Genomic DNA, 115343 nt, shown 5'->3' with positions numbered 1-115343 from the left:
GTTCTCGCCAGCTTTCTGCATGGTTTAACCAGCGTTCGAGACATTCCTGATGCAGAGTACCGCAGTGCTGGCGGTTGATATTGAATATCTGAATCAACTCGTCGTTGTCGTCGGAGGGGATGGGAGTATAACAGTAATGCGCAAGGCGAGATGTCAATGAAGCGAGTGAAGAAAACATAATCATGTTCTCCTGGTAGCGAAATTAACCACCACCAGAGTTTCCACGCTCATTGGTGGCAGCCCAGACAAGGGTGGAAATACCGGCCTACCAGATCCGGCCAGCCCGAAGGCTGCCTCACCTGAGCTGCCATTGAATCACATGCACCAAAAGATCCATGCATGAGGTACGGCAGATCAGGGCGATAACAAGAGTTATCACCAGGTAGGTGTTTTCGGGTTTCCACGCCCGGCAATCCCTTCGGGACTGCCGGATAACTGTAACGAATTGCTCTAAGTGATGCAAGGTGGATTGATAAGGAGCCATATTATGCTTGTAATGGCATCTACTTATTCCCAATTTAAGAAATTTCTACTATAAACTTGCAGCAGTTGATGAAAAATATCGGAGAAATTTTTATGGCGCGAGGTATATAGAATTTCAATGATATTTGAAACGCTATAATAAGCCCTTAGCTTGGATAATTTTTCGATTCATTAATTAAAGTCATGAATGCTCTCATTTTTATTTCATGGTTCATCATAAAATAAACCGGACGCAGTATCACTGCGTCCAGAGGAAATCGAAGCATGTTTAATCTACATATCAAACGAGTGTACATTTGTCTCTTGATCAAACGCAATTTCAATTTCTTCATCAATGAAAGTTCTATCAATGGAAATAACACATTCAAATGTTAGGTCTTCATTTACTTTCAACTTTTCCAACTTTAATATTTGCTGATAAAGGTTATAATCTATCTTCGCACTTCTCTTTAGATCATCTTCATTTTTTATTTCTGACTTAGCAATCCCTGTCTGGACTCTGTGTATCCACTCAAAAATTTCAAATCTGATATGTTTTCGTATCTCTAAATCTACGATTGGAACAGCTTGATTGATTATTTCCAATAGGTCATTATACTCATCCTTAATATTCTCAATACCCTGACAACCAAGAAGATATTCTCGCTCAGCATGAAACCAAGTATCTTTGTTGTTGATATTTAAGTAATCAACATCTGATTGCGTATAATAATGTTCAATCTCCCCTCTGGGAAACACAAATGTATTCGCCGATTTGAACGCGCATAATAATTTGTCCAGACGTCCCATTATAAAATTAACGTTAAAGTTAACATTATCTTTGTTACTGAAAGATTCTATTAGTTCATCCTTGATGTTTATTATCCCCAGAAGCATTGCAACTCTCTTTTTATGTACTTCATCACCATTAAAACTTTCCAACCTCTGTTTCAATAAATTCACTTTTTGGTTATCAAAGTCATTATTAATTATAAGTTCATAAAGTGAGGATAACTTATTTTCTAGTTCACCAATTTCCGTTGAAAGATTTTCACCAATCCCATTCTCCTGAATATATGAATTAGATCTAGAATCTTCGCAAATGACACTTCTCAATCTTCCTCTAAAAAGTGCATCTAAGTCAGCGATAATTCTACAATTAACCTTGAGCACTTTGCATAATCGATAGAAGACACCAAGTTCATCTTTACCTCCTACATCAATTATACATGATCCTGATGCACCGACATTTACTCCAAGTTTTTCAAAAAGAATAGATATGATCTGCTGGTCTGTATAACCCTCTACAAAAACAGGATTAGGCGAAAAGAAGAATTGCTTATGGTGAGTGTTAAACCGCGGTAAAAAACGATTTAGAATATATTTATCATTTTGATCAAGATCAGAAATATATGTCGGAACTTTCCCTGGACCACACACAAGTATGCTCTTTAAATCATCTAATGATTTTATATCTATGAAGTAAGGGGAATGAGTTATTAGAAAAATAATTTTCTTATTAGAATCTTCCAATGGGTTACCCGCAATTTTACGGATTTCCTCTAGAAAAAATGATTGATACTGTGGGTGTAAATGCAGTTCAGGTTCATCAAAAATAATGCAGTTTTTTGTCGGATCATATAAAAATGTAAGTAATGTAATTAATTCTTTTAGACCGTGACATTCGCCATCGCTTAAACCATACTCATTTCCTGATGCTTTGTTTTGCATCATCGGTTTAAGGAACCCCCCTTGCTCTGCTAATCTTATAGTTTTTCCAAATATATCTGAAAGCAAGGCTTCTATTTTTATTCTAATGTCAAGTCTTTCTTTTAAAATAATAATTCCAGAAGATGAGAGACCATGGCTTTCAGCCCGATGCTTATAGTCTTCAAAATACGATATATCAAATCCTTTGGATAAACTGGCCCCGCCATATCTACCTTCATGTTTTTTTTCCAATCCAACAAGTCTTTCTGCACTTAAATACCTCGCCTTAAAACCGCCATTATTGAATTGGTTTTTCAGTTGTTCAGCAAGAAGGGTTTTCCCGGTTCCATTAGGACCAACAATATAGTTTATATAACTCCATTCTTTTTTAGTAAAGTGTTGTTCTCCCCATAATAAAGGGATGGATATATCGACATCTTTCTCAAACATATTTACGTTCCATTTTTTTGTTAAAAATTTGATGCATGTAACATGCCTTGACTGTATCATAATACAGTAATTTTCAGGATGAACTATCATGCCCAATCTAACTGTAGCTGTTAGGAATATATCTCGAAAAAACAATAGATAACAGTGAATCTTAGCACAATACCATTGATTTTTTAATATACTAATTGGGCTTATTGCACAAACTCTATCGGATATTTGTCTATTAATAGATGCCCGCTTCATGTCATGAGCCACAAAAGTATCAGCTTCAACGCTTAGTTTAAATGTCAACCAAACATTGCGTCTGCCGTTTCCCCTAACATTGCAGCAAACCGCTGACGCAACACGTCCCCTTCCGGCAGTTCATAATATTTCCCAATCCCCCTGCCTGATCGCCCTTGTACCGGGACGCCTAATCGTTGCATCAGCTTACCGCTCATTGCCCTGGCGGCAGCGGGAGACAGAGAAAGATGATGCGTTGTACACCAGAGCAAAAACCTTTCCACCAGTTCGGTAGCCGTCAGGCGTGCCATGCCGCTGAATGGCCGTGATGTTTCAAGCTCAGCCAGCATAAACTGATGTACTAGCGGCAGGCTGGCGATCTTCTCTTCTCTCAGAGCTTGAGTCACAGGAGCGCGACGAGGATCGAAGCCTGTCAGGTCCAGATGTTGTAGCCAGTGAAGCAAGTAAGAAGCACCATCTTCCGCCAACCAGCGATATAGCCGATCAAAATAATCTTTATCCCTGATGCGGCGAGCGTCGGGTTCCAGCACCAGAAAACGGCGTTCATACAGCCCTGCCCGGATGACCTGCTCGTGATTACTGGCGAAGATCATCCGCGCGCAGCTGGGGACAGGCTCCGGCTCCATCCCTTTACGTTCCAGGTGAAAGACCGGCTCACTGATGATGGCTTTCAGCCTGTCCGCACATCCGGCTTCCGTCATTTCGGCTTCGTCGACAAATACCAGCAGCTTGTTTGCCAGCGTACTGTTAAAACGCCCGGTCAGGTGCCGGATACCGTTAATCTGCGCGGCATACGGGCCGAGTATTTGCAGCAGAGGACGCACCAGGGTGTTTTTTCCGGTGCCTTCCACCGATTTCATCACGATAGCTACGGAGGGTTTTTCCTCTGGGCGCTGGATAAGGTGTGCCATCCATTGCAGAAGATAATCAGACACCACCTTATCTCCGGCGCAGATCACCTGTTCTACATGATAAAGGAAGGGCGATATATCACCCGGCAACGGCTCTGTAATGAACCCCGTAAACAGGTTACAGATATCCGGTGGACAAAGCGCAGGCTGTGGGTAAAAGCCAATGCCACCTGCTTTACTGGTATGTCCCGGCCATTGCAGCCACGCATTGCCTGGTGGTTTTCCGGCAATTGGTTTGTCGGCCAGAAAGTTATTGCGAAATGCACGCAGTGTCTGGAAGGTGTGCGTTCGCCCGGTGACGGCATGAGGCTTCACACTGACCACGTAATGCTCGCCGGAAAGCAGTACATGGGTATATTCGTTATTAAGCGCTTCAAGGCGCTGGAGATCGGCTTCCGCTAACGGCGTACCATCGCTTAACGCTTGCTGAGAGGCCAACAGTTCGGCGGCGTCGCTTTTCAGGCGGGCAAGCTGAGATGTCCAGTCTTCCAGCAAATTGCCCTTCAAATCATACAGCACGGCGTATTGCACATTTGCCAGCGCCAGCTTGTGGGCGATCTGTGTCAGGGCCAGTTGTGCAATGCGCCCGGCCTGGTGAATCCGTACCCGGTGACGGTTTTCGTCGATGATGTCCAGTTCGCTGAGATGTTCTAACTGGTCCAGGTCGAGCACTATTGGCGGGACAGGATCGTCCGCTTCCGGGTCCTGCATGTAGCGCTTCGCCGCATTCCAGGCTTCATCTCCGGCGAAGATGATGGCCTCCGTATATTTATCTTCCGGGAGCTTTTTTACATTCGGTGCGCGTTTCATGATGCTTTTCTACTCACGATAGCGCTCATCCCTGAGCGGCGGTTAACCTGTTTTTGACCGTTCCTGCCAGCGGCGAACTTCGGCGGCATCAAATACCACCAGGCGTGATGAAAGGCGGACTGGTTGCGGGAAACCGGGATCTTTCACCCGGCGGTGAACCGTAGATTCGCTCATTGCCAGGAACAGCGCTACCTGACGGATGCGCACGTTGCCGGAGAGCGGAAAATCCAGGGAAGTGGGTGGTTGTGATGTGATCATGATCGCTCCTGTACTGGGGTGAGGTGGCAAGGTTGATACTATTCAGCAGGTTACAGGGCGTCTACAGGTCAGAAAAAATACAGTGAAAGGTGTGGCCGTCCAGTGAAAGAATCCCCTGTCCGGTGAGTAGTGCTCTTCTTGCTCGCGAGAATTGAGAGCATCCAAATTTGCTTTATCTGACTGTTTTAGAATAATAAACTAGCAGGTTCACTGAATTGAATGGTTGAGTAAAGAACGAGGCCGAATACGTCCTGAGACGTTCCCGGACTACTATGGAAGGCCAGACGGAGAGGAATTAATCGCGGGAGCGCCGGGGGATAGTCAGAGCTGACTTTAACTTACTATAAATAGTCGATCGTGATAGTCCCTCAGCCGGAAGTCCTTCGCGCTCTGCCAGTGTCTGGATATCTCGCCAGATGTCAGCCAGATGGGGGGATTCCGGTGTGCCATACACCCCCTGCGAGTTTTTGACCAACAGCATGATCAACAGAAAGAGCAGCCTGTCAGTATTTTCTCTTTCCGTTGTTTTACGGTATTGCCCACGCTGATTGCGGCGCAGCGTCAGGCCCAGTTCCAGCAGCGGTGGACCGCCCAGGCGCATTAACCAGCTCCTGGCCAGATTCTGGTTGGCAATGGTGCTGACAGCCTGGAGGCAACGCGTCCGGATCGGCTCTGGGGTGATAGTTTCATCAGTCATCAGGTGCGCCAGCGCAAACATTTCGTCTGCCGGGTAGAGCTGTTTGTTTTTGCCCTGAGGTTGTAATCCAGCGGCTTTTATCTGCCGGGATATCTGGTAAAGCCAGATATCATAGTATTCCCGCTTATTCTCCGGTATTGCTGCGGTTTGCAGGCGTAGATCGAGGCCGCACAGCAACAGGGCCAGTTCGCGCATACTGAGCGCGGGGGTACTGGCTGCCCGTTCGAATATGTTCTGGCGTACGGGGCTGATCATCTTTTTTATCCTGGTGATGCTGGTGAATGATGATTGATTTTAAAATGTACGATTATGACATTACCATACCGTTAGAATGGGTTTATCTCAGAAGGTGAAAAGTGTGCAGCGGATAACATGGAGGGGTACAGAGGGTGAAGGTATGGAACAGCTATAAAATCGACCTGTACCACGAATTATTTCTTAGTTATTAACTAATTACCTACTTATGGTACAGGTGATATAGGTTATAAAAGAAAAGCGAAAAAATAAGACATGATCTGTTTAGATCGAAAAATATTCGAAATTGTGATGTTGCTCCAACAGAAATGGCGTCTGATTTTAGGCATAGATATAGGCATACAATCAAATATATATTTATAAAATTACATTTAAATCAATAACATATGCACATTCCTTAATCCTCTCGTGCCGACCAATCAAATTTTATGAACAAGTCATCAAAACTCGTTCATAGCCCCCCTAAAGCAGCGAGTTGCAAAACTCGCTGCTTTTTGTTGCCTATAGCCATATCAAACGCTCATTATTTCCAGTTGATGTAAGAACATCCCTCAACTGTTGGGGTGTACCTGAGAAAAATTTTGGAAGAGCCTTTCTTAAGAGAGTTCTTTGATGTCTGCATCATCGTCCTCCCTCGTGCATACGAGAAAAATGAAGGGTGATACTGCGTTACATACCTGACAAATAAATTAGTGTCTGCACTCCCTTAAATTCGCTAAACAAGAGTCAACATAAAGCAATCGTCCACGTTTTATCATAACGCGTCCCTCTTTAGCTAGTCTTGCTAATATACTCATCACCAACGAACGAGATAATGTTGTTCGCGTAATAATATATTTGCTGAGCACGACTCTTTTTTTTATTTCTGAAGGTAATTTTTCATACTCTAAAATTGATAAGCAAACACGCTGATAGGTGGTCTTATTGAGCGTCTTGCTATCACGATGAATCGCTAAAGCGAGCATGTGGACAAGATTAATGGCTACTGCTTTCCACAACTTTTTCTCCTCCACTTTTTCACGCACAACATCAACATCAACTAAAACTATTTCTGCATCCGTCTCAGCCTTCAGATAGATACTGTCAACATCCGTAACTAACCCCAACAAACCGAAAATGGACTGCGGGGACTGATAAGCTATAAACAGATTGTCCTGCATATGATAGATTGAAAAAAATCCAGATATTAATAATACAACGGAACGTCCCGGCTGAGAAAACCTGATAATCTCTTCTCGTTTAATCTTTTTTGTTACCCCAAACAAAGATAACTCACCTATAAGAGAACTGACTTGAGATGCATACAGCAAATGAAATTCATCAGTGAAATGTGGCATAACCACCTCCAGATAATGGAAATAATAACGCTAGTACATTAGTCATTTAGATAAAGAGTCGATATAACAGTGGCTATAAATGATATTCTGTAGAGAGCAAAGCCTGATTCCAGCAATCCGTCAGGGTTATTATATTGCTGGTTGGGTCATAAGCCCGAATAGCATTCATAGCGCAATGACGAAAAAAATCGGCTCGATGAAAAAAAAGCCACCCGTCATCCCCTGCAACTAATCCAGACAATGATATCTCTGCAGGAAAGAAACCCGGAAGGCGTTCACTCGTTGTTATCAGCACAGGCACATGGTCTGGAATATCGGCTGCAGCATACAGCGCCTGACATAGCGGTGTCATATTATTTGATGGTAGATAACATATGTTATCTATATTCTTATGGTGTACTCCAGTTTGAAACACGCAGTTAATAATCGAAGAAAATATATCTTCGCTATTCATAGCGACGGTGTTGATACATAATAAAATAGGCTTCATTATCTTATAGACTCACATTGATTAATAAAGTTACGTACCAGATCTCGAGTAACATCTTTTGGTTCTTTAACGCTTAAAACGTGCGCCCCCGAAGCTTTCGCAGCCATAATACCGTGTGGATTATCCTCGACAATGACACACTCCGCGGGTGTAATCCCTAAAATCTGAAAGGCTTTGTTGTAAATTTCCGGATCAGGCTTTCCGCAGGTAACATCTTCATTTGACAGAAAAAAATTCAGATAGGGTAAAAGCTGGGCTCTCCTCATCATTGTTTCAATACTGTCGCGAATAGAATTAGACGCAACAGCCACCTGATAACCCTGACGCCTAAGCCAGGCTAACGTGAGTTGGTGTTCAAATACTGGCCAGCAATGTTGATGAATCAATTGCATGGTATAACGCTGTTTCATCTCATTAATAAAAGGATGCAATGACTCAGGTAACCCATAACGTTTTGTCAGCAAAGTCAGTTTATCTTTAGTCGGTAAACCATCAAATTCAAGCAGATGATCCTGATGGTTAATCGCCACCCCAAACATCGCTAAAATCTGGTTCAATGCCTGGTAATGCCAATCCCTGGCATCAATTAGCACCCCATCCATGTCAAACACTACGGCGCGAATCTGTGTCATTTTAATAATGCCTCTGCTTGCTCAGGGAAATCGGTACACAACATCATGTTAGGGTGACTGAGCAATTCTTCAGGCAATGATCTCAGACTTTGCCAAAAATATTCATGATCACGTTGATGTAGTTCTGGTGAAACAAAACTCACGCTCTTTCCTGACGCCAGCCATCTTTTAATAAGAACAATTTCGACTTTATTAGAGCTAAAACCATCCACCCATAAAACCGACGCACGCTGGCTCAGTTCTCCTTCAGGTTCATATTCACTAAGACGCGCAGCGGTGATCATATTTGCTGAAAAATAGTCCATAGAGTCCGGCACAGACATATCAAAACAGAAATAACGTGTGATCTGATACCGGGCCAGCAAAACTTTCAATTCATTCGCCAGGCCATCAGCCTTCATATTTAAAGCCAGTGTGCCTGAACAGCTATTATTCACATAATCTTTAAATAACGTTTCCAGAGGCAATACCCCTCGTCGGGGCATATCATGGCTGATCACCAGCTCTCCGTCTAAGTCACGAATATCTGTCTCAATTCCCCATCCTGACTTAAGCGCATACACTAACGCTCCGCGGGAGTTTTTTTCTGTGGATGTGAGCCAGGCCCCTCGATGAGCCAAAATTTGCATGTGAATATCCTTAATCTCTTTATAACGTTGAGTAATATTTCAAAGCGTCAGATAAGGAGCCATCATGTAGCAGATATCCCTTCTCAAGGACCAGACCCCGCTGACATACTGCACGTAATTGCTCAGCATCATGACTGACTAACACTAAGGTTCCCCCTTCCTGCTGGAAGCTTTTTACCTTCTCAAGACAACGTTTTTGGAACTGCATATCCCCTACGGCCAGCGCTTCATCAATAACCAGAATATCGCAGTCCAAATGGATACCAACCGAAAATGCTAGACGTAAAAACATCCCTGAAGAATATGTTCTCACTGGTTGGTAAAGTGCATCATTAATGTCTGCGAATTCGACAATCTCTTTGATTTTTTTTTGCGTTTCCGATTTACGCATACCTAAAATTGCCCCTGCCAAGAAAATGTTCTCCTGGCCACTCAGGTCATGATGAAATCCAGCACCAACCTCCAAAAGAGAGGCCAGACGTCCGCGAACAAAAATGCGTCCTGACGAAGGGCGAGTCACACGCGTCAGGAGTTTTAACAAGGTTGATTTACCTGAACCATTTCGTCCCAGGACACCTAAAGACTCACCCTGCACCAGATTAAAGCTGACGCGGGTTAACGCATTACAATACTCATGCTCGTTATTGCGCTGGAACGCCAGTGCCGTACGCAGCGAGTTTCCTTGTAACTGATGTCGGAGATAACATTTACTGACATTTTCGAATCTGATCATTCTCTGTCCACAATTAATGCTTCATAGTGATTAAAACAAAAATAACCCGCCAGAATGATTAATCCGCACCCCGAAAAACTGATAATCAACAAGATAAAGGAAGGACAAGCCCCGCCAAGTAAGACATAACGAAAAAGAGAAATAATACCGCTCAATGGGTTCAATACTGTCAGAAAGTAAAAACGTTCAGGCAGTAAACCAGGCGTCCAGACAACAGGTGTTGCGTAAAACAAACACTGAGTTAACAGGGGGATAATATGGCGAAAATCGCGAAAACGAGTTCTCAGTATCGCCATCAAACACCCTACTCCCCACCCGGTTAGCACCATCACCCCACTACAAATAAACAATAATGGCAATTGATAGACAGACCAGTCAGTCCCTAAAAAAGGGAGCAAACAAATTAACCAGAACATAGTAATGAGAAAATCAATACTGTTAACACCTATGCAAGAAAATGTCAGTGCAACCCGCGGGAAATACACTTTCTTAACCAATTGTATATTATTAATAAGAGATTCGGATACGGCATTAAGCGTGGAGGCAAACAGCATCCATAAAATCAACCCACATAACAGCACCCAGCTATAAGATACTTGATATTCTGGTGGTGAAAACCGTACCATCACCCCAAAAATAGCGTAATACATTGCCATATTCATGGCTGGATTTAAAAAAGCCCATAGCCATCCCAACAGAGTCTGGCTATAACGAACGGATAAATCACGTATTATTAGTTGTACAATCAGGTGCCTCGACTGCCAGACCTCATATATCGTCGCTCTCCTTTTTACATCAGAAATAAAGCCATTAACGATACTCATCTATTCGCTCCGATGAATAAAGACAGATAAGACTACGCGACGTATTGCTTCGCAGCAAAGCAACCTTGCACGTATAATATATCCCCAACGCCATACCCGTGTTATAAGATAACTGACAAGCGCTCGAGGAGTAAATGCCTTCACTCCATTATAGCGTTTATATAAACGTAACCATCGTGAATAAGAATAAACACTGAAGGCACCTCGCCATTTATATTTTCTCTGAAACTTAGGCCAACGCAACCCAAGGTGTTCAGGATTAAAAGCGATAAAATTTGCCAGAAAATATTGTTCCGAAAGAGATATTAATTGTTCCGAGCGCTGGGAATTGCCATCAAAAACAGATTTACCCGTAACTTTTTTAATGGCATGAACCCACAGCCATTGCTCAGGTACATAACGCCATGCGCACCACAGGCCCCCAGGAAATATAGTGGGCATGAAGAGATCTTGAGTGGCTAGTGGTGAATTAAAAAATACTTTAATATCTTCCGTGCGTCCTGCAAGAAAAATATCACCCGGATGAAACAGAAAAGGTAGGCTCCCTCTGGCATCACGAGCGATCCAACTGGCAGTAATAACGCGCTGAGAAAATACACTAAACGTATTATCACGAATGAAGCCATCATCCGCAGCAACATGCTGTTCCAGTAACCTCACAATAGATCGATCGGTGAGATAACAGTCAGTACGTAGCTTAATTACCAGTTCCCGGGTTGCAGCATTCAACCCCGCGCGAGTAGAAACTAGCTGGCGATTAACATTTGTCAAATGCTTACCTGCTGACTCCCAGCCGATAATGGGACCAGGATCGTCACTGAGAACCAACGTAATATCCATATGTGATAACAAGTCGGCGAGAAACTCGTTCCCGGCATCAGCCATATCCCAGGATGAAACAATAATTTCAGCTAAAGGAAATGTATCCCGCACTCGTTGCAGCTGCCATAAAAACTGCTCAAGAGTTTGTTCTTTAGTTTGCACAGGCCCCTGAATAACGAGGCTTAGTTGTTTCATTACATTTTCCTGAATAAGCGGGATACAAATTGTACGGCTCTATTTTGAATAAAAAACCCATTGCCATAGGCTATTATTTTCAAAACACTTAAGAGGAGCAGCCGACGCAATGGTAATGGTGTATCAGAAACAAAATTCAACCAGTTTACCCACGCAGCATACCGATGAGAGATCATTTCGCCTGTGAGAATGAGATCCACTTGCTGTGTATTGCGCGCGACCGCATTGATATAATGGAGACACATTGGCCAAATCTTTTCTGGTGCTTCCTGCATCCCATTCTGATAAATAATGAAAACCAGCGGATATGTAGGCCCGGCTTCCGTCATTTCTCTGGTTTCAACTATCCGGTCATCACACAGTGTAATCCAGACAGTACAAGTATCATTAATGCCAGATAATGATGACAGCGCTTCGCTATTTCCTTCTGCCCATGAATGTACGGTGGTAAGCGGTGCATTCAGTACATTAATTTGTGTCATACAACACCTCTGCGATTGCGTAAGATACGCCAGAGCTGCAGTAACGATATAGGGAAAGCCGTATGTCGACTAAAGAACTTCAACCAGACTGCGGCAATGAATGTTCCTATAAATTTATTGATCCCTGTTTTTTCTTGAGTTTTATCGGGCATAATGAAAGGTGAAGAGAAAAAATTATTAAATAACTGGCGCGTCAGGCTAATATGCTTAAGGAAAAAAAGCTTTTTATCCGCGACACTTGCTGCACTATTCAGTACAAACTGAAATGATTCTCTCGAGACCGGATCATAAGATTCACATAAAACCTCCTTGAACCAATCTTCTACCAGATGTTTGGTATTACCTTGCGTTTGCCACAATAATTTTGCTATCAGACAAAAGCGACGCACTCCAGTTAAGGGACGATGTTCTATCTGACGAACCAGAATATCGCTTCCCGTATAGCGTTGAGCAAAAGCCGCGAGACGCTTTATCCCTTCCTGATGAGTAATATCCAGTGCAGGTTTGCGTGTAAACCCCCACCATTCCATTGGAGATCGTTCTTGTCTGATACAACCATTTTTCACCACTCCAGATAGCACGCCATATCCATGCATTATGCTGCGATAGCGCTGCGATTCTGTCAGTGAATAAGGATTTACACGAGAAGGTATACCAGCTACTGCCGCTTGAATTCCCTGCTCTACGTCTTCAAACTCCCCCCAGAACAGGTTCTCATTCTGTGGCAGGCAATGCCAAACGCTTCGCTTACACAAATAGAGGCTGCCGGTCAGATAATCATGACCAAAATGAGAGCGAACGGGATGTTGCGCCGCCATTTTCATCGGGTTAAATTCTTTAATTTCTGTGCGACGTAAACGCTCAGCTTTTATTAAAGCCTCAGGTACTGACGATATCGTACCAAAGTCGGAATAACGACGCGGTGTAGCCTGCCACTGATCAGCAAACCAGAATGACTGAAAACCAACGAAGGGATAATTATCACCAAAACGCTTGATTGCGTCTTTGAAGTTAACGGGCAACAGAACACGATCGTGAAGAATACATAAATTAGGTAAAGTAGCCGCTTTTACCAGCATATTTTTCTTTTTGGTAATATGTATTGGATATTCGGGTAATGCTTCACCAATAATTTTCACTTTACTAAAATAGCTAAAGTCTTCAGGTACCTGACCACAAAGAATGATCTCTTGTTGCTCCACCCCCAAAGAGAGAATCCGTTCCACACAAGCATTTAACATGTCTGCATCGGTGCCACCAACCGGAATACAGAAACTCCAGGCATCCAGACCACGATCATTTTCGGCTGGTAATAGACTCTTTTTTTGGAAACAACGAATACCCGGGATTGCTGATGTGATCTCAACGAATCTATTTTTATAATAGGACCTGGAGAGTAATTCCCCTACGCCTTCCGATTCAAGTAAATAGAGACAACCACCCACAGGAATAAGATGTGCAGTATCCCATAGTAACTGAGCCGCCAATGGGGAAAAATCCCAGTGTGAACAAACAACATTAGCGGTAGTAATGTCTAAAAAGCGCTCTACTGCTGTCAGTTTATGTACTGGAGCACTCTTAACCCGCGCAAATGTAATGACGGTTGTATTCTCAGGAAGTCGGGAAAAAAAGCGTTCAGGATCCTGCAATACCCGGCATACAGGCCAACGTAATCCTCTCCGGTGTACGCAGGCAATAAGTCTCATACCGTTGCCTCACATTTCTCCAGGGCATTTTTCAGGGCCTTACTCTTCATAAATTGCGCAAGATCTTCAGGTGTACCCAGACCATGCATCCCTTTCCCATTGCAGCCAATATTATAAGTACCGATACGAAATAACCCTTCACGATACATATGGGTATACACAGGGGCGACATAAAATTCCCCCTGGCTGCGTTCATTGCGTGCAACCATCGATCGCGCCAGACGGCAGAAATCACGACCAGAGCGAAAATTATAGATACCAACAGTCGCCTCACTGGAAACAACTTCTTTTTCGACGACCTGAGATACCCACCCTTCTTCATCATAATTAACATACGACCAACGAGAATCAGTTGCCGACATTGTCATAATAAAGCCATCGAGGTCGCGGCGTTCGATTTCTGCTAAATAGTCGTCAATATTGATATTTACCCACTGATCGGAATTGGCAATCATCAAAGGGGAACTGTTATCAATTAACGCTGCGGCACTCAAAACAGAGCAAAGTGCGCCATCAGTAATATCAGCGACGCTGATAACCAGAGAGTCTGGAGCCAGACTTTCCAGACGCGCAGCAAAATCATAGCGTTCCAGATGTGCTTGCTGACAAATGAAAATAAACCGGTGCGGGCAGCTCGGGCGTAAATTATTAATAACCAGTTCAATCATCGGCACACCGGCAATGGAGATGAAGGGTTTTGGATCGGTAAAACCCACCTGCGCAAACCGGCTACCACGACCAGCCATTGGAATCACAATATTCAGCATCACATTAACTCTTAAAATATTTGTCATTAAGCGCACCGGGATGTTTTATTACCACGGTAATACACGCTTCCAGAGCCTCGAATGCACTGGCGGTTCCAGGTGCCAGAGTGATAATATCGCCTGCCTTCAGTTCCCTGTCAGCCATCCGTGCTCGTCCCTGTAGCAGCAATGTTATTTCTGTAGCAATCCGGTGGACATGCGCCTTTTCAACCACTCCAGCAGGAAAATGTTTTACAGCAACTTCAACATCATTCGTCGAATAAGCAGCAGGTGTAAATGCACCAATAAACCAGCCGCCAACCATTTCATCCAGATGAGTAATTTGCACCGCTGATACGGGTTGTAGCGCTTTGGACTCATTCATTATTGTGGTTTCCCTTGCATTACAGCTGTTGTACATGAAAAGCGAGTATCCTGTGGAAAACTCAAACAACCACGATAATTCCAGTATTGCGCTTGTGGTGAATTATTAAAATACAAGGCAATTTTTCTCATTGAGTCCATCATGTTTGAATCGTTATGCCACTTCAGCCACTCTCCGGCCTGAGACTGAAACTGTATAAGTAACGAGACATCAGAATTAATATTGAAAAGCGCCAGGTCGCTAGCTGCCCGATCAAACAACAAATGGTCTGCCTGTGCATAATCATTACCAGAAACGGCCAATAATGAAGGATCGCTTAACCAAAAATCCTCTGCCTGACGCAGTTGTTTAGCAGACTGCAGTGCGGTCACCATAAATAGGGTGCCTGACAGACAGAGAACATAACTTGCTGCCTGTATTCCCAGGCGTAATGGAAATGAAGGTTGCCAGCGTTTCTCACTGTTTTTGATCGTCACTGGAAGTGCCAGCCACAGCAATATAACCAATAACACGCAATGTACAGCAGATAAATACAAGGGATACTCCGTCATAATATGTAGCAACAGAGGTAATAGTAATGCCCCACGCGAGCAGACATTACGTGCTTTAATTGCCCGAAACGGCGCAATCACAAGAGACAACCAAAGTAAGATCCCTGTTAATGCCAGTATTCCGCCTTCGCACCAGACATAAATTAATTCGTTATGTGGGTAACGAACCGTCACAGTGAAAGGATTGGTTATTCCCTCACTGGCCAAAGCCTTGGGGAAAGCAGTTTCAAAAGAAGAAAGTCCGCTCCCCTTAAAAATATGCGAATAAATCAGCGCCATCCCGCCTTTGAGTAAAGTGAAACGTTCAGCATCAGAATGCTGGCGATTCCAGGCTGTTCTCAAGTCGATATCACGAGGACGCTCGTCGTAGTTTGTCCCCGTTAAATTCCCCATAGCGGTATCTAGTGTTTGCGGTAACAGCTTGACGCGTTGATTGAGAGTTGCCTCACCCACGAATGACCCCAGCAAAATCACCACCAAAACCGCAAGGATAAAAGGCTTCTTGCGATTAAAAATGCACATCAAAACACCACCTGCTATGGCACTGAGCAGCGCTGAACGGGACTGCGTAATAATGACACCGGCACACAACAGCACAGAACACAGCATGGATGCTTTGCGCAAACCTGGCGTCAGTCCTGAAGACATTAGCCACAGTGCACACAGGAAAGCGGTTGCTAAAAAAGAACCTAACAGATTGATTTGCAGAAACGTGCCTGCAGGACGGCCATTTTGGCCGGCAAAGGAATACTCCGTCCAGGCAGCAGCATTTTCCGGTACCAGAATTTGCCAACAGGAAATCCCTGTTTGAATAATCCCTGCTGCAATAATAATCATATAAATACACTGCCGTTCGCGTCCCCGCAGGGGAAACTGTAAAAGTAGCCCCATTAGCAGGGCCATTGCCCAGATCCCCCCCAAACGGGTAAGTGATTCTCCCCATGAACTCATTGGTGTCCATGCCAGTGGTACACTCATCAGGATCGCGCCCGCGAGCAGAAGTACCAAAGGCAGACTCCCCTTAATATTCTTACGCCATAGCAGAATTGAAAGAGCCGCTCCCCACAGAGCTACCCAGATCCAGACCAGAATATTGAGCGTGATATCCATTCCGTATCCAGAGAGCGTTTTCCATGGCCATGATAAAATTCCGACAAAAAGAATAAATAGCATCAGTAGGGAAAATTTTACAATCGTGCGAGAGTTCATACTGGCTCACAGTAATAAAAAACAATATTAATAAATAATAAAGATGCGATAGCCCTATATGCTACAGGATATCCGCACCCGCAAACAGAATCTATATAATCATCAGGCCATGATATAAAAAGATAATTATTAACACTTCAGAAACAAATAGAGTTAATATGGCTCCATTATCAACACACTGCTTCCATAATAAACGCCAGTGGCGTTAATATCAGATAACCTACTACTCACTGGCAGGTCATTATTTCCAGCTTTTAGAGAAATAGGAATATTACGAGTACTATTAAGCGCCTTATTATCAACAGAAATAAATGCTCTGCCAGATGGAGTTAAATTAATCGACTCAGATTCAAAGCCACCTGTATCCGTATTCATCAGGTTAAATGTCACCTGCATATCGGCAGTACAACTCACTCGAAGATTTGCCGTTTTATCAGCTATGTCGTCATATTTAGCATCTTCCAACGTAGCTACCCCGTGATCGAATACCAGTTCTGGCGTTACTATCTTGCACCACTCTTGTGCAGGGGGTACTCCTACACACCCTGCAGGCGCTTTAATCGAAGCCGAGCTCATATTCGGGTCTAAAGACGGAGTAAAGAAATAGCCTATACAATCCTGGCCCGGTTTTAACGGTTCGGATACCGACGGTGAAATAAACGTAGTGATACCTTGTTGACTATTGTATGCTTCCAGCGCTGATTCGCTGTAACTTTTGCTACTCGATGTTCTTACATAACCCGGCATCACTAATGTCTGAGGGTTACTATCATAGACATATTTTGGATGCTTCATTGCCAAAGTTGCATACATATAGCCCGCAGGCGGTATCGCATCAATCGCAGGGTCCGGGTAATTAATTAAATGCTGAGTAATATGGTAAACCAGATGCTCAGCGTCCTGTGTATCAGTAGTGATAGAACTTATCACCGGGTATTGGCTTGCCGTCGCTGAAGAGATAATTAACAACAGGCTGGATAGTAAATAGCGCATTTAAACCTCGACGATAATATTTATTGGTAACCCAGAACAAAGGTGGCTGTCGCCGAAAATTCACCGACAACAAGGGCTTTATTAGCCATCGCTGTCGGCGTAGCCTGGACAAACGCCTGAAAATTTAAATCGTTATTTCCCGGTATCAGGTTAGCGTAGGGACTCGCCGTACTCAAAGGCAGTAATGTCCCATCATCGCCTTCAATACCAATCGCAATACCCTTTGCCGTACTGGCAGGATCTATCGCCAGCAAACCCGGTAACTCTGTTTCTTCTGTTCCCTGAAACGTAACGCTGACCGTCGACAATACAGAAGGATCGCAATCTGCCAAATGAATCGTAAACGCACTGCTATCAGTACGCTCGTGCGCGTAGAGATCTTTATCCACCACGGTCCCGAAATTAAGCGGAATATTGTCACTACCGTCAGGCAGCGTACATGGTTCCGAAACCAGCGCCCCTGAAAGATGGACATTGCCATCAGCATAGAGCGGATTGTATTTCAACAGTAAAAGCACACTGAACAGAAGAATATTGAGCTTCATGGCTTACCTATATGTAATCCGTGCGTAGAGTCATGAAAGCTTCGAAGGCGCCCTCCTCCAGCGTAATAGCGGGATCTTTAACCGGAGCGACACTGATAACCGGCGGGGATGTGGGATCGTCGACAGCAATTGGTTGGGCAAAAGTAACTGGTTGCGTGCCGATCATCACCTTGATGCCAAGCCCGTTTTTGTCAGTTGCAACTGCCGACGGATCAAAAATGGTTGGACTCGTCGTCTCGATAACGATCGCCAACTGGTTAGCCACATAATCCTCGTCACAGTCCACCGTATAATCAACAGTCTTGGTATAATTCACGCCGTCAATTTTATTGACCCCCAGATCCTCACCAAAATCAACTTCTACCTTTGCGCCCTTACTGATGGTACAAGGGGGCATCACCAGGGTCCCGCTGAAAAACATATTAGGGCCAGCGGCCTGAGCCATTCCCCAGGGCTGGAGAACAAAGAATAATAAGAGTAACAGAGAAAATTTCATGGGTAGTCTACCGTCATTGTTGCTGATGCGCTGAATTGGCCTGTAGGCAGGTGTGAACCAGGTTCCTGAATCAACAATGCTGACAGAACAGGCTGGCTACCTGCAGTAAAAGGCAGACTCTTGTTAAGCGGAAAATCTGCACCATCATGTTTTAGCTTAATCGCCAGCTCTGGAATTGATGTTTCGAGGCTTCCGCCATACTGATCGAAATCAACAATTGTCCCTGATATTTCCATGCTTAAATTGCTCGTGGAGCCAGCATTACTGCAGTCCAAGGTGTAAGTAATATCTTTCGTTACCAGACCAGCAGAGACATCTGTTGTAATAACATTATCACCGAAATCAACATTAATCTGCTGGTTGCCATTAATTTCACAAGGTTCTGATATTAATGCACCAGTAAAGTGTACATTATTATCAGCATTCACCACACCGCCCCTTGCACAAAGCGCTATACCGAACAGCCAAATATTTATTTTCACTTATCGCCTACATTTATTGGTGACACAAATAAAGGATTCTGATCCTCAGTTAAATATCAGAAACTGGTACCTGCTTTTACTTACCAACATGGTGAATCGTATTATGGATAATAGACTACCATTGTTGCCTCAGCGGTGAATTCACCCGTCTGCAACTCATGATTCGGTGCCTTAATTAAGGTAGCCGTCAACTTAGGATAAGGACCACCGGAATTAATAGTCAAATCTGTATTTAATGGAAAATCCACACCATCCGCCTTTATCTTTATTGCGAGATAATTTAGTGATGTCTGCACGCTACCCTTATCAAATCCTTGCGCGTAACCATTAATATACATATTAACAGGCACCGACGACGGATTTGCATCATAACACTGCAGCGTGTACTCAATGTCTTTTACGGCCAAACCTGCCGCGACATCTGTCACAGCAACATGATCGCTAAAATCCACGTTGATCGGTTTGTTTTCATTCACCACACATGCCGGTTCTACAACTTTAACCGAAACCGTTATCATTGTGGTATATCGATCCGCATACGCCGAGTTCATTATTAAAAAGACAATAAAAATTACAACGAGTCGAATTTTCTCCATAACTCCCTTCTGTGGCATTTATTTCAATAATTTTGCCGGGCATGTATTTCCACTGCAGGTATACTGAATTTGCGGACGTCCACCGTAATCATTAATATAGGTCAATACCGGATGGTTTCCCAACTCACTGGCCGATGCTTCCAGCGTTGCCTGTCCATGTGGATCAATCATTGTTGGTTTAAATTTAACCGTTTTCCCTTTTACACCAGGTTGAGCAATAACCACTGTCAAAAAATAAGGACTGGGGTTATTCAAAATAAATTTGTCCCCCTGACGCTGCAGAGTTGTGCTCTCTACCCAATCACCATCCGCTGCCTGGGTTTTATCCATGGCGATCGCTTTTGGTCGGTAAAAAAGCTTAATTCTGGTTTGCAACGCAATTTGCAATGTATTCGGTGTTTTACTGCGCGGCGGTATTTCACGCAGATTAAAATAGAACAGCGACTCCCGATCCTGGGGTAATTGTGCCAATGCAGGAGAGGCTTGAATTTTTACCTGACTTTTCGCACCAGGTTCCACACGCTGAACAGGAGGTAACACAATTAAAGGAGAAGAAATCTTTTTCCCTTGCCGATCTTCAATCCATGCCTGAGCCAGGTAAGGTTGGTTTTTATTTTCATTGCTAATACTCAGGCTGATGGATTTATCATCACCATTAATAATCGCCCGGGTTCGATCCAGTGAAATAGCCGCATTGACATATGATGACAGCATTGAACAGGCGATACCCGTTAACGTAACGGCAAAATACATTCTACATCTTGATCTCTTCATCTTCTCAACCCAATTTAAATTAACGAAATTTATTTATCTCTAATGGATACACGGTAGAAGCAATGTATCGGTAAGATCCAATTGCCCCAGTTTTTCCGGAATCACTACTTTACAACTGTCGTCCTCACTCCATACTACCTGCAGGCTGGCTCCTGGGTTTAAACCACTCAGATAAACCTGACCATCTCCGCCAACAATACCAACTTCCTGATTCCCGTCATTGTGTACACTGGCACCAAAGGGTGGAAAACTACCATCGACAAGGCGTATAACAGCCAATGCTTTCATACCCGATATCACGTTAAATTTGCGATACCCAATTGCCCCTTCAGTCAATGTTGCCGATGCAACAGAATACGTCGCTTCCGCATCATCCGGCATATTGTCGATATCGATACTTAAATTATTTTTGATATATTGTGTAACATCTGTAATAACCGCTTTCCCAAAATGGTTCGTTAATACCGTATCGCCATAACCATGGACGGGGACATTTGCAGCATCGACGGTATCGACCAGTACACGGGTAGCACCAAGTGAATTCACTCTGTGCAACGCAGCGCCTTTGGCTGTGGCAGTAATGCCTCCCCGCAACGTTAAGCCAGCCGAACGATACTGATTTTGCTCATAATCCAGGTTTGCAGTGACATCTGATAAATCTCCAGAATGATCATAATAGCCACTCACATTCATCCCTTCGTTACCACTCCCGGTAGCAATCTGGTAATTATCGCCATTTTCCAGACGGTCATAATAGCCAATGCGATGCGAGTTACTCGAATCACTAAACGTTGAGTTATAACTTACGGTTGCGGTGTCGCCCCACGGTATTGACGCCGATATATAAGCGCCATCGTCATTATTGCCTTCAAATTTATTCCGATATGCCGTCAATGAAATATTAATATTCTTCCACTTATCCATATCAAAAAAACGCGACAACGAGAGATTATAGCGATCTTCTTCCGGGCTATTCCAGTAAGTCTGGTGTGAATAGTTCACATACAGACTCGTTCCTGAATCAACAAACTGCTGGCTAAACGTCACCGTATACATTTCTTTATCTTCCTGAAATGCATCCGTTGTTGATACATAATTAAGAAAATCGCTAAAACTCATGAAATCTTTTTCTGCAAAACGATATCCCGCAAAGGTGATCTCGCTCCCTGTGTCGTCAAATCGTTTCGAATAACTCAGGCGATAGGAACGCCCTATTTTATCTTCGCTTTGATAGTTATTTAGCCTGGCATCTGCACGTGTAACATCAAATGAGAGCGCCCCCAACATCATAAGATCTCGCCCGACGCCAACAGCCAGTGAACGATAGCTATCACTAACTGTGGATCCTCCATAAAGCGACCATCCGTTATTAATCCCCCATGACATTTCACCAGAACTGAAAGTTTCACCTGCTGCCTGGTGACTTTCATTGGTCGGTCGACCTGAAAAAACCTTGAAACGGATACTTCCAGGGCGTGTCAAATAGGGTATTGATGCGGTACTGACTTTATATTGCTGCACCGATCCATCCTGTTCCTGAACGCGCACATCCAGCGTTCCTGATACAGCGCTGTTTAAATCTTGTATTGAAAAAGGGCCGGCAGCGACCTGCGTTTCATAAATAATTCGCCCCTGTTGTGAAATAGTCACCTTGGCGTTCGTTTTTGCCACACCAGAGACTTCTGGCGCATAGCCACGTAAATTGGGTGGCAGCATATTGTCATCAGATATCATACTGGCGCCAACAAAGCGAAAACTGTCAAACAGATCAGAATTCATATAGTCCTCACCTAATGTCAGCTTAGCGCCTAATTTAGGCATAGCACGATAGACATAGCTGCGATCCCATGCCCATTTTTTTCTTCCGCTATTTCCGCTTGAACCGCTAGCGTAATTCGTCTGCCAGTCTGCGCGTGCTCGCCATGCCCCAATATTTAATCCACTCGTTCCGTTACCCGACAACGTACGATCGGTGCTACCTTCACTCTCCTGTGTATTGCTCTGAAAGTTGAGGTTGTAATCTGTTAGCAACCCAGGAATTCCTTCATCCCACATACTGATTGGTACCCAGTCGTTGGAAACATACTCCAGATAGACCTGGGGAATACTGATATTCAACACCCCAGCCCCCATATCAGGGATGACAATTACGCCTTCCAGCGAAGTAATATCAGCACATTGCCCCTGGTGCCACATGTTAATTTTTTGTAAGAACTCTTCTTTTAGTCCGAATTGTTTCACCAGTTCACTACTGAAACAAGCTTCTGTCTCTTTTTTATCATCATCTTTGGTATAAACAGATATAGGCTGTTCATCTATTTCATTCTGATTGATTTTTAACTTAAAGCTGTAATCTCCCGGCATAATATACCCGCTGCTTTCAAAACGACTGAAGTCGATGTTTTTTTTATCATTAACGTCCAGAATATCAGTATTGAAATCAACATAATCAGCCGCGTATACACCGCACTGTAAAAAAACAAAAGACAAGCACACACCAAAAAATATGCGCCTGGTTAACGGCAACATTATAGAGCTATACATTCCAGTTCCATCGTTGTCAGTTATTCTTGCGAATGATTTATAAAAAACTAAAAGTAACTCACCTTATATTCAACGATAAATGAAGAAGGTATCAATGGCAGGTTATCCGCAGGGCCAAAGACATTTCTCTCTTTAAACGATAAGGCATAGTCAAGACGCATATCTGTATTGCTTACTTTTGTGTAATTACCAACCTTTTCACCCTTATTACTTGCTCGCATACCTTTATTTAATAATTGCAAGATAATGTTTCCCGCGTTGGCATCCGGTTCAGCAAAATTGTCTGCATCAACGCTATCTACCGTAACGCGGAAATACTGCCATGGCGTATCATTTTTTGAGTTAACATCAAATACGCAATGATCGAGATGAATAGAGAATCGCTCTGAAAGAGTTTTTTTATTATATTCCAGCTGTTTTTCAATTAACTCCCCCATATCAATCTGCTGTTCCCCTCCTGCCATGAAAATATTACATGCCCGTGCTTTAATAACCCCATGAAAATGCATTCTGTTATACCGGACGCTGCCCGCAGTAACGATAGAGCAATATGCTAAGAGAAAAATAAAAATACAGGTATAACGTATTATTCCAATCATGAACTCACTTCAGCAAATTGACCACCATACGCCCGCACAGGCGGGCGTACAGTAACAGGCACTATACCAGGGAATGATTAATTATAAGCCAGGGTGAAGTCTGCAATCGCAGTGAATTCCCCAGGGACTATGGTGGCAGAGGCACCATCACCCTGCAGGTACGCAGAGAACAACAGGCTATTGTTACCATCCTGAATGCCCTGAGGATCTGTCGCAGTACCTAAGGCAATAGGTTTGCCCGCACCATCAGTTAATACAATACCCGCACCGGAAGCCGTACCTGTGATACCCAGGCGTGCGCCATCGGGATCGTTTGCATCAGTTGCGCCAGTAAACGTTGTAGATACAGTACTATTACCGGGACCGGTATCGCAATTTTGCAGATTAATGGTGAAATTCACCGGTGTTGATCTTCCCGAGTTATCATCCGCCTCCAACGCCGCATTGGAGATTTCCCCCAGATAAACATCCTGCTTATCATTCGCAATAGAACACGCTGCAGAAATAATTGACCCCGTAAAGGTGACAGAACCATGGCCCGAATCAGTTGGTGCTGGCGTGGCCGCCTGTGCGAATGAAGACAGAGTGCCAGCCAGAATAACCACCGCTGCAATTTTTGTTAATTTCATTTATTCCGTTCCTAAAATAAAATGACTTAATATTGAATATATAAGCGCAACGGCAGGTGTCTTGAGAAACATCGACATATATAGAGTATCTACTCATGACATTTTTTATAGCACCAGCGCGTTACCGTAAGATTATCAGCTCAACGAACTTTAGAGCGCAATTCAAATAAACAATCATGAGAATAAATAAACAAAAACAACAAAAACATAACAAATAAAATTTAATTAAATTATTTATTTGTATAAAGCAATCAATAATCATTCATCAGCGTTATCATGGTGCCAGTAAACTCACGGCGAGTATAATACCAGACGTTATTATTTGCACAGCGTTTTCCAGTAATTTTACGCTCAGCAACGCCATCTGCGTTAATTAATTGTAACGAGTTATCTTTATTACTCTTTTTTTGGATTATTACCACCAAATAATATCACTCTGTGATTATGCTATTGATTATCTGAATGTAATATTCTAAAACAGGATCTTATACTTGATTCGCTATAACCAGATGTAAGTGAGGACCTTTGAGCGATGAATTTATAACGCAACTGCTCAGGCTTATCGATGAAGGCCAGGATGAGAATATCAGCATCCCCTCCATTATATCTCGCTCAGGCTACAGCAGTGCTCAACTCCACAGGATATTTAGATCCAGGATGGGGTGTTCTATCAAAAACTATATTATGGGGATCAAGATGTACCGGTGTTCACTCGCCCTAAAATTCTCCGGTCTCTCCGTGAAAAAAATATCAGAGCTTTGCTTTTACTCAAGCCAACAAGCTTTCACTCGATACTTCAAAGAGTGCTTTGGTACAACGCCTGTTGAATTCAGAAGCAACAGTGAAGTTATATTTGGAAAAATTCCGGCCTGGGGTCATAAAGTAAACGGCGCACTCATGGATTTGGACGTGAGTTATATTTACATTCCGCACCTTGAACTCTATGGCGTCTCTGGAAAGTATGAATGTGATTTTTATCACATCGGTAAAGCCCATACCATGCAGAGAGCAGAACTTGAAAAAACATTCTCCAGTTTGCTCCTCACTATTCCCGACAAGGTTTATACATTGTGCAAACCCGTAAATTTGAAATGTGATAAAATTAGTTTCGACTACCACATTGGTGTCACTGCGGAGTTTAGCAAGGAGAAAGAACTACCCGCTTTACCGGTTATCTCCGGGGATTATCTGCGTTTTACATTTACTAAAAAAGTGGGTTCGACATCAGACAGAATACTCTACGTCTACAAGCAATACATGGCCCAACACTGCATCACCCGACGCGACGGCCATGATATTGAGCTTTTTGAATACACACATCCTCCTGATGCTTTAGAATATACTCACACTGTCTATGTCCCTGTTCTGTTCGATGAAAAGTTGATTGATATGCTGTTAACTCGTACGTCGGAACCCTCCTAGCTCGATGAGGGGTGTCCAGCAAGGGAGCTGCTTACATAGCCACTGGCCAGTGGTATGTTCATTTTGCCATGCAGTTGGTCTTTATAGCAGCGCCCTGGCAGTAGACCTCATCTCTCTCCCACCCCTGCCCGTTTTAAACTTTGACGGTTTTGCTACTTACCCATGCACAAATTAGGGTAAAATTTATTCTCTCATCAGCTCGATGAATCTGGACGATTTACGTGCTGAAAACAATAATGATACTAATAAATACTCAGGAGAATAGTATGCCTGAAGCAATGCCTTTTCAGGTGCTTATTGTCGATGACCACCCACTGATGCGACGAGGAATTAGTCAGTTGCTACAGTTGGATAGCGCATTTGAAGTCGTCGCCGAAGCGGGTGATGGTGCAAGTGCAATCGATCTGGCAAACCGTCTTGACCTTGATGTGATCCTGCTGGATCTCAATATGAAGGGAATGAGCGGACTTGATACCCTGAATGCGCTGCGCCGGGATGGCATCACTGCGCAAATCATCATTCTTACCGTGTCAGATTCCGCAAGCGATGTATACGCATTGATTGATGCCGGCGCTGATGGCTATTTGTTGAAAGACAGCGACCCAGAAGTTCTGCTTGAAGCCATTCGCAGTGGTGCTAAAGGCGGTAAAGCCTTCAGCGCACGCGTCAGCGAATACCTGCGAGAGCGTGAACTGTTTGGTGCGGAAGAAGATCCGTTCAGTATACTTACCGAACGCGAGCTGGATGTTTTACATGAACTGGCTCAGGGCTTGTCAAACAAGCAGATTGCGTCCGTACTGAATATTTCGGAACAAACGGTGAAGGTGCATATTCGCAACCTGCTGCGCAAGCTCAACGTGCGCTCTCGTGTTGCCGCCACCATCCTGTTTCTGCAAACGCGTGGAATACAGTAATACGCAGAATGCCCGGTAGCGCTATGCTATCGGGCTTATGTGCAGGCCGGATAAGACTCTTAGGGTCGCTATCCGGCATCTTCCGCTCTTATTTCTCCTGCGGCGACAACTGCTCCATCGCCTGTTTAATGCTGCGTTCAATCACCGCCCGGCGAGTGTCGTTGGCGGGTAATAACTTCAGCATCATCTCCCAGGCCGCAACCGCCTCGCCGAAGCGCTGCTGCTCAAAGGCGTTAAAAGCATACATGCTCAGTACACGCACGTTAGCATGATCGCCCCTGACCAACTGACTCAATAACTCCCCTCCCCGACGGTTATCATTTGGATCGGAGGAACGGGTCAACGCTTCCGCATAACCCAGCGCCGCATCGCTATTTTTAGGATCCAGTCGGTAGGCGTTGGCATAGGCTTCTGTCGCCGTGCTGGCATTACCTAATACCATTCCAATGCGTCCGAGCATAATCCAGCCTTCAACGTTTCCAGGATCGGCCTGCAGTCGCGTACGCAGTCCCAGCGCAAGGCGTGTCATATCCTCTTCATTCAGAGGTTCAGCCTTCGGATCCAGTGCCCGTTCCAGCAACGCCGGAGCTTGTGCTGTAGCTTGTTGCCAGATTTTAACCTGCTTGTAATTACCCGTTTGATAATAGCTCACCGCGCCAACCACCAATGCGACTACAACGCCTGGCACATACAGCCACCATCCACCACGTTTTCCATCCGGAGTGATATCGTCTGGAAATTCTTCCTGTTTCAATCGTATACGACGGCGTGAGCGGGCAAAAATAATCCAGCCTCCCAAGCCGATCGCCACGACGGGCATCACCCATAACAGAACCGTCAGCGGCGTCAGCGGCGGATCGTAAGTGACGAAGTTGCCGTAGCGCGCCACCATATAATCGACGATCTCTTTCTGGCTTTTCCCTTCCTGCATCAGCTCATAGACTTTCTGACGCAGGTCGGTAGCAATCATCGAGTTAGAGTCGGCAATGCTGTTGTTCTGACACTTAGGGCAGCGCAATTGCTCGGTAAGCTGGCGGAACTGTTGCTCCTGCGCTTCGTCTTTGAACTGCATTACGTCGATGGTGGCAAGCGCCGAACCAGAGATCACCAGCATCAATACGCCCAGTAAAAATCTCATTGCGCAGCCTCCTTACTGTACTTATCCCACAACGGTTTGATCTCGCTTGCCCACACTCTGGCATTCAAATCGCCAGCGTGGCGGTAGCGAATAATTCCCTTACCGTCGATCAGGAAAGTTTCCGGCGCGCCATATACGCCCAGATCCAATCCAAGCATGCCATCGCCATCAAACAGGCTAAGCGCATATGGATTACCCAGTTCTTTCAGCCAGACAATCGCTTTCTGACGATCGTCTTTATAGTTCAGACCGACCACCCGCACGCCCTCTGCAGACAGCTGATTCAGATACTGGTGTTCAGCACGGCAGGTCGGACACCATGTCGCCCATACGTTGAGCAACACCGGTTTACCCTGCGTCAGTACATCGGCCTGATAATGCTGCCCCGGATTCTCCAGCGACTCAAGGCGGAACGTCGGTACCGGTTTACCGATCAATGCCGATTCAAGATTGGTGGGATCATCTCCCTGGGCGTTACGCGCCAGTTGCCACAGCAGCGCTGCCGCAATAACGAGAAAAATAATAAAAGGGATTAAGAGTGCGTTGCGCTTCATACAGCCTCCGGCGCGTTTTTTTGCTCAGCTGTGCGTGGACGCACGCGCTGGCGATAGCGTGGATCAAACAGGCAGAACAATCCGCCCAGCGCCATCAGCAACCCTCCGGCCCAAATCCAGCGAATAAACGGTTTGTAATACAGACGCACGGCCCATGCGCCATTGTCCAGCTCTTCGCCTAACGCAGCATACAGGTCACGCGTAAAACCACCGTCAATTGCCGCTTCGGTCATCATGGAACTGGTGCTGTTATAAAAACGTTTCTCCGCATGCAGCGTCGCTTCCGGTTTACCGTCACGTGTTACACCAATAATCGCCACACCACCACGGTAGTTAGGCCCGGTGATATCTTTAACTTCACGGAATGTAAACTGATAATTATGAATGCTCACGCTATCGCCAGCCTTCATACGCACATCACGCTCAACGCTGTAGTTCTGACTAAAGGCAATCCCCACGATAGTAATCGCCAGCCCCACATGGCCTGACACCATACCCCAGTAACTTGGCGTCAACTTCGTTCCGCGTGAAATACGCAGGAATGCTTCAGACATCGCCAGCACGAATATCCAGCATGCCATTGCCAAACCTACTACCGTCATCGCGGCAATGCGGTCTTCAAGCAGCCACGGCAGCAGCAGTGACAGTACAAATGTGGTGACAAACGCGATAATCAGCAATGTTTTTAGTTTACGCGGTCTGTCACGACCCCAGCGAACCAACGGTCCAATCCCCAACAGCAGTGCGAACGGTGCCATCAGCCACGTGAACATGGTATTGAAGAACGGTTCACCAATCGAAATACTGCCCAGCCCCAGCTGTTTATGCACCAGCGGCAACAATGTGCCCAGCAGCACCACCAGCATGGCGGCAATCAACAGAACGTTGTTCCCCAATAGCAGCGATTCACGTGACCAGAGGGCGTTATTCACCCTGGAGCGAACTTTATGACCACGCACGGCAAAGAGCAGCAGAGATCCACCGATCACCATGACCATAAAGGCAAGAATGAACATCCCGCGCGACGGATCGGAGGCGAATGCATGTACCGACACCAGTACGCCTGAACGCACGAGGAAAGTGCCCAACAGACATAGCGAGAAAGCGCAGATCGAGAGCAGCAGCGTCCAGGCTTTGAAACTGGCACGTTGTTCGGTAACCGACAGGGAGTGCATCAGCGCTGTGCCTACCAGCCACGGCATAAACGAAGCATTCTCGACCGGATCCCAGAACCACCAGCCGCCCCAGCCAAGCTCGTAGTACGCCCAGGCGGAGCCGAGCACAATCCCCAACGTCAAAAACACCCACGCCGCCAGCGTCCAGGGGCGCGAAAAACGGGCAAACGTGCTGTCCAGACGCCCGCTCATCAACGCGGCAATCGCGAATGCAAAAGCGACTGAGAAACCGACATAGCCCATATACAACAACGGTGGATGGAAAATAAGCCCCGGATCCTGCAACAGCGGGTTCAGGTCGCGCCCTTCGACAGGGAAATCAGGCAAGGTGCGAGAAAACGGGTTAGAGGTAAACAAGATAAACAACAGGAAGCCAACACTGACCATGCCCATCACAGCCAGTACACGAGCGACGATATCCAGCGGCATCCGCTGACTGAACAGCGCCACGGCAAACGTCCAGCCGCTCATCAGCAGCACCCACAGCAACAGTGAGCCTTCATGCGCGCCCCACGTTGCCGCTACCCGATACCAAACCGGGAGCTGAGTATTAGAGTTACTGGCCACATAGGTCACGGTAAAGTCATTGACCACGAATGCGTTTACCAACACCAGAAACGCACCCATCACGCAGATAAACAACACCCAGGCAAATGGCCGTGCAGAGGCCATCATCCGTACATCACCGCGCGCTACGCCCCACAGAGGATAGACCGAGAGCAGCAATGCAACGCCAAGTGCAAGACACAGAAGCCCATTGCCAATTTCAGGCATCATGACGTTTTATCCTTATAAACACTTTCCGGGCGACGGTGATTTTCCTGCATCGCTTTTTCGACTTCCGGCGGGGTGTAATTCTCATCATGTTTGGCGAGGACCTCTTTTGCCTGCACATGATTCCCCTCTTCCAGTTCACCCTGCACAACGACCCCCTGCCCTTCACGGAACAGATCCGGCAGGATACCTTCATACGTCACATCGACTACGCCCTCGGCGTCATAGATGCTGAAATTCACCTTCAGGGATTGCGGGTCGCGTTTAACGCTGCCAGGCATAACCATGCCCCCCACACGCAGACGTTGACCGACTTCAGGCATCTTCTGGGTTTCACGCTTACCGTAGAGTATTTCGCCCGGCGTATAGAACAGGTCGATATTGGAACGCAGCGCGTAGAGCACCAGCGTGATGGTTAATGCCAGACCCGCAAGCACCGCACAGGCAATCCAGAGTCGATTTTTACGTCGAATATTCACGCCGCCTCCCGTTGCGTTTGTGCCGCGCGCATACGGGCTTCTCTTGCCCGTTGCTGTGCTACACCGCGTAATATCGTCCGATGCTGTAACGCAGAGTGCAGCACCAGTACAATCATAGGGACAACGCTCATAGCCACAGCCAACCAGACATACAAGGCGTAACCGCCCATCGCGAAAAAATCACTCCATGATGCAAATGCAGGGGTCATTGGCGGCCTCTTTTTAAGATCAGTTCGCTCACCCACGGGCGGCGTTTTTCCATCAACAAAATCAGATTACGCATGCGCATCAGCGTCAGCGTGATAAACAGCAACAGATAGCCGACGATTGCCAGACGCAACGGCGTGCGCATCGCGGGATCAATACTTTGCTGCATACGGGTCGATCCCTGATGCAACGTATTCCACCACTCTACCGAGTAATGAATAATCGGTAAGTTAACAACGCCAATCAGCACCAGAATACCGGCAGCACGCCCCGCCACACGGCGGTCATCAAATGCGTGCCACAGTGCGATAGCGCCTACGTAGAGAAACAGCAACACCAGTTCAGAAGTGAGTCGGGCATCCCATACCCACCAGGTTCCCCACATTGGTTTACCCCATGCCGACCCGGTCACCAGTGCGATAAAGGTAAACACTGCGCCAACAGGGGCCATCGCGGCTAAAGCCAGATTGGCCATTTTCATCTGCCAGACCAGGCCGATAAACGCCGCAACCGCCATCGAGGCATAAATCCCCATCGACCAGATTGCCGCCGGGACGTGCAGATAAATAATGCGATAGCTCTGCCCCTGCTGATAATCCGAAGGTGCAAAACCAAATCCCCAGATCCAACCCGTTGCCAGTATCACTACACTGGCAATCGCCAGCCACGGGATAAACCAGCCACAGATCTGATAGAGCCGTGGGGGCATCGCCAGTTGATGAAGTATTTTCCACATAGTTCAGTCACCAGACTCAAGCAAAACAAATGAAACTGCCGTTGTCCCTGATGGCGGAAAATCGCCTGATCAGGCACGCTAAAATAAAAACCGTGCTACTGCACACTGATGCGTAACGCAGCCGCCGTCGCAAAAGGACTTAACGTCGCGCTCCCCACCAACAGTGCGCCCAGAATCGCCATGTACCCTTCAACGGGTAAGTGCATAGAGGCCGCATCCATCGCAGCGGTCGCAAAAATCAGCAGCGGGATGGTTAGCGGCAGTACCAACACGCTTAACAACACACCGCCACGCTTCAGACCAACCGTTAATCCAACGCCTGGCGCCCCGAGAAAACCCAGCGTCGGCGTACCGAGCAATAGCGTCAGTGCCATAATCTGCCAACCGTACATATCCATTCCCAACAGCAACGCCACCAGCGGCGAGAGGATAAGCAACGGCAGGCCGGTCACGACCCAGTGTGCCATTACCTTCGCCAGCACCACCGCCGGTAGCGGCAATGGCAGTAACATCAGCTGTTCGAGGCTGCCGTCCTGAAGGTCATCGCGAAACAGGCGCTCCAGCGCCAGTAATGATGCCAGCAGTGCTGCAACCCAGATAATACCCGGCGCAATTCGCGCCAGCAGTTGTGGTTCCGGGCCAATGCTTAGCGGGAATAACGTAATCACAATCAGGAAGAACCATAACGGATTGGCAATCTCCGCACTATGACGGAACGCAACCCGCAGTTCTAAACGGAAAATTCGCCACATCATCGCGCAGCCCTCTCGCTGGTCAGCGCAATACGCCGCACTTTATTGGTCTCTACATTCAGAGGCTGATGAGTCGTGAGAATAACAATACCGCCCTGCTCCGTATGTTGTGCCATACGCTGAGTCAGGCGTTCAACGCCATTGACATCAATCGCAGTGAACGGTTCGTCCAGGATCCAGAGCCGGGCGCGGGTCAGCCACAGACGAGCCAATGCCACACGGCGTTGTTGTCCGGCAGAGAGTTGATTAACTGGAATGTCTTCATATCCGGCGAGCCCGGCCTGTGCCAGAGCGGCCAGGCACTGAGCAATATCGCCATCATGGTGGAAGAAACGCAGATTCTCCAACGCCGAAAGCCGGGTTTTAATTCCCGGCTGATGTCCGATCCAAAGCAGTTCCTGATGGTAACTGTCCCGCACTTGATGCAGTGGTTGCCCTTGCCAGCAAACCTCTCCGGCATCAGGGCGAGCCAGACCAGTAAGTAAGCGCAGCAAAGTGGTTTTCCCTGCGCCGTTACTCCCGGTAATTTGCACCCATTCACCCGCAGTTACGCGAAATGACAGCTCACTAAACAGTATTCTGTCATCCCGCTCACAGAGCAGTTCCCTGGCTTCAAGCATTTGCACGCATCAACATCCTGTTAGAATCCCGGTTTAACTTCACGCATATCGGGGAGTTTGTGCGCTATCCCTTTATGGCAGTCGATACAGGTTTGTCCCTCTTTCACGGCCTGGTCATGCATTTTAGCCGCAACACCTTTCTGGGCGGTTAAATCCATAAACTCGAAGTTATGACAGTTACGACACTCCTGCGAGTTATTGTCTTTCATACGCCGCCACTCATTTTGCGCCATTATCAGACGGTGGTCTTCAAATTTTTGCGGTGTGTCTATCAACCCCAACGCTTTCGCATACAGCTCTTTGCTGGCTTTAATCTTACGAATCATTTTCGGGCCCCACTCATGCGGGACGTGGCAATCAGGGCAGGTCGCACGTACACCACTACGATTGTTGTAGTGTACGGTTTCCATGTATTCCTGATAGACAGTGTTGCGCATTTCGTGACAGCTGATACAGAATTCTTCAGTGTTGGCCTTTTCCATACCGGTGTTAAAACCGCCCCAGAAAATAATGCCGCCCACAAAGCCGATTAACAACAGCGTGCCGAGCGCCAGACGGCTGGGGCGACGCCACCATTGCCAGACGCGCTTAATCCAGCCTGGTTTACGGTTAGAATTTTCCATAATGACCTCTTATTTCCCGTAACCTTTCGAGGGGGTGAAGGTATTTTCGACAATCGGAGCAGCATCAGCCTGCGGGACATGACACTGCAGGCAGAAATAGCGACGCGGCGCCACTTCCGCCAGCACTTTGCCATTGCTGTCCATAAAGTGCGTCGGGCTGATGCGCGGCGCGCCGGTTGTCCGATAGCTTTCCACGCCGTGGCACTGCAGGCAGCGGTTGGTGTTAGTTGTAACCTGGTAACCATCAACGCTGTGCGGAACCATCGGTGGTTGGTTAACGTAGTTCAGCGGCATACGCTCCTGCTCTTTCGGCATGCGAATCGCCCCTTCCTGCGTCCCCGAAACTTCCGGTGACTGGCTCAGATCCACTCCGTTTGCAGCCCAAACTGCCCCACTGACTACCAGGGCCAGCGCTGCCGTCATTTGACTCAGCGCTTTAATCAGGTCATGGCTTTTCATGATTTCGCTCCCGAACTCCATCGTGTTGTTATTGTAAAAACATCCTCAGAACAGACATCCACACAGCGACCGCAGGCCATGCAATCGCGACTGGTCACCTGCACCGGGCTTTGCTCATCCAGCACCGGGGCACGTAGCACATGCGGTTCCGGGCAAACATGAAAACAATCCATACAGCGGTTACATCTCTCGCGTTCTTTCGCCGAAACGGTTAACGCCCCTTTACTTCCCAGCACGCTATACAGTGCGCCAAGTGGGCAAAGGTGCCCGCACCAGCCATGTTCAACGACCAGTAAATCAAATAAAAACAGTGCAATAATCAGCAGTATGCCGCTACCGAACCCCATCACCAGGCTACGTCCCAGCAGAGAAACCGGGTTTATCCATTCCCACAGCAACGTGCCTGTTACAGCAGAGCCCAGCAAAATGACAACCAGCAGGACGTAGCGTATATAGCGCGGAATTGTCGCTGACTGATTCAACTCAAACCTTCTGCGTAACCAGCTCGCAAAGTCGGTTACAGGATTCATCGGACAGACCCAACTACAAAACAATCGCTTGCCCGCAAGGGCATACAGCACCGTAATGATGGCCGCGCCCGTTAACGCCACCGTCGCAGGCAAATGCCCACTGGCCAGACTTTGCAGCGTAATGAGTGGATCGGTTAACGGAATGGTATCCAGCAACAGGCTGCTGCTGTAATTACCATGCAGGATCCACACACCGAGCCACGGGCCGCTGAGAAACATCGCCAACACCAGAAACTGGCTTAAACGACGCAACACCAGCCAACGATGACTCTGCCACCAGCCTTTTTTCGCCCGCGCTTCACGGCCTGCATCACGTTTACGATTTGCCATTTTGCCCCTCCAGCCAACCGAAGCGGTAATGGTGTCCCAACTCCCCTTTTGCCAGCGACAAAGGCAGCACTTTTATGGCCGGTTGCTCCAGCACACAGACCTTTTCGCATTTACCGCATCCGGTACAGGCATCGCTATGAACGGTAGGAATAAACCGCGCATGTTTACCGGTACGCATATTGCGATCGAGCTCCAGGGTGATGGCCTCGTCAATTTTCGGGCACTCGCGATAGCAGACGTCGCAGCGCAATCCCTGATAATTGAGGCAGTTCTCGTGATCCAGCAGCACCGCCAACCCCATGCGTGAATCGTCGATCGATTCAATTTCCCGATCCAACGCTCCGCTTGGGCAAACTTTGGCGCACGGGATGTCCTCACACATTTCGCAGGGAATATCGCGGGCAATAAAATACGGCGTCCCCGCCGCCAGCCCGGAGGCCAGAGTCGCCAGTTTCAGCGTGTCATAAGGGCAAGCCTGAACGCACTGCCCGCAGCGTACGCAAGCGCTGGCAAATGCGTCCTCACTCAATGCCCCAGGCGGGCGTAACCGCACGCCGGTTGCACGTGCGGTTTGTTGTTGCAACCCCAGCGCCACGCCAACAACTGCCAGTCCGCCAGCTGCGCGAACCATATCGCGCAGAAAGCGGCGACGGCCATTTTGGGGTTTTGCTGACCGGGACATAGCGACTTACACCTTCGCCAGTTTCACAGCGCACTTCTTGAAATCCGTTTCTTTAGAAAGCGGATCCGTCGCATCCAGCGTCAGGTTGTTCACCAGCTGTGCGGCGTCGAAGAACGGCATATACACCAGCCCCTGCGGTGGACGGTTACGCCCACGTGTTTCCACAATCGAAATGACTTCACCACGGCGGGAGACCACTTTGACTTTATCGCCACGACGCAAATCGCGTGCTTTCGCGTCCAGCGGATGGATAAACAGCACGGCTTCCGGGAAGGCACGGTGCAGTTCAGGCACGCGACGCGTCATACTGCCGGTGTGCCAGTGCTCCAGTACACGTCCGGTGGAGAGCCACAGGTCATACTCTTTATCCGGCGCTTCTGCCGCCGGTTCAAATGGCAGTGCGAAAATCACCGCTTTACCGTCCGGCTTGCCGTAGAACTTGTAACTTTCTCCAGCCTTCACGTACGGATCGTTACCTTCGCTGTAGCGCCACTGGGTCTCTTTACCTTCAACTACCGGCCAGCGTAACCCGCGCGCTTTGTGGTAATCATCGAACGGTGCAAGATCGTGTCCATGACCGCGACCAAACCATGCATACTCTTCGAACAGCCCTTTTTGCAGGTAGAAACCCAGCTCGCGGGACTCATCGTTAAGCTGATCATCAGCCAGTTCGCTAACCGGGTATTTCGTCACCGCAGGCGTTGCAAACAGCACGTCATACAGAGTTTTGCCACGCAGTTCTGGTTTCTGCGCCAACAGTTCTTCCGGCCAGACCTCTTCTGTTTTGAAACGACGGGCAAACTGCACCAGTTGCCACAAATCCGATTTTGCTTCGCCCGGCGCTTTAATCTGCTGACGCCAGAATTGAGTACGACGCTCAGCGTTACCGTAGGCCCCTTCTTTTTCCACCCACATCGCTGTCGGCAGGATCAGGTCGGCCGCCAGGGCGCTGACCGTCGGGTACGGATCGGAAACGATGATAAAGTTGCGCGGATCGCGCCAGCCAGGCATACGCTCTTCGTTAATATTCGGTCCGGCCTGCATGTTGTTGTTACACATCACCCAGTAAACATTGAGCTTGCCATCCTTCAGCGCACGATCCTGCGCTACCGCATGTAAACCCACTTTCGCCGGAATAGTACCGGTTGGGATCTGCCAGTGTTTTTCGCAGATATCACGGTGTTTTTCGTTAGTCACCACCATGTCCGCAGGCAGGCGATGGGAGAACGTCCCTACTTCACGCGCGGTACCACAAGCGGAAGGCTGGCCAGTCAGAGAGAACGGACCACAGCCAGGCTGGGAGATCTTGCCGGTCAACAGGTGCAGGTTGTAGACCAGGTTGTTGGCCCACACGCCGCGCGTGTGTTGGTTAAAGCCCATCGTCCAGTAGGAGATGACTTTCTTATTCGGATCGGCATACAGCTGCGCCAGTTGTTCCAGTTGATCTTTCGGAACGCCGGTCATTTCTGCGGTTTTATCCAGCGTATATTCCGCAACAAACGCTTTGTATTCTTCAAAGCTGATCGGTTCGGATGCATCAGAACCTGGGTTTTTCGCCGCTTTCTCCAACGGATGCGTCGGACGTAAACCGTAGCCGATATCCGTCGCACCTTTGCGCAGGTTAACGTGCTTGCTGAAGAAATCCTGGTTTATCGCATTGTTTTGAATGATGTAATTTGCGATGTAGTTGAGGATCACCAGGTCGCTTTGCGGCGTAAAGACGATGCCGTTATCGGCCAGTTCAAAGCTACGATGCTGGAAGGTAGAGAGAACCGCCACATTGACATTAGGATCGGACAGGCGACGGTTGGTGATGCGTGACCACAGAATTGGGTGCATCTCCGCCATATTGGCGCCCCACAGAACAAAAGCATCCGCATGCTCAATATCGTCATAGCAACCCATCGGTTCATCCATACCAAAGGTACGCATAAAACCGACTACCGCTGATGCCATGCAGTGACGTGCGTTCGGGTCAATGTTGTTTGAACGGAAACCCGCTTTGAACAGCTTCGCCGCCGCATAACCTTCCCAGATGGTCCACTGACCGGAGCCAAACATGCCGATGGCATCTGGCCCTTTTTCTTTCAGGGACGTTTTGAATTTCTCTTCCATCACATCGAAGGCCTGGTCCCAGCTAATTGGGGTGAATTCGCCTTCTTTGTGATATTTGCCATCCTTCATGCGTAGCATCGGCTGCGTTAAACGGTCTTTGCCGTACATGATTTTAGGCAGGAAGTAACCTTTAATGCAGTTAAGTCCACGGTTAACCGGCGCATCCGGATCGCCCTGACATGCCACAACACGCCCTTGCTGGGTCCCTACCAATACGCCACAACCTGTACCGCAAAATCGGCACGGGGCTTTGTCCCATTTGATAGCTTCTTGCTGACCGACTACCGCGCGGGCTACGCCCGGCACGCTTAACCCGGCAGCCGCCGCAGCGGCCGCAACGGCGTTAGCTTTCATAAAGCTACGACGACTGAGTTTCATGGTGTTTCCTCACCTTGCTCATCCTGCTGGTGATAAACCAGCGACACCGCCAGTACGCCTGCAACGTTGCGTACCGACTCAATTGTTTTCATTAGCGTTTCACTTTGTTCAGCTTCTACCACCGCGATCAGTTGGCCGCTTTCCACATCACTGAGTGCAACTTCACAACCTGGAAATGTACTCAACTGCGTGGCGATATCGCTGATATGCTGACTTTTGGCCTGAACGACCAGGCTGCAGACCTGCCAGTTAGTGTCCATGGTTGTACTCCGCGTTAATGGCTGAAACCGGACAGGTAGCGACGCACGCTCCACATCCGTTACAGCCCTGATTGTCGAGCTGTGGCTGGTAAATACCAGACAGCGTGGGGCGAAAGGTAATGGCCATGGGTTCACAACTATCCTGACAGCGATGGCACTCAACAGACTGATTTGCGAGGCAGTTTTCACCGATCGTAAAGTTCAGTTCCCATGCCCTGGTGTGGCGCGGAAGAAAAAGTGATTCGGGACAGGCTTGTGCGCAGGCGTAACAAAAGCTGCATTCGCCGTGTTTGAAATTTACGCTCGGATACCCACCCTGGCCTCGCTGCAGGATGTCGGTTTCACACGCCTGGATGCAGGCGTCACAACGGAGGCAATGGGCCAGAAAGTGAGATTCTTCCTTGCTCCACGGCGGACGGATCCCAATGCCAGCGTTACGCCAGTTGCCTGTCAACATGCCTCGACGGGATAAATCAACCATGACATTGTCCTTCCATAATGACGCTCTCCCTGAGCGGGTTGAACGACAATAAAAACCGCACTATTTATGAGTAGTTATTTTTAACAGTAAGATATTTCAGGATGTGTTAGAGGTGCATACCCCAATCGGGGTAAATGCTGTTGCCGGATCAAAAGAGTGTGGGGTTGGTGGAAAAAAACGCGCTTTTGCTCACATTTCAATTAGTTATATACTAAATTATATAACGGATACCACAAAAAGAGAATTATCTTATTTATGAGATAATTCTTAGGATATATCACCATATTAATAACAAACACTCAGCCAATACACTTAAAATATAAGTAAATTTAGATTAATAGATGATGTGAATATGCTAACCTGCCACAGATACGTTCAGAAGACAGAAGAAAGGAAAAACTGTGAACAATAAGATGAAGACTATTGTCCCTGCCGTCCTGTTAGCTGCCGTTGCCAGCACCTCTGTGTGGGCTGCAAACAACGATGCCAACACTCAACCACTGGAAAAAACAGCGCCTTATCCTAAAGCCGACAAAGGTATGAAGCGCCAGGTTATCCAGCTCGCTCCTGAGAAAGATGAATCTACTCTAAAAGTGGAACTGCTGATCGGACAAACGCTGGAAGTTGACTGCAACAGGCATCGCCTTGGTGGAGAGCTGGAAAGCAAAACTCTGGAAGGTTGGGGATACGACTACTATGTTTTTGACAAAGTCAGCTCCCCGGTCTCGACCATGATGGCCTGCCCGGACGGCAAAAAAGAGAAAAAATTCATCACAGCTTATCTGGGTGATGACGGTATGGTGCGTTACAACAGCAAATTGCCGATTGTGGTCTACACTCCGGAAAACGTAGAAGTGAAATACCGAATCTGGAAAGCGGAAGAGAAGATTCAGGACGCAGTCGCGCGATAAGTGAGAATGTGCCGGATAGCGGCGTACCGCCTTATCCGGCCTACAAACGCACGAAGTAGGCCGGATAAGCGCAGTGCCATCCGGCATTTTCTTTACAGTGCGATATCTGCGACAGCTTTCTGCTCAGGTTGCGATTGTGCCTGAGGTTTAAGCTGCGGTTTCGGTGCTTCATCAGCGACCTGCGGTTTATCGTACTTCAGACCCAAAACTTCACTGGTATATTGCAGCTCTTGTTCTGTGGCCTCAACGTTACCGTTCAGCTTCGTGCCATAGGACGGGATAATTGTTTTCAGTTTCGCCTGCCATTCCGGGCTGGCAACTTTATCTTTAAACACTTTTTCCATCAGATGCAGCATGATCGGTGCAGCGGTTGACGCCCCTGGCGATGCGCCCAGCAGTGCAGCAATTGTTCCTTCTTTGTCACTGACCACTTCAGTTCCCAGACGCAGAACGCCGCCCTTTTCTTCATCACTTTTGATGATCTGCACACGCTGACCTGCCTGCCACAAACGCCAGTCTTCTTTTTTCGCCTGCGGATAGTACTCCTGCAGTGCAGCAAAACGGTCGTCGTCGCTGAGCATGACCTGGCTTACCAGATATTTCACCAGATCGAAGTTATCCAGCCCTACATTCACCATCGGCATAAAGTTTGATGTGGTGGTAGAGCTGAGCAGATCCCATAAGGAACCATTTTTCAGGAACTTGGTAGAGAACGTCGCAAATGGTCCAAACAGTACCACGCGCTTGCCATCCAGAATGCGGGTATCAATATGCGGTACGGACATCGGCGGTGCACCAACGGACGCCTGACCGTAGACTTTCGCCAGGTGACGATTGACCACGTCCGGGTTTTCCGCCACCAGGAACTGACCACCAACCGGGAATCCGGCATAGCCTTTCGCTTCCGGGATATCGGTTTCCTGTAGCAGTTTCAACGCAGCGCCACCAGCACCAATAAAGACAAACTTCGCCTTGATGTCGTGTTCCGCTTCGCTGTTTTTCAGATCGGCAACCGTGACGGTCCAGCTATTATCCGCGTTACGCTTAAACCCACGCACTTCGGTGCTCAGCTGCAAAGCAAAATTAGGTTTTTTCTGCAACGATGCAATCAGCTGGCGCGTAATTTCGCCGTAGTTTACGTCAGTACCAATCTCAGTACGCGTTGCCGCAACTTTCTGTTTTGGATCGCGACCTTCCATGACCAGCGGCGCCCACTCTTTAATTTGCGCGTGATCTTCGGAGTAACGCATGCCACGGAACAACGTACTCTGCTGCAGTGCGGTATAACGGGCACGCAGGAAATTCACGTTCTCGTCGCCCCAGACAAAGCTCATATGTGGCACGGTGGTGATAAACGAGCGGGGTTCATGCATCACGCCATTGTTGACCTGATACGCCCAGAACTGGCGGGAAATCTGGAAGGCTTCGTTAATTTCGACTGCCTTTTCAATGCTGACACTACCGTCGGCTTTTTTAGGCGTGTAATTCAGTTCCATGAGTGCAGAGTGTCCCGTTCCGGCATTGTTCCAGCCGTTCGAACTCTCCTGAGCAACGCCATCCAGTCGCTCAACCATGGTCATTGACCATTGTGGCTCCAGTTCCTGTAAATAGGTTCCCAGTGTGGCGCTCATAATGCCGCCGCCAATCAACAGCACATCCGTTTCCTGCTCTTCAGTCGCTTTCGCTTTTGCCGCCATAGAGACAACGTTCAGTCCTACGGCCAGGGTGAAGAGCATGGCAGTCACTTTTTTCATAATGTTAATGCCTTACTTTTAGTATCGCTTTTTAGCTTTTATTGCAGGTGAAAATCGAGCGGTACCAACGGTAACACTTAAGTAAAAATAATTAAATATTGTTTATAAATTATATTTAAATTTTAAAAATGTTATTAATAAGTTGATTCTTTATAGGGTTATTGACAATCATTTCTGGAAACCTGCCCACCAGACGGGTACTATGCTGCGCTTTGCTATTCACCGCACGGATGCTTGTCGGTCTGCTGTATCAGGCCATTTCCGACCTGAGAGTAAATATGTCTGCGCTCCATCCCTCCCCTGCCGCGACGGCAGATCATTCCGTTGGAACCGTATTGCGTAAGCCCCATTTACTGGTGCGCGAAATGTTGGCGGGCGTGGTTACCGCCCTTGCACTGATCCCGGAAGTAATCTCCTTTTCCGTTATCGCTGGCGTTGATCCGAAAGTCAGTCTGATTGCCTCCGTTGTACTGTGCCTGGCAATGTCCTTTCTGGGGGGGCGCCCGGCAATGGTTACCGCCGCAGCGGGGTCTGTAGCTCTGGTTATTGGCCCAATGGTGCACCTACACGGCGTGCAGTACATTCTGCCAGCGGTCGTGCTGGCCGGACTTATCCAGATCCTGTTTGGCGTATTAGGCATGGCACGCCTGATGCGTTTTATCCCCGCGGCCGTCATGACGGGCTTTGTCAACGCGCTGGGCATTTTGATTTTCTTTGCTCAGGTCCCGCACTTCTGGGGAAAAAGCCCGTTAATCTGGGGATTGTTTATCCTGACGCTGCTGATCGTACTGTGGCTACCGCGATTCATTAAAAATATTCCCGCACCATTGGTTGCCATTGTCTTGTTGACGGTATTCACCGTGACCAGTGGACAACTGTTGCCTACCGTCGGTGACGAAGGTTCAATGCGCGGTGGACTACCTGGTTTAACCCAATTGCTGGTACCACTTAACGGGCAAACTTTTGCCATTATCTGGCCCTGCGCGCTAAGCATCGCCTTTGTCGGTTTGATGGAGTCGTTGTTAACCGCAAGACTGGTTGACGATCTGACGGTCACGCCATCGAATAAAAACCGTGAAAGTGCGGGACTGGGGATCGCTAATATTCTGGCCGGGTTTTATGGCGGCATTGCCGGATGCGCGATGATTGGCCAAACGATCGTCAACGTTGAGATGGGCAAAGGACGCAGTCGACTCTCAACGTTGGCCGCCGGATTAGTATTACTGCTGCTGGTCACCGCATTAAGTGAAGTAATGGCGAAAATACCCATGTCGGTACTGGCCGGCATTATGGTGATTGTGGCGGTGAAAACGTTCAGTTGGCACAGTATCACTCCCGCCGCGCTGGTGAAAATGCCAGTCACCGAAACGCTGGTAATGTTGATTACCGTTGCCGCGACGGTTTCTACCGGCAACCTGGCGATTGGCGTGGTTGCCGGAGTGATGATGATGCTGGTTCTGCCGCGTATCGTCAGATGCAAACAAGTGGTTACATCAGAAACAGCGTCGCCAAACCAAGAAAAATAAAGAATCCGCCGGTGTCGGTAATAGCGGTGATCATAACGCTTGAGCCGACAGCCGGGTCGCGCCCGAGTTTCACCATCGTCATCGGAATGATTACCCCCATCAATGCCGCCATCAGCAGGTTAAGCATCATCGCCAGGGTCATAACGCCACCAAGCGCCATATCATCATACAGCCACCAGGTAATCCCCCCCATAATCCCGCCCCAGACGAGGCCGTTGATCAACGCCACGCCCATCTCACGCAGGATCAGGAACGTCAGGTTACCGGGCTGAATATTTTGCAGCGCCAGCGCGCGGACGATCATGGTGATGGTTTGATTGCCGGTATTACCGCCGATTCCCGCCACGATAGGCATCAACGAAGCCAGCGCCACCAGTTGTGAAATCGTGTGTTCAAAACCGTCGATGACTCGTGAGGCGATAAATGCCGTGCAGAGGTTAATCGCCAGCCATGCCCAACGGGTTTTTACTGCTTTAGTGACCGGGGCGAACACATCCTCTTCGGCGCTTAACCCCCCCATCCGGCGCAGATCGGTGTCGGTTTCTTCATATACCACATCGACGATCTCATCGATGGTCAAACGGCCCATCAGCTTACCTGATGGATCCACCACCGCCGCACTGACCAGGTTGTCACGTTCAAACGTTCGTGCCGCGTTTTCTGCGATATCCTCCGGAGCGAAGGTGAGCGGATCGTCTTCCATCACCTCGCTGACTTTGCGCTGCACATCATTAAGCAAAATACAGGTCAACGTCAGTTCGCCTACGAGGACTTTATTGCGATCGGTCACGAAGAGTTTATCGGTGTTTTCCGGCATTTTCCCCAACCGTCGCAGATAGCGCTGTACCACTTCCAGCGTCACGTCCGGGCGCACGGTGATGACTTCGAACTCCATAATCGCGCCGACGCGATTCTTCTCGTAGTGCATCACCTGGCGCACACGCGCCCGCTCCTCTGCCGGCAACGATGCCAGCAGTCGGCCTGTCAGGTTGCGTGGCAAATGCTGCACCAGATAAATCTGTTCATCGATATCGAGATATTGCAACGCGTCCAGCAACTCGCGGTCGGTCATCTCATCGATCAGATCGTCCCAGACGTTTTCTGACGCCTCAAGCAGCACATTTCCGCGTTTTTCACTTTCGACCAGTCGCCACAGGGCATGACGTTCTTCAGAGGGTAACGCTTCGAGGGTATCGGCCAAATCGGGCGGTGGCAGGTGGGCCACCAGCGCCCCTACCTCAGCAATATCGTCGGCTAATGTACCGACGTCATATTGCTCAGCCAGGGTAAGCTTGCCCAACAGTGTAGAAATAATGGCTTTATCAGTGGTCAGCAGCCAGATCAGACGCGCACGTTCTTCATCACGCAGCCTGGCGCTGTTTTTATTTATTACAGACATTAATCATAAATCCATGATTTGAAATATCGTTAATCATGATGCTGAATTATGTAAATAACAATAAACTGAGCCGCCGGTTGGATAAAAAAACGGCGGATGAGAGTGTTAACCGTAGGCCGGTAGCTCCTTATCCGGCCTATGGGATCAGGCTGTACGGGCTACTGCATCACGCGATGCGGCGTCGCGTTCATCACCCATTAACTCGGTAAGCTGCCCGTTGCGCATCTCCAGCAGACGATCGGCATGAATAAAGTAATGATCGTCATGGCTGATGGCGAAAATGGTTTTGCCCATTTCCTGCATTAATGGCAACAGCACCTGATAAAATTCACGGCGGAAGTGCGGGTCCTGATCGGCAGCCCATTCATCCAGCAGAATAATGTCGCGCTCCTCCGCTAATGCCAGTAGCAGCGCCACACGTTTTTTCTGCCCTTTAGACAGCTTCAGATTGAGGATGCGACCATCATTCAATTCCAGCTTGTGCGCCATCTTCAGATGATCCAACCACTTCGCCACCAGTTGCGGATTTGCGTCTCTCCCTTCAGGGCCCAACAGTTTGTCGAACAACCAGACGTCGGTGAACACCGCCGAGAATAGCTTGCGATAATCTTCTGGTTTTTCAATCGCTACCGCCTTGCCATCCAGTAAAATCTCACCAGACTGCGGCTGGTACAATCCGGTAAGCAGCATCGCCAGCGTAGATTTTCCGCTGCCGTTGCCGCCAATCAGGAAGAGCAGTTCGCCACGATGGATGGTCAGATTAATCGGCCCAACGGAGAACGCATTATCCTGATAGTGAAATACCACATTGCGCATTTCCAGCGTTTGCCAGTTCGGAAACGCGGTTGGTCGCGGAAACTCTGCCTTGAATGGTGCCAGTGAGAACTTATTCAGTTTGTTGAAAGCCACCTGCGCGGTGAGCAATGTGGGCAGCGCGCCGACGGCAGAGAGTAACGGCGTACGCAGGAACAGCAGCGTCAGCGAATAGGTCGCCGCCACTGCGGTATCTGCCCAGCCCAGACTATTAGCCATCCAGAACACCAGGCCAATAGCGCCCAGCATCATAATGTTGGACCAGTTGACTGCGCTCAGGTGGAAGGTATCGGCACGGATAATATGATGGCGATACTCTTTGGCATCCGGGACGTACAATTGGTTAAAGATATGCTCGGCACGTTCACGGTTGAGCGTCAGTTCTTTGCGCCCTTCCAGCACCGTCTGATAATCGTTATACAACTTGTCTTCTGTTTCACGCAGGGTAGCCATATGTTTGTACACCCGCGCCACCAGTACAAACCCGCCCCAGATAGTGATCGCCATCCAGATTGCCGTTACCAGCAGCATTTTGGTCGACAGCATCGCCAGATACGCCGCCGATCCTACGGTCAAAACAATTCCCTGTACCAGCTCAGGCAGACGGACGAAAGCGATGGTAATGTTGCGGATATCACTGGTTAAACCGGCCAGTAATGAGGCGCTACCAAGCTGCTCGATGCGCTCAACGTGGGTATCCAGTATACGTTTGATAAATTCGCTACGCAGGCGGTAGACAAAGTGGTGGCCCAGCGTGGTCAGCGCCAGCTGTGAGCCAAGCGTGACGACCATAAGTAACAGCAGCAGGCCGAGAAACTCCGGCAGCACCATCAGCGTGGTGTCGACCGTCTCAATCAGGCGCTGATTTATAAACGCAATCAGCCCAATTCCCAGCGCAGCGCTGGCAAGGCTGAGCGCCATTACGCTGATAAATGGCCAGCGATACTGCCGCCAGACAAGAAGTAAAAGTTCCATGTGTACAACCCGGACAAGTATTAACAGCCCGCAGTTTAAACATCTCAACGCTTACAGCAATAATAATTCTTATTTTTATTCCGCTTTACCCGCCTGTCGAAATGTCAGATTGTAACGACAGTCGGCCGTCAACGGATGATACCCCGTCTTAAGCGGCTGGATACCATGGTAAAACAGACGCGATTTCCCTCCCCATACCACCACATCACCATGTTCCAGCAGCAAACGTTTTAACGGATCATTACGCTGCAAACCACCAAACTGAAAGATCGCCGGTAAACCCAGCGACACAGATACAATAGGCGCTCGCAGATCGGGTTCGTCTTTATCCTGATGTAACGACAGTTTTGCGCCGGGGTTATAGCGGTTAATCAAGCACGCATCCGGGTGAAAGTCAGGATAACCTGCGGCAATTGCTGCCTGTTGACACAGGTCGACAAAAACGTCCGGTAATGGCGGCCAGCCTGCGCCAGTCAGCGGATCAACCGGAGAATAAAGGTAACCGTGCTGATCCGTCGTCCAGCCCAGATGACCACAGTTGGTCATCGCCACCGACATCGTATAACCGCCGGGCGTAACCATCTGGCGAAAAGGCGACAAGGTGGCGACGGATGAGATCGCCTGTAGTAAGGAAGGTGCGGCGTCAAACGCAAAACGTCGCAAAATTACCGCACCGGATGCCAGTGGCTCTTGCCAGGGTTTCGCATCTGCAAAGAGATCGAGCATTATGTTTCCTCGCCGGTAGTTTCACGTTGCAGGAGTTGTGCCTTACGCGCAACGCCCCAACGATATCCCGAAAGCGCACCATCACCGCGGATCACCCGATGACACGGGATCACAATCGCCAGCTTATTCGCCCCGCAGGCGCTGGCCACCGCGCGAACAGCCTTCGGTTTGCCGATTGCGCTGGCCAGCTGCTGATAGCTAACCGTCTCACCACAGGGAATAGCGCGTAGCGCCTGCCACACCTGCTGCTGGAATGCGGTTCCCCGGATATCCAGTGGTAAGGACAGTGGTCTGTTGCGCGTGTTAATCACGGCAATCACCTCACGCACATGTAGTTGGAATTGCGCATCTGCAGGTTCGTCAAGCGCGGTGGGAAACAGTTCGCGGAACTCCGCTATCAACGTTGCATCGTCATCGCCAAGTAAAATCGCACAGATACCGCGTTCACTTTCCGCCACCAGGCAGCGACCCAGAGCACTGTCCGTAAGCGCGTAGCGCACAGATACTCTGTCGCCGCCTTTACGAAATTGTTTCGCCGTCATGCCCAGCGCCGCATCCGCTTTACGATAGTAGCTGCTGCTGTCGGGGAACCCGGCGTTAAGGATCGCCTGCGTTATCGGCTCCCCTTTCGCCAGCGCATCGCGCAGACGACGAGCGCGCCAGGACTGCTGCCACGCTTTCGGGGTCATTCCTGTTGTCGCTTTGAACAGACGATGTAAATGGAACGGGCTCATCGCCACCTGTTGCGCTAATTCATCCAGCGTGAGGGGGGACTCTTGCTCTAAAAGCTGACAGGCGCGGGTAATCTTATCCAACCGATGTTGTTGCGCATTGTCTTTGTCCGGCTGACAGCGTTTACACGGTCGATACCCGGCAGCCAGTGCCTGCTGTGCATCCGCAAAGAAGCTGACGTTTTTGCGCAGCGCATGTTTCGCCCGGCAGGAGGGACGACAAAAAATACCGGTAGTTTGAACAGCAAAGACAAACTGACCGTCGGCGTCTGTGTCGCGATCCAACACAGACTGCCAGCGGTCATCATCAGTCAGGCGTAAAATATTTTTCATTTTGGACTCCTTGGTTAAGCATAGCGCTTAGGCTCAGTGTGTCCGCATTGCATGATGCAAAAACCCGTATTCTTGCTTTTTAATTTTTGTCGCTGACCAGAAAGCTTTTAAACTGCGGCGACATCCAGGTTTTAAACTCATCGCCCTCTTTCACGATCATATAAACTGCCAGCCCTTCACGACGCACGACCTCTTTGGCTTTATCCGTTCCGAGAACCATCAGTCCGGTATCCCAGCCGTCGGCTTCAAGCGCCGTCGGAGCAATTACCGTCACGGACACCAGATTGTGTTCGATCGGTCGACCGGATTGCGGATCGATAACATGTGACAGACGCTTGCCATCCAGTTCGTAATAATTACGGTAACTACCGGAAGTACTGATCCCGTGCCCGTTAATATCCACAATCGCCTGCACCGCGTTTTCGCGATCGGTTGGTTTCTGAATCGCCACACGCCACGGATGCCCCTCGGCGTTCATTCCCCGGCTGTTCAGCGCACCGCCCACGGAGACCAGATAACGAGCGATCCCCTCTTGTTCCATCAGGCGGGCCAGATGATCAGCGGCATAACCTTCTCCCACGGTGGAGAGATCAACGTACAATTCCGGCAAATCTTTTTGCAGGTAGTTCTGATGGGCCTCATTAACGACCTTCAGATGCGAAAGGCCAGTCTTCGCTTTTGCTGCATCAATTTGCGCCTGAGCAGGAATATGTACAGGTTGCTGATCCGGACCAAACCCCCACAGATTGACCAGCGGCCCAACGGTGATGTCCATAGCCCCATCCGTTTTTGCGCCGATACGTAACGCAGACGTTACAATATCCGCCAACGCGTCATTTACCGGCCATGGTGAAAGGCTTTTCGACAGGTTAAAGCGCATCAATGCAGAATCGTTTTTATAGGTAGAGAGAAGCTGATCGTCAGCATCAAGCTGAGTCTGGATCTTCGCCTGCAATTCCCCGGCGCGTTTGGCATCTATTCCCACCACACTGACCCGCCAGAAGGTTCCCATTGTTTTACCTTCCAGTACCGTGGCGGTCGGTGACGGGAGCTGAGCCGATTTCGGGGCCTCATCGCACCCGACAAAAAAGATCGTTGCAGCCAACAGGGCTAAACGACAAAAATTCATATCCATACGTGATTATCCTCATGCAAACGGGCGCAAGAGTACACCAAAAATAGTTGTTTGTACGTCAGAAAAACGGCATTAAAAAAGGGCCCGCAGGCCCTTTGACAGAGATAAATGCAGATTAGAACTGGTAAACCAGACCCAGTGCTACGATATCATCGGTAGCAATGCCTGCAGCCTGGGTGAACGCATTGTCATCCAGCAGGTTGATTTTGTAATCAACATAGGTAGACATGTTTTTGTTGAAGTAGTAAGTCGCGCCAACATCAACATATTTCACGATGTCCTGGTCACCGAAGTTAGTGAAGCCATTGCTGATGTCTTTACCTTTTGACTGCAGGTAAGCAACGGACGGACGCAGACCGAAATCAAACTGGTACTGAGCCACAACTTCAAAGTTTTGTGCTTTGTCTGCGAAGCCATAAGCAGCAGTCTGGTTGCTGCCATTAGAGGTACCGAAACGGGTAGCGTTGTAAGACTGGGAGTACTGTGCTGCCAGGTATACGTTGTTCGCATCGTATTTCAGGCCACCGGTATAAACCGTTGCACGATCGCCGTTGCCGTATACGCCAACAGCATTTTGGTCAGCAGTACGTTTAGAGGTAGTAATCGCACCACCGATACCGAAGCCAGCACCCAGATCATAAGTCAGTGATCCGCCGTAACCGTCACCATTCTGAGTCAGCAGGCTACGACCACTTACGTTTTCACCGCTTACGCTACCATTTTTACCCTGGTACTGCAGAGCAAAGTTCAGACCATCAACCAGGCCGAAGAAATCAGTGTTACGGTAAGTCGCATAACCGTTACCACGCTGCTGCATGAAGTTATCAGCACCGTAGGTGTCGCCGCCAAATTCTGGCAGGACGTCAGTCCAGGACGTAACATCATAAGTCACGCCATAGTTACGACCATAATCGAAAGAACCTGCATCAGCGAATTTCAGACCTGCGAATGCCACACGCGTCCAGGCGTCGTTGCTGGCTTCACTCTGGTTACCCTGAATCTGGTATTCCCACTGGCCGTAACCGGTCAGTTGATCGTTAACCTGGGTTTCGCCTTTGAAGCCGATACGCATGTAAGTTTTATCACCATCATCACCTTTGTTATCGGAGAAATAGTGCAGACCATCGACTTTGCCGTACAGGTCTAATTTGTTGCCGTCTTTGTTGTAAATTTCAGCCGCATTTGCTGCGCCTGCCACCAGCAGAGCTGGTACCAGGAGGGACAGTACTTTAACTTTCATGTTATTAACCCTCTGTTATATGCCTTTATTGCTTTTTTATGCCACTGCATACTGATTAACGTTCATTAACCAGTCGGCAACTTCATTCTCCGCAAAAACACAGAATAATCCAACACGAATATGATACTAAAACTTTTAAGGTGTTTCATTTATCACCATAGATGTTTCAAAATATTAATATAAGGGAACTTTTTTAAATGTAAAAAACAGCCAAAATAAGCACGAATAATCAAGATTCATTGCAAAATTCTTAAAAATCAAATAATTGAGTTAGATTTATTCATAGCACTGAATGACAAAACAAAATCTTCACTCGCAACTAAAATAGTTCCGCTATCATCATTAACTTTATTTATTACCGTCATTCATTCATGAATGTCTGTTTACCCCTATTTCAACCGAATGCTCTGCGTTCGGTTTTTTTTTACCCTTCTTTACACAAAACTTACCAACCTGTGCTAACTCTCCTAAACTATAACGATTATTAACCCTCTCATCTCGCATTCATCACGTATAAATCCATTAAATAATTTCTTGTTATTTAATGCTAAATTCTTAGGTCTTGCATTTATATTTGTACCTCACTCTGTACGCTGTACACCTTTACAGCGCTATGGCAGCAGCGAAATGCGCGGTAAAAAATGCTGTACTACGGGCGTTGCGTTAGTATGGCAATTCATACATTACCCTTTATACTGCCCCATCATCTTTAGCGTCGTTTTAACAGGTCATAAACACGAATGAGTCAGTCAGACACAACGGTTTCTACCCGATTCTCCCTGTTGCCGGGAAGTATTACCCGTTTCTTCTTATTACTGATCGTTGTGCTGTTGGTGATGATGGGCGTGATGGTCCAGAGTGCGGTCAACACCTGGTTAAAAGATAAAAGCTATCAGATAGTTGATATCACTCATGCTATCCATAAAAGGGTCGATACCTGGCGGTACGTAACCTGGCAGATCTATGACAACATTGCCGCCACAACCACCTCCTCTACCGCCGACGGGCTACAAGAGACTCGCCTTAAACAAGATGTTTACTATCTTGAAAAACCCCGCAGAAAGACCGAAGCGCTTATTTTCGGTTCACACGACAGCTCGACGCTGGAGATGACCCAGCGCATTTCGACCTATCTGGATACGCTGTGGGGAGCGGAGAATATTCCGTGGTCAATGTATTATCTGAATGGTCAGGACAATAGCCTGATCCTTATTTCAACGCTGCCGCTAAAAGATCTCTCTTCCGGCTTTAAAGAGTCAACGATAGGTAATATCGTCGATTCACGCCGTGCTGAAATGCTGCAGCAGGCCAACGCGCTGGACGAACGTGAAAGCTTCTCCTCCCTGCGCCGCCTGGCCTGGCAAAACGGACATTACTTCACGCTACGTACTACATTTAATCAGCCGGGGCATCTGGCAACCGTCGTCGCTTTTGATTTGCCAATTAATGATCTTATCCCACCAGGAATGCCGCTGGACAGCTTCCATCTGGAACCGGATGCCACCTCAACGGCCGAACATCTTAATGAAAAAGAATCACCTGACAGCGTCAGTATCAGCTTTAACAACAGTAAAATTGAGATCTCCTCTGCGCTGAACTCAACGGATATGCGACTTGTCTGGCAGGTACCGTTTGGTTCATTGCTCCTTGAATCTTTGCAAAGCATCCTGCTACCGCTATTACTGAATATCGCCCTGCTTGCCCTGGCGCTGTTTGGCTATACCACCTTTCGCCACCTCCCTGCCCGCTCGACCGACGTGGCGCCAAACCTTGCCGCCAATAATGAATTACGCGTTCTGCGGGCCATTAATGAAGAGATTGTTTCCCTGCTGCCTCTGGGTTTACTGGTACATGACCAGGAGGCGAACCGTACGGTCATCAGTAATAAAATTGCCGACCACCTGCTGCCGCATTTAAATCTGCAAAACATTACCAGCATGGCGGAACAGCATCAGGGCATGATTCAAGCCACTATTAATAATGAACTGTATGAAATCAGGCTGTTCCGCAGTCAGATTTCACCGCGTACACAGATCTTTATCATTCGTGACCAGGACAGAGAAATTCTGGTTAATAAAAAGCTGAAACAAGCACAGCGTCTGTATGAGAAAAACCAACAGGCCCGCGCTGCCTTTATGCAGAATATAGGCAGTGCTCTGAAAGAACCCGCCAGAATACTTGCCGTCAACGCTGCCGCGCTAAATACGCCTGACAGTCAGAAGCTGGCAAATCAGGCTGATATTCTGGTTCGTATGGTGGATGAAATCCAGTTGGCTAATATTCTGGAGAGCGACACCTGGAAAAGCGACCCAACGCTGTTTTCCATTCAGACGTTAATTGATGAAGTGGTCCCTGAAGTTCTGCCGGTGATTAAACGTAAAGGGCTACAGTTGCTAATCAAAAATCACCTCAGCGCCAGTGACGAGCGCCGTGGCGACCGCGATGCTTTGCGCCGCATTCTGATGCTGCTGATTCAGTATGCGGTAACCACTACCCAAATTGGTAAAATTACCCTCGAGGTTGACCAGGACGAGTCGGAAGCAGAACGTCTGACCTTCCGTATTCTGGATACTGGTGAAGGGATCACGTTAAATGAAATTGATAATCTGCATTTCCCGTTCATTAATGAAACGCAGAGCGATCGCTACGGTAAAGCAAATCCACTAACATTTTGGCTGTGCGATCAATTAGCCCGTAAACTGGGCGGACACCTGAATATTAAAGCACGGGAAGAACTTGGAACACGCTATATAGTCCATGTTAAAATGCCACTGCATGACCAGCATGCTGACATTGAAGAACGCCTGTTGGATGACGTCTGCGTGATGGTTGATGTCACCTCTAATGACGTACGTAGCATTGTGTTACGTCAGTTAGAAAACTGGGGAGCAACCTGCATCACGCCCGATGAACGGTTAAATAGTCAAGAATATGATCTCTTTTTAACTGATAATCCGTCTAATCTTACTGCCTCGGGCTTGCTTTTAAGCGATGATGAGTCTGGCGTGAGGAAAATTGGCCCTGGTCAGTTGCGCGTCAACTTTAATATGAGCAATGCGATGCAGGAAGCTGTCCTGGCGCTAATTGAAGAACAACTGGCGCAGGAAGAGATCCAACAACTCCCTCTCGGCGGAGATGAAAACGCCGAACTTCATGCCAGCGGTTACTATGCGCTCTTTGTGGACACAGTACCGGATGATGTTAAGAGGTTGTATACTGAGGCAGCAACCAGTGATTTCGCTGCGTTAGCTCAAACCGCCCATCGCCTGAAAGGCGTGTTTGCCATGCTTAATTTGGTACCCGGCAAGCAGTTATGTGAAGCGCTGGAACATCTTATTCAAGAGAAGGATGCTCCAGGTATAGAAAAGTATATCAGCGACATTGACAATTACGTCAAGAGCTTGCTGTAGCAAGGTAGCCCAATACATGAACACTATGAACGTAATTATTGCCGATGACCATCCGATTGTGCTGTTCGGCATTCGTAAATCACTTGAGCAAATCGAGTGGGTGAATGTTGTCGGCGAATTTGAAGACTCCACTGCACTAATCAACAATTTGCCAAAATTAGATGCCCATGTGTTGATTACCGACCTCTCCATGCCTGGAGATAAATACGGTGACGGGATCACGTTAATTAAATACATCAAGCGTCATTTCCCGAGCCTGTCGATTATCGTTCTTACCATGAACAACAACCCGGCTATCCTGAGCGCAGTACTGGATCTCGATATTGAAGGGATCGTCCTTAAACAAGGTGCGCCAACTGACCTGCCGAAAGCGCTGGCTGCGCTGCAAAAGGGCAAGAAATTTACCCCGGAAAGCGTCTCTCGCCTGCTGGAGAAAATCAGTGCCAGCGGTTATGGTGACAAACGTTTGTCACCAAAAGAGAGCGAAGTCCTGCGCCTGTTTGCCGAAGGTTTCCTGGTCACTGAAATCGCTAAAAAACTCAACCGCAGCATTAAAACCATCAGTAGCCAGAAAAAGTCTGCGATGATGAAGCTCGGTGTGGAAAACGATATTGCATTGCTGAATTACCTGTCGTCCGTGACGTTGAGTCCGTCAGACAAAGACTAATTCACTTAGAGCCTGGCTCTAAGCTCAGAAATGCCTGATAGCGCGTTACGCTTATCAGGCATTTTTTATACCCGCGTTTTTCTGACCCGCTCTGCGTAGACCGCCAGCGTTTGCTTCAGCACATCTAACGTCACAGGCTTGGACAAACAGCTATCCATACCTGACTCCAGGCATCGCTGCTTCTCTTCTGCTAACGCATTAGCCGTCACACCGACAACCGGCAACGTTAAGCCCAACTGGCGAATGCGCTGCGTCAGACGATAACCGTCCATATTCGGCATATTGACGTCACTCAGCACAATGTCGATATGGTTTTTGCTCAATACATTTAGCGCATCCACACCGTCATTAGCAGTTTTACACTGATATCCCAGCGATCCCAGTTGATCGGCCAACAAACGGCGGTTTATCGGATGATCGTCGACCACCAGAATCATCATGTCATCGTTCGTGCTACCGATCTTATCCGGGGCTGGTAGCGCGCTGGAAAGTTCTTCATTGCCCAGTTCAACGCTGTAAATATGCGCCAATAGCACAGGCAACTCGTGCGGTGATGCCACACTGTGCACCCACTCACCCGGCGCTCTTTCCAGCGGAATACCAATATGGAGACGGCAGAAAATAACCGCTGCTCGCCCCTTCCAGGCCTGTTCCTGCGCATCATCAGCAATCAGTACATCATCCGCCTCAGGCTGCTGACCTTCATAGCGCAGTACTGTCATCCCCGCACTCGCCAGGCTGGTTTCGATAAAGTGATACAGCGAGGCGTTACGCACCGCCAGCCAGCAACGCGTACCCGCAAGGCCTTCAGCCCCTTTTTTCAGCGGGTATTGCGCACCATAAAGTGGAATACGCAACGTAAACTGGCTGCCCATTCCCGGTTCAGAATCAACGGAGATATCTCCGTCCATCATGCTGATCAGTTTTTCACAAATTGCCAGCCCCAGCCCGGTTCCCTGGAAATTGCGCTGCACCCCTGTCCCCACCTGGAAGAAAGGATCAAACAGGCGCACGACCTCTTTGGCCGGAATGCCCACACCGGTATCACGCACGCGAATACTGAGGTAGTCCCCGCTGCACTGCACATGCAGCACAATACAGCCGGTATCGGTGAATTTAATCGCATTGCTCAACAGGTTAGAAATCACCTGCTGCAGGCGCATCGGATCACCATTTAACGCCACCGGCACATCCGGTTCGATAAAACAGTACAACCCAAGTTGCTTGCGAACCACCAGCGGCAGGTAGTTGGCAGTAATATGGTTCATCACTTCTCGCGGTGAAAACTCACGCGGCTCAATCTTCAGCTGTTCAGATTCGATTTTCGAGAAGTCGAGAATATCGCTAATAATTTTCAGCAACAGACTGGAGGAGTTATTCATCGCCGTCACCAGGCGATCCACCCCATCAGGAAGTTCCTTCGTTTGCAGCAGGTCGAGATTACCGATAATGCCATACAGCGGGGTACGCAGCTCATGGCTCACCGTCGCCAGGAACATCGATTTAGACTGGCTTGCCTGTTCCGCCGCCTGAGCCATCTCCTGCAACGACTCTTCCATTTTGACGCGAGCGCTGACATCCACCAGTACACAAATCGCTACGTTTTCATTGCGATAACGTGAGTGCACAAAGCTGATTTGCAGATTGGTATTATTGCTGGTTAGCACATCAACAAAATTAACCTGCTGGCCGCAGATAATTTGCGTTAGCCGTTGCCGGTCCTCATGCGTCAGCATGTTCAGGTAGGTATGAGCCAGCTCATTGCTCAGGATGTTAATGCCGTCTATGGTGCGCAGAATACAAATGCCGACCGGCGCGGAAGCAACAATTTTACGGTTAAACTGCTCATGTTCTTCCAGTCGCTGCGCGTCACTTTCCGCAGGAATGAAGATACGTCGCTCATACATACGCATGAGCATAAATAGTGCCGCACCCACCAGCACATTCAGCAGAATCGCGTTCAGGATCAGCATGCGGATCCGCTCCAGTACCATATCAACCGGAACGGAATAGACAATGCTGAGTGATGATGGCGGCAGATTTTTCTTCAACACCAGCTCACGAAAACCCGGCGTATAACCAAACCAGGAGCGTTCCTGCATCCAGCGTGGTTCGGCTTTGACATTGCCTTCTGGACCGGTCAGCGAAATCAGCGCATGACCATTTTCATCGAGAATTGTCACACCCATCGGCAAGTTGCCTGGTGTGAAGAAATTCTCCATACGAATCGGCTGCTCCACACCCAACATCGCCTGCAGGCGATTCGCCAGATAAACTGGTGTAAGCGCATAAAAATACCCTACACCGGGACGCGGTCCCTGGCTTATCCAGAACAGGTTATTGCCGTTTTCTTCCTGTGGCGCGTTACGGTATTTGATGATGCGCTCATGTAGCGCTTTCAGAGCGACGTCACGTTCGACAGGCATATCACGCAGGCCGAAATTGGCCATGCAGAGGTTATCACTGCCGATCAGGAACACACGATTCAAATCGTAAGCGGCAGAAAAATTGTCTCGCCAGTAGCGCATAAACCACGCCAGCGATTCCAGCGATCCCCGCCAGGTATTCCCCATTACCGTACAGTCGGAATCGGCAAACAACGGCTCAAAATTAGGCACGACGGTTTTATCGTCCCGTGCCCGTTGGGACATCACACCGTTTTCCGCCGTTAAGCGATTTTCAGCAATATATTTCAGCTCTTTTATCACGTCAGAAGTGCGCTGAATGTAGCGTTGGGCCTGATCGGAGCTGAGGTTAAACTCCTGACGAATCTCAGACTCTCTCTGATGCAACGCATTCACAATGTAGAACACTGAAGCAAAAGCAATCAGAAGCCAAACCAGTAGCGCCAGCGCCCTGAACAGATAGCGTGAAACTTTTAGGGTTGCATGAACGGAAGCAAGGTATTTCAAAAGGGCGAAGCTCCGCCTCAGGGAATCAATAAAGTGTGGTTAAGGTAGCGGGAAATGCCCCGCATCGCAATGCCATCTCTTTGCGGGAGTATGATAGACCGCTGAGAAACCGTTGCCTCAACCCGTGATAATCGTGTTTGACCAAACACACTACATGGATGTCATGATGCGCAATCTGAAAGGGCTCATATGCCGCTTATATCCGCGACGTTTACGCAATCAGATGATCATGATGGCCATTCTGATGGTTATTGTACCAACAATATCTATTGGTTATATCGTAGAAACCGAAGGCCGTTCAGCAGTCTTATCTGAAAAAGAGAAAAAATTATCATCGGTAGTAACCCTGCTGAACGATGAGTTGGGCGATCGCTTTAGCCACTTCGATAATCTGCCGCGTGAAGCGCGTATTCGTGCGCTTAATGAAGAGCTGAGCTCCATTACAGAACGGATCACACAGGCGTTTCCCGGCGTGGGTGCAGGGTATTACCACAAAGCGCTGGATGCGATTATCACCTATGCACCCTCTGCGCTTTATCAAAGCAATGTTGGTATCACCATCGCGCCAGACCATCCAGGACATGAGGTGATGGACAACAACACCCCTGTAGTCTATTCAGGACGACAAGTTCGCGGTGACATTCTCAACTCAATGATCCCAATAGAACGGCATGGCGAAGTCATTGGTTATATCTGGGCTAACGAACTGACGGAAGATATCCGCCAGCAGGCCTGGCGAATGGACGTCAGGATCATTGCCGTTCTGGCAGGCGGATTAGTCAGCAGCCTGCTACTTATCGTTCTCTTTTCACGCCGATTCGGCGCCAATATCGACATCATCACTGACGGGCTCTCGACGCTGGCGCAAAAAACACCAGCTCGTCTTCCCAACCTGCCCGGCGAGTTGGGACAAATTAGCCGCAGCGTCAATGCGCTGGCACAAACATTACGCGAAACCAAAACGCTTAACGATCTGATTATTGAGAACGCCGCAGATGGCGTCATTGCAATCGACAGACAGGGTGACGTCACCACCATGAACCCGGCGGCGGAGCAGATAACAGGCTATAAGCTACATGAGCTGGTTGGGCAATCCTATGCAAAGCTGTTTGCTAACACAGGGTTCTACAGCCCGGTGCTGGATACCCTGGAGTACGGTACCGAGCATGTCGCGCTGGAGGTCAGCTTTCCTGGGCGTGAACGAACTATTGAGATAAGCGTCACCACCAGCCGAATCCATAACGCTCATGGCGAGTTGATCGGCGCACTGGTGATCTTCTCAGATTTAACAGCCCGCAAAGAGACACAACGCCGGCTGGCACAAACAGAAAGGCTCGCCACACTCGGTGAACTAATGGCCGGGGTGGCCCATGAGGTACGTAATCCTCTGACGGCAATACGCGGGTATGTCCAGATCATCCGCCAGCAAACTTCTCAGCCGGAGCATCAGGAGTATTTATCCGTTGTGCTAAATGAAATTGATTCAATTAATAAAGTTATCCAGCAACTGTTGGACTTCTCACGCCCGCGGCAAAGCCAGTGGCAACAGGTTCGACTCAATGCGCTGATTGAAGAGACGCTGATCCTCGTGCAAACCTCCGGTATTCAGGCCCGTATCAGCTTTACAACAGAATTAGATGCCAGCCTGACAGCGATCGTCGCCGATCGAGAACTGCTCAAACAGGTGATCCTGAATATTTTAATCAATGCAGTACAGGCGATAGGCGCACGAGGTGAAATTCGGATCCGTACCTGGCAATACACCGCTTCGCAGCAGGCAGTAATGATTGAGGATAATGGCAGTGGGATTGATATCGCCTTACAGAAGAAAATATTCGATCCATTCTTTACCACAAAAGCGTCAGGCACAGGTCTGGGACTGGCACTGAGCCAGCGCATAATCAATGCTCATCAAGGGGACATCCATGTAGTCAGCATGCCTGGCTGCGGCGCAACTTTCACTCTTATTTTACCGATCAATCCTCAGGGAACCTCGTCAGAATGAAAACCACATACCGTATTCTCATCGTTGATGACGAAGAAAATGTCCGCCGTATGCTTACCACGGCCTTTTCGCTGCAAGGACATGAGACACACTGTGCCAGCGACGGCAAAGCAGCGCTTAGCCTGTTTGCTGACACACAGCCCGATGTGGTGCTGATGGACATTCGTATGCCAGAAATGGATGGAATCGACGCACTGAAAATCATGCGAACCCAGCAGCCACGGATCCCCGTCATTCTGATGACGGCCTACGCCGAAGTAGAAACGGCAGTAGAGGCATTACGTAGTGGCGCATTTGACTACGTGATTAAGCCGTTTGACCTGGACGAACTTAACCTGGTGATTCAACGCGCATTGCAGTTACAGGCGATGAAGCAGGAGATCCGCAGTCTTCATCAGGCCCTCAGCACCAGCTGGCAGTGGGGGCATATCCTGACGACCAGCCCGCTGATGATGGATATTTGCAAAGATACGGCAAAAATCGCGCTCTCACAGGCAAATGTACTGGTTAGCGGCGAAAGCGGCACGGGGAAAGAACTGATAGCCCGCGCAATCCATTACAACAGCCGACGTTCCAGCGGTCCGTTTATAAAAATAAACTGTGCCGCATTACCAGAATCATTGCTGGAGAGCGAGCTGTTTGGTCATGAAAAAGGCGCATTTACCGGCGCGCAGACATTACGGCAAGGATTGTTCGAACGCGCTCATCAGGGGACGCTGTTGCTTGATGAAATTGGTGAGATGCCGCTGGTTCTACAGGCGAAACTACTACGAATTTTGCAGGAACGAGAATTCGAACGCATCGGTGGGCATCAAACCATTCGCGTTGATATTCGTATTATTGCCGCCACCAATCGCTGCCTGTACACAATGGTAAAAGAAGGAACCTTCCGCGAAGACTTGTTTTATCGGCTAAACGTGATTCATCTGGCCCTGCCCCCATTACGTGAACGCCGTGAAGACATCGCTCTGTTAGCTAACCATTTTTTACAAAAATTCAGTTCGGAAAATCAGCGAGATATCATTGAAATTGATCCGACAGCCATGTCAATCCTCACGGCCTGGCCATGGCCGGGAAATATTCGCGAACTGTCCAACGTGATCGAACGCGCGGTGGTCATGAATACCGGTGCGGTAATTTTTGCTGAAGACCTGCCCGCCCAGTTCCGCTCTCCCGTAAGCGCAATAACGGAAGTAAAACCCGCCCAGACCGGAGAGCGGAACCTGAAAGAAGAGATTAAACGCGAAGAAAAACGGATCATTGTTGAAGTCCTCGAACAGCAGGACGGAAACCGAACCCGCACCGCGCTAATGTTGGGGATCAGCCGACGCGCCCTGATGTATAAATTACAAGAATATGGTATCGACCCGTCAGGTTCCTGAGACAAAATTTGCTATGCAGAATTTTGCACACTGCGCAAAACTCTGCATAGTTCATTGACTTCCCGCTCACATCCCGCTTAAAAATAATCAATATAACTCAATGAGTTAGAAATTTTCACATCTGTATTATCATTCTGGCACCCTGCTTGCAATTCCCTGAGCGTACCCAAAATGGAGTATGTCAAAGGGAAACATAATGAAAACAAAACTGATTACCTTACAAGACGCCGCAGGCTTCTTTCGTGACGGCATGACCATCATGGTCGGTGGCTTTATGGGTGTTGGCACACCGCCTCGCCTTGTCGAAGCCTTACTTGAATCTGGCGTCAGGGATCTGACGCTAATTGCCAACGATACCGCATTTGTCGATACCGGGATCGGACCATTGATCGTCAATGGTCGGGTAAGCAAAGTGATTGCTTCACACATTGGCACCAATCCTGAAACCGGACGCCGCATGATTGCAGGCGAGATGGACGTCCAACTGGTTCCGCAGGGCACTCTCATTGAGCAAATCCGTTGCGGCGGCGCGGGTCTCGGCGGTTTTCTGACGCCAACCGGCGTTGGTACCGTAATTGAAGACGGCAAGCAAACCATGACGCTTGATGGCAGAACCTGGCTGCTCGAACGCCCGTTACGTGCAGACCTGGCGCTTATTCGCGCTCACCGCTCAGACATGCTGGGCAATCTTACCTACCAACTCAGCGCCCGCAATTTCAACCCACTGATTGCCCTCGCCGCCGACATCACGCTGGTTGAGCCAGATGAAATGGTCGAAACAGGTGAGCTTCTTCCTGACCAGATAGTCACCCCTGGCGCCGTTATCGACCATATCGTTATTCCACAGGAGAGCTAATCATGGATGCTAAACAACGTATTGCGCGCCGCGTGGCGCAAGAGCTTCGCGATGGCGATGTTGTAAATTTAGGCATTGGCCTGCCGACGATGGTCGCCAACTACCTGCCAGATGATATTCATATAACGCTACAGTCTGAAAACGGTTTTCTGGGACTTGGTCCGGTAACGACCGCGCATCCTGATCTGGTTAACGCGGGTGGGCAACCGTGTGGAATTTTGCCGGGTGCTGCCATGTTTGACAGCGCCATGTCATTTGCGCTTATTCGCGGTGGCCACGTCGATGCCTGTGTACTCGGTGGGTTACAGGTCGATGAACAGGCTAACCTCGCCAACTGGGTCGTCCCCGGCAAAATGGTACCAGGCATGGGCGGCGCGATGGATCTGGTGACGGGTGCTCGTAAAGTGATTATCGCCATGGAACATTGTGCGAAAGATGGCTCGGCGAAAATCCTCCGTCACTGCACGATGCCGCTCACGGCTCAGCATGCAGTGCACATGCTGGTGACCGAGCTTGCTGTCTTCCGTTTCCTTGATGGCAAAATGTGGCTCACGGAAATTGTCGAAGGCTGCGATATCGCTACTCTGCGTGAGAAAACTGAAGCGCAGTTCGACGTCGTCAGCGATCTGGTCATCCAGCGAGGTGACGAATGATTGGCCGTATATCTCGCTTTATGACGCGCGTGGTCAGCCGCTGGCTTCCTGACCCACTGATTTTTGCAATGTTGCTCACGCTGCTGACCTTTGGGATCGCGCTATGGCTGACGCCGCAAACGCCAGTCAGCATGGTGAAATTCTGGGGGGATGGGTTCTGGAACCTGCTGGCGTTTGGTATGCAGATGGCGCTGATCATCGTAACCGGTCATGCGTTAGCGAGTTCAGGGCCGGTTAAAAGCCTGCTGCGCACGGCGGCCTCAGCAGCAAAAACCCCCGCTCAGGGTGTGATGCTGGTGACTTTTTTTGGTTCGGTTGCCTGTGTGATCAACTGGGGTTTCGGTCTGGTCGTTGGGGCGATGTTTGCCCGTGAAGTCGCCCGACGGGTCCCTGGTTCCGATTATCCGCTGCTGATTGCCTGCGCCTACATCGGTTTTCTCACCTGGGGCGGCGGTTTCTCCGGCTCAATGCCGTTGCTGGCAGCAACGCCGGGAAACCCGGTTGAGCATGTCGCGGGGTTGATCCCCGTCGGCGATACCCTGTTTACCGGTTTTAATATCTTCATCACGCTGGCGCTGATTGTAGTGATGCCGTTCATCACGCGCATGATGACGCCGAAGCCGTCTGATGTCGTCAGTATCGACCCTAAGTTACTGCTTGAAGAGGCGGATTTTCAGAAGAAATTACCCGCGGATGCCCCGCCGTCAGAAAAACTGGAAGAGAGCCGTATTCTGGCCCTGATCATCGGTGCATTAGGAATTGCTTATCTGGCCATCTATTTCGCCGAGAAAGGCTTCAACATCACCATTAACACCGTCAATCTGATGTTTATGATTGCTGGTCTGCTGCTGCACAAAACGCCAATGGCCTATATGCGCGCCGTCAGCGCCGCAGCACGCAGTACCGCCGGGATCCTGGTGCAATTCCCCTTCTACGCCGGTATTCAGTTGATGATGGAGCACTCAGGTCTCGGCGGACTGATTACCGAGTTCTTCATCAACGTCGCCAATAAAGACACTTTCCCGCTGATGACCTTTTTTAGCTCTGCGCTAATTAACTTTGCCGTGCCATCAGGCGGCGGACACTGGGTTATTCAGGGGCCATTCGTTATGCCAGCTGCGCAGGCACTTGGCGCTGACCTCGGCAAGTCAGTCATGGCTATCGCCTATGGCGAGCAGTGGATGAACATGGCGCAACCGTTCTGGGCGCTGCCTGCACTGGCTATCGCCGGGCTGGGTGTGCGCGACATCATGGGGTACTGCATCACCGCCCTGCTCTTTTCCGGGGTCATTTTTGTTATCGGTCTGACCTTGTTCTGACGGCAACCACTCACTTTAAAGGAACAGAAGATGAAAAATTGTGTCATCGTCAGCGCGGCACGTACCGCTATTGGCAGCTTCAACGGCGCCCTGGCGACCACCAGCGCCATCGAACTTGGGGCTACCGTAATTAAATCCGCACTTGAGCGCGCCCACCTTGACCCGCAGCAGGTTGATGAGGTCATCATGGGTAACGTGTTGCAGGCAGGTCTCGGACAAAACCCGGCACGCCAGGCATTGTTAAGAAGTGGTCTCTCCGACACCATTTGCGGTTTTACCGTCAACAAAGTGTGCGGCTCAGGTCTCAAAAGCGTCGCACTTGCCGCGCAGGCAATTCAGGCCGGGCAGGCACAGGCAATTGTCGCCGGAGGTATGGAAAACATGAGCCAGGCCCCCTACCTGTTAGACGCCAAAGCCCGCTGGGGATATCGCCTCGGAGATGGACAGCTATCCGATGTCATCCTGCGTGACGGTCTGATTTGCGCCACCCACGGTTACCATATGGGGATCACGGCTGAAAATGTTGCCCGTGAATACGATATCAGCCGGGAGATGCAGGATGAACTGGCGCTGATTTCGCAGCATAAAGCAGTGGCTGCGATAAATTCCGGCGCGTTTCAGGCGGAAATAGTGCCCGTCAGCGTGACATCCCGAAAAAAAACCATTGTCTTTGAGCGTGATGAATTTCCAAAAGCTGACTCTACGGCTGAAGGTCTTGCCGCGCTGCGTCCGGCCTTCGACAAAGCAGGCACCGTCACTGCAGGTAATGCTTCGGGGATCAACGATGGTGCTGCAGCCCTGGTAATAATGGAGGAATCTGCGGCGGTGGCTGCGGGACTGAAACCTTTGGCACGTATTAAAGCGTACGCCAGCGGCGGCGTCGCACCAGCGATGATGGGAATGGGGCCGGTACCGGCGACGCAAAAAGCGCTGCAACTGAGCGGGCTGCAACTGTCCGATATCGATCTTATCGAAGCCAACGAGGCGTTTGCCGCGCAGTTCCTGGCAGTGGGTAAAACGCTGGGCTTTGATACGCAAAAAGTTAACGTCAACGGCGGGGCTATCGCGCTTGGTCATCCTATCGGTGCCAGCGGAGCACGTATTCTGGTCACGCTGCTTCATGCCCTACAGGCGCGGGATAAAACGCTCGGACTGGCAACGCTGTGTATCGGCGGCGGTCAGGGAATTGCCATGATCGTGGAAAGGATGAACTAAAAAAAAGGGCCGGATTTCTCCGGCCCTTCTCATAACAGCTTAATTACTCTTCTGCGTCATCCGCAGCATCGTCATCGCTTTCCGCTTCAGGCGCGATATCATCGTCCCCTTCTGCGGCGCTACCGTCGATAGAATCAAGCTCTTCATCATCAACCGGTTCAGCAACACGTTGCAGACCCACGACATTTTCATCTTCCGCAGTACGGATGAGGATAACGCCCTGGGTGTTACGCCCTACCACGCTGATTTCCGACACGCGAGTACGCACCAGCGTACCGGCATCGGTAATCATCATGATCTGGTCGCTATCTTCAACCTGCACCGCGCCAACAACAGAACCGTTTCGCTCGGTGACTTTAATTGAGATAACGCCCTGCGTCGCACGAGACTTGGTCGGATACTCTTCTGCTGCGGTACGTTTACCGTAGCCGTTCTGCGTTACAGTCAGGATGGCACCTTCACCGCGCGGAACAATCAGAGAAACGACTTTGTCTTCTCCTGCCAGTTTGATACCGCGTACGCCGGTCGCAGTACGACCCATCGCACGGACGGCGTCTTCTTTAAAGCGCACCACTTTACCGGCGGCAGAGAACAGCATAACTTCATCGTTACCTGCTGTCAGATCCACGCCAATCAGCTCGTCGCCTTCGTTAAGGTTAACCGCAATGATACCGGCAGAACGCGGACGGCTGAACTCGGTCAGCGCCGTTTTCTTCACGGTGCCGCTGGCGGTTGCCATAAAGACGTTCACGCCCTCTTCGTACTCGCGTACTGGCAGAATAGCGGTAATACGTTCGTTAGCTTCCAGCGGCAGCAGGTTGACGATTGGACGTCCACGCGCGCCACGGCTCGCTTCCGGCAGCTGGTACACCTTCATCCAGTACAGACGGCCACGGCTGGAGAAGCAGAGGATCGTGTCATGGGTGTTGGCCACCAGCAGGCGGTCGATAAAGTCTTCTTCTTTAATACGTGCTGCTGACTTACCTTTCCCGCCACGACGCTGTGCTTCGTAGTCAGTTAACGGCTGATATTTAACGTAGCCCTGATGAGACAAGGTCACGACAACATCTTCCTGGCTAATCAGATCTTCGATATTGATGTCAGCGCTGTTGGCAGTGATTTCAGTACGACGCTCGTCGCCGAACTGTTCACGGATCAGCTCCATCTCTTCACGGATAACTTCCATCAGACGATCGGCGCTGCCCAGAATGTGCAGCAGTTCAGCGATCTGCTCCAGCAGCTCTTTGTATTCGTCGAGCAGTTTCTCATGCTCAAGGCCAGTCAGTTTCTGCAAACGCAGATCCAGAATCGCCTGGGCCTGCTGTTCTGTCAGATAGTACTGACCGTCACGCACGCCGAACTCAGGTTCCAGCCATTCAGGACGCGCGGCGTCGTCACCAGCACGTTCCAGCATGGCGGATACGTTACCCAGTTCCCAGGAACGGGCAACCAGCGCAGCTTTCGCTTCAGCCGGGGTTGGCGCACGGCGGATCAGTTCGATGATCGGGTCGATGTTTGCCAGCGCAATCGCCAGCGCTTCAAGGATGTGTGCACGATCGCGAGCTTTACGCAGTTCAAAAATAGTACGGCGTGTAACCACTTCACGACGGTGACGCACGAAGGCTGCGATAATGTCTTTCAGGTTCATGATCTTCGGCTGGCCATGGTGCAGTGCAACCATGTTGATACCGAAGGAAACCTGCAGTTGGGTCTGAGAGTAGAGGTTGTTCAGAACCACTTCCCCGACCGCGTCGCGTTTTACTTCAATCACGATGCGCATACCGTCTTTGTCAGACTCGTCACGCAGCGCGCTGATGCCTTCAACGCGTTTGTCTTTCACCAGCTCAGCGATTTTCTCGATCAGGCGTGCTTTGTTCACCTGATACGGAATTTCATGCACGATGATGGTTTCACGACCGGTTTTCGCGTCAGCTTCGACTTCCGCACGCGCACGAATGTACACTTTGCCGCGACCGGTACGGTAGGCTTCTTCGATACCACGACGACCGTTGATGATCGCGGCGGTCGGGAAGTCCGGGCCAGGAATGTGTTCCATCAGCCCTTCAATGCTGATGTCTTCATCGTCAATGTATGCCAGACAGCCGTTGATCACTTCCGTCAGGTTGTGCGGCGGAATGTTGGTCGCCATACCTACCGCGATACCGGACGAGCCGTTCACCAGCAGGTTAGGAATTTTGGTCGGCATCACGTCAGGAATACGTTCGGTACCGTCGTAGTTATCGACGAAATCAACCGTTTCTTTTTCCAGGTCAGCCATCAGCTCGTGGGCGATTTTCGACATACGGATTTCCGTATAACGCATCGCTGCTGCGGAGTCGCCATCGACAGAACCAAAGTTACCCTGACCATCCACCAGCATATAACGCAAGGAGAATGGCTGCGCCATACGAACAATGGTGTCGTAAACGGCGGTATCACCATGAGGGTGGTATTTACCGATTACGTCACCAACGACACGGGCAGATTTTTTATAGGCTTTATTCCAGTCGTTGCCCAATACGTTCATGGCGTAAAGTACGCGACGGTGTACCGGCTTCAGGCCATCTCGGACGTCCGGCAGCGCACGGCCAACAATGACCGACATCGCATAATCCAGATACGAGCTCTTCAGCTCTTCCTCAATGTTGACCGGTGTAATTTCTCTCGCAAGGTCGCTCATCTAACCGCTATCCCTCTACTGTATCCCGGATTCAAAGGTCGCAAATTATAACACACCCGTGCAGATTCAGGTAAATGGATTCCCCCAGAGAGAGGCTTTATTCATCCCGTCAGGCTGATATACTCGTTTGTATTGCTAATTCAGGAGTAGAAGCCCCAATGAATGCCGAAAAACCCCCGGTAACTCACAACGTTGACCATGAAGAAATTGCCAAATTTGAAGCAGTCGCGTCGCGCTGGTGGGATCTTGAGGGCGAATTTAAGCCTCTGCATCGCATTAACCCACTGCGCCTGGGCTACATTACCGAGCGCTCAGGTGGACTGTTTGGTAAAAAAGTTCTCGACGTCGGTTGCGGCGGCGGCATTCTGGCGGAGAGTATGGCGCGCGAAGGTGCTACGGTCACCGGTCTGGATATGGGCTTTGAACCGTTACAGGTAGCCAGACTTCACGCGCTGGAAAGCGGTATTCAGGTTGAATATATGCAAGAAACCGTAGAAGAGCACGCCGCAAAACATGCGCATCAATATGACGTTGTAACCTGCATGGAAATGCTGGAACACGTTCCGGATCCACAGTCAGTGGTCAGATCCTGCGCCAGGCTGGTAAAACCGGGTGGCGAAGTCTTTTTCTCCACGCTTAACCGCAATGGCAAATCCTGGCTGATGGCGGTGGTCGGGGCGGAATATATTCTGCGTATGGTGCCAAAAGGCACACATGACGTGAAAAAATTTATTAAGCCTGCTGAGTTGTTAGATTGGGTTGACCAGACTGTACTGAAGGAACGTCATATGACGGGTCTGCATTACAACCCGATCACTAACACCTTCAAACTGGGCCCAGGCGTCGACGTTAACTATATGGTACATACCACCGCACAAGCCGAGTAACACGCTCCATTACAAAGGCCGGATAAAGGGTTCTCCCCGCCATCCGGCATTTAGTTTGTTTGACCACGCTTTACTGCCATACCTACCAATCATTAGTAGCATCGCTAACGCAATTTTTGCGCCAAATCATAAGAACCTTCTGCACCTTCGACGAAGAAATCAGCACTCGATCAAATTTTCTATTTTTTTTCTCAATTATTGACATCCTCGCCAGGCCTTATAAGACGCGCACTTAGCGATTCTCACCCTTTTGCAACCTCAATTTAACCTCAAAATCAACTCTTGTGCTGAAAAGAATCCCTACTAGAATACTCACCATATAGCGTCTATTTTATCAAACAACCCCTATATATAGTATTTATCCACAGACTTAGTCACAACATGGCTCTGTGGATAATATGGGGGATATTTTTTCTTTCACGGACAGGTAAAAAACCACATGAATCAGAGTCTGCTGGTGACAAAGCGTGATGGTAGTACAGAGCGCATCAATCTCGACAAAATCCACCGAGTTCTGGATTGGGCGGCAGAAGGACTGAATAACGTATCGATTTCTCAGGTCGAGCTGCGCTCCCACATTCAGTTTTATGACGGTATCAAAACCTCCGATATCCATGAAACTATCATCAAAGCTGCCGCAGACCTGATCTCCCGCGATGCGCCGGATTATCAGTATCTGGCTGCCCGCCTGGCAATTTTCCACCTGCGTAAAAAAGCCTATGGTGAATTTGAACCGCCAAAACTGTTCGACCATGTAGTGAAAATGGTTGAAATGGGCAAATACGACAATCATCTGCTGGAAGACTACACGGAAGAAGAGTTCAAGCAGATGGACTCGTTCATCGTACACGACCGCGATATGACCTTCTCCTATGCTGCTGTTAAGCAGTTAGAAGGCAAATACCTGGTGCAAAACCGTGTTACCGGTGAGATTTATGAAAGTGCGCAGTTCCTCTACATTCTGGTAGCAGCCTGCCTGTTCTCTAACTATCCACGTGAAACCCGCCTGGAATACGTTAAACGTTTCTACGATGCCGTTTCTACGTTCAAAATTTCGCTGCCGACGCCAATCATGTCTGGTGTGCGTACTCCGACCCGTCAGTTCAGCTCCTGCGTACTGATCGAGTGTGGTGACAGCCTGGACTCTATCAACGCCACTTCCAGCGCGATTGTGAAATACGTTTCCCAGCGTGCAGGGATCGGTATCAACGCCGGCCGCATTCGTGCGCTGGGTAGCCCGATCCGCGGCGGTGAAGCGTTCCACACCGGCTGTATCCCGTTCTACAAGCACTTCCAGACCGCAGTCAAATCCTGCTCTCAGGGTGGCGTACGCGGCGGTGCTGCTACGCTGTTCTATCCAATGTGGCATCTGGAAGTTGAAAGTCTGCTGGTGCTGAAAAATAACCGTGGCGTTGAAGGTAACCGCGTTCGTCACATGGACTACGGTGTGCAAATCAACAAGCTGATGTACACCCGTCTGCTGAAAGGCAGCGACATCACCCTGTTTAGCCCATCCGATGTCCCGGGTCTGTACGATGCGTTCTTCGCCGATCAGGATGAGTTCGAGCGTCTGTACACCCAATATGAAAACGATGACAGCATCCGTAAACAACGCGTAAAAGCGGTCGAACTGTTCTCACTGATGATGCAGGAACGCGCTTCTACTGGCCGTATCTACATTCAGAACGTTGACCATTGCAACACCCACAGCCCGTTTGACCCGGCCATCGCACCGGTGCGCCAGTCCAACCTGTGCCTGGAAATCGCCCTGCCAACCAAACCGCTGACCGACGTTAACGACGAAAACGGTGAGATTGCGCTGTGTACGCTGTCAGCATTTAACCTCGGCGCAATTGAGAGTCTGGACGAACTGGAAGAGCTGGCTGTACTGGCTGTTCGCGCACTGGATGCACTGCTGGATTACCAGGATTATCCAATTCCGGCGGCAAAACGTGGCGCAATGGGCCGTCGTACGCTGGGTATTGGTGTGATCAACTATGCCTACTGGCTGGCAAAAAATGGCAAGCGTTACTCTGACGGCAGCGCAAATAACCTGACTCACAAAACCTTTGAAGCCATTCAGTATTATCTGCTGAAAGCCTCTAACGAACTGGCAAAAGAGCAAGGCGCGTGCCCGTGGTTTAATGAAACCACCTATGCCAAAGGTATTCTGCCGATCGATACCTACAAAAAAGATCTGGATGCGATCGTCAGCGAAGCACTGCATTACGACTGGGAACAACTTCGTGAATCGATCAAGACTCACGGCCTGCGTAACTCCACGTTGTCTGCCCTGATGCCGTCCGAAACCTCTTCGCAGATCTCCAACGCCACCAACGGCATTGAACCCCCACGCGGCCACGTGAGTATTAAAGCCTCTAAGGATGGGATCCTGCGCCAGGTTGTGCCGGACTATGAGCACCTGAAAAATGCCTATGAATTGCTGTGGGAAATGCCGAACAACGACGGCTACCTGCAACTGGTCGGCATTATGCAGAAGTTTATTGACCAGTCTATTTCAGCGAATACTAACTACGATCCGTCACGCTTCCCGTCCGGAAAAGTGCCGATGCAGCAGTTACTGAAAGATCTGCTCACCGCCTACAAATTTGGTGTGAAAACGCTGTACTATCAGAACACCCGTGACGGTGCAGAAGATGCGCAGGATGATCTGGTGCCGTCCATTCAGGACGATGGCTGCGAAAGCGGCGCATGTAAGATCTGATGAATGATGCCGGGTGGCGCTACGCTTACCCGGCCTACGATTGCACGGTTTGTAGGCCGGACGCGGTGCCTGCACCGCCATCCGGCGCTCATACCACAAAGGATTCACATCAATGGCATACACCACATTTTCACAGACGAAAAATGACCAGCTACTGGAACCGATGTTCTTCGGCCAGCCGGTGAACGTTGCACGCTACGATCAGCAAAAATATGACATCTTCGAAAAATTGATCGAAAAGCAACTCTCTTTCTTCTGGCGCCCGGAAGAGGTCGATGTCTCTCGCGATCGCATCGACTACCAGGCACTGCCAGAACATGAAAAACACATTTTTATCAGCAACCTGAAGTATCAGACGCTGCTGGACTCCATTCAGGGACGTAGCCCAAACGTGGCGCTGTTGCCGCTGATCTCTATCCCTGAGCTGGAAACCTGGGTTGAAACGTGGGCGTTTTCTGAAACAATCCACTCACGCTCCTACACCCATATCATCCGTAACATCGTTAACGATCCGGCGATAGTGTTTGACGATATTGTCACCAACGAACAGATCCAGAAACGTGCGGAAGGGATTTCCAGCTACTACGACGAATTAATCGAGATGACCAGCTACTGGCATCTGCTGGGCGAAGGTACGCACACGGTAAATGGCAAAACGATTGTCGTGAACCTGCGTGAGCTGAAGAAAAAACTGTACCTGTGCCTGATGAGTGTTAACGCACTGGAAGCGATCCGTTTCTACGTCAGCTTCGCCTGCTCTTTCGCCTTTGCCGAACGTGAATTGATGGAAGGCAATGCCAAAATCATTCGCCTGATCGCCCGCGATGAAGCGCTGCACCTGACAGGTACGCAGCATATGCTGAATCTGTTACGCAGCGGCGTGGACGACCCGGAAATGGCAGAGATTGCCGAAGAGTGCAAACAGGAGTGCTACGACCTGTTTGTACATGCTGCACTGCAGGAAAAAGAGTGGGCAGACTATCTGTTCCGCGACGGTTCGATGATCGGTCTGAACAAAGATATTCTGTGTCAGTACGTCGAGTACATCACCAATATTCGTATGCAAGCGGTGGGACTTGATCTGCCGTTCCAGACACGCTCTAACCCGATCCCGTGGATCAACACCTGGCTGGTGTCTGATAACGTTCAGGTTGCGCCACAGGAAGTGGAAGTGAGCTCATATCTGGTCGGCCAAATCGACTCCGAAGTGAACACCGACGATCTGAGTGATTTCCAGCTCTGATGGGCCGCATTACCCTGCGCATTTCTGGCACACAGTTGTTGTGCCAGGATGAACATCCTTCCCTGCTCGCTGTGCTCGAATCGCACAATGTTGAGGTCGAATATCAGTGTCGTGAGGGCTATTGTGGTTCCTGCCGTACGCGTCTGGTAGCAGGACAGGTGGACTGGATTGCAGAGCCTTTAGCCTTTATTCAGCCAGGTGAGATCTTGCCCTGCTGTTGTCGGGCAAAAGGGGATATTGAGATAGAAATGTAGTTTTGTCGGGTGACGGCGAAGCCGCCACCCGGCACATTTAGCGCTTCTCCTTCAAAAAGCTCACCGCTTTATCCGGGAAATCAGTAAACAGCCCGTCAACACCCGCCTTGTTATACAGAATGTCATACAGCTGATTCACGTCAGTCGCGTAATCCGGCAGTTGATCGGCACGAACGGTATAAGGATGCACAACCATCTTGTTCTGATGAGCGTCCTGAACCATTGCGGTTAATGAGATATTGCCTTTCTTAGATTTCTCATCAACCAGCATGTGGTAATCCGGCCCAATGCCGTCCGCATACTCTGCCACCTGCTTCATCGCACCCGGTTTAAACATCCAGTCGTAGTTGTAATTAACCCAACTACCGTCTGGTTTTTTCTCCTGGGTTTCATTCCAGTCAGTGTACGCAATCAACTGCACCAGATTGAGATCCATCCCCATCTTCGGTTCCAGTTCATTTTTAATGCGTTTTAGCTCTGCGACGTCAAAACACTGCAGATAGACATTGTCTTCCTTGCCGGTATACCCATACTTTTTCAGTACCTCCAGCGTCTTAGCCGCAATATCCTTCCCTTCCTGGTGATGGAACCACGGTGCTTTCATTTCCGGGTAAATACCGATGTTCTTACCGGTGGAATGATTTAATCCCTGAACGAACTCAATCTCTTCTTCGAAAGTGTGCACGCGGAAATCAGATTTACCCATCGGGAAACGCCCTGGATATGTCTGCACCTTTTTGCCGTTTTCGATATCGAAGCCTTCAGTAAATTTCAGCGATTTGATCTCATCCAACGTAAAGTCGATAGCGTAGTAACGTCCATCTTTACGGGCACGATCCGGAAAGCGTTCGGCAACATCGGTTACACGGTCAAGATAGTGGTCATGCAGGACGACCAGATGGTCGTCCTTAGTCATCACCAAATCCTGCTCCAGATAATCCGCACCCTGCGCATAGGCCATCGCTTTTGCGGGCAGCGTATGCTCCGGTAAATAGCCGCTTGCTCCACGGTGTGCAATCACAATCTTGTCTGCAGCGATGGCCGCACTGCTGACCACCATACCGGTCAACATCAGCGCTACGCTGAGACTTTTCAATGTCGTTTTCATCTATTAGCCCCCGTTACGCTTCAGTTCCATCTCTTTGTGATGACGTTTTTCACCAATCATGACGACCACCAGCAGAATAACCGCCAGCACGCTGCCGCCAATCATCACCATAAAGCCGCCATCCCAGCCGAAGAAGTCAACGGTGTAACCGACAATGGCGCTTGCCGCCACAGAACCGCCCAGGTAACCAAACAGTCCGGTAAAGCCTGCCGCCGTACCCGCCGCTTTTTTCGGTGCCAGTTCCAGCGCATGCAGACCGATCAACATTACCGGGCCGTAGATCAGGAAGCCGATGATAATCATACAAGCCATATCAACGTTCGGGTTTCCTGCCGGGTTCATCCAGTAGACGATCGTCGCAATAGTCACCAGCGTCATAAAGAACACGCCAGTTGCGCCACGGTTACCACGGAAGACTTTATCCGACATCCAGCCGCATAACAGGGTGCCCGGGATACCTGCGTATTCATATAAGAAGTAAGCCCAGGAAGATTTATCCAGCGCGAAATGCTTCACTTCTTTCAGATAGGTCGGCGACCAGTCAAGGATGCCGTAACGCAGTAAATAGACGAACACGTTGGCGATGGCGATGTACCACAACAGTTTGTTCGGCAGAACGTACTGCATGAAGATCTGCTTCGCAGTCAGCTCTTCTTCTGCTTTTTCGTTGTAATCATCCGGATAGTCGTTCTTGTACTCTTCAATCGGCGGCAGACCGCAGGACTGCGGGGTATCGCGCATCAGAGCAAAGGCAAACAGGGCAACAACAATCGCGCCAAATGCCGGCATGTACAGCGCCGCTTTCCAGTCGTTAAACCAGGCCATCCCCAGCAGGAACAGCAGCGGTGGCAGACCACCACCAACGTTATGCGCGCAGTTCCAGACGGAAACGATGCCACCACGCTCTTTCTGTGACCACCAGTGCACCATGGTACGGCCACACGGCGGCCAGCCCATCCCCTGGAACCAACCGCAGAGGAACAACAGCACAAACATCACGGCAATGCTCGATGTCGCCCACGGTACAAAGCCCATAAACAACATCACTGCCGCAGCCAGAATCAAACCAGCAGGCAGGAAAACGCGCGGATTCGAGCGGTCCGAAACGGACCCCATGATGAATTTCGAAAAACCATAAGCGATGGAGATACCAGACAACGCAAAGCCCAGATCGCCACGAGAGAAACCCTGCTCAACCAGATAAGGCATCGCCAGGGCAAAGTTCTTACGTACCAGGTAGTACGCGGCGTAACCAAAAAAGATCCCCAAGAAAATCTGCCAGCGCAATCGACGATAGGTCGGATCGATCTCCGCTGCAGGCAAACGCGCTTTGTGTGGCGCCGGTTTAAAAATGCTCAACATATTGTAGCCTCCGTGGCCGTCTTTCGTTCGAAGGAAACACTGCAGTTTGTCGTAACAACCCTACCGCTCCCAGTGTGGCCGCGATGTTAAGGAATCATTCGGTGCAATAATGTGAATTACAGCACATATTGTTACAGTTTTATGACAAATGTTCATAAAGACGCACGGAATCACGTTTCATTTTCGAATTATGAGCGATTATGCGCGAAATCAAACAATCCATGTTTTTTATGTGGCTAAATGATAAAAAACGAACTGTGAGGAAAAACAATGAAAACTCGCGACTCGCAAACAAGTGACGTGATTATCATTGGTGGAGGAGCAACAGGTGCAGGGATCGCACGCGACTGTGCCCTGCGCGGCTTGCGCGTCATCTTAGTAGAGCGCCACGATATCGCTACGGGCGCAACGGGGCGTAACCATGGTCTGCTGCACAGCGGTGCGCGCTACGCCGTCACCGACGCTGAATCTGCTCGCGAATGCATCAGCGAAAACAAAATTCTGAAACGTATCGCCCGCCATTGCGTCGAGCCGACGGACGGTCTGTTTATTACGCTGCCGGAGGATGAACTCTCCTTCCAGGCCACCTTTATTCGCGCCTGTGAAGAAGCGGGCATCCGCGCAGAAGCGATAGACCCGCAGCAGGCGCGCATTATCGAACCGGCGGTAAACCCGCAACTGATTGGCGCAGTAAAAGTCCCGGACGGTACCGTGGATCCCTTCCGTTTAACCGCAGCCAATATGCTGGACGCACGCGAGCACGGAGCCGTGATCTTAACGGCCCATGAAGTGACCGGACTGATTCGTGAAGGAGCGACCGTCTGCGGCGTGAACGTACGTAACCATCTTACGGGTGAGATGCAATCCCTGCATGCACCGGTAGTGGTGAATGCCGCCGGGATCTGGGGTCAGCGTATTGCGGAATATGCCGATCTGAGCATTCGCATGTTCCCGGCGAAAGGTTCGCTGCTGATCATGGATCATCGCATTAACCAGCATGTCATCAACCGCTGTCGTAAGCCGTCCGACGCCGATATTCTGGTGCCTGGCGATACCATCTCGCTGATCGGTACGACCTCACAACACATTGATTACGACGATATCGACAGCAACCGTGTCACCGCAGAAGAGGTGGATATTCTGTTGCGTGAAGGCGAGAAGCTGGCACCGATTATGGCGAAAACGCGCATTTTACGCGCTTACTCCGGCGTGCGTCCTCTGGTTGCCAGTGATGATGACCCTAGCGGCCGCAACGTTAGCCGCGGCATTGTGCTGTTCGATCACGCCGAACGCGACGGGCTGGATGGGTTTATCACTATCACAGGCGGGAAGCTTATGACCTACCGCCTGATGGCGGAATGGGCGACCGACGCAGTATGTCGCAAACTGGGTAATTCCCGCCCTTGTACCACGGCGGATACCGCACTGCCTGGGTCGCAGGAATCTACCGAGCACACGCTAAAACGCGTCATCTCTTTGCCAGCACCACTTCGTGGCTCAGCGGTATACCGTCACGGCGATCGCACCCCAGCCTGGCTTAGCGAAGGTCGTCAGCACCGCAGTCTGGTCTGTGAATGCGAAGCGGTCACGGCGGGAGAAGTGCAATATGCCGTCGAGAATTTAACCGTTAACAGCCTGCTGGATTTACGTCGCCGCACCCGCGTCGGCATGGGGACATGCCAGGGTGAACTGTGTGCCTGCCGTGCCGCAGGTTTGCTGCAACGTTTTAATGTCACCACCGCGGCGCAATCCATCACTCAGCTATCCGAGTTCCTCAATGAGCGCTGGAAAGGCGTGCAACCTATCGCCTGGGGGGATGCGTTGCGCGAAAGCGAATTCACGCGCTGGGTTTATCAGGGATTGTGCGGTCTGGAAAAGGAGCACCAGGATGAAATTTGATACCGTCATTATCGGCGGCGGCCTCGCCGGACTGCTGTGCGGCCTGCAACTGCAAAAAAACGGTTTACGCTGCACGATTGTCACTCGCGGCCAAAGCGCGCTGCATTTTTCCTCCGGTTCACTGGATTTGCTCAGCACTCTGCCGGATGGTCAACCGGTCACTAACATTGAGACAGGGCTGGACGCGTTGTGCGCTCAGGCTCCTGCGCATCCTTATAGCGTTATCGGAACACAAAATGTGCTGGAACTGGCACAACAGGCACAGACTTTGCTGGAAGGATCCGGAGCACGTTTGCAGGGGGACGTTCACCAGGCGCATCAGCGTGTAACACCGCTGGGGACCCTACGTTCAACCTGGTTAAGCTCGCCGGAAGTCCCGGTCTGGCCACTGTCAGCTCAGCGCATCTGCGTGGTGGGCATTAGCGGCCTGCTGGATTTTCAGGCACATCTCGCTGCCGCCTCATTACAGCAGCGCAACCTCAGCGTCGAAACGGCTGAAATCGATCTGCCGGAACTGGATGTTCTGCGCGACAACCCAACCGAGTTTCGCGCCGTTAACATCGCACGCCTGCTGGATAACGAAGACAAATGGCCGCTGCTTTACGACGCGCTGCTGCCGCTAGCAAAAACCTGCGACATGATCATTATGCCAGCCTGCTTCGGACTGGCTGACTCCCGGCTCTGGCAATGGCTCAACGATCGTCTCCCCTGTTCGCTTAATTTACTGCCAACCCTGCCGCCTTCAGTCCTGGGCATGCGTCTGCATAATCAGTTGCAGCGCCAGTTTGTACGCCAGGGTGGGATCTGGATGCCTGGCGATGAAGTGAAAAAAATCACCTGTCAGGACGGGTTGGTGAGCGAAATATGGACCCGCAACCATGCTGATATTCCATTGCGTCCACGCTTCGCTGTACTCGCCAGCGGCAGTTTCTTTAGCAGCGGGCTGGTCGCCACTCGAGAGGCCATTCACGAACCGATTATGGGGCTGGATGTCCAGCAAACCGCGACCCGAGCAGAATGGTATCAGCGTGATGTATTCGATCCGCAACCGTGGCAACAGTTCGGCGTGACAACGGATGACGCACTGCGCCCTGCTCTTGCGGGAAAAACAGTAGAGAACATGTTTGCCATCGGTTCTGTACTTGGCGGATTTGACCCTATCGCACAGGGTTGTGGAGGCGGCGTATGCGCAGTTAGCGCCTTGCATGCCGCACATCATATTGCGAAACGTGCAGGAGGCCTGCAATGAGCGACACACGTTTTGAAAGCTGTATCAAATGCACAGTGTGCACCACCGCCTGCCCGGTCAGTCGTGTAAACCCGAGCTATCCTGGCCCCAAACAGGCTGGTCCGGACGGTGAACGTCTGCGTCTGAAAGATGGTGCGTTATATGACGATGCTCTGAAATATTGCATCAACTGCAAACGCTGCGAAGTCGCCTGCCCCTCAGATGTGAAAATTGGCGATATTATCCAGCGCGCGCGCGCCAAATACGACACGACGCGCCCGTCACTCCGTAACTTTGTCTTAAGCCATACCGATTTGATGGGCAGTGTTTCCACGCCGTTTGCGCCGATAGTTAACACCGCCACGTCGTTGAAACCGGTACGCCAGCTTCTTGATTACGCACTAAAAATCGATCACCGTCGTACGCTGCCGAAGTACTCCTTTGGTACATTCCGCCGCTGGTATCGCAGCGTTGCTGCCCAGCAGACACAGTATCAGGATCAGGTCGCCTTTTTCCACGGCTGCTTTGTGAACTACAACCATCCCCAGCTCGGCAAAGATCTGATTAAAGTGCTGAACGCGATGGGTACCGGCGTACAACTGCTGAGTAAAGAGAAGTGCTGCGGTGTTCCGCTGATCGCCAATGGTTTTACCGATAAAGCACGTAAACAAGCGGTAAGTAATGTGGCCTCACTCAGAGAAGCCATTGACGGGAAAGGCATTCCGGTGATCGCCACCTCTTCAACCTGTACCTTTGCGCTGCGCGATGAATACCCGGAAGTGCTGGATGTCGACAACTCAGGCCTGCGCGAACATATTGAGCTGGCCACCCGTTGGCTGTGGCGCAAACTGGATGAAGGCAAAACGCTGCCGTTGAAAACGCTGCCGCTGAAAGTGGTCTATCACACTCCCTGCCATATGGAGAAAATGGGCTGGACGCTCTACACGCTGGAGCTGCTACGACAAATTCCGGGGCTTGAATTGACAGTGCTGGATTCTCAGTGCTGCGGGATCGCCGGAACTTATGGCTTCAAAAAAGAAAACTATCCGACATCACAGTCTATTGGCGCCCCCCTGTTCCGCCAGATCGAAGAAAGCGGTGCGGATATCGTCGTTACCGACTGCGAAACCTGTAAATGGCAGATTGAGATGTCTACAAGCAAGCGCTGTGAACATCCGATCACTCTGCTTGCCAAAGCATTGGGTTAACGCTGCTCGCTACTGCCCGATGGTATTCCACCATCGGGCAAGCAAGTATCAATAACTGCTTTTGAGCTTTTGCACAGCCTTGTCAGATTTAAACATCGCCAACCTGCGATCCAGCGCTTCACTATAGAGCATCGTGTCCACGCCTACGGCAACAAAGTTCGCCCCCCACTGCAGACATTTTTGCGCCATCGCCGGATCGACAGCGAGAAATCCCGCTGCTTTTCCGGCTGCACGAATGCGACGGATGCTCTCTTCAATAATTCGCTGTACCTCAGGGTGCCCGGCGTTATCCGGATAACCTAAAGACGCAGAGAGATCTGCCGGACCGATGAAAACACCATCGATACCTTCCACATCCAGGATCGCGTCCAGATTATCCAGCGCCGTTTTACTTTCGACCTGCACCAACAGACAGAGCGACTCATTAGCCAGCGCCATGTAATTATCAATACGTCCCCAACGCGCTGCACGGGCCACGCTGGCCCCAACTCCACGCTCTCCCACCGGAGGATAACGCGTCGCGGAAACCACCTGACGTGCCTGTTCTGCGCTGTCCACCATCGGGATCAGCAGCGTCTGTGCACCGATATCCAGCACCTGCTTAATCAACGCCTTGCTGCCTTCAATCGGACGAATCACTGGCTGACTGGCATAGGGTGCAATAGCCTGAAGCTGGTGATAGAGGTCCTGTACCGTGTTCGGCGCATGCTCACCATCAATGAGCAACCAGTCATAACCCGATGTTGCTGCAATTTCCGCCATATAGGAGGTGGTCGAACTGAGCCACAAACCAATCTGGACTTCCCCTTTGCGCAGCGCTTCTTTAAAAGGGTTTGATAACAATGCGTTCATAACGATCCTTACAACGTAGATAAGATTAATGATGCACCGCGCCCATTTGCGAAGCAGGACGGCTGACTTTCAGGGTGAAGATAATGACTGAACCAATAACTGCGACACATGCCAGGGTCAGAAGCCCTGCTGCATCACTGGCAAAAACGGTTTCAGCTTTAACCCGCAAGATGGGAGCCAGAAATCCCCCCACCGCGCCAAACAGGTTTACAAAGCCAATACCCGCAGCCAGCGCGGTACCAGAGAGCAATTGAGTCGGCATTGTCCAGAACACCGGCTGGACGGCAATAAAGCCCGCGGCCGCCACACATAAAGCCAGAATAGCCAGCACCGGAGACACCAGACCGGAAACGCCAATCCCGATCCCTGCGGCTAACAACGTCAGGGCCGCCACATTGCGCCGGTCACCGGTACGATCGGAGTAGCGCGGGATGAGCCAGGTACCGAACAGGGCAACCACCCACGGAATAGCCGTCACCACGGACGCAGTAAAGCCAACTTTGGTTCCCAATAGTGCCGCAACCTGGGTGGGCAGGAAGAAGATCAATCCATAGACCGCTACCTGAATCGTCAGATAAATAATTGCCAGTTGCCAGACACGCCCATTGCGCAAAGCATCTGACAGTTTTGAGGTGACCTTTTTCTCTTCTTCGCTCGCCAGTTGACTGATGAGAACGGCTTTCTCTTCCGAATTAAGAAAGCGCGCCTGCTGTGGTGTGTCGTCCAGCCAGAAGAAGGTGAAAACGCCTGCACCAACCGCCAGCAAACCTTCGATAACGAACATCCAGAACCACCCCGGATGCCCCATAAAACCGTGCATTTCTAACAGCGCGCCGGAAAGCGGTGATCCCAGAGTTAACGCCAGCGGTGCCCCCATGTAAAACAGCCCCATAATGCTGGCGCGGTTACGCTGCGGAAACCATTGCGACGTCAGGTAGATCATGCCGGGGAAGAAACCGGCTTCCGCCGCCCCCAACAGAGTACGGATAATCAGGAACTTTGCTTCGGTATCCGCCCACGCCATAGCCGCAGAGAGAAATCCCCACAGCAGCGTGGTGGTGCCAATCCAGCTTCTGGCGCCAAATTTACGCATCAGCAGGTTGGCTGGTACGCCCAGGAACGCGTATACCACAAAGAAAATTCCCGCCCCTAGTGCATAGGCTTCATTACTCAGCCCGGTATCAATCTGATACGTCTCTTTGGCAAAACCAATGTTCGAGCGATCCAGAAATGCCAGCACATACAGCGCCAACATAAAGGGAATCAAACGCGCACGGTTTTTCTTCACTACACCGTCAAGTAAAGTGGTTGTCATCACAAGATCCTCAAAGAAATGAGGGCGTTGCCGTGGATAAGGCAACGCACTGGTCATTAGTGGCTGTAGGGGCGCTTCAGATTGCAGTCACGGTTAAGCTCGACGCCAAAGCCAGGCTTATCAAGTACCGACTTATGGATCCGTCCGTTCACCGGCACTGGCTCATCCAGCAGGATAGGGTCGAACTGCGGACGCATCGTTGAACAATCCGGGCTGGTCATCAGGAACTCACTAAACGGGGTATTCGTGAAAGTGATAACCGCATGGTGCGAATAGACCGATGAGCCGTGCGGCACCACCAGTTGTCCACGCGATTTGGCAATTGCGGCAATTTCCACCAGCGTGGTTAATCCACCACACCAGCCGACATCAGGCTGCATGATATCAATGCCGGTTTCAGACAGCGTACGGAAGGACTGCAGCGTGCCGTGGTGTTCACCGCTGGTCACCATCATGCCTGCCGGTGCATTGCGCTTCAGCTCACGATAACCTTCATATTGCTGTGGCGGCAGACACTCTTCGATCCATTTCAGGTTATGCGGCGCACAGGCATGCGCCAGTTTGGTGGCATAGTTCACGTCCTGGCTCATCCAGCAGTCGAGCATCAGCCAGAAATCCGGGCCACATTTCTCACGCATATCGGCCACCATCGCGGCATCTTTGCGAACACCCGCGTCCCCATCGTGCGGCCCCCAATGGGTCGGCATTTTTCCACCGATAAAGCCCAACTCTTTTGCCAGATCTGGACGTGCCCCGGTGGCATAGAACTGAATTTCATCACGAACCGCGCCACCCAGCAGTTTGTAGACCGGTAATCCCACAACCTTGCCAAACAGATCCCAAAGCGCGAGATCCACGCAAGAGATGGTGTTCATCACCAGACCGCCAGAGCCAGAATAATACATTGTGGCACCAAGCATCTGATCGTGAATGAGTTTAATATCACTGACGCATTTGCCTTCGATAAAGCGATTAAGATGCTTTTCGACAATAAAGCAGCCCATCTCTCCAGCCGTCGAGACTGCAAACCCCGTCTGACCGTTTTCTGCCTCCACTTCGACAATCAACGTCCCCAGCACGTTTATGCCGAAAGACTGGCGCGACTGTTCATACTCACGGTATTTGCTCATTGGCGTAGCAATGTGATCGTCAATCCAGTGATGAGCGCCCTGGTCATGATAATCACCACCGCCCGCCCCTTTCTCCGCCGTAGCACCGCCGGTAAACCAGGCACGAACATGTTTAATTTTTGGTAGGGTCATGATGTTCTCCATTATTATGATGCGAGTGAATCGAAGGGACTTTTCCAGCCCAACAGACGTGAAATATCTTTGGCGCAGGCAATTGCCTTCCCGGCCAGGTAATCACGATTCTCTTCGTTGATTTGTAAACGAGTGCCAACCACTGAAATCGCGGCAGTCAGCGTATTGCTGGCATTAAAAACGGGAGCGGCAACACAGCGAACATCCGGGTAATCCTCGCCATTATCAAAACTCCATCCACGCTGGCGAATGCGCTCCAGTTCATCATTCAGTTGCTGAGGATCAGCAATTGTGGTCGGCGTCGCCTTCTCCCATACCAACTGGTCAATAATGGTTTTGCGTACTGCAGCAGGCTGCCAGGCCAGCAAACATTTGCCGATGCCAGAGCGATACAGAGAAAGACTTTTTCCCTCATGAGAACGCACGCTGATGGTGGACGAGGATTCCACTTTCAGAATGTAATACGCGCTTTCGTGGTCGATGAGCCCCAGATGACAAAGCAGATCGGTTTCATCCATAAGCTGTGTCAAGCGCGGACGCGCCAGCTCACGCAGATCCATTTTGCTCAACGCATGCCCCGAGAGTTCAACCAGTTTGGTCCACAGGCAGTAGTTCTCCTGATGATCAATACTGAGAAAGCGCTGACGCTTCAGTTCGTTTAACAACAAATAAGCGGTGCTTTTCGGAATACCCAACGTATCCACAATCGTTGCGGCGCTGCACGGGCCGATACGCGCAATAAGATTGAGAATTTCTATCGCTCTGGTAAGCGCGGGGACTTTGCTTGATTCCAACATACTGGACTCCGGTCTGAGATACTGGAATCAGTGTGTTCGGTCAACAGGGTTAAAATTGTGAAGCACATCAAATCCCGCCTTTCTTCCAGCAGGCTGGAAAGATTACGTATAAAAATGTGAACCACAGCACGGATTTTTCCACAGGGAGTACAACAGGTTGGACAATAATGCAGGAGAAATTGCCGAATGGCGGGGGAACGTCTACTCACACACATAAGCAGACGTTCACTTAAAGCCCGATAAGCGCAGCGCTATCGGGCAATTTACAGGCTAGATCGTCAGCGACTCAACCACTTCAATCCAGCCGTGTTCGCTGGCAAGATCCTGCCCGTTTAGCCAGCGACGCAGCATATTTAGCGCCATCATCGCGCAGACTTCCTGACGAACCGGCAAGCTATAGCGATTCGCATTCAGTCGCACGCGCAAGGCATATGTACCATCGGGCGTTGCCAGGGCAAAGTTAATATGTTCGTTTTCGAAACCCGATACCGCCAACGCCAGCTCAGCATAATGGTTGCCGCGTCGTTCAGTTATCCAGTGCGCCGTTTGCGCCAGCGTTTCTTCCTGAGAAGGGACCACCTCGCTGGCCAGCAGTGGGGCGTTAGCACGGGAAAGTTGCAGAGCAACCAGACCACCGGTGAACTGTTCGCTCAACGTCAGGCTGTACTGGCGTTCCTGTAACTTACGGGCGATTTGCGCGGGTAATCCTTCCGTCCCCTCAAAAATCATGTTCTGTCCGGCGACCCGTTTAACTTCCGGCCACAGCGCCATCATCGCTTCACGTTGGGAATCCGGCCCGGTGAGTTTCAACTCGATAATCGGCATGGATGAGCGATACCCCATTGTCACCCCCGCTGGTAGTGACAGAGAATCCAGGCTCTGTGCCAGGTCGCTTTCAGAGCGGCCAAAGGTGGTTAATCGCAGACATAGAGGGGGCTGAGAGAGCGAGAAACGCTCACGCAAGCGCGGCAGGATCTCATGCTCGATCATGACTTTAAATTCTGACGGCACGCCCGGCGTAAAGAACATCAGGCAGCGGTTTAGCTTAACGGCAAAGCCACATGCAGTGCCCACCGGATTATTAATAAACTCCGCGCTGGCAGGAAGCTCGGCCTGTTTGCGATTGCTCGGCGCCATCACGCGGCCGCGCTCGCGGAAAAAGCTCTCCATCTGGGCCAGCCATGGCTCATGCAGCACCAGTCCCTCACCTTTTGCCGTTGCCGCTGCCAGTGCACTCAAATCATCGCTGGTTGGCCCTAAGCCGCCATTGACGATCAACACATCGGCGTGTTCACTACGCTCACGCAAGATAGCGACCAAATCGTCAAGATTGTCGCCTACCGTGTTACGGCGCGTTAACGGTAATCCCTGATTAAAGAAAAAATCGGCCAGCCAGGCAGCGTTGGTGTCGACGATCTGCCCGTGCAACACTTCATCCCCGGTGGATAGCATCTCCACATTTAACATTGTGTTCTCCTGCTTTTGTAATAGAAACACTATAACGCAATGCAGGGGGAACATGGAGAAGGAAGAGGAGTAAAACAGGCGCAGCAGAACGCCGCGCCAGGAAGATTAGAAGCTGGCGCTAACCCCAACGTACGGGCCGTCAGCAATCGCGTTATCACGGTTGCCATCTTTACCGGCCAGATTCAGGTAGCGATAACCCGCTTCAATGCTCAGTGGACGCATAATCGTCAGGCGCGCACCGGCATTCGCTTCTTCAAAGCTGTCGATACCGCTGGAGAGCGAGTCCGGAGAGTAATAGTATTCGCCAAACAGACGGAGGCTGTCGCCAATCGGCCACTGCAGACCACCACCAACAGCCGCCGCATAACCTTCATCACCATCCTTCGGATTGGTGTAAATACCTTTGCCGCCAACAGTAGCCAACAGCGGTCCAAGCGGGATATTCAGACCAAGACCCAGACCAGCCGCGTCGCCATCGTCATCGTTGTGCATCCAGTTGCCGCTTACCGCTAATCCGGTTGACTCGGTGCCAAAGCCGACGCCAATGTTGGTGTAATCTTCACCAGCCTGACCATTGATGCTGATGGCATTAGCCGATGCGGAAACAAACAGCATTCCGGCAAGTCCTAACAGTACGCTTTTTTTCATTTTTACCCTTTCCAGCAAGCAAGTAATTAATGTGCCCCAAAACCGCAGGATTGTACTGCCAACAGCAAAGGAATCAATGAGCTAAAAAAGCGATCTAATAACATATTGTAACGAAATACTACCCGAAACCGTTTCAATAAGTGACGATGGAATTGACAATAATCACTTTAACCAACGCGTCAGCTCCCGTATTCTTTTGCCTCATCTCTGTACATAAGGAACATAACCGTGCGTCAAAGGACAATTGTTTGCCCATTAATTCAAAATGAAGGCTGTTATTTGCTGTGTAAAATGGCCAACGATCGCGGTGTTTTTCCCGGTCAGTGGGCGTTATCGGGCGGTGGCGTGGAACCTGGCGAACGTATCGAAGAAGCCCTGCGACGGGAAGTAAGGGAAGAGTTAGGCGAGCAGCTTGTGTTGACCGATATCACCCCCTGGACCTTCAGCGATGATATCCGCTCCAAAACGTATGCTGACGGCAGGCAGGAAGAAATTTACATGATTTATCTGATCTTCGACTGCATTTCTGCCAATCGCGAAGTGAACATTAATGAAGAGTTTCAGGATTTCGCCTGGGTAAAACCAGAAGATCTTGGACATTACGACTTAAACATCGCCACCCGAAAGACATTAACATTAAAAGGATTACTGTAAGTACAAAGCTGCTTCTTAGAATCACCTCGCTGACTTAATATCTTTATGCACCAGCCCTTCGGGGCTGAGCAAACAAAATGTTTAATATCAATTAAATAACAATTAATCTCTTCTGCATCGCTCTCTTTTCTCCACCTTAAATCCTTAAGGATAAATTAACCTTCGATCATTAACCTTTGTAGCCTGATGAAATAATTAACGCGCGCTTGTTTGTCATAAAAATAAACCTACGACTGCGTTTAATGGCTTGAAGGAATAATGATGTCTGACTTTTTGCCCTTCTCTCGCCCGGCAATGGGTACTGAAGAACTTACCGCAGTTAAGGCGGTTCTGGATTCAGGATGGATAACCACCGGCCCTAAAAACCATGAGCTGGAGGAGGCGTTCTGTCGGCTTACGGGAAACCAACATGCCGTTGCCGTCTGCTCTGCCACCGCAGGTATGCACGTCACGCTGATGGCGTTGGGTGTGGGTGAAGGCGATGAAGTCATCACGCCTTCAATGACGTGGGTTTCTACGCTCAACATGATTGTCCTGCTGGGAGCCACGCCGGTCATGATCGATGTCGACCGCGATACGCTGATGGTAACACCGGAGCAAATTGAAGCCGCTATTACGCCACGAACCAAAGCTATTATACCGGTGCATTACGCAGGTGCTCCCGCCGATCTTGACGCGATTTACGCTATCGGCGAGCGCTATGGGATCACGGTGATAGAAGACGCAGCCCATGCCGTGGGAACGTTATATAAAGGTCGTCATGTTGGTGCTCGCGGCACGGCAATCTTCTCCTTTCACGCCATCAAAAATATTACCTGTGCGGAAGGTGGGCTGGTTGTTACTGACGACAAACAGCTGGCTCAACGGTTACGCAGCCTGAAATTTCACGGCCTGGGAGTGGATGCGTATGACCGACAAACCTACGGCCGAGCCCCGCAGGCAGAAGTTCTCACGCCGGGATACAAATACAACCTCACCGACATCAATGCGGCTATCGCCCTGGCGCAACTGGGCAAACTGGCGCAACTGAACGCGCGCCGCGCGGAAATTGCCCAACAGTACCAGCAAGCGCTGGCTGATTCGCCTTTTCAGCCGCTGAACCTGCCGCAGTGGTCGCATGTACACGCCTGGCACCTGTTTATTATTCGTGTCGATGAAGCACGCTGCGGTATAAGCAGAGATGCGTTAATGGAAGCGCTTAAAGCCAGAGGTATTGGTACCGGCCTGCATTTTCGCGCCGCACACACGCAAAAATATTATCGCGAACGTTTCACTACCCTTTCGCTTCCTGATACGGAATGGAATAGCGCGCGCATCTGTTCGCTGCCGTTATTCCCTGACATGACCGCCGATGATACCCGGCGCGTGATTACAGCACTTCGCCAGATAGCAGGACAATAATCATGTTTGAAGCCACGCCGATTAAGAAAGTCTCGGTGGTTATTCCCGTGTTTAACGAACAGGAAAGCCTGCCAGAGTTAATTAAACGTACCTGCGCCGCCTGCGAAAAGCTGGGAAAAGAATACGAAATACTGCTGATCGATGACGGCAGCAGCGATAATTCCGCTCAACTGATGATGGAGGCTTCTCAGGCGCAGAACAGTCATATTGTCTCTATTCTGCTCAACCGAAACTACGGGCAGCACTCGGCAATTATGGCCGGTTTTAGCCACGTTACCGGCGACTTGATTATCACGCTGGATGCCGATTTACAAAACCCTCCGGAGGAGATCCCCCGGCTGGTTGCCACAGCTGATGAAGGTTTCGATGTCGTCGGAACGGTGCGCCAGAACAGGCAAGACAGTGTGTTTCGTAAGACCGCCTCACGGATGATCAACCATCTGATTCAGCGAACCACCGGAAAAGCGATGGGAGATTACGGCTGCATGCTGCGTGCTTATCGCCGTCACATCGTTGATGCCATGCTGCATTGCCAGGAACGCAGCACCTTCATTCCGATTCTGGCCAACATTTTTGCCCGGCGTGCGACGGAAATTCCGGTGCACCACGCGGAACGTGAATTTGGCGATTCTAAGTACAGCTTCATGCGCCTGATTAACCTGATGTATGACCTGGTGACCTGCCTGACAACCACACCACTGCGTATGTTGAGTCTGCTGGGCAGCGTGATTGCCGCCACGGGTTTCACTCTGTCCGTCCTGCTGGTCATTCTTCGCCTGACGCTAGGCCCACAGTGGGCTGCGGAAGGGGTATTCATGCTGTTTGCCGTACTGTTCACGTTTATCGGCGCACAGTTTATAGGCATGGGATTACTCGGCGAATATATCGGTCGCATCTATAACGATGTCCGTGCCCGCCCCCGTTATTTTGTTCAACACGTTATTCGTCCACAAACCACGCACTCAACCGAGGAACACCACGCATGAAAGCCGTCGTATTTGCTTATCACGATATGGGATGTCAGGGAATTCAAGCCTTGTTGGATGCAGGTTATGAAATCGCAGCTATTTTTACCCACGCCGATAACCCTGCTGAGAAAGCATTTTTCGGTTCGGTTTCCCGGCTGGCGGCCAGCGCAGGCATACCGGTTTACGCCCCTGACGAGGTCAATCATCCGCTATGGATTGAACGAATTAGCCAGCTCGCGCCAGATGTTATCTTCTCGTTCTACTATCGTCATTTACTGAGCGATGACATTCTGAATCTTGCGCCTGTGGGTGCCTTTAACCTGCACGGCTCGCTGCTGCCCAAGTATCGTGGCCGCGCACCGCTGAACTGGGTTTTGGTCAACGGAGAAACAGAAACGGGCGTGACGCTTCATCGCATGGTAAAACGCGCGGATGCGGGCGCTATTATTGCTCAACAACGTGTTGCCATTTCCCCCGACGACGTAGCCTTAACGCTGCATCATAAACTGTGCCAGACTGCCCGGCAGGTTCTCGAACAGGCGCTGCCGGCTATCAAAACGGGTGACTTTCAGGAACGCCCTCAGCAGGAAACAGAAGCCACCTGCTTTGGTCGACGGACGCCGAACGACAGCTTCCTCGACTGGCGTAAACCTGCAGCGCAGTTACATAACATGGTACGTGCCGTATCCGATCCCTGGCCGGGCGCATTCAGCTACGTGGGAACACAAAAATTCACTGTCTGGTCATCACGACTGTCTGCTCATCGCGCTGCAGCCCAGCCAGGGACCGTGCTTTCAGTGTCACCATTACTGATTGCCTGTGCTGATGGGGCGCTCGAAATCATCACCGGGCAAGCTGGCGATGGTATCACTATGCAGGGATCGCAGTTGGCGCAAGTGCTGGGTCTGGTTGCGGGGTCTCATCTGAACAGCCAGCCGCTTTCCACCCGCAAACGTCGTACTCGTGTTTTGATCCTCGGAGTTAATGGTTTCATTGGTAATCATCTGACAGAACGCCTGCTGCGCGAAGATAACTATGAAGTCTATGGGCTCGATATTGGCAGCGATGCGATTGGGCGTTTTCTGCAACACCCGCGGTTCCATTTTGTGGAAGGCGATATCAGTATTCATTCCGAATGGATTGAATATCATGTGAAAAAATGCGACGTCGTGCTGCCGCTGGTGGCGATTGCCACGCCGATTGAATACACCCGTAATCCGCTGCGCGTCTTCGAACTTGATTTTGAAGAGAACCTGAGGATTATTCGCTACTGCGTGAAATATCAAAAGCGCATCATTTTCCCCTCCACCTCAGAAGTTTACGGGATGTGTAGCGATAAGGTCTTTGATGAAGACAGCTCAAACCTTACCGTTGGCCCGGTCAATAAACCACGCTGGATCTACTCAGTGTCCAAACAGCTTCTGGATCGCGTCATTTGGGCGTATGGCGAAAAAGAGGGATTACGCTTCACGCTGTTCCGTCCGTTTAACTGGATGGGACCACGTCTGGACAGCCTCAACGCTGCACGTATCGGTAGCTCACGCGCCATTACTCAGCTGATCCTGAATCTTGTGGAAGGGTCACCGATTAAGCTGATTGAAGGCGGTAAACAGAAGCGCTGCTTTACTGATATTCGCGATGGTATCGAAGCTCTGTTCCGTATCATTGAAAACGACGGCGGACGCTGCGACAGCGAGATTATCAATATTGGTAATCCGGATAATGAAGCCAGTATTCAGGAACTGGCGGAAATGCTGCTGGCCTGCTTCGAAAGACATCCGTTGCGCCAACACTTTCCACCATTTGCCGGTTTTCGTGACGTCGAAAGCAGCAGCTACTATGGTAAAGGTTATCAGGACGTTGAACACCGGAAACCCAATATTCGCAATGCCAAGCGCTGCCTGAACTGGGAGCCCTCCATCGAAATGCTGGAGACTGTGGAAGAAACCCTGGATTTCTTCTTGCGCAGTGTGGATATCACGGAACAGAGATCATGAAACAGGTAGGCTTGCGTATTGATGTCGATACCTTCAGGGGGACGCGCGAAGGCGTACCCCGCCTGCTGGAGACATTGAACCGACATAACGTTCGGGCAAGTTTTTTCTTCAGCGTTGGGCCTGACAACATGGGACGCCATCTCTGGCGTATGGTAAAGCCGCAGTTTCTATGGAAGATGCTGCGCTCAAACGCTGCCTCCCTCTACGGATGGGATATTTTGCTGGCAGGTACCGCGTGGCCTGGAAAAGAGATCGGCCAGGCCAATGCGGCAATTATTCAGCAAACGGCTCTGGTTCACGAAACCGGGTTACATGCCTGGGATCACCACGCCTGGCAGGCTCGCAGCGGGAACTGGAATGACAAACAGCTGATCGATGATATTTCCCAGGGTATCACCGCTCTGGAAGCCATTACCGGACAGCCTGTCACCTGTTCTGCCGTTGCCGGCTGGCGTGCCGATGCACGCGTTGTCCACGCAAAAGAAGCGTTCAAGCTGCGTTATAACAGCGACTGTCGGGGAACATCGTTATTCCGCCCGGTGCTTGAGACAGGCAAAACAGGCACGCCGCAAATTCCCGTTACCTTACCGACATGGGATGAAGTGGTTGGCGGGGAAGTGCAAGCTGTCGATTTCAATTCCTGGATCCTCTCCCACATGCTGATGAACAGAGGAACATCTGTGTACACAATTCATGCGGAAGTCGAAGGTATCGCATTTCATCAGGATTTTAACACTCTACTGATTCGCGCAATTGATGCGGGGATTACGTTTTGTCCACTTGGCGATCTGCTGCCGGACGACATTAACACGTTGCCATCAGGACAAATCATACGTGGCAAAATACCCGGCAGAGAGGGATGGCTCGGCTGCCAGCAACCAGTGAGCGCGACATGATGAGATCCGTACGCAACATAATGGCATTTATCGCCTTTATTGCGCTGTATTACGTTTTACCCATCAATAACCGCATGCTCTGGCAGCCTGACGAGACGCGCTATGCTGAAATCAGTCGGGAAATGCTGAACGCGGGCGGCTGGATAGTCCCGCACTTTTTAGGGCTACGCTATTTTGAAAAACCCATTGCCGGATACTGGCTAAACAGCATCGGGCAATGGCTCTTTGGTGCCACCAACTTTGGCGTCAGGGCAGGTGCAATTTTTGCTACACTGCTGACCGCACTGCTGGTAGCCGGATTTGCAATGCGGTTATGGCAGGATAAACGCACAGCCTTACTCTCTTCAGTCATTTTCTTAACGTTTTTCTCCGTTTACAGCATCGGAACCTACGCGGTTCTTGATCCTATCATCGCACTCTGGCTGATGGCGGGCATGTTCTGTTTTTGGGAAGGCATGCAGGCCACCAGTAAAAAACGCAAAATCATCGCTTTTTTACTGCTAGGGTTAACCTGCGGTATGGGAGTAATGACCAAAGGTTTTCTCGCGCTCGCCGTCCCGGTACTCAGCGTACTGCCATGGGTCTGGGTGCAAAAACGCTGGAAAACATTTTTTATCTACGGCTGGCTGGCAATTTTAGGCTGTATAGCGATTGTTCTGCCGTGGGCGATGGCCATTGCACAACGCGAACCTGACTTCTGGCATTACTTTTTCTGGGTCGAACATATTCAGCGGTTTGCGCAGGTGGATGCCCAGCATAAAGCGCCGTTCTGGTATTACCTGCCTGTGTTTATCGCAGGCTGCCTGCCCTGGCTTGGCCTGCTGCCTGGCGCACTGCGTACGGGCTGGCGTGAACGTGATTTTCCGCGCAGTGCCTTGTACCTGCTGAGCTGGATAATCATGCCGATACTGTTTTTCAGTATCGCCAAAGGAAAATTGCCGACCTATATTCTTTCCTGCTTCGCACCGCTTGCGATCCTCACTGCGCGTTTCGGCCTGCAGGCAGCACAAAAGGATTCCATTGCCTTACGCGTTAATGGCTGGATTAACATCCTGTTTGGCGTGCTCGGCATTGTCGCAACTTTTATCGCGTCCACGTTGGGGCCGTTAAAGTCGCCTGTCTGGACGCATATTGAAACCTATAAGGTTTTTTGTGTGTGGGGCATTTTTATTAGCTGGACTTTTTTTGGCTGGTATACGCTGAACAGTACCGAGAAAAACTGGAAATTCGCAGCGCTTTGTCCACTGGGACTGGCGCTGTTGTTTGGCTTTTCAATACCCGATCGGGTCATGGAATCTAAGCAGCCTCAGTTTTTTGTTGAGATGACCAAAGAGTCGCTGGAGTCGAGTCGTTATATTCTCTCCGACAACGTAGGCGTCGCTGCGGGCCTGGCCTGGAGTCTGAAACGCGACGACATCATCATGTACGGACAAACGGGCGAGTTAAAATACGGACTCAACTACCCGGATGCCAGAGGCCGCTTTGTCAGCCGGGATGACTTTGCAAACTGGTTAGCACAACATCGTCAGGAAGGAAACATTACCCTCGTGTTGTCAATTTCGAAAGGTGAAGATATTAATCAACTTGCCATTCCGCCTGCTGACTATATCGATAATCAGGGACGCCTGGTTTTGATTCAGTATCGACCAAAATGATCTGGATAATCCTGGTTCTTGCCAGCCTGCTCAGCGTCTGCGGACAACTATGCCAGAAGCAGGCCACTCGCCCGGTACCCGTCCACGCGCGAAAACGTCATATTATGCGGTGGGTTGTCCTGGCTCTGGCCTGTCTGGGTCTGGCTATGCTGCTCTGGATGGCAGTATTGCAGAACATTCCCGTCGGCATCGCCTATCCGATGCTGAGTCTCAACTTTGTATGGGTCACACTGGCTGCATGGAAAATCTGGCGCGAACCTGTCACAAGGCGTCACTGGCTGGGGGTTGGGCTGCTCATCACCGGCATCTTTATTCTTGGGAGCGCGGTGTAATGGGCATATTTTGGGGTTTGTGCAGCGTTTTCATTACTTCTGCCGCTCAACTAAGTCTGGGTTATGCGATGGATAGTCTGCCGCCGATACAATATCCGCAGGCGTTTATATCCGCTTTATTGTCCACCAGCATCGGGGCGCTAGCCCTGTATGCCGGTCTGTTGGGGTATTTACTGTCAGTTATCTGCTGGCATAAAGCCCTGCACCAGCTGGCTCTGAGCAAAGCATATGCCCTGCTCAGCCTCAGCTATGTGCTGGTATGGGTAGCATCGATGATTTTACCCGGCTGGCAGGGGACTTTCTCATTGAAGGCGTTTGCTGGAGTGTTGTGCATCATGGCAGGGCTGATGATGATTTTTCTGCCTTCTCCCGGACAGGCTTCCTGAGGTTATTTGCCCTCAGACAGATGCAACAGACGCTGCCAGTCGTCACAGTGGTATTGTCTGGCATCTATTATTTTAATCACCCGTGATGTATCAAGATTAATACAATACAAAGCATCTTTCAGCGGTGAAAGAAGATCGCCGACATTAACCCGCTCAGAGGTTTGCGCCTCAGCCAGCATCTTCAGTGAGCCGCCGCTATCGCAAATTACGATATAAATTTTCCCTGTCTTTTTGAGACAGCAAGACTTCTTCACATGCCATTCCATAGCGCACCTGTTTGTTAATAAATATCATAACAAGTTACGCTTTAGCAGATAAACAAAACAACAATGGGTATGGAATGGCAAAATGAGATGTAAAATGAATGCGGCCTTAATCTTTATCGTTGGCACGAACCCAGTCAAGCAACGCACGGCGAGAAACTTTAATACCACCGGTTTTCAGCTCTGCCGGTAATGTCAGCCAACGCACCGGCTGCTGAAAACGCGCCAACTTATCGTTAATCCATTCGGCAAGGTCAATTTTTCCAGCGTCAGCGTCATATTCAACGACTGCTACCGGGCGATGCCCAAACTCTCTGTCTTCTACCGGAACAATAAAGGCTTGCAGAACCTGCGGATGCGACGTAATCACGCGCTCCACCTCTTCTGGCTGGATACCTTCCCCACCGCTAAAGAACAGATTATCCAGGCGGCCGACAATGGTTAACTTACCGTCATTTAATACCCCACGGTCGCGGGTGGCAAACCAGCCTTCAGCATTAACCAGTGGGTTAAGTTTCCCGTTACGCCAGTACCCTTGTGCCATACTGGCGGCTCGCAGCCAGACTTCATCATTAACAATTCTGACTTCTCTGCCCGGCAAAGGGGAGCCTACATCGCCCAGACCATCCGCTTCTTTTGCGCAAACCGTAGAGGCAAATTCCGTCAGCCCGTAACCGCACCAACAACGAATCCCGTGCTCGCGCGCCTGTTCAGTCAGTTCAACGGGGATTGCCGCACCTCCCAGCAATACAGCTTTCAGCGTTACCGGTGTTTTATTCACCAGCAAACGCCAGAGTTGTGTGGGCACGAGCGAGGCATGGGTACAGCCAATCAACATCTGTTCCAGCGGCTGCTTGTCACGTACGGTTATTCGCGCGCCCGCAAACAGCCAGCGCCACAGAATACCTTGACCAGATACATGAAATAACGGCAGTGAGAGCAGCCAGTCATCTTCTGTACCAAACGGGATAAGCGACAGCACGCCCTGTGCGCTAGCCAGATGAGCCTCGCAGGTATGGACGGCCGCCTTAGGTAACCCGGTTGAACCGGAGGTTAACGTCATCGAGCTCAAACGCTGGAGCAGCCAGGCGACAGCATACTCGCCAGACTGTTCGCGCATTCGCAGTGGCGTCAGCGCTGAAAATGTATCGTCGCCTTCCAGATTCAGCGCAAAATGCAGCGTTAAATCAGGTACCAATGTCTCCAGCAATGACCGAGGCAGTTGTGGATTCACAGGTAAAACCCGGGCTCCGCACTGCAACAATGCCAGCCAGGCCATCAGAGACCGGGGATGATTCCAGGCTCGCAACAGTACGCCATCGCCCTCTTCCACGCCCTGAGCGGCAAACCCTGTAGCCAGAGCGTCTACCCGGGTGCAAAGATCTCGCCAGCTTAGCACCTCATCATTGAGGCGTAAGGCTGGCGCATCTCCCCGAACCTGCCGCCAGTGACGCCACGGCCAGTCAGGGAAGATCATAACAACCGTTCCAAAGAATCAACGTCGACACACGGCAACATGCTGCCCGGCCAGCTGCGTACCTGCTGGCATTGCATCAGACTAAGCGTATCCAGACCAGGAATGGTCTGTGGCGTCAGCCAGGCGGCAATCCGCGCCAGCTGGGTTAACCCCAGGCTTGACTCAATAGACGAACTGATTACCGCAGTAAGACCGAGCGCGTGCGCCGCCTCAACCTGTTCGCGAACCTTATCCAGACTGCCGGTGAGCGTTGGTTTGATGACGACCGCACTCACACCCTCTTCAGCTATAAAGGTAAAGTCTGCTTCACGCAGGCTTTCATCCCAGGCGATGCTAATCCCGGTTTCGCGAGCAAACGCGCGCGAATCGTCGCGGGTTTTACACGGCTCTTCGAGAAAAGCAATGCGCGCGCGATACTCCGGATTAACGTATTTCGCGAACTGCTGCGCTTTAAGCGGCGTCCAGGCACGGTTAGCATCAAGACGCAGATGTAACGTGGGGATCGCCTCAAGCAACAGGTTGACGACCATGCCGTCGCGTACCGCTTCATACAGACCGACTTTCACCTTCGCGACCTTCTCGCCCGGCATGTCTGCCAGTTGCAAAACCAGATCGTCAGGATCGCCCGTACACAACGGCGCAGCGCGATAGTCCGCCGCATCAGGCAATGCCCCCTCAAGTTCAGCCAGCGCACAGCTTGCACCAAAGGCCACCGAAGGCATCGACGGTAAGGTTGAATCCCCCTGTAACCAGCCGTTTACCCAGCTCAGCAGCGCAGTTTGCGCCTCTTCCCAGGTTTCCTGGCTGAAGCCCGGCAGTGGGGAGATCTCTCCCCACCCTTTGTGCTCGCCGTCACGAAGACAAACGTACAGCCCGTCACGCGTTTTTAACCGCCTGTCGCGCAGAATCACCCCCGCGTCCATGGGGATCTTCCAGCGGTATACCTGCGCGCTACGCATTACGGATTCCGTTTGAATTTGCTGAAGTCAGGCTGACGTTTCTGGTTAAAGGCGTTACGGCCTTCCTGTCCTTCTTCCGTCATGTAGAACAGCATGGTGGCGTTACCAGCCAGTTCTTGCAGACCCGCCTGACCATCACAATCAGCGTTCAGCGCAGCTTTCAGGCAACGCAGCGCCATCGGGCTGTTTTGCAGCATTTCGCGACACCAGCGTACGGTCTCTTTTTCCAGATCCGCCAGCGGAACCACGGTATTGACCAGGCCCATATCCAGCGCCTGTTTTGCATCGTACTGACGGCACAGGAACCAGATTTCACGCGCTTTTTTCTGGCCGACAATGCGCGCCATGTAAGAGGCACCCCAACCACCGTCGAATGAACCGACTTTTGGTCCAGTCTGACCGAAGATGGCGTTTTCTGCTGCAATAGTCAGGTCACACATCATGTGCAGCACGTGGCCACCGCCAATGGAATAACCCGCAACCATCGCCACAACAGGCTTCGGACAGGTACGAATCTGACGCTGGAAGTCCAGCACGTTCAGGTGATGCACACCGGAGTCATCCTGGTATCCGCCGTAGTCACCGCGCACTTTCTGATCGCCGCCCGCGCAGAACGCTTTGTCGCCAGCACCCGTCAGGATAATCACGCCAATGTTATCGTCATAACGTGCATCCGCCAGCGCCTGAATCATCTCTTTAACGGTAACAGGGCGAAATGCGTTGCGTACCTGCGGACGATTAATGGTGATTTTTGCGATACCGTCGGTGGATTTTTCGTAGCGAATGTCGGTGTAGCCTTCAGAGCAATCGAGCCATTCTACCGGTGCGTAAAGCATTGTTTCATCAGGATAGATCATAAAATGTCCTTTAGTCAGCGACGCAGAATCTGAGCCAGACAGTCCACCACGCCTGCGGGATTATCCCGATGCGCGTTGTGTCCGGCGTTACGAATCACATGGTTCGGTACAGACATTTCCGTCGCCAAAGCGCGGAATTTATCGTCACGTTCACCACATAAATAATAAAACGGAAATGTGCACGTAGTGAGTTGCGCACGTAAATCAGGTTGGACGGCAAGCGAGGTAGCCTCCAGCATTGCAGCCAACGTAACACCATTATTATGGCTGCGCAGCGCCACGAGCGCCTGTCGTTGTACAGGGCTTAACGAGGCGAAAACTGGCTGTTGATACCAGTCATTAAACACATCACGCAACGGTTCCCGGCGAAAACGTGCGGCCCAGCGGCCATCTGAGAGACGACGCTGAATCCGCTCATCTTCGCGTTGTAGCCCAGGATGTCCACCTTCAACAACCAATCCGCAAAGCCCCGGCATCCCCTGGCAGGCCGCCATCATCGCGACTCTGCCGCCAAGAGAATATCCCACCAACCAGTAGTTAAGTATGTTGTAACTAAATAAAGTATTACGCAGCAGTTCACTGACGTCATCAAAGCCCCTCACGCGAATGTCAGCAGAACCACCGTGTCCTGGCAGATCGATGTACAATCGCGAGTAGTTTTGAAACGTCTCGCCGACCGTTTGCCATTCCTGACAATCACCTGAGAATCCGTGCAGGAAAACCAGCCAGGGATAACCCGCCTGGCCCTCATTCGCCTGCGCGTGCAGGATCATAGATGGCTCACCTGTGCCAGCAGTTGCTGCAGAGTTTGCGCCCCGTCAGTTTCATTCACTACCAGCTCAATCACCGTTGCTGCAGGGGTTCGCCAGGCATTCGCCAGCGCGCTTTCCAGCTGCTCCCAGCTTTCCGGTCGGTGATATTTCAGGTTGAACATGGCTGCCGCGTGATCAAAGTGGACGTTCTGCGGCATCAGATAGAAGCGTTCGCGTTCGCTTTGTGGCGTTGGCAGTAGTGAGAAAATCTGACCGCCGTTATTATTCACCACAATCAATACGAACGGAGCAGAGACCTTGCGTAATAACGCCAGTGCATTCAGGTCATACAGCGCGGATAAATCGCCGACAATAGCCAGCGTCGATTTCGCGCTGGCGCGTTGTACGCCCGCGGCTGTAGACAACAAACCGTCGATACCGCTCGCCCCACGATTGCTGTAAACCGGATAACCGACAGGAAGCTGCGACAGTGCGTCTATCAGACGCACCACCAGACTATTACCCACAAACAGCTGTCCCTGTTCAGGCAGATAATCCCGAATGCGGTGCGCCAGTTGTGCTTCTCCGAAGGTATCACGACGTGCCACCACCGCTTGCCAGGATTGTTCTGCGAGACGTGGAATCTCTACGCACCAGGGCTGACGCTTCTCAGCCGGATGCAGTTCCAGCCAGTCACTTATCTTCGCGACTAACCGGCGTCCACGATGATGAGCCGGATCCAGACGTCCTTCGATATTATCGACAATCCAGTATTCCTGCGGATCGCAACTGGCCTGCCACTGCAGCAGACGTTTCCCGGTCAGGCTACTGCCGAGCTGCACCACAATCTGCGCCTGCTGTAACTCAGCCACCGCTTTTGCATTACCCAGCCACAGATCGGCACATGGCAACGGTTGCCCGGTTTGCGACAATACATCGCCAATCAGCGGCCAGCCTAACGTCTGCGCCCAGAGTGCAACTTTCTTGCCCTCTTCCGCACTCATGCGACCGGCAATCACCACGCCACGTTTTTGTCGCCAGAAAAACCAGTCACGCTGCTTATCACTTTCCAGCCGACGTGATTCGCTCAGCCACGGTTTGTCATCCTGCCACCAGTCACCAAGGTGCTGTTGCCACTCAACGCCAGTTTCGTCCATATCGCCATACAGCGGTTCTGCAAACGGGCAATTTATGTGTACTGCGCCGCTATGCAGTGAGGCTAATGCGTTATCAATGGTGGAAACCAGCCAGCTTGCCGGAATATCCTGCGTTGGACGTGGTAAAGAGAGCGTATGCGATGGATGTGAGGCAAACATACCCGCCTGGCGAATCGCCTGATTCGCCCCGCAATCAATCAGTTCTGGCGGCCTGTCCGCCGTAAGTAAAATCAGTTTTTCACCGGTCAGACCCGCTTCGATCAGCGCCGGATACAAATTCGCCACTGCCGTGCCGGAGGTCACAATCACTGCAACAGGTTGTCTGCTGACCTTTGCCAGCCCTAAAGCCAGATGCCCAAGCCCACGCTCGTCAAAATGCGTATGGTGTATAAAAGCAGAGTTTTCCGCTGCAGCCAGAGTCAACGGCGTCGAACGTGAGCCAGGCGCAATGCAAACATGCCTGACGCCGTGGCGAGTGAGTGCTTCCAGAATGACCGCCGCCCAGCGTCGGTTAAATGCGCTTACTGACATGAGATTGTCCGGTATCAATATTGCGACACAGTATAAAGAATCGAATAAATGGATTTTTGATATGAGTCGGGAATATACACGAAATCATTATCCTTCCATCTGTAATAAAGTACGTAACCCTGCCGCTTTATTGTCTATTTCCTGCCATTCCTGCTCTGGATCTGAGCCACGCACGATCCCCGCCCCGGCATACAGGCGTACCACGTTTGCATTAATTTTCGCAGAACGTAACGATACGCAGAACTCGCTTTGGCGCAGAGAGAGGTATCCCGCAGATCCGGCATACCATTCGCGTTCAAAAGGTTCATGATGCTGGATAAACTCGCGCGCCAGCTCGCGCGGAATACCTGCCACGGCGGCCGTCGGCTGTAGCTGCATCAGGCAAAGCGCGTCATCTGGCTGATTCAATGCCGTCCAGATACAACGCCGCAAATGCTGCACTTTGCGTAATCTAAGCACCTGCGGGGGAAGCACGTCGAGCGTTTGCGTGCAGTTCTGTAACCGCTGGCAGATATCTTCCACCACCAGCATATTCTCACGCTGGTTTTTATCATCTTTCATTAGCCATTCACCAAGCTGCCAGGCCCGGTGATCGTCAGGATGATTAGCGACAGTTCCGGCCAGCGCTTCGGTACGCAAAGCGGTGTCACGCCGCCGCCACAGGCGTTCGGGAGACGAACCAAGAAAAGCGCATTCGGCGGAGAATGCCATAAAGAAATGGTAGCAGTTGAGGTTTAAACGACGGCTTGAAGCCATTACCGCTGCGGCATGCACCGGATGAGAGAACTGTAAATCGGTGGCCCTCGCCAGCACCACTTTATCGAGATCTTCTCTGGCGATGGTTTGCGTGGCAAGTTCAATCAGGCGTGTCCAGCCAGCTTTATCAGGCCAGTGCTGTTCACCGATCAAATTCAGGCGCAATGTGGGAAGTGGCTTAACACAGGCAAGTGCTGAGAGAAATGCGCCAGCACGTGCAGCATCTTCGCGCAGAGAAACATCACTATAAAGATGTAACCGTAAAGTCGCCATTCCTGCGCAGCGTCGCCACTCCAGACGGGGTAACAGTAAATTACCGCGTTGAGGCTCGAACGCATTCAATCCCCAGATCCGTAGTTCTGGATTATCTTCATGCTGGCGTAAAAACTGCTGGGCAGATTCGAGAGAAGAGAATGTGGCGGTAGCTCCCAGCACAGCAGCTTCTTCATCGCCGTTACGCTGCTGCCAGTAAAACTGCGGCCAGACGGGTTGGCTGGCCAGCCATCCTAAAGCGTCAAATGCATCGTTCAGCGGGAAAGGTATATCGTAAATACGAATTCCAGGTGCTGCTGGTATCTCTTGCGACAAATGGCGCATCAGACTTTCCAGCGCAGTAGTGATTGAATGCACGCGGACCTCTCCCTGTTAAAAACCTCTCATTATACGGGGTACTGAACAGAAAAAGCAGTACCCCCGTTTAGGGAGTACTTACTATTGCGAAGAGGGTGCTGAATTTATCGCCGTGCCAACAATAAACCCATCACTAAACCGACCGTTGCGCCGACGCCAATCCCACGCCAGGGCTTTTCATGTACATAGTCATCAGCCCGGCAAACTGCCTGCTTCGCGCGATAATAATAGCTGTCAGAGGCATGGCTTACGCGATTTCTCACATCCTCCAGCGCCTGCTCAGCGCGCGCTTTTAACTCAAGATACTTCTGGTCAGCAGGATCACCCGATGAACGCAGCACTTCTTCCAGCGTTTCACTGAGTAGTTCCAGGTCGTCGTCAATACGTGATTCATCAGAACGAAAAGACATTATATTCTCCCTTTCTATTTACGTATCCACTAACTATAGACAACAGTGGCTATTTACGCCTCACGCGCCATGCCTATGTGTGGGATACCATCTTCGTCATAGACATCCGTTACCGGCATAAAACCAAAGCGTGCGTAAAAGGATTGCAGATGTGCCTGTGCGCCGAGATATAATGCCTTGTGCGGCCAGTGCTGCGAGCACGATGCCAGCGTCTGCGCCATCAGCTGTTGACCCAGTTTTTCACCACGTAACGCTTCGCTTACGATCACTCGACCAATCACTACCGGCTCCAGATCCTCGTCACTTTTCAGAATCCTCGCATACGCTACCAGTTGACCGTTATACCACCCCAGAATGTGACGGTTTTCACCCACCAGATCATCGCCGTCCACATCCTGATACGGACACTGTTGCTCAACGACAAACACCGCGCAGCGAAGCTGAAGAATGGCATACAGTTGCTGGACGTTCAGTTCTGTATGGTGGAGATCTTGCCAGTGAATCATTGTCTGCCCCTTTGTTGTGATAACCTGAACACCCTGCCTCAATGATGGCGAAAAGTGTAACGCAAAAGATGGAATTACTATTTTTAGGCACGTCTGCGGGTGTTCCCACTCGCTCACGCAATGTAACGGCAATACTACTGAATCTGCAACATCCCACGCAGGCGGGGCTATGGCTTTTCGATTGCGGCGAAGGGACGCAGCACCAGATGCTTAGTACACCGTTTAATCCGGGAAAGCTCGAGCGAATTTTTATCAGCCATCTGCATGGCGATCACCTCTTTGGCTTACCCGGGCTATTGTGTAGCCGTTCGATGGCCGGAAACGTTCAGCCACTGACACTCTACGGTCCGAAAGGATTACGGGAGTTTACCGAGACCGCATTACGCCTTAGCGGCTCCTGGACCGATTATCCGCTGGAGATTGTGGAAGTTACCGCGGGTGAAATTCTGGATGATGGCTTGCGGAAAGTTACCGCGTTCGCACTGGAACACCCTGTGGAGTGTTACGGCTATCGGGTCGAAGAACATGATAAACCCGGCGCGCTTGACGCTAAAGCACTAAAGGCTGCGGGCGTGAAACCGGGTCCCTGGTTTCAGGAACTGAAAGCCGGAAAGAGCATCGTGCTGGAAGATGGCCGCTCGATTAACGGTGCAGATTTTCTCGCGCCGGCAATACCGGGCAAGTCTGTTGCTATTTTCGGCGATACCGCACCGTGTGCTACCGCCATCGAGCTGGCAAAAGGTGTGGATGTCATGATTCATGAAACCACGCTGGATTCGTCGATGGAGGAAAAAGCCAACAGCCGTGGACACAGCTCTACCCGACAAGCCGCTCAGTTGGCTCTGGAGGCCGGAGTGAGCCGTTTGATAATAACCCACGTCAGCTCACGCTACGATGAAAAAGGCTGCCAGCGTTTGCTCGAAGAGTGCAGGACCCTGTTTCCGGCGACCGAACTGGCTCACGATTTCGCCATTTTCACGGTTTAGTGCTCTATTTTTTCGCCTCAGTGCCGATAACAGAGAAAAGCTGGCTTTCACACTGAGGACAGGATGAACAATTTTCAAAAAGACATCGACGACAGGACAAACCTAACCCTGTCTAACCGCTTTGAACTGTTGCTGTTTCGTCTGGGCACATCACTGGATGAGCAGAAATCGGAGCTGTTTGGCATCAACGTATTCAAGCTGCGTGAAATCGTCCCGATGCCCACGTTTACGCGTCCGGCTGGCATGAAAGCCCCGCTGTTAGGTATGGTGAATATCCGTGATCAGGTGATCCCGGTAATTGACCTGCCAGCCGTTGCCGGATGTAAACCAGAAACCGGTCTTAATATCCTGTTGATTACTGAATACGCCCGCAGCGTGCAGGCATTTGCGGTGGAATCCGTGGAAAACATTATGCGCCTGGACTGGCAGCAGGTACATACTGCGGAGAAAGCTGTTAACGGTCGCTATATCACCAGTATCGCCTGTCTGGACGACAATAAAGAGACCAACAACCTGGCGCTGGTACTCGACGTTGAACAAATCCTGTATGACATCGTGCCGTCAAATCACGATCTGCGTGCCACCAATCTTAAAACCAGTAAGTTCAATATCACACCGGGTGCGGTAGCGATTGTTGCAGAAGACTCAAAAGTCGCCCGCGCGATGCTTGAGAAAGGGCTTAATGCCATGGAAATCCCCCATCTGATGCATGTGACGGGCAAAGACGCGTGGGAAAAAATACAGCAACTGTCTCAGGAGGCCCTGGCGGAAGGTAAACCCATCAGCGAGAAAATCGCCCTGGTGCTCACCGATCTGGAAATGCCGGAGATGGACGGTTTTACACTCACCCGCAAGATTAAAACCGATGAGCGTCTGAAAAAGATCCCGGTAGTGATCCACTCTTCACTCTCCGGTAGTGCAAATGAAGATCACGTTCGCAGAGTAAAGGCAGATGGCTACGTGGCAAAATTTGAGATTAACGAGCTGTCTTCTGTGATTCAGGAAGTGATGGAGCGCGCGGCGAAAGACGTCAGCGGACCGCTGGTAAGTCGTCAGCTTTCAGCCTGATATTTGCTGCATAAAAAAACCCGCCGAGGCGGGTTTTTTCGTTTCAACTTTTCGCTTACATCAGCGGTGCTGCCAACTGCACGATGCTGATCAACGGTTGCGGGTAGACACCGAGGATCAGAACCAGCAGAGCAGAGATCAGTACCACGATACCACCAGCACTGTACTGCCAGTTAGACGGTGCATCACGGTTAAGCTGCTGCGGTGCGCTCAGGTACAGGCTCACGGCAACGCGCAAGTAGTAGTACAAACCAATCGCGGACCCGACGACTACTGCGGCAACCAACCACCACAGGTTGGCCTGCACACCAACTGCCAGTACGTAGAATTTACCGATAAAGCCCAGCGTCATCGGGATCCCCGCCAGAGACAACATCATCACCGTCATCACTGCCGCAAGGATCGGACGATGCCAGAACAACCCACGGTAGGAGAACAGAGAATCGGCATCCGGGCCGCGGTACGGGCTGGACATCAGGCTGACCACACCAAACGCACCCAGGCTGCTGAACAGATAACCAGCCAGGTAAACGCCGACCGCTTCCATCGACATCTCACCGCTTTGCAGAGCAATCAGCGCCACCAGCAGATAACCGAGGTGAGAGATAGAAGAATAACCCAGCAGACGTTTGATGTTGGTCTGGCTCAGCGCCATCAGGTTACCGAAGATAATGGAAGCAAAGGCGATGACACCCAGCACGATACGTACCGCTTCGCTGTCACCCACCGGCGCGTACAGGAACAAACGCATTACCACGCCGAAGATAGCGATTTTGCTCGCCGTCGCCAGGAAGGTGGATACCGGAGCAGGAGCGCCCTGGTATACGTCTGGCGTCCACAGATGGAACGGCACCAGCGAGAGTTTAAAGCCCAGACCAACGATCATCAGACCAAAACCGGCCAGCAGCAGCGGTTCGTTCAGCATACCATCGCCGAGACTCTTACCGAGCGCAACAAACGACAGGTTGCCTGACTGCGCGTACACCAACGCCATACCAAACAGCAGGAATGAAGAGGCTGCGGCAGACAGGATGGTGTATTTGATACTGGCTTCCAGCGAACGCTTCTGACGGAACGCATAGCCAACCAGACCAAACAGCGGCAGAGAGATCAGTTCGATACCGAGGAACAGCGCCGCCAGATGGTTGGCGTTCGCCAGCAGAATGCCACCCAGCGCGGCGATCAACACCAGCAGGTAGAACTCTTCCCGGTTATCGTCATAGCCTTCCAGCCACGGGTAGGCAAAGGTACAGGTGGCAAGGCTCGCCAGCAGCACCAGCCCGGTGTAGAGCATAGCGAAACCGTCAACCCGCATCAGCGGGGTGACATCCATTGCGCCCGCCTGGCCAACAAACCAGAGCGAAACCAGCGCGGCGTTAAGCCCAATGACCGACAGCGTGGCATTGAGGAAGTGATTGCGTCGCCACGCAATGGAGAGCATCACAACCACCACCGTCAAGCCGACGATCAGCAGCGGTAGCAGCGCAATCAGGTGTTGTGGAGTTATTGTCATGGCGATTTACGGCCTTGTAGTAGTAACGGAATTAACAAACCACTGCTGGATGTTGCTCATCGCAGAATGCGAGGTATCCAGAATCGGCTGCGGATAGAAGCCAAGCAGTACCAGAAGCACGACCAGCAACAGGATGATAAACAGCTCACGCAGCGACATCCCAGGCAGTTCAACACTGGCAATCTGGCTTTTCGCCTTACCGAAGTAAGCGCGATGCAGCATCGCCAGCGAGTAAACAGAGGCAAATACCAGACCAAAGGTCGAGATCACCGTAATGACCGGAACCACCTGGTAGCTGCCGAACAGAATCATGAATTCGCCAACGAAGTTACCGGTGCCTGGCATACCCAGCGTACATACCGCGAAGAACATCGACAGCGCTGGCAGCCATTTCATTTTGCCCCACAGACCGCCCATCATACGCATATCACGCGTATGCAGACGTTCGTACAACTGACCACACAGAATGAACAGACCGGCTGCGGACAGGCCGTGAGCGATCATCTGGATCACCGCGCCCTGGTAAGCCAGTTGGCTGCCGGTGTAGATAGCAATCAGCACGAAGCCCATGTGCGATACAGAGGTGTAGGCAATCAGACGTTTGATGTCGTACTGGTTAAAGGCCATCCACGCGCCGTAGAAAATACCGATAACGCCCAGCCACATGGCGATAGGTGCGAACTCCGCCGACGCGTTCGGGAACAGCGGCAGGGAGAAACGCAGCAGACCGTATGCCGCTGTTTTCAGCAAAATCCCCGCCAGGTCAACGGAACCTGCGGTCGGTGCCTGGGAGTGCGCGTCCGGCAACCAGCCGTGCAGCGGAACCACCGGCATTTTCACCGCGAAGGCGATGAAGAAGCCCAGCATCAGCAGATATTCCACGCCGTGGGACATCGGGGTATTCAGCAACTCTTCATAGTTGAAGGTCCAGACACCGGTTGCTTTGTAGTGCACAAATACCAGAGCCAGGATGGCGATCAACATGACCAGGCCACTCGCCTGGGTATAGATGAAGAACTTAGTGGCCGCCGTGATACGCGTTTTACCGTCAGAAGCTTTATGCCCCCACAGCGCGATCAGGAAGTACATCGGCACCAGCATCATTTCCCAGAAGAAGAAGAACAGGAACATGTCGATGGCAAGGAACACGCCAATTACGCCGCCGAGGATCCACATCAGGTTCAGGTGGAAGAAGCCCTGGTATTTTTCGATTTCATTCCAGGAACACAGTACCGCCAGAACGCCGAGCAGACCGGTCAGCACTACCATCAGCAGCGACAGACCGTCGATAGCCAGATGAATAGAGATGCCAAAGCGCGGGATCCACGGCACGACGAACTCAGACTGCCACTGCGGAATGCCAGCAGATTGCGTCAGTGAATAGCCGCCCTGCAACCACAGTTGCAGGCCAAGCGCCAGCGTCAATCCCATGGTAACCAGCGCGATCCAGCGCGGCACCTTCACGCCAAAGCGTTCGGTCTGCCAGCACAGGAAGCCACCGATAAAGGGAATTAATATTAGCCAGGGTAGTAACATGGCGATCTTTATTCCTTGTTAAAGTCCCAACAGGACCTGATTTTCAACGAATTCTCACGACAGAAAATTCACTTCGGATTGCGGTTTTAACGCCACCGGGCAAAACAACCGCAATCCTCAAACTCAACGCAGTACCATCAACAGTGCCAGCACGACAACCGCGCCAATGCTCATGGATGCAACATACCAGCGCAAATAGCCATTTTCGCTCAACAGCAGGCCTTTACCTGCGAAGCGAGACAGGATCGCCGGAATGTTCATCATCGAGTTCATTGGATCGCGTTTCAGCAACCAGGCTATGCCCAGGAACGGCTTGACGAATACTTTGTCATACAGCCAGTCAAAGCCCCAGGCGTTATACCACCAGGTTCCCAGCAGGCGACCCGGCGCACTGTTGGCAATTGAGGTCACCAGAGTACGTTTACCCAACCACAGCCAGGCTGCAATCAGGATGCCCGCAATCGCTACGATGCCGGAGGTAATTTCCAGCGTCATCACGCGACCATGCTCAAGCTCAGTTGTTGCCGGGAGCACGCCATGCAGCGGAGGCACAATCAACGCGCCAACGAAGGTGGACAGGATCATAAGTACAATCAGCGGCAGGTGGTGGGTAATCCCCTTCCCTGCGTGAGCGTGAATTTGTTCTTTCCCGTGGAACACGATGAAAATCATACGGAAGGTGTACAGAGAGGTCATAAACGCGCCGACCAGACCTGCAACCATCAGATTGATATGACCGTTCGCCATCGCACCGGCAAGAATCTCATCCTTACTGAAGAAGCCCGCAGTAATCAGCGGCAGAGCCGACAGCGCTGCGCCACCGACCAGGAAGCAGAGATACACCAGCGGAATAGACTTACGCAGGCCGCCCATCTTGAAGATGTTCTGTTCGTGGTGGCAGGCAAGGATAACCGAGCCGGATGCCAGGAACAGCAGTGCTTTAAAGAAGGCGTGCGTCATCAGATGGAAAATCGCCGCATCCCACGCCTGAACACCAAGCGCCAGGAACATGTAGCCAATCTGGCTCATGGTGGAATAGGCGAGAACGCGTTTGATGTCGGTCTGCACCAGCGCCGCGAAACCTGCCAGCACCAGCGTGATAGCTCCGATAATCCCAACCAGGTGCAGGATTTCCGGCGTCATCAGGAACAGGCCGTGGGTACGCGCAATCAGGTAAACACCCGCGGTAACCATCGTTGCGGCGTGGATCAACGCGGAAACAGGCGTCGGGCCAGCCATCGCGTCAGCAAGCCAGGTCTGCAACGGCAACTGCGCCGATTTACCTACCGCACCGCCCAGCAGCATCAGCGTTGCCCACATCAGCATGTTATTGCCATCTGCAAAGTGCGCAGGCGCCAGTTCAACCATTTCGCGGAAGTTCAGCGTGCCCAGCTCGTTGTAGAGGATGAACAGCGCGAACGCCAGGAACACGTCACCGACACGGGTCACCACGAAGGCTTTCATTGCCGCAGCGCCATTCTTCGGATCGGTGTAGTAGAAACCGATCAGCAGATAGGAGCACAGGCCCACGCCTTCCCAACCGAGGTACATCAACAACAGGTTATCAGCCAGTACCAGAACAACCATACTGGCGATAAACAGGTTGGTGTAGGCGAAGAAACGAGAGTATCCCTCTTCACCGCGCATATACCAGGAAGCAAACATGTGGATCAGGAACCCCACGCCGGTCACAACAGAAAGCATGGTCAGTGACAGGCCGTCCAGCACCAGGTTGAAACCGATGTTAAAGTTGCCAACAGACATCCACGTCCACAGCGGAACGCTAAATGCCTGTTTACCGTTGGCGAAGAAATCCACGCCAACAAACGCAGTCACCAGCGCTGCCAGGCCAATCGACCCAACCCCTACGGTAGCGGACAGATTTTCTGACCAACGACCACGAGAAAACGCCAGTAATACAAAGCCAATAAATGGCAGAAGAATGGTTAAGGCAAGCATGTTCATCCACGCATCTCACTTACTGAATCGATGTTCAGGTTCTGGCGACGGCGATGAAGTTGCAGTAACAGCGCAAGTCCGATGCTCGCTTCAGCAGCCGCGAGACTGATGGCGAGGATATACATCACCTGACCATCGGTCTGGCCCCAGTAGCTACCCGCGACCACAAAGGCCAGCGCAGAAGCGTTAATCATGATTTCCAACCCGATCAGCATAAACAGCAGATTGCGGCGGATAACCAGACCGGTTAAGCCCAGCACGAATAAAATCGCAGCGAGGATCAATCCATGTTGTAAGGGGATCATGCGTGCTCCTCCGTTTTTCTTTTCGCGCGATCGTCGGTGCGGTTGCTCAGCACTTCACCCATACGCTCTTCGCGACCGACGTGGAAGGCCACAACCAGACCAGCCAACAGCAGCATCGAAGCCAACTCAACCGCCAGAACATAAGGTCCGAACAGGGAAATACCGACTGCTTTCGCGCTGATTGGCGTACCGTCGATGCCCTGATCATTAACACCCAGAATGGCGTAAACGATGACCACCAGCATGATGGCCGACAGAATTGCCGGACCAATCCATACTTGTGGTTTCAGCCACTGACGTTCCTGTTCAATTTCAGAACCGCCGAGGTTCAGCATCATTACCACGAACACGAACAGCACCATGATGGCGCCCGCATAAACGATAATTTCCAGCGCACCCGCAAAGTAAGCACCTAACGAGAAGAACACCCCAGAAATCGCCAGCAGCGAAATAATCAGATACAGCAGTGCGTGTACCGGATTGGTATGGGTGATCACCCGCAAGGTTGCGAGAATGGCTATCAGGCCACAGATATAAAAAGCGAACTCCATTGCCCCTCTCCTTACGGTAACAGGCTCTTGACGTCGATAGGCTTGGCTTCGTTCTCAGCTTCGCCTTTATCTTTGCCGTCGATTGCCATACCTGCCATCCGGTAGAAGTTATATTCCGGGTATTTGCCCGGACCGGAGATCAGCAGATCCTCTTTCTCGTAAACCAGGTCCTGGCGCTTGTACTCACCCAGTTCAAAGTCTGGGGTAAGCTGAATTGCCGTTGTCGGACAGGCTTCTTCGCACAGGCCACAGAAAATGCAGCGTGAGAAGTTAATGCGGAAAAACTCCGGATACCAGCGGCCATCTTTGGTCTCCGCTTTTTGCAGAGAGATACAACCTACCGGACAGGCTACCGCACACAGGTTACAGGCAACGCAACGTTCTTCACCGTCAGGATCGCGCGTCAGCACGATACGTCCGCGAAAACGGGGTGGTAGATAGACCGGCTCTTCCGGGTACATCTGCGTTTCGCGTTTCGCGAACGCATGCAGGCCGATCATCCAGATACTGCGTACCTGGGTGCCGAAGCCTACTAACAATTCTTTTAAGGTCATGGTCTTTGTGTCCCTTATTGCGCCTGCCAGAGAATGACAGCCGCCGTTACCAGCAAGTTGACGAGCGTCAGCGGCAGGCAGACTTTCCAGCCGAAGGACATTACCTGGTCATAACGAGGACGCGGTAACGACGCACGAATCAAAATGAACATCATCATGAAGAACGCGGTTTTCAGCGCGAACCAGACGAATGGCGGTAAGAACGGGCCATGCCAGCCACCGAAGAACAAGGTAACCATCAGCGCAGAAATGGTGACGATACCAATGTACTCACCCACAAAGAACAGACCGAATTTCATACCGGAGTATTCAATGTGGTAACCATCGGCCAGTTCCTGCTCGGCTTCCGGCTGGTCAAACGGATGACGGTGACACACCGCCACACCCGCGATGGCAAAGGTGACAAAACCAAAGAACTGCGGAATAACGTTCCAGATATCAGCCTGGTTATTGACGATGTCGGTCATATTGAATGAACCGGCTTGCGCCACCACGCCCATCAGGGAAAGTCCGAGAAACACTTCGTAACTGAGCGTCTGCGCAGAAGCACGCATCGCACCCAGCAGCGAGTATTTGTTGTTGCTTGACCAACCGGCGAACAGTACCGCGTAAACGGCCAGACCCGCCATCATCAGGAAGAACAGGATCCCGATGTTCAGATCAGCAACCACCCAGTTCGGGCTGACTGGCACAATTGCAAAAGCCAGCAACAGAGAGGTGAAGGCGATCATCGGTGCCAGAGTAAAGATGACGCGATCCGAGAATTTCGGGATCCAGTCTTCTTTAAAGAACATTTTGATCATGTCCGCGACCAGCTGGAGCGAACCGCCCCAGCCAACACGGTTCGGTCCGTAACGATTCTGGAACAGACCCAGCAGACGACGTTCACCAAAGCTCATGAATGCCCCGCAGGTGACCACCACCAGCAGGATCACTACCGCTTTGAGAATGCTCAGCAGGATCTCAATCAGATCGGGTGTAATCCAACTCATTGTTGTGCCTCCTGCAGATCCTCAAGACGCGCGCCTGCCAGTACCGGTGCGATGCCAGGCATACCCATCGGCAAACCAACCTGCCCTGCCGATAATCCTTCAGAGATTTCAACCGGCAGTGTCACCGTATTGCCATCGTAGCTAAAGGAAACTCGCGTACCGACATTTACGCCCAACTTCGCGGCATCCGCCGGGTTGAGTTTGATGTACGGCTGCGGCATGCGCGTCTGGAAGACCGGTGCGCGCTGGGACATTTCGTCGCTGCCAAACAGATGATAGTAAGGTGCAATACGCCACTGACCATCCTGCGCCTGGAAGCTCGCAGGAACGGTAGTGAAGTAGTCCAGACCGCCTTCTGACGCTTCAATCAGACGCACACCCGGATCGCCATGACGCAGTTTACCGCCCACTTCATCCTGGAACTTGTTCCACGCTTGCGGGGAGTTCCAGCCTGGAGCCCAGGCAAACGGAATCTGTGAACGCGGCGCATCCGGCTGGTTGTTCCCTTCCATTGAGAAAGCGAACATGGTGTCTTTATCCTGCGGCTGACGCGGTTCGTGTACGCTGATGTTGGCGCGCATTGCGGTACGACCGCTGTAACGGTGCGGCTCACGTGCCAGTTTCTGTCCACGGATGCGGAAGCTCGCGTCCGGCGCAGCATCTTTAATGCCTGCCAGCTGCGGCAATGCGGCAACGGCAGCGTCAATAACGTGATCGAGTTGCGTCCAGTCCACTTCGCGGTTTTGCACAGTGCTGTGCAACGAATGCAGCCAACGCCAGCTCTCCAGCATAATCGTTTTGCTGTCGTAGTAGGACGGGTCATACACCTGGAAGAAGCGCTGTGCGCGACCTTCGTTGTTGATGACCGTACCATCGCTCTCAGCAAAGCTTGCGGCAGAAAGCACCAGGTGAGCATTTTCCATGATCGCCGTACGTTGATGGTCAACAACCATCACCAGAGGCGCTTTCGCCAGTGCGGCATTAACGCGAGTCGCACTGGCATGACGATGCAGGTCGTTTTCCAGCACCACCACCGCGTCAGCACGACCGGTTTCCAGCTCAGTCAGCGCATCCTCAAGAGATCCGCCGCCAATCATGCCCAGACCCATACTGTTCACTGAGCGAGCAATCATGGTAATGCCTACGTCAGCGCCGCGACCTTTCAGCGCTTTCGCCACGTTAGCCGCCGCCTGAATCACTTCTGCGCTACCGGCGTTAGTACCGGAGATAATCAGCGGTTTCTTAGCACCAGCCAGAGCCTGAACGATGACGTCGATTTTGTTCTGCAGGTCACGGTCGATGCCCTCAACCGCTGGCGCGTTGTTGTCCAACGCATGAGCGATAGCAAAACCTAACCGCGCCTGATCTTCAACCGGCGCACGGTAAGTCCATGCTGCGATATCATCCAGACGAGTGCTGTCAACGTTGGTCACGAACAGCGGATGCTTGGCTCGCTGACCGATATTAAGGATTGCCGCAATCTGCCAGTCAGCGACTTTTTGCGCCGCAGCCATCTCACGGGCTTTGCCTTTCACAGCCTGACGAACCGCCAGCGCAACACGCGCGCCGGTCTGGGTAACATCTTCGCCCAGTACCAGTACCGCATCATACGATTCGATATCGCGCAGTGCAGGCGTATGAATACCACCGTCACGCAGCACGCTCAGTGCCAGTTGCAGACGTTCCAGTTCGCCCTGAGCAATACCGGTATAAAAGTTTTCCGCACCCACCAGTTCACGCAGCGCGAAGTTGCTCTCGACGCTGGCTCGTGGGGAACCGATGCCGATGACTTTCTTCGACTGACGCAGAATATCTGCCGCGCCCTGCATCGCCTGCTCGGCATTAAGGGTAATCAGATCATCGCCGCGACGCTGTACCGGCTGACGCGGACGGTCTTTCAGGTTCACGTAACCATAGCCAAAACGACCACGGTCGCAGAGGAAGTAGTGGTTAACGGTACCGTTGTAGCGGTTTTCGATTCTACGCAGTTCCCCGTAGCGCTCACCCGGGCTGGTGTTACAGCCAATGGAGCATTGCTGGCAGATGCTTGGCGCAAACTGCATGTCCCATTTACGGTTATAACGCTCGGAGTGCGTTTTATCAGTGAATACGCCGGTCGGGCAGATCTCTACCAGGTTGCCGGAGAATTCGCTTTCAAGCGTACCGTCTTCCGGGCGACCGAAGTAGACGTTGTCATGTGCGCCATATACGCCCAGATCCGCGCCATCTGCATAATCTTTGTAGTAGCGTACGCAGCGGTAGCAGGCAATGCAGCGGTTCATTTCGTGAGAGATGAATGGCCCCAGATCCTGGTTGCGGTGAGTACGCTTAGTGAAGCGGTAGCGACGGAAGCTATGACCTGTCATTACGGTCATATCCTGAAGGTGGCAGTTCCCCCCCTCTTCGCAGACCGGACAGTCATGTGGGTGGTTAGTCATCAACCATTCCACCACGCTCTCACGGAACTGTTTCGCTTCTTCGTCGTCAATAGAAATAAAGGTGCCTTCGGTGGCCGGTGTCATACAAGACATCACCAGGCGACCACGCGTGTCTTCCGCGTTTTGGTATTGCTTCACCGCACACTGGCGGCAAGCACCGACGCTTCCCAGCGCCGGGTGCCAGCAAAAGTACGGAATATCAAGGCCGAGAGACAGACAAGCTTCCAGCAGGTTGTCCGCTCCGTTGACCTCATATTCTTTGCCGTCTACATGAATCGTAGCCATAGTCAGCATGCTTCCAGTTGGCCTAAATAACCTTCATCCTTCACACTCTGGCTGTATTGGCTGCCATCGCTCCCCCAGTCATTTAGTTCACTAAACTCCTGGGACTCGCTCTGTTGCTGCCTTGCCACAGCGCGAAGGTCTCGGTTATTTTTTAGGCATTAATCGAAATTTTTTCTCAGGTATCGCAAAACGCCAATACCGCTATTACCAGCGCTCTTTAAGCAGGTTCGGCTGAATACCACCAATTGCATGGGTATTGCTGAAGGTCTGCTTGATGCCAGCTTCGAATTCTTCGCGGAAATATTTAATGGCGCTCTGCAGCGGTTCGACCGCACCCGGTGCGTGTGCACAGAAGGTTTTACCCGGACCGAGGAAACGACACAGTTGCTCAAGTGTCTCGATATCCCCAGGCTGGCCTTCACCACGCTCCAGCGCACGCAGAATTTTCACACTCCACGGCAGACCGTCACGACACGGCGTACACCAGCCGCAGGATTCACGGGCAAAGAACTCTTCCAGGTTACGCACCAGCGGTACCATGCCAATCTCGTGATCGACAGCCATTGCCAGCGCGGTACCCAGACGACTCCCCGCTTTACCGATACTTTCGAATTCCATCGGCAGGTCAAGGTGTGCTTCGGTCAGGAAGTCGGTTCCCGCGCCGCCCGGCTGCCAGGCTTTAAACTTCAGGCCATCACGCATGCCGCCAGCGTAGTCTTCAAGGATTTCTCGCGCGGTGGTGCCGAAGGGCAGTTCCCACAATCCCGGGTTTTTCACGCGACCGGAGAACCCCATCAGCTTGGTGCCAGCGTCTTTGCTCTTCGAAATGTTCTGGTACCACTCCACGC

The 115343-nt window shown here is 50.7% G+C and carries 106 protein-coding genes (2 of these 106 cut by a window edge); 30 read left to right on the top strand and 76 right to left on the bottom strand.

The window, feature by feature from the left end; genetic code table 11:
• From OGY01_RS03390 to OGY01_RS03265, 26 genes are all read right to left on the bottom strand, one after another.
• Positions 1-178: the 5' portion of a hypothetical protein gene (locus OGY01_RS03390; protein ID WP_286492420.1), read on the bottom strand. It extends 506 nt beyond the left edge of the window; 178 of the gene's 684 nt are visible here — the first part of the coding sequence; the start codon lies at positions 176-178; its stop codon lies off the left edge, out of view.
• A gap of 578 nt (positions 179-756) precedes the next feature.
• Positions 757-2622, bottom strand: coding sequence for an ATP-dependent nuclease (locus tag OGY01_RS03385; RefSeq protein WP_286492419.1), 1866 nt, complete (start codon positions 2620-2622; stop codon positions 757-759).
• Positions 2623-2909: 287 nt separating this feature from the next.
• On the bottom strand, positions 2910-4586 hold the full coding sequence (locus OGY01_RS03380) for a DUF5906 domain-containing protein (RefSeq protein ID WP_286492417.1): 1677 nt from the start codon (positions 4584-4586) through the stop codon (positions 2910-2912).
• Between the two features lie 42 nt (positions 4587-4628).
• Positions 4629-4844: a helix-turn-helix transcriptional regulator gene (locus tag OGY01_RS03375; protein WP_006683740.1), complete on the bottom strand. Its 216-nt coding sequence runs from the start codon at positions 4842-4844 to the stop codon at positions 4629-4631.
• 295 nt (positions 4845-5139) lie between these two features.
• On the bottom strand, positions 5140-5796 hold the full coding sequence (locus tag OGY01_RS03370; RefSeq protein WP_286492415.1) for a hypothetical protein: 657 nt from the start codon (positions 5794-5796) through the stop codon (positions 5140-5142).
• A 689-nt stretch (positions 5797-6485) separates the two neighbouring features.
• Complete coding sequence (locus OGY01_RS03365) at positions 6486-7133, bottom strand: helix-turn-helix domain-containing protein (protein WP_045445298.1); 648 nt, start codon at positions 7131-7133, stop codon at positions 6486-6488.
• A gap of 73 nt (positions 7134-7206) precedes the next feature.
• Positions 7207-7623, bottom strand: coding sequence for a hypothetical protein (locus OGY01_RS03360; protein WP_136345346.1), 417 nt, complete (start codon positions 7621-7623; stop codon positions 7207-7209).
• The gene (locus OGY01_RS03355) at positions 7623-8255 is read right to left on the bottom strand and encodes an HAD family hydrolase (protein WP_225761184.1); all 633 of its coding nucleotides are present in this window, start codon (positions 8253-8255) and stop codon (positions 7623-7625) included. The genes OGY01_RS03360 and OGY01_RS03355 overlap by 1 nt, the downstream gene beginning before the upstream one ends.
• Positions 8252-8884, bottom strand: coding sequence for a PI-PLC domain-containing protein (locus OGY01_RS03350; RefSeq protein ID WP_200010134.1), 633 nt, complete (start codon positions 8882-8884; stop codon positions 8252-8254). The genes OGY01_RS03355 and OGY01_RS03350 overlap by 4 nt, the downstream gene beginning before the upstream one ends.
• Positions 8885-8903: 19 nt before the next feature.
• Positions 8904-9617, bottom strand: coding sequence for an ABC transporter ATP-binding protein (locus tag OGY01_RS03345; RefSeq protein ID WP_286492413.1), 714 nt, complete (start codon positions 9615-9617; stop codon positions 8904-8906).
• Positions 9614-10441, bottom strand: coding sequence for an ABC transporter permease (locus tag OGY01_RS03340; protein ID WP_286492412.1), 828 nt, complete (start codon positions 10439-10441; stop codon positions 9614-9616). Before OGY01_RS03340 ends, OGY01_RS03345 begins: the two co-directional genes overlap by 4 nt.
• The gene (locus OGY01_RS03335) at positions 10442-11458 is read right to left on the bottom strand and encodes a WavE lipopolysaccharide synthesis family protein (RefSeq protein WP_286492410.1); all 1017 of its coding nucleotides are present in this window, start codon (positions 11456-11458) and stop codon (positions 10442-10444) included.
• Positions 11458-11940: a hypothetical protein gene (locus tag OGY01_RS03330; RefSeq protein WP_045445312.1), complete on the bottom strand. Its 483-nt coding sequence runs from the start codon at positions 11938-11940 to the stop codon at positions 11458-11460. Before OGY01_RS03330 ends, OGY01_RS03335 begins: the two co-directional genes overlap by 1 nt.
• Positions 11937-13646 (bottom strand): hypothetical protein, encoded by a 1710-nt coding sequence (locus OGY01_RS03325; protein WP_286492408.1) that lies wholly within the window; start codon positions 13644-13646, stop codon positions 11937-11939. The genes OGY01_RS03330 and OGY01_RS03325 overlap by 4 nt, the downstream gene beginning before the upstream one ends.
• Entirely contained in the window at positions 13643-14440 is a 798-nt protein-coding gene (locus tag OGY01_RS03320) for a glycosyltransferase family 2 protein (protein ID WP_223307005.1), read from the bottom strand. The genes OGY01_RS03325 and OGY01_RS03320 overlap by 4 nt, the downstream gene beginning before the upstream one ends.
• A complete protein-coding gene (locus tag OGY01_RS03315; RefSeq protein ID WP_286492407.1) occupies positions 14418-14777 on the bottom strand; it encodes a cupin domain-containing protein in 360 nt (119 codons plus the stop codon). Before OGY01_RS03315 ends, OGY01_RS03320 begins: the two co-directional genes overlap by 23 nt.
• A complete protein-coding gene (locus tag OGY01_RS03310) occupies positions 14777-16438 on the bottom strand; it encodes an O-antigen ligase family protein (RefSeq protein WP_286492406.1) in 1662 nt (553 codons plus the stop codon). Before OGY01_RS03310 ends, OGY01_RS03315 begins: the two co-directional genes overlap by 1 nt.
• Positions 16439-16690: 252 nt before the next feature.
• Positions 16691-17530 carry an MrpH family fimbial adhesin gene (locus tag OGY01_RS03305; protein WP_286492405.1) on the bottom strand — a complete coding sequence of 280 codons (840 nt, stop codon included), beginning with the start codon at positions 17528-17530 and terminating at the stop codon, positions 16691-16693.
• Between the two features lie 20 nt (positions 17531-17550).
• The gene (locus tag OGY01_RS03300) at positions 17551-18075 is read right to left on the bottom strand and encodes a fimbrial protein (protein ID WP_200010145.1); all 525 of its coding nucleotides are present in this window, start codon (positions 18073-18075) and stop codon (positions 17551-17553) included.
• 7 nt (positions 18076-18082) lie between these two features.
• Positions 18083-18571 carry a fimbrial protein gene (locus tag OGY01_RS03295; RefSeq protein WP_225761192.1) on the bottom strand — a complete coding sequence of 163 codons (489 nt, stop codon included), beginning with the start codon at positions 18569-18571 and terminating at the stop codon, positions 18083-18085.
• Complete coding sequence (locus tag OGY01_RS03290) at positions 18568-19053, bottom strand: fimbrial protein (RefSeq protein WP_144243077.1); 486 nt, start codon at positions 19051-19053, stop codon at positions 18568-18570. The genes OGY01_RS03295 and OGY01_RS03290 overlap by 4 nt, the downstream gene beginning before the upstream one ends.
• 101 nt (positions 19054-19154) lie before the next feature.
• Positions 19155-19649: a fimbrial protein gene (locus OGY01_RS03285; protein WP_200010147.1), complete on the bottom strand. Its 495-nt coding sequence runs from the start codon at positions 19647-19649 to the stop codon at positions 19155-19157.
• Positions 19650-19667: 18 nt separating this feature from the next.
• Entirely contained in the window at positions 19668-20402 is a 735-nt protein-coding gene (locus tag OGY01_RS03280; protein WP_200010149.1) for a fimbria/pilus periplasmic chaperone, read from the bottom strand.
• A gap of 60 nt (positions 20403-20462) precedes the next feature.
• Entirely contained in the window at positions 20463-22967 is a 2505-nt protein-coding gene (locus tag OGY01_RS03275; RefSeq protein WP_286492404.1) for an outer membrane usher protein, read from the bottom strand.
• 47 nt (positions 22968-23014) lie between these two features.
• On the bottom strand, positions 23015-23566 hold the full coding sequence (locus OGY01_RS03270; protein WP_286492403.1) for a fimbrial protein: 552 nt from the start codon (positions 23564-23566) through the stop codon (positions 23015-23017).
• A 77-nt stretch (positions 23567-23643) separates the two neighbouring features.
• Positions 23644-24195 (bottom strand): fimbrial protein, encoded by a 552-nt coding sequence (locus OGY01_RS03265; RefSeq protein WP_225761196.1) that lies wholly within the window; start codon positions 24193-24195, stop codon positions 23644-23646.
• 525 nt (positions 24196-24720) lie between these two features.
• Between OGY01_RS03265 and OGY01_RS03260 the strand changes: the two genes are divergently transcribed.
• Both OGY01_RS03260 and narP read left to right on the top strand, forming a co-directional pair.
• A complete protein-coding gene (locus tag OGY01_RS03260) occupies positions 24721-25617 on the top strand; it encodes a helix-turn-helix domain-containing protein (protein ID WP_071828996.1) in 897 nt (298 codons plus the stop codon).
• Positions 25618-25883: 266 nt separating this feature from the next.
• Positions 25884-26531, top strand: coding sequence for a nitrate/nitrite response regulator protein NarP (narP, locus tag OGY01_RS03255; protein WP_045445346.1), 648 nt, complete (start codon positions 25884-25886; stop codon positions 26529-26531).
• 88 nt (positions 26532-26619) lie between these two features.
• Here narP and OGY01_RS03250 read toward each other — a convergent pair whose 3' ends face one another.
• The 15 genes from OGY01_RS03250 to napF form a co-directional block, all read right to left on the bottom strand.
• Positions 26620-27669: a cytochrome c-type biogenesis protein CcmH gene (locus OGY01_RS03250; protein ID WP_045445349.1), complete on the bottom strand. Its 1050-nt coding sequence runs from the start codon at positions 27667-27669 to the stop codon at positions 26620-26622.
• Positions 27666-28223, bottom strand: a complete 558-nt coding sequence (gene dsbE / locus OGY01_RS03245) for a thiol:disulfide interchange protein DsbE (protein WP_045445352.1) — start codon at positions 28221-28223, stop codon at positions 27666-27668. Before dsbE ends, OGY01_RS03250 begins: the two co-directional genes overlap by 4 nt.
• Positions 28220-30175 (bottom strand): heme lyase CcmF/NrfE family subunit, encoded by a 1956-nt coding sequence (locus OGY01_RS03240; RefSeq protein WP_048221011.1) that lies wholly within the window; start codon positions 30173-30175, stop codon positions 28220-28222. The genes dsbE and OGY01_RS03240 overlap by 4 nt, the downstream gene beginning before the upstream one ends.
• Positions 30172-30651, bottom strand: coding sequence for a cytochrome c maturation protein CcmE (gene ccmE, locus OGY01_RS03235; protein WP_045445358.1), 480 nt, complete (start codon positions 30649-30651; stop codon positions 30172-30174). Before ccmE ends, OGY01_RS03240 begins: the two co-directional genes overlap by 4 nt.
• A complete protein-coding gene (gene ccmD, locus OGY01_RS03230) occupies positions 30648-30860 on the bottom strand; it encodes a heme exporter protein CcmD (RefSeq protein WP_045445361.1) in 213 nt (70 codons plus the stop codon). Before ccmD ends, ccmE begins: the two co-directional genes overlap by 4 nt.
• A complete protein-coding gene (locus OGY01_RS03225) occupies positions 30857-31594 on the bottom strand; it encodes a heme ABC transporter permease (protein WP_045445364.1) in 738 nt (245 codons plus the stop codon). Before OGY01_RS03225 ends, ccmD begins: the two co-directional genes overlap by 4 nt.
• A 95-nt stretch (positions 31595-31689) precedes the next feature.
• Positions 31690-32349, bottom strand: coding sequence for a heme exporter protein CcmB (gene ccmB / locus OGY01_RS03220; protein WP_045445367.1), 660 nt, complete (start codon positions 32347-32349; stop codon positions 31690-31692).
• The gene (ccmA, locus tag OGY01_RS03215; RefSeq protein WP_286492401.1) at positions 32346-32972 is read right to left on the bottom strand and encodes a cytochrome c biogenesis heme-transporting ATPase CcmA; all 627 of its coding nucleotides are present in this window, start codon (positions 32970-32972) and stop codon (positions 32346-32348) included. Before ccmA ends, ccmB begins: the two co-directional genes overlap by 4 nt.
• A gap of 14 nt (positions 32973-32986) precedes the next feature.
• Positions 32987-33589 (bottom strand): cytochrome c-type protein NapC, encoded by a 603-nt coding sequence (napC, locus tag OGY01_RS03210; protein WP_045445373.1) that lies wholly within the window; start codon positions 33587-33589, stop codon positions 32987-32989.
• A 9-nt stretch (positions 33590-33598) separates the two neighbouring features.
• Complete coding sequence (gene napB, locus OGY01_RS03205) at positions 33599-34048, bottom strand: nitrate reductase cytochrome c-type subunit (RefSeq protein WP_045445376.1); 450 nt, start codon at positions 34046-34048, stop codon at positions 33599-33601.
• On the bottom strand, positions 34045-34908 hold the full coding sequence (gene napH, locus OGY01_RS03200) for a quinol dehydrogenase ferredoxin subunit NapH (RefSeq protein WP_225761197.1): 864 nt from the start codon (positions 34906-34908) through the stop codon (positions 34045-34047). Before napH ends, napB begins: the two co-directional genes overlap by 4 nt.
• A complete protein-coding gene (napG, locus tag OGY01_RS03195; protein ID WP_045445382.1) occupies positions 34895-35590 on the bottom strand; it encodes a ferredoxin-type protein NapG in 696 nt (231 codons plus the stop codon). The genes napH and napG overlap by 14 nt, the downstream gene beginning before the upstream one ends.
• A 6-nt stretch (positions 35591-35596) precedes the next feature.
• Positions 35597-38083, bottom strand: a complete 2487-nt coding sequence (gene napA / locus OGY01_RS03190; RefSeq protein WP_200010156.1) for a nitrate reductase catalytic subunit NapA — start codon at positions 38081-38083, stop codon at positions 35597-35599.
• Positions 38080-38343, bottom strand: a complete 264-nt coding sequence (napD, locus tag OGY01_RS03185; protein WP_045445389.1) for a chaperone NapD — start codon at positions 38341-38343, stop codon at positions 38080-38082. The genes napA and napD overlap by 4 nt, the downstream gene beginning before the upstream one ends.
• Positions 38333-38824, bottom strand: a complete 492-nt coding sequence (gene napF / locus OGY01_RS03180; RefSeq protein ID WP_045445392.1) for a ferredoxin-type protein NapF — start codon at positions 38822-38824, stop codon at positions 38333-38335. The genes napD and napF overlap by 11 nt, the downstream gene beginning before the upstream one ends.
• 103 nt (positions 38825-38927) lie before the next feature.
• On the opposite strand from napF, the gene yojO reads away from it, so the two are divergent.
• Together yojO and eco are read left to right on the top strand one after the other, a co-directional pair.
• Positions 38928-39083: a protein YojO gene (yojO, locus tag OGY01_RS23740; RefSeq protein ID WP_502873399.1), complete on the top strand. Its 156-nt coding sequence runs from the start codon at positions 38928-38930 to the stop codon at positions 39081-39083.
• A gap of 154 nt (positions 39084-39237) precedes the next feature.
• Positions 39238-39735 (top strand): serine protease inhibitor ecotin, encoded by a 498-nt coding sequence (gene eco / locus OGY01_RS03175; RefSeq protein ID WP_200010369.1) that lies wholly within the window; start codon positions 39238-39240, stop codon positions 39733-39735.
• Between the two features lie 92 nt (positions 39736-39827).
• On the opposite strand, the gene mqo is transcribed toward eco, so the two are convergent.
• Positions 39828-41489, bottom strand: coding sequence for a malate dehydrogenase (quinone) (gene mqo, locus OGY01_RS03170; RefSeq protein WP_286492399.1), 1662 nt, complete (start codon positions 41487-41489; stop codon positions 39828-39830).
• A 278-nt stretch (positions 41490-41767) separates the two neighbouring features.
• Here mqo and OGY01_RS03165 point away from each other — a divergent pair, with 278 nt between their 5' ends.
• Positions 41768-43015 carry a SulP family inorganic anion transporter gene (locus OGY01_RS03165; RefSeq protein WP_286492397.1) on the top strand — a complete coding sequence of 416 codons (1248 nt, stop codon included), beginning with the start codon at positions 41768-41770 and terminating at the stop codon, positions 43013-43015.
• On the opposite strand, the gene mgtE is transcribed toward OGY01_RS03165, so the two are convergent.
• From mgtE to OGY01_RS03135, 6 genes are all read right to left on the bottom strand, one after another.
• Positions 42978-44414 (bottom strand): magnesium transporter, encoded by a 1437-nt coding sequence (mgtE, locus tag OGY01_RS03160; protein WP_045445397.1) that lies wholly within the window; start codon positions 44412-44414, stop codon positions 42978-42980. The genes OGY01_RS03165 and mgtE overlap by 38 nt on opposite strands.
• Before the next feature lie 144 nt (positions 44415-44558).
• Positions 44559-46202, bottom strand: a complete 1644-nt coding sequence (locus OGY01_RS03155) for a multidrug ABC transporter permease/ATP-binding protein (protein ID WP_286492395.1) — start codon at positions 46200-46202, stop codon at positions 44559-44561.
• A gap of 75 nt (positions 46203-46277) precedes the next feature.
• Complete coding sequence (gene alkB / locus OGY01_RS03150) at positions 46278-46928, bottom strand: DNA oxidative demethylase AlkB (protein WP_045445403.1); 651 nt, start codon at positions 46926-46928, stop codon at positions 46278-46280.
• Positions 46928-47992, bottom strand: a complete 1065-nt coding sequence (ada, locus tag OGY01_RS03145) for a bifunctional DNA-binding transcriptional regulator/O6-methylguanine-DNA methyltransferase Ada (protein WP_286492393.1) — start codon at positions 47990-47992, stop codon at positions 46928-46930. The genes alkB and ada overlap by 1 nt, the downstream gene beginning before the upstream one ends.
• Positions 47993-48071: 79 nt before the next feature.
• Positions 48072-49127 carry an FAD:protein FMN transferase ApbE gene (apbE, locus tag OGY01_RS03140; protein ID WP_286492390.1) on the bottom strand — a complete coding sequence of 352 codons (1056 nt, stop codon included), beginning with the start codon at positions 49125-49127 and terminating at the stop codon, positions 48072-48074.
• Between the two features lie 115 nt (positions 49128-49242).
• Positions 49243-50367, bottom strand: coding sequence for a porin OmpC (locus tag OGY01_RS03135; RefSeq protein ID WP_045445412.1), 1125 nt, complete (start codon positions 50365-50367; stop codon positions 49243-49245).
• 740 nt (positions 50368-51107) lie between these two features.
• Between OGY01_RS03135 and rcsD the strand changes: the two genes are divergently transcribed.
• Together rcsD and rcsB are read left to right on the top strand one after the other, a co-directional pair.
• Positions 51108-53777, top strand: a complete 2670-nt coding sequence (gene rcsD / locus OGY01_RS03130) for a phosphotransferase RcsD (protein WP_045445415.1) — start codon at positions 51108-51110, stop codon at positions 53775-53777.
• Positions 53778-53793: 16 nt separating this feature from the next.
• Positions 53794-54444, top strand: a complete 651-nt coding sequence (gene rcsB, locus OGY01_RS03125; protein ID WP_045445418.1) for a response regulator transcription factor RcsB — start codon at positions 53794-53796, stop codon at positions 54442-54444.
• Between the two features lie 65 nt (positions 54445-54509).
• Here the strand turns inward: rcsB and rcsC are convergent, their stop codons facing one another.
• Positions 54510-57356, bottom strand: a complete 2847-nt coding sequence (gene rcsC, locus OGY01_RS03120) for a two-component system sensor histidine kinase RcsC (RefSeq protein ID WP_286492388.1) — start codon at positions 57354-57356, stop codon at positions 54510-54512.
• Between the two features lie 166 nt (positions 57357-57522).
• Here rcsC and atoS point away from each other — a divergent pair, with 166 nt between their 5' ends.
• The 6 genes from atoS (at position 57523) to OGY01_RS03090 (ending at position 64786) form a co-directional block, all read left to right on the top strand.
• Positions 57523-59361: a two-component system sensor histidine kinase AtoS gene (gene atoS / locus OGY01_RS03115; protein ID WP_045445424.1), complete on the top strand. Its 1839-nt coding sequence runs from the start codon at positions 57523-57525 to the stop codon at positions 59359-59361.
• The gene (gene atoC / locus OGY01_RS03110; RefSeq protein WP_045445434.1) at positions 59358-60743 is read left to right on the top strand and encodes an acetoacetate metabolism transcriptional regulator AtoC; all 1386 of its coding nucleotides are present in this window, start codon (positions 59358-59360) and stop codon (positions 60741-60743) included. Before atoS ends, atoC begins: the two co-directional genes overlap by 4 nt.
• 196 nt (positions 60744-60939) lie before the next feature.
• Entirely contained in the window at positions 60940-61599 is a 660-nt protein-coding gene (atoD, locus tag OGY01_RS03105; protein ID WP_286492386.1) for an acetate CoA-transferase subunit alpha, read from the top strand.
• Between the two features lie 2 nt (positions 61600-61601).
• A complete protein-coding gene (locus OGY01_RS03100) occupies positions 61602-62252 on the top strand; it encodes a 3-oxoacid CoA-transferase subunit B (protein WP_045445441.1) in 651 nt (216 codons plus the stop codon).
• A complete protein-coding gene (locus OGY01_RS03095) occupies positions 62249-63571 on the top strand; it encodes a TIGR00366 family protein (RefSeq protein WP_286492384.1) in 1323 nt (440 codons plus the stop codon). Before OGY01_RS03100 ends, OGY01_RS03095 begins: the two co-directional genes overlap by 4 nt.
• 30 nt (positions 63572-63601) lie before the next feature.
• Positions 63602-64786: an acetyl-CoA C-acetyltransferase gene (locus OGY01_RS03090; RefSeq protein ID WP_286492382.1), complete on the top strand. Its 1185-nt coding sequence runs from the start codon at positions 63602-63604 to the stop codon at positions 64784-64786.
• 43 nt (positions 64787-64829) lie between these two features.
• Here the strand turns inward: OGY01_RS03090 and gyrA are convergent, their stop codons facing one another.
• A complete protein-coding gene (gene gyrA, locus OGY01_RS03085; protein ID WP_045445460.1) occupies positions 64830-67466 on the bottom strand; it encodes a DNA topoisomerase (ATP-hydrolyzing) subunit A in 2637 nt (878 codons plus the stop codon).
• A gap of 158 nt (positions 67467-67624) precedes the next feature.
• On the opposite strand from gyrA, the gene ubiG reads away from it, so the two are divergent.
• The 4 genes from ubiG (at position 67625) to yfaE (ending at position 72575) form a co-directional block, all read left to right on the top strand.
• Complete coding sequence (gene ubiG / locus OGY01_RS03080) at positions 67625-68353, top strand: bifunctional 2-polyprenyl-6-hydroxyphenol methylase/3-demethylubiquinol 3-O-methyltransferase UbiG (protein WP_286492379.1); 729 nt, start codon at positions 67625-67627, stop codon at positions 68351-68353.
• A 439-nt stretch (positions 68354-68792) separates the two neighbouring features.
• Positions 68793-71078 (top strand): class 1a ribonucleoside-diphosphate reductase subunit alpha, encoded by a 2286-nt coding sequence (gene nrdA / locus OGY01_RS03075; protein WP_225761204.1) that lies wholly within the window; start codon positions 68793-68795, stop codon positions 71076-71078.
• A gap of 112 nt (positions 71079-71190) precedes the next feature.
• Complete coding sequence (gene nrdB, locus OGY01_RS03070; protein ID WP_045445468.1) at positions 71191-72321, top strand: class Ia ribonucleoside-diphosphate reductase subunit beta; 1131 nt, start codon at positions 71191-71193, stop codon at positions 72319-72321.
• A complete protein-coding gene (gene yfaE / locus OGY01_RS03065; protein ID WP_045445471.1) occupies positions 72321-72575 on the top strand; it encodes a ferredoxin-like diferric-tyrosyl radical cofactor maintenance protein YfaE in 255 nt (84 codons plus the stop codon). Before nrdB ends, yfaE begins: the two co-directional genes overlap by 1 nt.
• A 37-nt stretch (positions 72576-72612) precedes the next feature.
• On the opposite strand, the gene glpQ is transcribed toward yfaE, so the two are convergent.
• Both glpQ and glpT read right to left on the bottom strand, forming a co-directional pair.
• Entirely contained in the window at positions 72613-73683 is a 1071-nt protein-coding gene (gene glpQ / locus OGY01_RS03060) for a glycerophosphodiester phosphodiesterase (RefSeq protein ID WP_286492376.1), read from the bottom strand.
• A 3-nt stretch (positions 73684-73686) separates the two neighbouring features.
• Complete coding sequence (gene glpT, locus OGY01_RS03055; RefSeq protein WP_045445476.1) at positions 73687-75045, bottom strand: glycerol-3-phosphate transporter; 1359 nt, start codon at positions 75043-75045, stop codon at positions 73687-73689.
• Between the two features lie 270 nt (positions 75046-75315).
• On the opposite strand from glpT, the gene glpA reads away from it, so the two are divergent.
• Genes glpA through glpC form a run of 3 tightly spaced genes read left to right on the top strand, consistent with a single transcriptional unit; the run spans position 75316 to position 79380 of the window.
• Positions 75316-76944: an anaerobic glycerol-3-phosphate dehydrogenase subunit A gene (gene glpA, locus OGY01_RS03050; protein ID WP_286492374.1), complete on the top strand. Its 1629-nt coding sequence runs from the start codon at positions 75316-75318 to the stop codon at positions 76942-76944.
• On the top strand, positions 76934-78193 hold the full coding sequence (glpB, locus tag OGY01_RS03045) for a glycerol-3-phosphate dehydrogenase subunit GlpB (protein WP_286492372.1): 1260 nt from the start codon (positions 76934-76936) through the stop codon (positions 78191-78193). Before glpA ends, glpB begins: the two co-directional genes overlap by 11 nt.
• Complete coding sequence (glpC, locus tag OGY01_RS03040) at positions 78190-79380, top strand: anaerobic glycerol-3-phosphate dehydrogenase subunit GlpC (protein WP_200010176.1); 1191 nt, start codon at positions 78190-78192, stop codon at positions 79378-79380. Before glpB ends, glpC begins: the two co-directional genes overlap by 4 nt.
• Before the next feature lie 48 nt (positions 79381-79428).
• Here the strand turns inward: glpC and yfaU are convergent, their stop codons facing one another.
• The 6 genes from yfaU to OGY01_RS03010 form a co-directional block, all read right to left on the bottom strand.
• Positions 79429-80232, bottom strand: a complete 804-nt coding sequence (gene yfaU / locus OGY01_RS03035) for a 2-keto-3-deoxy-L-rhamnonate aldolase (protein WP_045445487.1) — start codon at positions 80230-80232, stop codon at positions 79429-79431.
• Between the two features lie 25 nt (positions 80233-80257).
• Positions 80258-81547: an MFS transporter gene (locus OGY01_RS03030; protein ID WP_286492370.1), complete on the bottom strand. Its 1290-nt coding sequence runs from the start codon at positions 81545-81547 to the stop codon at positions 80258-80260.
• A 56-nt stretch (positions 81548-81603) separates the two neighbouring features.
• Positions 81604-82809 (bottom strand): L-rhamnonate dehydratase, encoded by a 1206-nt coding sequence (gene rhmD, locus OGY01_RS03025; RefSeq protein ID WP_200010180.1) that lies wholly within the window; start codon positions 82807-82809, stop codon positions 81604-81606.
• 14 nt (positions 82810-82823) lie between these two features.
• Positions 82824-83606, bottom strand: coding sequence for an IclR family transcriptional regulator (locus tag OGY01_RS03020; RefSeq protein ID WP_045445492.1), 783 nt, complete (start codon positions 83604-83606; stop codon positions 82824-82826).
• A gap of 270 nt (positions 83607-83876) precedes the next feature.
• Positions 83877-85073, bottom strand: a complete 1197-nt coding sequence (locus tag OGY01_RS03015) for a nicotinamide mononucleotide deamidase-related protein YfaY (protein WP_045445495.1) — start codon at positions 85071-85073, stop codon at positions 83877-83879.
• 105 nt (positions 85074-85178) lie between these two features.
• On the bottom strand, positions 85179-85721 hold the full coding sequence (locus OGY01_RS03010; protein WP_045445497.1) for a YfaZ family outer membrane protein: 543 nt from the start codon (positions 85719-85721) through the stop codon (positions 85179-85181).
• A gap of 228 nt (positions 85722-85949) precedes the next feature.
• On the opposite strand from OGY01_RS03010, the gene nudI reads away from it, so the two are divergent.
• From nudI to arnF, 8 genes are all read left to right on the top strand, one after another.
• Positions 85950-86375 carry a nucleoside triphosphatase NudI gene (gene nudI / locus OGY01_RS03005; protein ID WP_200010182.1) on the top strand — a complete coding sequence of 142 codons (426 nt, stop codon included), beginning with the start codon at positions 85950-85952 and terminating at the stop codon, positions 86373-86375.
• Positions 86376-86636: 261 nt separating this feature from the next.
• On the top strand, positions 86637-87776 hold the full coding sequence (gene arnB, locus OGY01_RS03000) for a UDP-4-amino-4-deoxy-L-arabinose aminotransferase (RefSeq protein WP_286492813.1): 1140 nt from the start codon (positions 86637-86639) through the stop codon (positions 87774-87776).
• A 2-nt stretch (positions 87777-87778) separates the two neighbouring features.
• Entirely contained in the window at positions 87779-88762 is a 984-nt protein-coding gene (gene arnC, locus OGY01_RS02995; protein ID WP_200042010.1) for an undecaprenyl-phosphate 4-deoxy-4-formamido-L-arabinose transferase, read from the top strand.
• Positions 88759-90741: a bifunctional UDP-4-amino-4-deoxy-L-arabinose formyltransferase/UDP-glucuronic acid oxidase ArnA gene (arnA, locus tag OGY01_RS02990; protein WP_286492368.1), complete on the top strand. Its 1983-nt coding sequence runs from the start codon at positions 88759-88761 to the stop codon at positions 90739-90741. Before arnC ends, arnA begins: the two co-directional genes overlap by 4 nt.
• Positions 90738-91637 carry a 4-deoxy-4-formamido-L-arabinose-phosphoundecaprenol deformylase gene (gene arnD / locus OGY01_RS02985; RefSeq protein ID WP_048220995.1) on the top strand — a complete coding sequence of 300 codons (900 nt, stop codon included), beginning with the start codon at positions 90738-90740 and terminating at the stop codon, positions 91635-91637. Before arnA ends, arnD begins: the two co-directional genes overlap by 4 nt.
• On the top strand, positions 91634-93292 hold the full coding sequence (gene arnT / locus OGY01_RS02980) for a lipid IV(A) 4-amino-4-deoxy-L-arabinosyltransferase (RefSeq protein WP_286492811.1): 1659 nt from the start codon (positions 91634-91636) through the stop codon (positions 93290-93292). Before arnD ends, arnT begins: the two co-directional genes overlap by 4 nt.
• Complete coding sequence (gene arnE / locus OGY01_RS02975) at positions 93289-93624, top strand: 4-amino-4-deoxy-L-arabinose-phosphoundecaprenol flippase subunit ArnE (RefSeq protein WP_225761213.1); 336 nt, start codon at positions 93289-93291, stop codon at positions 93622-93624. Before arnT ends, arnE begins: the two co-directional genes overlap by 4 nt.
• Positions 93624-94010 (top strand): 4-amino-4-deoxy-L-arabinose-phosphoundecaprenol flippase subunit ArnF, encoded by a 387-nt coding sequence (arnF, locus tag OGY01_RS02970; protein WP_045445515.1) that lies wholly within the window; start codon positions 93624-93626, stop codon positions 94008-94010. The genes arnE and arnF overlap by 1 nt, the downstream gene beginning before the upstream one ends.
• Before the next feature lie 2 nt (positions 94011-94012).
• Here arnF and pmrD read toward each other — a convergent pair whose 3' ends face one another.
• The 9 genes from pmrD to OGY01_RS02925 form a co-directional block, all read right to left on the bottom strand.
• Complete coding sequence (gene pmrD, locus OGY01_RS02965) at positions 94013-94276, bottom strand: signal transduction protein PmrD (protein ID WP_048220993.1); 264 nt, start codon at positions 94274-94276, stop codon at positions 94013-94015.
• A gap of 106 nt (positions 94277-94382) precedes the next feature.
• Positions 94383-95750 carry an o-succinylbenzoate--CoA ligase gene (menE, locus tag OGY01_RS02960; RefSeq protein ID WP_286492366.1) on the bottom strand — a complete coding sequence of 456 codons (1368 nt, stop codon included), beginning with the start codon at positions 95748-95750 and terminating at the stop codon, positions 94383-94385.
• Positions 95747-96709: an o-succinylbenzoate synthase gene (menC, locus tag OGY01_RS02955; RefSeq protein ID WP_286492363.1), complete on the bottom strand. Its 963-nt coding sequence runs from the start codon at positions 96707-96709 to the stop codon at positions 95747-95749. The genes menE and menC overlap by 4 nt, the downstream gene beginning before the upstream one ends.
• Positions 96709-97566 carry a 1,4-dihydroxy-2-naphthoyl-CoA synthase gene (gene menB / locus OGY01_RS02950; protein WP_045445537.1) on the bottom strand — a complete coding sequence of 286 codons (858 nt, stop codon included), beginning with the start codon at positions 97564-97566 and terminating at the stop codon, positions 96709-96711. Before menB ends, menC begins: the two co-directional genes overlap by 1 nt.
• Before the next feature lie 14 nt (positions 97567-97580).
• A complete protein-coding gene (gene menH / locus OGY01_RS02945) occupies positions 97581-98339 on the bottom strand; it encodes a 2-succinyl-6-hydroxy-2,4-cyclohexadiene-1-carboxylate synthase (RefSeq protein ID WP_284096337.1) in 759 nt (252 codons plus the stop codon).
• Positions 98336-100006 (bottom strand): 2-succinyl-5-enolpyruvyl-6-hydroxy-3-cyclohexene-1-carboxylic-acid synthase, encoded by a 1671-nt coding sequence (gene menD, locus OGY01_RS02940; protein ID WP_286492358.1) that lies wholly within the window; start codon positions 100004-100006, stop codon positions 98336-98338. The genes menH and menD overlap by 4 nt, the downstream gene beginning before the upstream one ends.
• An 87-nt stretch (positions 100007-100093) precedes the next feature.
• On the bottom strand, positions 100094-101392 hold the full coding sequence (gene menF / locus OGY01_RS02935; RefSeq protein ID WP_286492357.1) for an isochorismate synthase MenF: 1299 nt from the start codon (positions 101390-101392) through the stop codon (positions 100094-100096).
• Positions 101393-101496: 104 nt separating this feature from the next.
• Positions 101497-101802: a stress response protein ElaB gene (gene elaB / locus OGY01_RS02930; RefSeq protein WP_045445550.1), complete on the bottom strand. Its 306-nt coding sequence runs from the start codon at positions 101800-101802 to the stop codon at positions 101497-101499.
• Between the two features lie 53 nt (positions 101803-101855).
• Positions 101856-102308, bottom strand: a complete 453-nt coding sequence (locus OGY01_RS02925) for a GNAT family N-acetyltransferase (protein ID WP_286492355.1) — start codon at positions 102306-102308, stop codon at positions 101856-101858.
• 68 nt (positions 102309-102376) lie between these two features.
• Between OGY01_RS02925 and rbn the strand changes: the two genes are divergently transcribed.
• Positions 102377-103294 carry a ribonuclease BN gene (gene rbn / locus OGY01_RS02920; protein WP_200010207.1) on the top strand — a complete coding sequence of 306 codons (918 nt, stop codon included), beginning with the start codon at positions 102377-102379 and terminating at the stop codon, positions 103292-103294.
• A gap of 63 nt (positions 103295-103357) precedes the next feature.
• On the top strand, positions 103358-104362 hold the full coding sequence (locus tag OGY01_RS02915) for a chemotaxis protein (RefSeq protein WP_045445556.1): 1005 nt from the start codon (positions 103358-103360) through the stop codon (positions 104360-104362).
• A gap of 55 nt (positions 104363-104417) precedes the next feature.
• On the opposite strand, the gene nuoN is transcribed toward OGY01_RS02915, so the two are convergent.
• The 9 genes from nuoN to nuoF all read right to left on the bottom strand — a co-directional run.
• Complete coding sequence (gene nuoN, locus OGY01_RS02910; RefSeq protein ID WP_045445559.1) at positions 104418-105875, bottom strand: NADH-quinone oxidoreductase subunit NuoN; 1458 nt, start codon at positions 105873-105875, stop codon at positions 104418-104420.
• Between the two features lie 6 nt (positions 105876-105881).
• On the bottom strand, positions 105882-107411 hold the full coding sequence (gene nuoM, locus OGY01_RS02905) for an NADH-quinone oxidoreductase subunit M (protein ID WP_045445562.1): 1530 nt from the start codon (positions 107409-107411) through the stop codon (positions 105882-105884).
• A gap of 123 nt (positions 107412-107534) precedes the next feature.
• Complete coding sequence (gene nuoL, locus OGY01_RS02900) at positions 107535-109376, bottom strand: NADH-quinone oxidoreductase subunit L (RefSeq protein ID WP_045445564.1); 1842 nt, start codon at positions 109374-109376, stop codon at positions 107535-107537.
• Positions 109373-109675 carry an NADH-quinone oxidoreductase subunit NuoK gene (gene nuoK / locus OGY01_RS02895; protein ID WP_000612644.1) on the bottom strand — a complete coding sequence of 101 codons (303 nt, stop codon included), beginning with the start codon at positions 109673-109675 and terminating at the stop codon, positions 109373-109375. Before nuoK ends, nuoL begins: the two co-directional genes overlap by 4 nt.
• Positions 109672-110226: an NADH-quinone oxidoreductase subunit J gene (nuoJ, locus tag OGY01_RS02890; RefSeq protein WP_045445570.1), complete on the bottom strand. Its 555-nt coding sequence runs from the start codon at positions 110224-110226 to the stop codon at positions 109672-109674. Before nuoJ ends, nuoK begins: the two co-directional genes overlap by 4 nt.
• 11 nt (positions 110227-110237) lie before the next feature.
• Positions 110238-110780, bottom strand: a complete 543-nt coding sequence (gene nuoI / locus OGY01_RS02885) for an NADH-quinone oxidoreductase subunit NuoI (RefSeq protein ID WP_005129470.1) — start codon at positions 110778-110780, stop codon at positions 110238-110240.
• 14 nt (positions 110781-110794) lie between these two features.
• The gene (nuoH, locus tag OGY01_RS02880; protein WP_003028063.1) at positions 110795-111772 is read right to left on the bottom strand and encodes an NADH-quinone oxidoreductase subunit NuoH; all 978 of its coding nucleotides are present in this window, start codon (positions 111770-111772) and stop codon (positions 110795-110797) included.
• Positions 111769-114495 (bottom strand): NADH-quinone oxidoreductase subunit NuoG, encoded by a 2727-nt coding sequence (gene nuoG, locus OGY01_RS02875; RefSeq protein ID WP_045449731.1) that lies wholly within the window; start codon positions 114493-114495, stop codon positions 111769-111771. Before nuoG ends, nuoH begins: the two co-directional genes overlap by 4 nt.
• A gap of 204 nt (positions 114496-114699) precedes the next feature.
• Positions 114700-115343: the end of an NADH-quinone oxidoreductase subunit NuoF gene (gene nuoF / locus OGY01_RS02870; RefSeq protein ID WP_003839356.1), read on the bottom strand. Its footprint extends 694 nt past the window's final position; 644 of the gene's 1338 nt are visible here — the last part of the coding sequence; its start codon lies beyond the right edge, outside the window; the stop codon is at positions 114700-114702.

The sequence above is a fragment of the Citrobacter sp. Cm038 genome (assembly GCF_030333105.1).
In the GTDB taxonomy this organism is placed as follows: Bacteria; Pseudomonadota; Gammaproteobacteria; order Enterobacterales; family Enterobacteriaceae; genus Citrobacter; species Citrobacter murliniae.
This window is presented reverse-complemented; position numbering and strand designations above follow the sequence as displayed.

Coding starts and splice junctions, on each gene's coding strand:
- rhmD (WP_200010180.1), bottom strand. CDS start 82,809: ATGACCCTACCAAAAATTAAACATGTTCGTGCCTGGTTTACCGGCGGT.
- napH (WP_225761197.1), bottom strand. CDS start 34,908: ATGGCAAATCGTAAACGTGATGCAGGCCGTGAAGCGCGGGCGAAAAAA.
- glpC (WP_200010176.1), top strand. CDS start 78,190: ATGAGCGACACACGTTTTGAAAGCTGTATCAAATGCACAGTGTGCACC.
- OGY01_RS03315 (WP_286492407.1), bottom strand. CDS start 14,777: ATGAATGAGTCCAAAGCGCTACAACCCGTATCAGCGGTGCAAATTACT.
- OGY01_RS03015 (WP_045445495.1), bottom strand. CDS start 85,073: ATGTTAAATGTGGAGATGCTATCCACCGGGGATGAAGTGTTGCACGGG.
- OGY01_RS03020 (WP_045445492.1), bottom strand. CDS start 83,606: ATGTTGGAATCAAGCAAAGTCCCCGCGCTTACCAGAGCGATAGAAATT.
- OGY01_RS03350 (WP_200010134.1), bottom strand. CDS start 8,884: ATGCAAATTTTGGCTCATCGAGGGGCCTGGCTCACATCCACAGAAAAA.
- OGY01_RS02925 (WP_286492355.1), bottom strand. CDS start 102,308: ATGATTCACTGGCAAGATCTCCACCATACAGAACTGAACGTCCAGCAA.
- OGY01_RS03285 (WP_200010147.1), bottom strand. CDS start 19,649: ATGGAGAAAATTCGACTCGTTGTAATTTTTATTGTCTTTTTAATAATG.
- nuoH (WP_003028063.1), bottom strand. CDS start 111,772: ATGAGTTGGATTACACCCGATCTGATTGAGATCCTGCTGAGCATTCTC.
- narP (WP_045445346.1), top strand. CDS start 25,884: ATGCCTGAAGCAATGCCTTTTCAGGTGCTTATTGTCGATGACCACCCA.
- napD (WP_045445389.1), bottom strand. CDS start 38,343: ATGGACACTAACTGGCAGGTCTGCAGCCTGGTCGTTCAGGCCAAAAGT.
- OGY01_RS03090 (WP_286492382.1), top strand. CDS start 63,602: ATGAAAAATTGTGTCATCGTCAGCGCGGCACGTACCGCTATTGGCAGC.
- OGY01_RS03300 (WP_200010145.1), bottom strand. CDS start 18,075: ATGAAGCTCAATATTCTTCTGTTCAGTGTGCTTTTACTGTTGAAATAC.
- rcsD (WP_045445415.1), top strand. CDS start 51,108: ATGAGTCAGTCAGACACAACGGTTTCTACCCGATTCTCCCTGTTGCCG.
- menB (WP_045445537.1), bottom strand. CDS start 97,566: ATGATCTATCCTGATGAAACAATGCTTTACGCACCGGTAGAATGGCTC.
- yfaE (WP_045445471.1), top strand. CDS start 72,321: ATGGGCCGCATTACCCTGCGCATTTCTGGCACACAGTTGTTGTGCCAG.
- ada (WP_286492393.1), bottom strand. CDS start 47,992: ATGAAAAATATTTTACGCCTGACTGATGATGACCGCTGGCAGTCTGTG.
- OGY01_RS03265 (WP_225761196.1), bottom strand. CDS start 24,195: ATGAAATTAACAAAAATTGCAGCGGTGGTTATTCTGGCTGGCACTCTG.
- dsbE (WP_045445352.1), bottom strand. CDS start 28,223: ATGAAGCGCAACGCACTCTTAATCCCTTTTATTATTTTTCTCGTTATT.
- glpB (WP_286492372.1), top strand. CDS start 76,934: ATGAAATTTGATACCGTCATTATCGGCGGCGGCCTCGCCGGACTGCTG.
- OGY01_RS03250 (WP_045445349.1), bottom strand. CDS start 27,669: ATGAGATTTTTACTGGGCGTATTGATGCTGGTGATCTCTGGTTCGGCG.
- ccmD (WP_045445361.1), bottom strand. CDS start 30,860: ATGACCCCTGCATTTGCATCATGGAGTGATTTTTTCGCGATGGGCGGT.
- arnC (WP_200042010.1), top strand. CDS start 87,779: ATGTTTGAAGCCACGCCGATTAAGAAAGTCTCGGTGGTTATTCCCGTG.
- OGY01_RS03380 (WP_286492417.1), bottom strand. CDS start 4,586: ATGAAACGCGCACCGAATGTAAAAAAGCTCCCGGAAGATAAATATACG.
- OGY01_RS03305 (WP_286492405.1), bottom strand. CDS start 17,530: ATGCGCTATTTACTATCCAGCCTGTTGTTAATTATCTCTTCAGCGACG.
- atoD (WP_286492386.1), top strand. CDS start 60,940: ATGAAAACAAAACTGATTACCTTACAAGACGCCGCAGGCTTCTTTCGT.
- OGY01_RS03165 (WP_286492397.1), top strand. CDS start 41,768: ATGTCTGCGCTCCATCCCTCCCCTGCCGCGACGGCAGATCATTCCGTT.
- nrdA (WP_225761204.1), top strand. CDS start 68,793: ATGAATCAGAGTCTGCTGGTGACAAAGCGTGATGGTAGTACAGAGCGC.
- OGY01_RS03320 (WP_223307005.1), bottom strand. CDS start 14,440: ATGACAAATATTTTAAGAGTTAATGTGATGCTGAATATTGTGATTCCA.
- ubiG (WP_286492379.1), top strand. CDS start 67,625: ATGAATGCCGAAAAACCCCCGGTAACTCACAACGTTGACCATGAAGAA.
- glpA (WP_286492374.1), top strand. CDS start 75,316: ATGAAAACTCGCGACTCGCAAACAAGTGACGTGATTATCATTGGTGGA.
- arnT (WP_286492811.1), top strand. CDS start 91,634: ATGATGAGATCCGTACGCAACATAATGGCATTTATCGCCTTTATTGCG.
- OGY01_RS03095 (WP_286492384.1), top strand. CDS start 62,249: ATGATTGGCCGTATATCTCGCTTTATGACGCGCGTGGTCAGCCGCTGG.
- mgtE (WP_045445397.1), bottom strand. CDS start 44,414: ATGTCTGTAATAAATAAAAACAGCGCCAGGCTGCGTGATGAAGAACGT.
- OGY01_RS03155 (WP_286492395.1), bottom strand. CDS start 46,202: ATGGAACTTTTACTTCTTGTCTGGCGGCAGTATCGCTGGCCATTTATC.
- nuoM (WP_045445562.1), bottom strand. CDS start 107,411: ATGTTACTACCCTGGCTAATATTAATTCCCTTTATCGGTGGCTTCCTG.
- apbE (WP_286492390.1), bottom strand. CDS start 49,127: ATGGATATGAATTTTTGTCGTTTAGCCCTGTTGGCTGCAACGATCTTT.
- ccmB (WP_045445367.1), bottom strand. CDS start 32,349: ATGATGTGGCGAATTTTCCGTTTAGAACTGCGGGTTGCGTTCCGTCAT.
- menD (WP_286492358.1), bottom strand. CDS start 100,006: ATGTCAGTAAGCGCATTTAACCGACGCTGGGCGGCGGTCATTCTGGAA.
- OGY01_RS03135 (WP_045445412.1), bottom strand. CDS start 50,367: ATGAAAGTTAAAGTACTGTCCCTCCTGGTACCAGCTCTGCTGGTGGCA.
- arnD (WP_048220995.1), top strand. CDS start 90,738: ATGAAACAGGTAGGCTTGCGTATTGATGTCGATACCTTCAGGGGGACG.
- OGY01_RS03225 (WP_045445364.1), bottom strand. CDS start 31,594: ATGTGGAAAATACTTCATCAACTGGCGATGCCCCCACGGCTCTATCAG.
- napF (WP_045445392.1), bottom strand. CDS start 38,824: ATGGTTGATTTATCCCGTCGAGGCATGTTGACAGGCAACTGGCGTAAC.
- glpT (WP_045445476.1), bottom strand. CDS start 75,045: ATGTTGAGCATTTTTAAACCGGCGCCACACAAAGCGCGTTTGCCTGCA.
- OGY01_RS03280 (WP_200010149.1), bottom strand. CDS start 20,402: ATGTATTTTGCCGTTACGTTAACGGGTATCGCCTGTTCAATGCTGTCA.
- OGY01_RS03355 (WP_225761184.1), bottom strand. CDS start 8,255: ATGACACAGATTCGCGCCGTAGTGTTTGACATGGATGGGGTGCTAATT.
- napB (WP_045445376.1), bottom strand. CDS start 34,048: ATGAAAAGCCATGACCTGATTAAAGCGCTGAGTCAAATGACGGCAGCG.
- nuoG (WP_045449731.1), bottom strand. CDS start 114,495: ATGGCTACGATTCATGTAGACGGCAAAGAATATGAGGTCAACGGAGCG.
- nuoK (WP_000612644.1), bottom strand. CDS start 109,675: ATGATCCCCTTACAACATGGATTGATCCTCGCTGCGATTTTATTCGTG.
- alkB (WP_045445403.1), bottom strand. CDS start 46,928: ATGCTCGATCTCTTTGCAGATGCGAAACCCTGGCAAGAGCCACTGGCA.
- arnF (WP_045445515.1), top strand. CDS start 93,624: ATGGGCATATTTTGGGGTTTGTGCAGCGTTTTCATTACTTCTGCCGCT.
- nrdB (WP_045445468.1), top strand. CDS start 71,191: ATGGCATACACCACATTTTCACAGACGAAAAATGACCAGCTACTGGAA.
- OGY01_RS03010 (WP_045445497.1), bottom strand. CDS start 85,721: ATGAAAAAAAGCGTACTGTTAGGACTTGCCGGAATGCTGTTTGTTTCC.
- OGY01_RS03240 (WP_048221011.1), bottom strand. CDS start 30,175: ATGATGCCTGAAATTGGCAATGGGCTTCTGTGTCTTGCACTTGGCGTT.
- gyrA (WP_045445460.1), bottom strand. CDS start 67,466: ATGAGCGACCTTGCGAGAGAAATTACACCGGTCAACATTGAGGAAGAG.
- OGY01_RS03275 (WP_286492404.1), bottom strand. CDS start 22,967: ATGTATAGCTCTATAATGTTGCCGTTAACCAGGCGCATATTTTTTGGT.
- nuoN (WP_045445559.1), bottom strand. CDS start 105,875: ATGACAATAACTCCACAACACCTGATTGCGCTGCTACCGCTGCTGATC.
- OGY01_RS03335 (WP_286492410.1), bottom strand. CDS start 11,458: ATGAAACAACTAAGCCTCGTTATTCAGGGGCCTGTGCAAACTAAAGAA.
- OGY01_RS03345 (WP_286492413.1), bottom strand. CDS start 9,617: ATGATCAGATTCGAAAATGTCAGTAAATGTTATCTCCGACATCAGTTA.
- OGY01_RS03370 (WP_286492415.1), bottom strand. CDS start 5,796: ATGATCAGCCCCGTACGCCAGAACATATTCGAACGGGCAGCCAGTACC.
- atoC (WP_045445434.1), top strand. CDS start 59,358: ATGAAAACCACATACCGTATTCTCATCGTTGATGACGAAGAAAATGTC.
- OGY01_RS03365 (WP_045445298.1), bottom strand. CDS start 7,133: ATGCCACATTTCACTGATGAATTTCATTTGCTGTATGCATCTCAAGTC.
- OGY01_RS03385 (WP_286492419.1), bottom strand. CDS start 2,622: ATGTTTGAGAAAGATGTCGATATATCCATCCCTTTATTATGGGGAGAA.
- arnE (WP_225761213.1), top strand. CDS start 93,289: ATGATCTGGATAATCCTGGTTCTTGCCAGCCTGCTCAGCGTCTGCGGA.
- rbn (WP_200010207.1), top strand. CDS start 102,377: ATGGAATTACTATTTTTAGGCACGTCTGCGGGTGTTCCCACTCGCTCA.
- rcsB (WP_045445418.1), top strand. CDS start 53,794: ATGAACACTATGAACGTAATTATTGCCGATGACCATCCGATTGTGCTG.
- nuoI (WP_005129470.1), bottom strand. CDS start 110,780: ATGACCTTAAAAGAATTGTTAGTAGGCTTCGGCACCCAGGTACGCAGT.
- OGY01_RS03375 (WP_006683740.1), bottom strand. CDS start 4,844: ATGATCACATCACAACCACCCACTTCCCTGGATTTTCCGCTCTCCGGC.
- nuoJ (WP_045445570.1), bottom strand. CDS start 110,226: ATGGAGTTCGCTTTTTATATCTGTGGCCTGATAGCCATTCTCGCAACC.
- menE (WP_286492366.1), bottom strand. CDS start 95,750: ATGATCTTCCCTGACTGGCCGTGGCGTCACTGGCGGCAGGTTCGGGGA.
- OGY01_RS03310 (WP_286492406.1), bottom strand. CDS start 16,438: ATGGATATCACGCTCAATATTCTGGTCTGGATCTGGGTAGCTCTGTGG.
- OGY01_RS03340 (WP_286492412.1), bottom strand. CDS start 10,441: ATGAGTATCGTTAATGGCTTTATTTCTGATGTAAAAAGGAGAGCGACG.
- napC (WP_045445373.1), bottom strand. CDS start 33,589: ATGGAAAATTCTAACCGTAAACCAGGCTGGATTAAGCGCGTCTGGCAA.
- menC (WP_286492363.1), bottom strand. CDS start 96,709: ATGCGTAGCGCGCAGGTATACCGCTGGAAGATCCCCATGGACGCGGGG.
- elaB (WP_045445550.1), bottom strand. CDS start 101,802: ATGTCTTTTCGTTCTGATGAATCACGTATTGACGACGACCTGGAACTA.
- atoS (WP_045445424.1), top strand. CDS start 57,523: ATGCGCAATCTGAAAGGGCTCATATGCCGCTTATATCCGCGACGTTTA.
- OGY01_RS03030 (WP_286492370.1), bottom strand. CDS start 81,547: ATGACAACCACTTTACTTGACGGTGTAGTGAAGAAAAACCGTGCGCGT.
- eco (WP_200010369.1), top strand. CDS start 39,238: ATGAAGACTATTGTCCCTGCCGTCCTGTTAGCTGCCGTTGCCAGCACC.
- menH (WP_284096337.1), bottom strand. CDS start 98,339: ATGATCCTGCACGCGCAGGCGAATGAGGGCCAGGCGGGTTATCCCTGG.
- OGY01_RS03295 (WP_225761192.1), bottom strand. CDS start 18,571: ATGAAATTTTCTCTGTTACTCTTATTATTCTTTGTTCTCCAGCCCTGG.
- OGY01_RS03100 (WP_045445441.1), top strand. CDS start 61,602: ATGGATGCTAAACAACGTATTGCGCGCCGCGTGGCGCAAGAGCTTCGC.
- OGY01_RS02915 (WP_045445556.1), top strand. CDS start 103,358: ATGAACAATTTTCAAAAAGACATCGACGACAGGACAAACCTAACCCTG.
- arnB (WP_286492813.1), top strand. CDS start 86,637: ATGTCTGACTTTTTGCCCTTCTCTCGCCCGGCAATGGGTACTGAAGAA.
- nuoL (WP_045445564.1), bottom strand. CDS start 109,376: ATGAACATGCTTGCCTTAACCATTCTTCTGCCATTTATTGGCTTTGTA.
- OGY01_RS03270 (WP_286492403.1), bottom strand. CDS start 23,566: ATGATTGGAATAATACGTTATACCTGTATTTTTATTTTTCTCTTAGCA.
- glpQ (WP_286492376.1), bottom strand. CDS start 73,683: ATGAAAACGACATTGAAAAGTCTCAGCGTAGCGCTGATGTTGACCGGT.
- OGY01_RS03325 (WP_286492408.1), bottom strand. CDS start 13,646: ATGAGACTTATTGCCTGCGTACACCGGAGAGGATTACGTTGGCCTGTA.
- OGY01_RS03360 (WP_136345346.1), bottom strand. CDS start 7,623: ATGAAGCCTATTTTATTATGTATCAACACCGTCGCTATGAATAGCGAA.
- napG (WP_045445382.1), bottom strand. CDS start 35,590: ATGTCCCGGTCAGCAAAACCCCAAAATGGCCGTCGCCGCTTTCTGCGC.
- arnA (WP_286492368.1), top strand. CDS start 88,759: ATGAAAGCCGTCGTATTTGCTTATCACGATATGGGATGTCAGGGAATT.
- pmrD (WP_048220993.1), bottom strand. CDS start 94,276: ATGGAATGGCATGTGAAGAAGTCTTGCTGTCTCAAAAAGACAGGGAAA.
- mqo (WP_286492399.1), bottom strand. CDS start 41,489: ATGAAAAAAGTGACTGCCATGCTCTTCACCCTGGCCGTAGGACTGAAC.
- napA (WP_200010156.1), bottom strand. CDS start 38,083: ATGAAACTCAGTCGTCGTAGCTTTATGAAAGCTAACGCCGTTGCGGCC.
- yfaU (WP_045445487.1), bottom strand. CDS start 80,232: ATGAACGCATTGTTATCAAACCCTTTTAAAGAAGCGCTGCGCAAAGGG.
- OGY01_RS03330 (WP_045445312.1), bottom strand. CDS start 11,940: ATGACACAAATTAATGTACTGAATGCACCGCTTACCACCGTACATTCA.